Source organism: Enorma phocaeensis (assembly GCF_016901575.1).
GTDB classification, from domain to species: domain Bacteria; phylum Actinomycetota; class Coriobacteriia; order Coriobacteriales; family Coriobacteriaceae; genus Limicola; species Limicola phocaeensis_A.
Genome location: NZ_JACJKQ010000001.1, coordinates 1 through 115343, shown reverse-complemented (window position 1 = coordinate 115343; position 115343 = coordinate 1). Strand labels below are relative to the sequence as shown.

Genomic DNA, 115343 nt, shown 5'->3' with positions numbered 1-115343 from the left:
GCATCCTCACCACCGACGACGAAGGCAAGATCACCAAGTTCACCGAGAAGCCCGAGAAGCCTGATTCGAACCTCGCTTCCATGGGCATCTACATCTTCACCGCCGACTTCCTCATCAATGCCCTCGAGGAGGACGCGCTCGACCAGCGCTCCAGCCATGACTTCGGCGGCGACATCATCCCCAAGGCTTTGGCTGACGGCAAGCGCCTGTTCGTCCACAAATTCGAGGGCTTCTGGAAGGACGTAGGCACCATCGCCAGCTACCACGAGACCAGCATGGATCTCCTGGGACCGAATCCCTACTTCGACCTGTATGACTACAAGACGCCCATCATGAGCAACGACACCACCCGTCCGCCTCACTATATCGGCCCGGACGGCAAGGTCGATGACTGCCTGGTCTCCAACGGCTGCGAGATCCTGGGCACCGCCCGCCACTCCGTCATCTCCACCGACTGCGTGATCGGCGAGCGCGCCATCGTCGAGGACTCCGTCCTGCTGCCTGGTGCCGTCATCAAGGCCGGCGCTCACATCTGCCGCGCCATCATCGGTGAGAACGCCGTCGTCGAGGAGGGCGTGAAGCTCGGCTCGGTCGACACCACGAAGGACACCGCCGTCGTTGGAAACGACGTCGTCATCGGGAAGGGGGAATGAACCGATGATCAACCGCAAGGCCATCGGCTATATCACCGCTAACTACACCAGCAGGGAGCACAGCGTCCTGCTCGACAGCCGTCCGCTCGCGTCCATCCCGTTCATGGGCCGCTACCGTCTCATCGACTTCCCGCTGTCCAACCTCGCCAACGCCGGCGTGAAGACCGTGGGCCTCGTGATGCCGGGCAACTATCGCTCCATCGTCGACCACGTCGGCCATGGCAAGGACTGGGGCCTCGACCGCAAGAAGGGCGGCCTGTTCCCGCTTCCCGGCAACCCCTACGGCGCCACCAAGCAGGGCATGCGCTTCCTGCTCCGTGACATCATCTCCAACAAGACGCTCTTCCAGCGCTCCGACAAGCCCTATGTCGTGCTGATGGGTTCGAACATCATCTTCAACATGGACCTCAACGCCGTGATCGAAGCCCATGAGGCCAGCGGCGTCGGCATCACGATGGTCTACGTGCGCGCCGAACGTCATCAGGACGACGCCATGTCGCTCGAGATCGGCGAGGCGGGCCGCGTGAAGGGCTTCCGCCAGGGCTGCAGCTACGGCGACAACAAGTTCCTCGATTGCGTCGTCATCAACCGTCCGCTGCTGCTCCAGATCATCGACCAGTATGCCAGCGCCGACTACCTCGACCTCTTTGAGGCCATCGCGCCCGACTTCGAGCGCATCGACGTGTGCAGCTACGAGTTCAAGGGCCTGGCCATGGGCTTCTTCAACGAGGACACCTACTTCCGTCGCAGCATGGAGCTGCTCGACCCGACGACCTCGAACAAGCTGTTCATGAAGGAGCGCCCGATTCTCACCAAGGCCCATGACGCGCCGCCGGCGAAGTACTTCTCCGGTTCCGTCGCGTGCAACTCCCGCATCTCCGCAGGCTGCGAGATCAAGGGTACCGTGCGCAACTCCATCCTCGCGCGCGGCGTGACGGTCGAGGCCGGCGCCAACGTGGTGAACAGCATCATCATGCAGTCCTGCACCATCAAGAGCGGTGCTCACGTCGAGAACGCGATCCTCGACAAGGACAACGTGGTGGCTGCCAACACCGAGCTGAGCGGCACTCCCGACGACATCCTGGTTGTGGGCAAGGCTGCCCTGAAGTAGGTTTCTAACTGGCACCTCGACTGGGTTTGACCCACCCAAGATGTTCGATAGGGACTATCATAAGAATCGCCGCCTGGCACGCGCTGGGCGGCGATTCTAACATCGGATTGTATATGGAGGCCTCAATGGCTAAAAAGATGCAAGTGGTATTCGCCTCCGCCGAGGCGGCGCCCTTTGTAAAGACCGGTGGCCTGGGAGACGTCGCGGGATCGCTCCCCAAGGCGCTCAAAAAGGCCGGCGCCGACGTTATCGTCATGGTGCCGAAATACTCCACGATTCCCGACTACTACACCCAGCAGATGCAGCATGTTGGCGAGTTCTACGTCAGCCTGGGCTGGCGCAACGAGTACTGCGGGCTCGAGCGCCTCGACCTCGACGGCATCACCTATCTCTTCCTCGACAACGAGCACTATTTCGCCCGGAGCTATCCCTATGGCTTTTTCGATGACGGCGAGCGCTTCGCGTTCTTCTCCAAGGCGGTCACCGAGAGCCTCCAGCACCTCCCCGATGGCTTCCAGTGCGACATCCTGCACTGCAACGACTGGCACACCGCGCTGTCGCCGGTGTTCCTGCGCGAGTTCTATCAGGGCCTGCCCCTCTATGAGCGCGTGAAGACCGTCTTCTCGATTCACAACATCGCGTTCCAGGGCCAGTTCTCCGACACCATCCTGAACGACGTGCTGGGCCTGGCGCACATCCCCAACGCCGCCCGCCAGCTGCGCTGCGACTCGAGCTCGATCAACTATATGCTCGGAGCCCTGAACTACACCGATGCCATCACCACCGTCTCCCCCACCTATGCGGGCGAGATCCAGACGCCCGAATACGGAGAGCACCTCGACGGCGTGCTGCGACGCCGCAACAACATCCTCTCGGGCATCCTGAACGGCATCGACACCGTCGAGTGGGACCCCTCGACCGACTATCAGCTCACCGAGAACTACTCCGTTGACAACATGGAGGGCAAGGCGGCCTGCAAGGCGGCCCTTCAGCAGGAGCTCGGCCTCGAGGTTCGCTCCGACCGCCCGCTCATGGTCATGGTAACGCGCCTCACCCGTCAGAAGGGCATGGACCTCGTGACCTATGCCCTCGACAGGATTCTCTCCGGCGGCGTGCAGGTGGCCATTCTGGGCACTGGCGACTACGAGGACTCCATGAACTACTTCGCCAACAAGTACCCTGGCTCCATGGCGGTGCGCCTCACCTTCGACTCCGCGCTGTCCCGCCGCATGTACTCCGGCGCCGACATGTTCCTCATGCCGTCCCTCTTCGAGCCCTGCGGCCTGTCTCAGATCATCGCCATGCGCTACGGCACCCTGCCCATCGTCCGCGAGACCGGCGGCCTCAAGGACACCGTCATCCCCTACAACCAGTTCACCGGCGAGGGCACGGGCTTCTCGTTCGCCCACTTCAACGGTGACGAGATGGGCGACGCCGTCTTCCGTGCGGCGCGTCTGTTCTGGGACGACCGCGACTCTTGGAACGAGCTCGTCAAGCACGCCATGACCCAGGACTTCACCTGGAAGCGCTCGGCCGATGCCTACATCGACCTGTATCGCAGCCTTCATCCTGATGTAGAGGTGATGCCCGAGCCGGAGCCTGAACCGACCCCGGCTCCGGTAAGCGAGCCCGCCCCGGAGCCGGAACCTGAGGTTGCTCCCGAGCCCGAACCCGAGGCCGCTCCTGAACCCGAGGCTGCCCCCGTCGAGCCCGTTGTCGAAAAGCCCGCTGAAGAGGAGCCTGCAACCGCTGCGGTCCCTGAACCGGTTGAAGAGGAGAGCGTTGCCGAGTCCTCTGAGCCCAAGGCGGAGCCTGTCGCTGAGGAAGCTCCGGCCAAGGAGGTAAAGGCCGAGGAGGAGAAGCCCGCTGCCAAGCCGGCTGCAAAGAAGACGACCAAGGCGGCAACCAAGGCGACGACCGCAAAGACCGCCGCGACCAAGGCCGCTACCAAGAGCACGGCAACAAAGACTGCCACCAAGAGCACGGCCGCCAAGACGACCAAGTCTGCCGCGACCAAGACAGCGACGGCGAAGACCGCTGCCACCAAGACGACCGCGAAGAAGACCGCGGCTGCCAAGACGACCGCCACCAAGGCCGCATCGGCAAAGGCGGCTGCCGAGAAGCCCGTCGAGGAGACTGAGGCGCCTAAGGCTTCAACGGCCAAGACGACCAAGGCCGCTGCTACCAAGGCCACCGCTACCAAGGCCACCGCTACCAAGGCTGCCGCCACGAAGGCGGCCGCCGCTAAGACAGCTCCGGTCAAGAGTGAGACCGAGCCTGCCAAGCCCGCAGCCGAGGCGCCCGTCGAGGAGGCCAAGGAGACCAAGCCGGCGGCCAAGGCCAGCACGGCAAAGACCACAACCAAGGCGACGAAGGTCTCTGCTGCCCGCAAGACCACGACCCGCCGTCGTTCTTCCTAGCGCATACGTCGCTCCTTCTCTGATAGCTCGAAGGCATCGAGAAGAACAGACGGGGCATCGTGCATCATCGCACGATGCCCCGTCACCCATTTCCAAGCAAGATACATGGATTCACGCCATAACCTGTCTGCATGCGGCGCGCACCTGCCAAAACACCTGGTCAAATACCAAAATGCGACCAGCCGATCAACAAACCCACGTTGTAAAAGAGCATCACATGGGTATATTTTCAAGTCTTTGCTAGCAGGCAGACTACAGTTTCCATATACTAGAGAAGTTTTGCTTCGCGCGACGTAGATGCCACGTGCGCCGCGCCAGTAGTAGAGGGAACTATCCTATGAGATTGATTCACAACAGTCGGCTGCCAGAATATCGCTCTCCCTTTGGAGCTGCAAAGGTCGGCACCGACGTCACGCTGAACGTCCGAGTCGAGGCTGCTCCCGACGAGGGCGAGATCAGCCTCTTTCTTCGCACCTGGGTTGACGGAGAAGGCGAGCGCCGCCACCGCATGCAGCGAATCGGCCCCGAAACGTTCTCGATCGTCGTGCCGTGCCGCCATGCCGCCATCGTCTGGTACAGCTTCATCGCGCGCTGCGAGAAGGACGGCGAAGAGCGCGAGCTTCGCTGCGGCGCACCACAAGGCCGCACCGGCGGCGAGGGCGTGACCTACGACTACGAGAACGTCCCCTCCTTCCAGCTCACCGTCTACGAGCCGCGCACCGTCCGCCCCAGCTGGTATGAAAACGGCATGGTCTATCAAATCTTCCCGGACCGCTACCGCCGCGACCCCAACTGGCGCGAGCGATGCGAGAAGGTGGCCGCAGAGCCTCACAACGGCTACCGGCGCCACGTTGTTGAAGACTGGAACGAGCCTCCCGTCTATCAACGTAATCCGAACAACTCCATTACCACATGGGACTTCTACGGAGGCTCGCTCAAAGGCATCGCCTCGGATCTTGATCGACTGGAAGAGCTCGGCATCACCGTCATCTATTTGAACCCCATCTTCGAGGCAGCGAGCAACCATCGCTATGACACCGCCGACTACATGAAGATCGATCCGATGCTCGGCACCGAAGAGGACTTCCGAGAGCTGTGCGCAAAGGCCAAGGAGCACGGCATCTCGATCATCTTGGACGGCGTCTTCAACCACACCGGCGATGACTCCATCTACTTCAACCGCTTTGAAAACTACCCCGGCAAAGGCGCCTGGGCAGGTGAGGACTCCCCATGGCGAGATGCCTACTGCTTCAATGAGGACGGCACCTATAGTTGCTGGTGGGGCATCGGCAACATGCCCGACCTCAACGGCGACTCCCCTATCGTTCGCGAGCTCCTGCTGGGCGAAGATGGCGTCATTCGCCATTGGACGCGCGCAGGCGCGGCTGGCTGGCGCCTCGACGTTGCCGACGAGCTCACGGAATCGCTCATCCGCGATATCAAGACCACGCTTCTCGAGGAGCGCCCCGACGGCCTTCTTTTGGGTGAGGTCTGGGAGGACGCCTCCAACAAAGAGAGCTATGGCCACCTCCGTCACTATCTGCTGGGAGAAGAGCTCGACTCGGCCATGAACTATCCGTTCCGCGACATGGTGATCGGCTTCCTCATGGGTCACATGTCGGCCGAGGACGCGGCGGAAGTCATCGAGTCGCTCCACGAGAACTATCCGCCCGAGGCGCTCGCATGCTGCTTGAACCTTCTCGGCAGCCACGACCGGCCGCGCATCGCCTCCGTCTTGGGTGGCGGCCCCGATGAGAGCCAGCTTCCCGAGGAGGAGCGCGGCCGCTGGCGCCTCTCACCCGAGGCCATGGGCCTTGCCAAGGCACGATTCTGGCTCGCCACCCTCATGCAGATGACGTTCCCGGGCGTTCCCTCGATCTACTATGGCGATGAGTATTGCCTCGAGGGCCTCTCCGATCCCGGTAACCGTCGCACCCTGCCACTCGAGGAAGACATCAAAGACCGCGACATGCTCACCATCGTGAAAAACGCCTCGGCCGTACGTCGCGCGCTCCCCTTCATGGTGGATGGCGACATCTCGGCAAAGGCGCTCGATGATGACGTGCTGAGCTACACGCGAACAGCCGCCGACGGCACCAGCGCCACGGTTATCATCAACCGCAGCAGGGACACCTCCCATACCGTGCGCATCGCGGCACGCGGCGAGGCGGCGACCGACATTGTGTCCGGAGCCGAGCTCCCCATTGCAGAGGACGACACCGTAGGCGTCACGCTGTGGCCCTTCGGATCTGCGGTCGTCCTCTTCCATGACGAGCAACGCCTCCAGAAGCCGCTCGAGCGCGGCGCGGGCGTGGTGTGCCACATCACCTCGCTTCCCTCCGACAAGGGCCGCACAGGCACCCTGGGCGTCCCCGCCCGTCGCTTCATCGATCATTTGGCAGCGATGGGGATGCGTTACTGGCAGGTCCTGCCGGTAAACCCCACCGACCTCTTCAACTCTCCCTATGCGGGCCCCTCTGCATTCGCGGGCAACATCGACCTGCTCCCCGAAAGCGAGAAGGAGCTTCGCGCCGAATTCCGCGCCTGGAAGGCCAAGGGCGGCGAGAAGTCTGACGCCGCCTATCGCGCATTCGTCGAGAAGGAGTCGTTCTGGCTCAAGCCCTACTGCGCCTTCATGTCGGTCAAGGCGGCTCGCAAGGGCGAGGCGCGCCACGAGTGGCCATCCGCCCTCTCACGCTACGACGAGCGCATTCTCATGAGCCCCAAGTATCGTCCCGAGGCCGAGGCGCAGGCATATTTCCAGTATCGCTTCGATGTCGAATGGCGCCGCATGGTGGCCCATGCCCATCGTCGCGGCATCCAGATCATCGGCGACATTCCCATGTATGTCTCTGATGACTCCGCCGACGTCTGGACCAACCCTGAGATGTTCTGCCTCGACGAGGACGGCCGCCCCTCCGGCATCGCCGGCGCTCCGCCCGATGGATTCGCGCCCGACGGCCAGATCTGGGGCAACCCCACCTTCCGCTGGGACGTCATGCGCGAGGACGGCTACCGTTGGTGGCTTGCCCGCCTGGGCCGCGCCTGCGACCTGTATGACCGCGTGCGTCTCGACCATTTCCTGGGCTTCCACAACTACTTCTGCATCCCCGCAGGCGCTCCGGGCTCTGAAGGCCGCTGGCTTCCCGGACCGGGCAAGGAGCTCTTCGACCGCGCTTACGAAAAGCTCGGACAGCTCCCCTTTATCGCGGAAGACCTTGGCGTGCTCACTCCTGGCGTTCGGTCGCTTGTCGCCACATGTGGATTCCCCGGCATGGACGTTCTGGAATTCTCTGACTACAACGTGCTGGACGGCCTGCACCCGCATCCGGGCAAGATCTTCTATACCTCCACGCATGACACGTCGACGCTCGTGGGCTTCTGCGCACGTTCGTTCACCGACAATGCCGAGTATGCTCGCAGCCTTGGCCAGAAGCTCCTGCGAAACGCCATGGCGAGCGATGCCGAGCTGGTCATGGTCCCGCTTCAGGACATCTTGGGGCTAGACGATACGGCTCGCATGAACGTGCCGGGCGTAGCCGACGGCAACTGGTCTTGGCAGGCGGACGAGGACGATGTCTCTTCTGCCATCGAAGACATGCGCGTGCTGCTTGAAGATACGGGACGCGTCGCAAAGTAGCGGCTCTGCCCCATGCGCGAGAACGGAAGCGAAAAGCTCGCATGACGGACTCGCAGCACCGAATTGGGGTAGAGTACCTTTGTTTGAAGCGAGGAAAGGAACAACCGACCATGGCACGATATGATTATCGATGCACCGCGTGCAACACGGTGTTTGAAGTCGAGCACGGCATGACCGAGCACCCCGAGATCAGCTGCCCAAAATGTGGCCAGCCCGCCACGAAGGTCTTTAGCGCAAGCGGCATCAAATTCGAAGGCAGCGGCTTCTACAACACCGACCAGCGTGGAGGAGGTTCGAGCACTGCTGCCACCTCTGGCACGAGCGACAGCTCAAGCAGCCCGTCCGAATCCCACAGCTGCGATAACTGCCCGCATAAGGCAAACTAAGCCGAAAGTTCAATCAACAAGATGAAGGCGTCCGCGTTGCATCGCAACCGCGGGCGCCTTTGTCTTGTAGAGAACGATCAAGAAACAACGATCTATCGCCTCGATGCACGAAGCATCGAATGCAGCACATCGCGCCAATCATGCCCAGCGCTACGCGATGCGGATGAAACGGGCACAGAAGTGGCCGTCGAAGGCATCATGGGCCGGATAGGTCGTAAAGCAACCCGTTTCGGTCTCATGATCGCGCACATACGCGCTCGCCTGCTCAAAATCAGACAGCGTATACGCATACGATTCACTGACCGGAGCAAGCTGGAAGCCACGAGCTTGCGGCATCTCGAGAAACCGCTCGACAACGCGATCGTTCTCGGCTTCGAGAGTCGAGCACGTCGCGTAGATAAGCTCGCCAGAAGGCGCGACGCGCGATGACGCCTCGGCGAGAAGCTCGAGCTGCAATTTGGGCAACGAGCTGACCACGTCATCGAGCTGCAGGCGCCAGGGAATCTCAGGATGGCGACGCATCGTGCCCGTCCCCGAACAGGGAGCATCGAGAAACACCGTATCGAACAGAAGCCGCTCCCCCGCCCCGCTATCGAGCTGTGAAAGCACCCCGTCCAAGTCCCTGCAGTCACCCGCTGCAAACGAGATGCCCCGGTCAAGCCCTGCCCCAATGAGCCGGCTTCTGTTGAGGTCGCACTTATGGGCAGACAGGTCGCACGCCACATGCTGCGCGGCAAGACCCATACGGCTGCGTCCACATCCCATGACAAAGGTCTTGGTGCCGCGTCCCGCACCGATCTCAAGCGTGGAACCGGGACGGATGGCAGCCGTGGCGATGATCTGGGCATTCAGGTCGGAAGAGGCGGCATCATCCCGCCTCAGGGCTCCCGAGCCAACCAAGCCGGCGCGGTCTAAAACCCTAAACGCGCCGACCAGGGGCGTATCGTAAAGCTCGACTCCCCCAATCGAGGATATGCGCGGATTGAGTTGGATTGCGAGGGGCGCCGGCTCAAGCTGGGCATCGAGGGCAGCCTGCGCGTGGGCGTCGCCCATCGAGGCGAGCATCTCGCGTGCCAGCCATGCAGGCACGCCGGCACGGCGCGCCATCGAGACGACGGCACGCTCATCTGAGACGATGTCGGAGGCGGCAAGAAACGCCTCGCGCCCCTCGGCCACGCGACGCAGAACGGCGTTTGCAAAGCCGACGGCGCTCTTCGCACGGCTGCGCACGAGCTCTGCGCCCTGGCTCACCGCGACGCGCGGCTCGGACCCAAGATAGATGATCTCGAAGGCTGCGATGCGCAGCGCCATGCGAATCGATCGCTGCACCTTGCCAGGCTTGGCGACATAGGCGTCGAGCGCCTCGTCAAGACAGCCCTTTGTGGCGCTCACGCCAAGCGCGAGCCGAAGCGCGAACGCGGCATCGCGCTGGTCGAGAGAGCGCGCGCAGGACAGCTCGTCCATGAGGTCGCGGACAAAGGCCCCGGACCGATCCGCTTCGAGCAGGGCGGCAAGGGCGGCGGAACGCGCCGGCGAGAGCTTGCTCACGAGAGCCTCTCCCAACGGCCCCCTGCCTCACGTTGGCCCACGGCCCAGGCGGCGGCGCCCATCTCCCGCTTGCCATCAGGCTTCATCGAGAGAATCTCGATGACCCCGTCGGCGCATCCGACATAGACGCGCTTGCCCTCGATCCGCAGCTCGCCTGCCACAAGCGAGACGTCGCCAAGGGCGGCCCTCATGATGCGCACCGGCTTGCCGGCGATGACGCAGCGCGCCGGCGCGGCATCCGATGAGGCGAGAACGCGGCGCACGTTCTCGATCGCCGAGAGGCCGGGCTCGAGGCGGAGCTCGGCCTTTTCAATCTTTGCTGCGTGGGTCACGAGCGATTCATCCTGCTCGGTCCACACGACCGTCCCGTCGGCAAGCGTTGGAAGCACCTGGCACAAGAGGTCTCCGCCGAGCTCGGCAAGCTCAGCGGTGAGCTCGTCCGCCGTCTTGCCGGCGACGCTGCATGACGCCTGGGCGCAGAAGGCGCCCGTATCCACCCCATGTCCGATCCTCATGATGGATACGCCGGTGCGCTCATCGCCGGCAAGAATGCAGCGCTGGATGGGGGCCGCCCCGCGCCAACGCGGCAACAGCGACGCATGCACGTTCACGCATCCCAAAGGCGCCATGGTGAGCACCTCGTCTGGCAGGATGCAGCCATAGGCGGCGACGCAGAAGACATCGGCCCGGGCCGCAGCGAGGGCATCGAGGACCTCGGGGGTCATGCGCTTGGCTTCGACCACGGGGATGCCGAGCTCCTGCGCGGCAACCTTAACCGGTGACGGCTCGAGGCGCTTGCCGCGAGCACGCACGGCATCGGGTCGGGTGAGCACCAGCACCACCTCGTGCTCGCAAGCGAGATGTTGAAGCGAAGGCACCGAAAACGCCGGCGTTCCCATGAATACGACACGCATGCGCAACCCCTTTCTGACGAGTGCGAACAGATAGAAGAAAGGCTACTCGGTATCGCCCGGCTTCGCGCCGCGGGCAAGGGCGTCTTGATACTCGCGCATGGCATGGACGCGCTGCTTGGGGTCCAGACGCTCAAACATGGTGATGCCATGCAGGTGGTCGATCTCGTGCTGCAGGCACACGCACATGAGGTCACCCGAGGCCTCGTAGCGCATCAGGTTCGCATCGAGGTCGTACGCCTCCACCACAACGTGATCCGGACGGCTGATCTCGCAGTTGATGCCCGGAATGGATAGGCAGCCCTCGCTAGACGGACGCTTGGTTTCAGACTGCTCGACAATGACCGGGTTGATGAGCACGTAGGGGTCATAGTCCTCACGCGAAGAGTAGTCGACGTCGACGATCACCAGCTGGATGAGCTCGCCCACCTGCGGCGCGGCAAGGCCGCAGCCGCTATTCTCAAACATCTGATCCTTCATGCGCTCGACGAGCTCTTCGATCTTCGGGGTGATCTCCTTGATGGGCTCGCACTCCTGTCGCAGCCTGGGATCGGGCGACAAAACGATGCCGTTCATCTCCATGTGATGGTTCCTTCCGTGAATACAGGTACAGCCGTGCTCTATCTTACCCGCACCACGGGAAATCTTCACGGAAGAGCACATAACGGCCCAAGCTCACCGAGCGAGCACAACGCCGGACGGCGCAGCAGAGAAGCGCGGCATGGCACGAAGGGGCCTACATGAGGTCGTAGGCGTCCACGTCCACGCTCACGGAGACGTCGCGGCGTGCGCCGACCTCGGACAACGCGCGGGAAAGCACCCGTGAGATGTCATAGCCCACAGGGCATTTGACCATGACATGGAAGCGGAAGCGGTCCTTTGCGCGCTCGATCACGCAGGTCGTGGGCCCGAGGACCTGAGGCCGCTCGGTAGAATCGGCTGCAAGAGCTGCCGAGAGACCCGAGGCGCCAGCAGGCGCGACGCGATGCTCCTGAGACGCGATGGCGCGGATTTTTTCTGCCAGCGCCTCGACATAGCGCTCCGTCACGTTTCGATCCTTGCCCCGGCACACGACGTTCACCAGGCGGACGTAGGGCGGATAGCCAAGCTCGGCGCGCTGCACAAGGTCAGCCGGCACAAACAGGGAGCGGTCGTGTGCCGCCACGGCCCTGATGACGGGATCGTCGGGCAAGTAGGTCTGGATAACCACCTCGCCCGCCCGCTCTCCGCGTCCCGCACGACCTGAAACCTGCTCAAGCAAGGCAAAGGCCCGCTCGGAAGCTCGAAAATCGGGCATCTTCAAGGCGTAGTCCGCCATGACCACGCCGACAAGCGTGACCTCTGGAAAGTCGAGGCCCTTTGCAATCATCTGTGTGCCGAGAAGCACCGCGCACTCCGCCGCATCGAACTCTTCGAGCAGCCTTTGATGAGACCCCTTCGCCTTGGTAGAGTCGGCGTCCATGCGAATCACCGCGACATCCGGCGGCAGCAACGAGCGCAGGGCGTCTTCGATTTGCTGGGTGCCCATACCCATCTTGGCAAGGTAGCGGCTTCCACAGCGCGGGCAGGCCGAGCCGGGCGCGGGATAGGGCCTTACCGGATGGACCGCGCCGCAGGTGTGGCACTCGAGCGTATGCGTGCGCTCGTGATAGGTGAGCGCCGTGGAACAATGGTCGCAGGTGGGCACGCAGCCACATTCGCGACACATGAGGAAGGGGGCGAACCCTCGGCGGTTGTGCAGAAGGACCGCCTTTTCGCGGCGCTCCACCACGCGCATGAGGCCGTCAAGGAGAGGTTTCGAAAACATGGAGCGGCTTCCACGGGCGAACTCGCGACGAAGGTCGGCGATGACGATACGAGGGAGCGTCGCCCCCGCGGGACGCTCGGGCATCTCCACGCGCGTCCACGAGACGCCGCCAAAAGACCCCGCCGCACAGCGCGCAAGCGACTCAAAGCTGGGGGTCGCCGAACCCAAGACCAGCGGGCACCCGTACAGGGACGCCATGTAGGCGGCTAGCTCACGCGCATGGTAGCGAGGGCTCTGGCCCTGCTTGTAGGTATGCTCATGCTCCTCGTCGATAACGATGAGGCCGAGGTCGCGGAAGGGGCAGAACAGTGCCGACCGTGCGCCGACCACCACGCGGGCGACGCCTGCGTGCACCATATCCCATTGATCGAGGCGCTCGCCCGCAGAGAGCCGCGAATGGAAGATGGCGACCGCATCGCCGAAGCGCGAACGAAAACGACCCACCGTCTGGGCGGTAAGCGAGATCTCGGGCACGAGGACGCAGGCCGACTTGCCTTCGGCAAGCACGCGTTCGATGGCGGCTAGATAGACCTCGGTTTTACCCGAACCGGTCACGCCGTCGACCACCACCACGTCCCCTCGCCCCAAACCGCGGGCATGCTCGATGGCGGACAACGCCCGTCGCTGCCCGGCCGTCAGCTGCGCGGGGGCGGCCCCGCTCGCCGAAGAGAGCGTCGTGGACGCATCGCAGCCGCGCCAGGCGCGTCGCTCCTCCACCGTCACCACGCCGCGCCGCTCAAGCGCCTTGACCGTAGCGGACATGCCGCCATACAAGGCGTTGAGCTCGCTTGTGGTCACCGGCCCGCACGCTAGCGCCTCGACCAGCTGCCGCTGGCGGACGGCGCGCTCAGGCGGAACGAACGCGCGGCCCTCCTCGGTAAGGGCGACCACCCGCTGGTGCACCTCCTGGACCGAGGCACGCTCGACTTCGTAGGTGCCATCCTCGAGCCGACGGACCCTGGGCGTATGGCCGGGGGGCAAAAAGAGGCGGAGGCACTCTGAGAGCGGCGCCACATAGGTTTGCGAAAGCCATCGAGCGATCGCAACCGATTGTTCGGAAAAGGCGGGCTCTGCCAGCACGGCGCGCACCGGTTTGATGCTGGAAGGGTCAAGCGACTCCGCCCCGGCAAGGCCATCGGGGGTTCCGGCGCAGGCAATCACGTAGCCCGCCGCCATGCGTCGGGCAAACGACACGAGCACCGTCGCCCCCACCTTCACCCCGTCGACAAGGTCTTGGGAAACCGCATAGGTGAAGGGTTCCGAAAGGGCTCTCGCCGGAATGTCGACGACGACGGAGACGTAGCATGCAGCCGAAGCGGCCTGCGCCGTAGGAGCAGGCCTATCGCTCGAACGCCTGGTGGCGCCCTCGGCGCCAGCACCGAAGAGCGTAAGCTGGTCGGGTATCGTCATCGCCAATTCGCCAAGTCCTCATCACGCGGGGCGCTACAGGCCGCACGCGGCGCGAAGCTCGTCCACGCGGTCGAGGCGCTCCCAGGTAAAGTCTGCGTCCTCCCGCCCAAAATGACCATAGGCAGCCGTCTTCTGATAGATGGGGCGGCGCAGGTCGAGGTCGCGAATGATGGCGCCAGGACGCAGGTCGAACACCTCGCGCACGGCGCGCTCGATCTCAGAGACCGCGACTCGCTCGGTTCCAAAGGTGTCGACCATGATGGACAGCGGGTGGGCGACGCCGATGGCATAGGCCAGCTGGACCTCGCAGCGGCGCGCAAGGCCTGCTGCCACCACGTTCTTGGCGACCCAGCGGGCGGCGTAGGCCGCAGAGCGGTCGACCTTGGTGCAGTCCTTGCCCGAGAAGGCGCCGCCGCCGTGACGGCCCATGCCGCCGTAGGTATCGACGATGATCTTGCGGCCCGTGAGACCGGTATCCCCCATGGGGCCGCCCACCACGAAGCGCCCGGTGGGGTTCACGTAGACCTTCGCGTCCTTCCAGGGGATGTCCACGCTATCGAGCACCGGCGCGACGACGTGCTCGAGCATGTCGCGCTTGATGATGCCCATGTCCTCGATCTCGGCCGCGTGCTGGGTGGAGATGACGATGGCCTCCACGCTCGCCGGGCGGTTGCTCTCATAGCGCACGGTGACCTGGGTCTTTCCGTCTGGACGAAGATACGGGACGGTTCCGTCGTGGCGCACCTCGGCGAGGCGCTCGGCAAGGCGGCTCGCCAGGTAGTGCGGCATGGGCATGAGCACGTCGGTCTCGTCGGTTGCATAGCCAAACATCATGCCCTGGTCGCCTGCGCCGATGAGGTCCAAGGGGTCGGTGCTGGCACCCGCCTGGACGTCGAAGCTCTCGTCGACGCCCTGAGCGATATCCGGGCTCTGGCCGTGAATCATGTTGATGACGCCGCAGGTAGTACCGTCGAATCCGTACTTCGCACGATCGTAGCCGATGCGGCAGATCACGTCGCGGGCGATCTCTTGTATGTCCACGTATGCCTGGGTGCGAATCTCGCCGGAGATGACCACCATGCCGGTGGTGAGCATGGTCTCGCATGCGCAGCGCACGTTCTCAAGCTTTGCCGGAACTCCATCGGCATCGACATAGCCCATCTCCTCGAGACGGGCCTCTTTGGTCAAGATGGCGTCGAGGACGGCGTCGGAAATCTGGTCGGCGATTTTATCGGGGTGCCCCTCGGTCACCGATTCAGACGTGAAGAGGAAGGTTCCGGACCCTCCCGCGGTGCTGTCGGGGACGGTGGAACGAACGCGGTCTGTCATAGTAAACCCTCCATAGATAAGACGCCCGGCGGCCGTTACCATTCCGCCGGGCTTGTGTGCCTGCACATTGTACCCCGCGCCTTCAAGCGTTGCGCGTCGAGGGAAACTCTTCTAAAGACGCACAACCAGGCGCGGGGCTCACCGCGCCGCAAAGACGCGCTCCGGCCTGACCTGCCGTCGCGCCAGGGCCGCCACGCACGAGATAGCGACCGCGACGATGCACCAGACGACGAGGGCGAGGACCGCTGCCGCCACGCCGCGCGACGAACCCGCCATGAGGCTTCGTATCGCCTGCGTCACAAGGGGTACCGGAAGCACCGAGCCCAGCACCTGCAGCGGGGCGCACGCGAAGAAAGAGGGCAGAAGCGCGCCCGCGCAAACCGCCTGCACGCCAAGCGCAACAAGTGACACGCCGACGTGAAGACGCCCGCACGCCGCTCGAAGCGCCTGGGAAACGAGTGCCCCAGAGACGCCGGTCAATGCCAAGAGCCCGGCAAGCTGCCACGCGCCTTCTGGCCCGACGCCCAGAAGAAGCAGCGCCGCGGCGCCAAGCAACCCCTGGACAGCGCCCAACAGCGCATAGGCCACCGAGCAAGAGAGCACCGAGGTGATGCCCGAGGCCGCCGCGACGGCTCGCATGTCGAACGCCGGAAGCGAAAGCGCAAGCAGCACGCCTCCGAGCCAAAGCGCCGCAACGATCGCCAGCGGAGCTGCCGCCTGGATGCCATCGACCGACGTCGAGGCACCGTTTGAGATGGAGACGGAGCGGGCGACGACCTCGGAAGTCGTCGCAGGGTCGCCCGAGATGCTCGACAGCGAATCGCCGGCCGTCTCAACCGCATCAACAACCTGGCCCGATGCCTCTTTGAGTTGGTCAACGCCGTCGCCCAGCTGTCCGGCAGCAGATGCCATGGCATCGAGGCCGCCCGCGAGGCCAGAGGTACCCTGAGCCACCCCGCGCAGCGCGGAGGCGAGCGTCGCGTTGCCGGTGGCAAGCTGGCCGGTCGCCCCGGCAAAGCCGGACAACGCGTCACCGAGGGCCCGCGTGCCCGTAGCCACGCCCGAGAGGCCTGCGCCGATGCCGCCGGAGGACGAAAGCTGGGTCCCCAGCGCGCCGACACCCTGTCCCAGGGTGTCAAGCGTACCGATCGCGCCGGGAACCTGATTGCCGCCGGGCACCTCGACGCCGTCGAGCACCACGTTGGCGCTCAGGACGCCGCGCGCCACGCCAGACGCATCGCCGGCAAGGCCGGAGACCGTCTCAGTCGCCCCCTCGAGGGCGTCAGCGGCAGGGCCCGCCGCCTCATCGAGCGCCTGCGCGGCCCCGTCGATCGACGCCGACGCATCGGACGCACCGGAAAGGCCGTCGACAGCCGAAGCGCTCGTCTGGGCAAGGTCCGCCGAAGCGGATGCGATGTCGGAAAGGTCTGCCAGAAGCGCCTCGCGCTCTTCTGAAAGAGCGGCACGCTCGGCGTCGATCGCTTCCAGGGATGCCGAGCGCTCCTCCGCGGACAGGGTGGCATCGAGCGCGAGGTCGCGCACCCGAGCATCGAGCTCGGCCTCCCGCACATCAAGCGACTGAAGTCGCTGGACCACGCCGGGCGCCAGCTCGTCGTCAGAATCCATCCTCGAGCTCAGGGCCGCAGCGCCGTCCCGCACGGCGACGACGGAGTCAAAGGCTGAGGAAATGCCCTCAGAAGCGTCGCGGACAGCAGCTTGAGCATCCTCGAGCGCAGACGTCGCGCCCACCAAAGCATCGCTGAGCGTTGTCGCCTGTTGCGACAACGCCGGACCGGCAGCCGCCAGACGAACAGCAGAGCCCAGGACATCATCAAGCGTGGTCGACACGCCTTGGAGCGCGTCGGCAACCTGCTGGATGCCAGAACCCATTTGCGTCGTCGTCTGAGACAGGGCGTCGAGCGCCGCCGCGGTCGCCTCAGCCCCCTGGGCGAGCGGCTCGGCCATCTGCTCGCCGACGGCAGACATGCCCTCGCCGAGCGCCGCGGCGCCCGTTCCGGCGGCGTCGACCCCTTGCGCGATCTGCTCCAGGCCCGAATCCAGCTGTCCAGACACATCGGCGATCTGCCCCATGCCTTCCGCCAAGGCGTCCGCGCCCTGTGAAAGCGCGTCATAGCCCGCATCGAGCATCACCGATCCGTCGGCGGTCAAGGTAAGGCGACTCGCCTGGCCGCGCACATCGTTGAGAACGCCGAGCAGGTAGTTCTCGCCGACATCGGCTCGCACCCGTGCCTGGACCTGACGGAGCGCCGCCGAGCCTGCACTTGTCGCAAGGACGTTCTCGCTGCCGCTCGAGACCATCTCGATCGTCGCCTGCTCGGGGCTCGACGTCTCAAGGCTCGCGACGCACTCGGAATAGTCCTCAGGTATGCGCAAAACAAGCGCATAGCTTCCGCTTTCAAGACCGGCGTCGGCGGTCTCCTCGTCGACCACGCTCCACGCCAGCGTCGGGCTGTCCAGCAGGTCGTCCACCAGATCGTCGCCAGCGGAGAGCTCACGCCCGTCTGACGTGGTTACGCCCCGGTCCTCGTTCACCACCGCCACGGGAATCAGCTCCGACCGCGAGAACACCTGGCCAAGAGCCATCGTGGCGAGCAGGCCCGCAGCAACAGGTATAGCCAGGGCGCACGCCAGCGCCACGACGCGCCCTTGGCGCAGACGACAGACAAGCTCGTCGAACCACCTCATCGGGCATCACCGCCCTCCATGTCAGGCCGCCGTTCGCCTGAAGCGGCCTTCAAGGCGTCAAGCGCTTCCGCCGCCTCGCTATCGAGCGCGACCGCACGTACGTCGAGGGCAAGCACCGGTTCGTGCGTCGCCACGATGACGCAGGTGCCATGACGCAGGGCGAACTCGCGCACGGTGCCGATCGCTGAACGCGCCTCGTCAGCCGACGCGCCTCCCACAAAGGGATCATCCAGGTCGCAGACGGCGACTTGGACGCCGCCGGCGCAGGCAAGCGCCAGCGTGAGGCGAAGGCGGGCGGCAGGCTCCAGCTGATATAGACGCTGGTCGACATGGGTGGCGAGCCCAAGCTCCGCCAGAAGGTCCAGCACGGCGTCTTCGTCGGCGGCACCGCCGCGGAGCCCCGCCTCGCGTCGTACCGCCTCCTCGACCGTTTGCCGCTCGTCGACATCGAGCAGCCCGGTGACGACGCCGAAGCCGACCGTGCCGCGCTGAAGCCGTTCAGAAGTGCGAAGGCGGAAGCGCCGGTTCGAGACCGGAGCGGCAAGCTCTACTCCCGCCACCGCCAATGATCCCGCCGTCGGTCGCACCAGGCCCGCCACGGCGAGCAGAAGGTCACGTCCCGATGCCTGTCCGCGAGACACCGCGGCAAGCACCTCTCCCCTGAATGCCGAGAGCGACGCGAATTCGAACGATCGGTACCCCTGCGGCGCGTAGCTCGCGTCCCGAGCGACGACGACGGCGTCGCCCCGGGCATCGGCATCTGCTGCGGCGCGACTTGGAGCGGATGCCGACGCGGCGGGCTCGCCGGCGGATAACATCAAGTCTGGAAGCACAGGTCCTCCCTCTATTCCGGCACCCTCTGCCGGAGGCGAATGCATGTGTTGTATTTTCCCATTCATACCCGCAAAAGCACCGCGCAAGCCCGCCCGGTTTGCAGGTTGCCATATAATGCAGCAGTCCAATTCGATTACCCATGTCCAAGGAGCATCCATGAGCTCAAACGTCCGCGTCCGCTTTGCCCCCTCGCCCACCGGCAAGCTGCATATCGGCGGCGCCCGTACAGCCATCTATAACTGGGCGTTTGCCCGTGCCAACGGCGGCACGTTCATCCTGCGCATCGACGACACCGACCCCACCCGGTCCACCGCTGAGAACACGCAGGTCATCCTGCGCGCCATGCGCTGGCTGGGCCTTGACTGGGACGAGGGCCCCGAGGTCGGCGGCGACTTTGGCCCCTATGCCCAGACCGAGCGCGCCGACCTGTACCGCGAGGCCGCCGAGCGCCTGCTTGAGGAGGGCAAGGCGTATCCCTGCTTCTGCACGCCCGAGCAGCTCGAGGCCGACCGCGAGGCAGCGCGCGAGCGCAAGGACCCCTTCCAGGGCTACCAGCGCCGCTGCCGCAACATTCCCGCCGACGAGGCCCGCGCCCGCATGGAGGCCGGAGAGCCCTATACCCTGCGCATCAAGGTCCCCGAAGACCGCGGCGACGTCGTCATCGAGGACGCCGTCCATGGACGCGTGGTCTTCGATGCCAAGGAGCTCGACGATTTCGTGATCTTCCGCTCCGACGGAACCCCGACCTACAACTTCGCCACCGTGGTGGACGACGCCGCCATGGGCATCACGCACGTCATCCGCGGCGACGACCACCTGTCCAACACTCCGCGCCAGGTCATGGTCTACGAAGCGCTCGGCGCCCCGGTTCCCGTCTTCGCGCACATCTCTATGATCTTGGGCGCTGACGGCAAGAAGCTCTCCAAGCGGCATGGCGCGACCTCGGTCGAGGAATACCGCGATGCCGGCTATCTGTCCGACGCCTTCGTGAACTATCTGGCGCTTCTGGGCTGGTCGCTCGACGGCGAGACCACGGTCATTCCTCGCGACGTGCTTGCATCGCAGTTCTCGCTCGACCGCATCTCCAAGAATCCGGCGACGTTCGACCCCAAGAAGCTCGACTGGATGAATGCCGAGTACATCAATCGCATGGACGATGCCACGTTCGTGGACCACATCGCATTGCCCCAGCTCGCTGCCGCAGGCATCCCCGTGGCACGCGCCGACCACGATGACGCCTGGTGGTCCACCTTCGCCTCCATCGTTCGCCCCCGCACCAAGATGCCGTCTGACGCCGCGAGCGTCGCGGCACCCGTGTTCGCGACCGCAGAGACACTTGCCTACGATGAGAAGTCGGTGTCAAAGGGACTCGCCAAGGAAGGCATGGGCGCCGTGCTCGATGCGGCCCGCGAGGCGCTCACGGCGCTGCCCGAAGACGGATGGACCGCTGATGCGATTGACGCCGCGCTGGAGCCCCTGCCGGAAGCGCTCGATATGAAGAAGCGCCTCGTGTTCCAAGCGGTGCGCGTCGCAGAGTGCGGCAACATGGTGAGCCCGCCGCTCGGCGAGACCATGCAGCTCGTCGGTCGCGAGGATTGCCTTGCACGCATTGACCGCGCGCGCGAAATGGCGCTCTAGGCCTCTCGTCGCCTACAACGCAAGTCTCTTCTCGGGGCGGGCAGGGGACGATCCCTGCCCGCCCCGCTGTTGCGTCACCTTTTCATCGGCTTCTTTCAGCAATTAATGATATTCGTCCTCGGAATACCAACGACGCCCTGAGGCGGGCGTCGAGCACCAGGGCCCGCCGCCGACGCACGACATCTCTTCGCAGGCGTCACCGATCCAACCTTCCACCGCGTCGTCGAGCGCTGCGGCATCATCCATGCTGTATGCGACGCCGTCCAAAAGAACATACCACCTGTCTGCATGGCAAACTTCTATGATGGCGCAGCCTTCGGCATCCAGAAGCGTCAGAGAAGTCTCATGGCAACCAACCACGTCCCGCATGGACTCGACATACGCGCCATAGCCGCCCCAATAGGTAAACGTAGCGTTTTCGAACAGCTCGCGAGCCTGCTTCACCACAGAAGAGTCGCTCGAGCACACCGACTGGAGACGCGGCGACGGAAACCGCTCGATTCTCACCGCATGAGCGTCTAACAGGCCGCCCCCGTCACCTCGCATCGAATCGGAAGGGCAACTTTCAGAGACCGCACTCGAAGCATCGATGCGTCTGCCCCATAACCAAGGCAGTCCAAGCGAACGATAGAGCGCCGGAACCGCAATGAAAAGGGCTGCCGCGATGAAACAACCCGCCGCGATGCACCATGCAAGCCGCCTGCGAGCGGACCCGCTGATCCTTCCCCGAGTGCCCATGCGCCGCCTCCCGACACGTGCCGATACGCTAGAGTATGGCATAGCCGGCAGCGACGCCAGGCGATGCAGGTCGAGAACTCCTGAAAGGTCCTTCCATGGCAACCATGTCTGCGTTTGAAATCCTTGGCCCCGTCATGGTGGGCCCGTCGAGCTCGCACACGGCGGGCGCCCTGCGCTGCGCGCGCGTGGCAGCCTCACTCATGGAGGGCGAGATCGAGCACGTCTCGTTCACGCTGCACAACAGCTTTGCCCATACCTACCACGGACACGGCACCGACCGTGCCCTCGTTGCAGGCGTCTTGGGCATGGACACCGACGACGAGCGCATCCGCGACGCCTTCCAGGTGGCACGCGACGCGGGACTTGACTATGCCTTTGAGCTTGCCGAAGACGACCCACGCGTCCACCCCAACACCGTCGACATCTTCATGCGCGACAATCGCGGAGACACCTGCACCGTCCGCGGGGAAAGCCTCGGCGGAGGACGCGTGCGCGTCAGCCGCATCAACGGCGTCGACGTCGATATCTCAGGCGAGTACGACACGCTCTTTGTCGCGCATCGCGACACGCCTGGCGTGCTCGCAAGCCTCACCCTCCTGCTCTCGCAACACGACATCAACATCGCCTTTATGCGCACATACCGCACCGAGCGCGGCGGAGACGCCTACACCGTATTCGAACTCGACGAGCTGCCGCCCTCCTGCGTTCTCGACGAGCTGCGCCACAATGCCAACATCGTCACCGCGACCTATGTCCAGGTACCCGGAGCCCAGCCCTCTTCCGCCTCCGCGCCAGACGAGCTGTTTGAGACCGCTTCCGAGCTCCTGTCGCTCTGTGGACGGCACGGCTTGAACATCGGCGCCCTCATGGCGGTACGCGAGGCGGCCCTTACCAGCGAAGACGAGGTGGTGCGCGCCATGACGCGCGTGCTTCAGGTCATGCGCGATGAGACCGAAGCCCCCATCAGCGAGCCTCGCCGCTCACTCGGCGGGCTTATCGGCGGAGAGGCTCGCGGCGTCGCCGAGCACCGGGATTCTTTCGGCAGCTCGCTCATGGGGACCGTGCAGACCGAGGCGGTCGCCCGCGCCATGGCCGTACTCGAGCGCTCCGCATCCATGGGAGTGATCGTCGCGGCCCCCACAGCCGGCTCGTCCGGCGTCGTCCCAGGATGCGTTCTCGCCTGCGCGCGTCATCTAGGCCTTGATGACGCGCAGACCATGGACGCGCTCTTCTGCGCGGCGGCGGTGGGCATGCTGCTCTCGACAAACGCCTGCGTCGCGGGTGCCGAAGGCGGATGCCAGGCAGAGGTGGGCAGCGCCGCGGCGATGGCCGCCGCCGCCCTCGTCCAGATGCTTGGCGGGTCGCCCGCCTGCGCCCTCGATGCCGCATCGATCGCCCTGGGCAACCTCCTGGGACTCGTTTGCGACCCTGTGGGCGGCCTGGTAGAGGTTCCCTGCCAGAACCGCAACGCCATCGGTGTCGCGTGCGCGTTTTCATCGGCCCAGCTTGCCCTTTCGGGCGTGAAGAGCCTTGTGCCATTTGATGAGATGGCCCAGGTCATGCTCGATGTGGGCCATGCCATGCCGTCCGCGCTTCGAGAGACCGCAAGGGGCGGGATCGCCGTCGCCCCCTCGGCCTGCTCGGCTTGCGGAGGCTGCAACAAGTAGCCATCCCGATGCGTCGTCGCAGGCGATGCGCCGCAGCCCGCTCCGCCGCTCCCTTCTTGTAAGCCGTCGAACCCCTGCCGCCTTCGAGGTGCGTCCGACGGCTTACCGTCCTGTGAAGAGACTGTCGCAAAGTTGTAGCAAACGCCCTACGTCATGGCCGCAGTTCGCGCAAGCGTCCGCTCGGACAGCTATAATCGCATAACCGAGCAACACCCTGTTCTAAGGACTCGACCTGACTATGAGCAGCAACCATACCAGCAGCCAAGGCGGCGTGACGCCCCCTCGCCCGGCGTATGCCTCAGGAAGGCACGCCGCGCCGTCGCATATGGCGCCCGCGCGCAAGGCCCCTGCCGCCGATAACGCCTCCGCATCGTCGCCTTCGCCTAAAAAGCCTGCGCGAACGGGCCGTCGCGTGGCAATCGCCCTGGGCGTCGCCGCCGGCATCGTGGTCGCAGCGTATGCGGCAGGCGTCGCCGCGTTCTCCATGCTGTACTATCCCGGCACCACCATCGCTGGAGTCGATGTTTCATTGAAGACCTCGCAAGACGCGGCGGACAGCCTCTCGCGCGAGACCTCCGGCTATCGGCTCACGGTGCAGGGCGATGGGTTCAGCTGGGAGTACGCCCCCACCGCCGATACGCCCGTCTATGACGCGCAGGCGGTATCCGATCGGGTGCTCTCCCAAAACGATCCCCTCCTGTGGCCCGTCCGCCTTGCCGAATCATTGGGCGGCAACTCGAGCGAAACGGCGCCCACCGGCTCCACCGAGGACCTCTCGTCAGAGGTCGACCGCAGCCTTTTCTCGTCAGACTTCGACGAGCAGGGCTTCCTTGACGCCATCGGAGGCGCCATCGACGCGTTCAACGAAGGGCGCAGCGGAGTCTTCGATGCCGCAGGCGCCTATGACGCCGAGACGGCATCGTTCAGCGCCGACCGTGCACGCGAAAACGAGAAGCTCAACCGAGACAACGTCTCCAAGCTCGCACTGCTTGCGCTCTCGCGCCTAGACGGAGAGGTCTCGCTTGAGGAGATCGGCAACGACGCCTACGAGCCGCTTGAAGGCGGCTACACCGATGACCAGCTCCAGGCAGCCTGCGATGCCGCCAACGAGCTTCTCGGCGTACATGTGACCTTCAAATTGGGAGACTCCGACGCCGGCACCATCGATGGCTCAACCGTTGCCCAGTGGATCGTCTTTGACGAAAACCTGACCCCCACCCTTGACCAGGCCGCCCTCACCAACTGGGCACAAGGACTGGCCCAGAGCTTCAACACGGTCGGGACCGAACGCACCTACACCCGCCCGGACGGCAAGCAGGTCACCATCGGTGGAGGCACCTTCGGCTGGCAGGTCGACACCGATGCGGTGGTTCAGGCGGTCCAAGACGCCGTCGCCAACCGCCAGACCGGAGAGATAGCGGTGCCGACGTCTTCGCAAGGCGACAAGTTTACGGGGGCGGGGCAGCCCGACTGGGGCGCCTTCGTAGACGTCGACATCACCGAGCAGTACGCCCGCTACTACGATGCCTCCGGAAACCTGGTCTGGGAGACCGGTGTCGTTACCGGCAAGCCCGACGGGGACAACGACACTCCTACCGGCGTCTACAAGGTCAACAACAAGGCCCGCAACATCACGCTTATTAGCCAGAACAAGGACCCCGAGACCGGAGAGCCGGAATACGAGAGCCCCGTCGATTACTGGATCGCCTTCAAGGGCAGCTCGTGGGGCTTCCACGATGCGAGCTGGCAGCCCACATGGGTCTACAGCGACCCCTCCGCCTATCGCAGCCGCGGCAGCCACGGGTGCATCAACACCCCCTATGACAAGGTGGCCCAGCTCTACGATCTGCTCCAGGTCGGGACCTGCGTCATCGTGCACTACTAGCGACGGACTCAGAAGGCCGGCGGGCGCCGCAGGAAAGCCAGCCCTTTCACGTGGCGGCTCGCACCAAACCCGCAAAAGCCCGATGTGTGAGACAATCCGAGGCGGGAGGCTGCAGCCGAGCAGCCTCCCGCCCGTCATTAAGGAGGCGCCGTGGCCACGCGGATACTACTGGTAGAGGACGACCCCGCCATCGTAGAGGCGCTCAGCGAGCTGCTCGCCGGCGAGGGATACGCCGTAGACCACGCGGCGACACAAGAGCGCGCCATCGAGCTCTCCTTAGGGAAGGGCGCCGCCCTGCCCGGCCATGCCGCGAGCACGGAGGCACCGTACCAGCTTGTACTTCTTGACGTCACGCTCGCCCAGGGCAACGGCTTTGCCGTATGCGCCGCCATCAAGCAGGCAACGCCCCAAGTCCCCGTCATTTTCCTTACCGCGTCGGACGACGAGTTCAATACCGTGACAGGCATACAAATGGGCGCGGACGACTACGTAGCCAAACCATTCCGTCCGCGCGAGCTGCTCGCACGCATCGCCGCCGCCATCCGCCGCTCGCAGCCGCAGCGACACATCATCTCCTTCGGACCGCTGCGCATCGACACCGATCGCGCCCGGGTTGAGCGCTCTGGTCAAGAACTTGCTCTCTCGGCCCTTGAGTATCGGCTGCTTTTGTTGTTTGCGACCAACCCGGGCAAGCTCGTCACGCGCGATCGCATCCGCGACGCACTTTGGGACGATGCCGGCACCTATATCGAAGAGAACACGCTGTCTGTATATATCAAGCGCCTGCGCGACAAGATTGAAGACGACCCGGCCCATCCCTCCCTCATCGCGACGGTGCGCGGCATGGGCTATCAGGCGCGAGGCTAGCCATGGGACGCAACCGCGGCTTTGACCGCGCCATAGGCGTATGGGTGCTCGCCACACTTGCCCTGCTCGCTACCGCCAGCCTCTTGGGCGACGCCGACGCACTGCCCTGGATAGCAGCGGCCTCGCTTGCTGCAGGCATCCCCTTCATCATCCATACCAGGAGACGCTACCGGCTCATCGCCCAGCTCTCGAACCGCGTCGACGCCGTGCTGCATGGCGAGCGAGCCATAGACCTCGAACACATGGACGAAGGCGAGCTCGCGGTGCTTACCAGCGAGCTTGACAAGATGGTCACCCGTCTAAACATTACCGCCGACGAGCTCGAACGCGAACGCCAAACCCTCGCAGACGCGCTTGCAGACATCTCGCATCAGCTGAAAACCCCGTTGACGTCGCTATCCATCTCCACCGAGCTGGTACGCAGGAGCCTGTCTGAAGAGGGCGGGCACGCCGCCCTCGTAGAGCGCCTGCGAAACATCGAGCGCCTGCAGCAGCGGGTAGAGCGGCTCGTCTCGACCCTCCTCAAGCTTGCGCGCATCGACGCGGGCGTGGTTCGGCTCACGGCCACGCCCGTAAACGTACGCCGCCTGGTCGACGACGCCTTTGAACCCCTTGCGATCGGCTTCGATATCGCCGACGTCGCCTTCGAGACCGCCATCGACGAGGACGCCTCGTTTACCGGCGATGCCGGCTGGACCGCCGAGGCGCTCTCGAACATCCTCAAGAACTGCATGGAGCACACGCCGGCAGGAGGAAGGGTCGCGCTCCGTGCCTATGAAGACACCATCGCGTGCCGCATCGTCGTGGAAGACACCGGAGGCGGCATCGCGCCCCAAGACCTTCCCCATGTTTTCGAGAGGTTTTATCGAGGGTCCTCGCACTCCCCGCAGGACGAGGTCAACCCAGCGGGCGTGGGCATCGGGCTTTCCCTTGCCCGCAGCCTCATCACGGCGCAAGGGGGGACGCTTACCGCCGAGAACATCTGCGACGACGCCGGCCGCACCACGGGCGCGCGTTTCGCCATCACGTTTTTCAAAACCAACGTCTAGCGTCGGCTATTTGCCTACAGGCTGCCCTCAAATCCGGCGGCACCATGCTCCACCAGTATGCCGACCATGGACACCATCTCTTCGATCGGCATCGACCGGTCGGAAAGCAGCCATGACCGATATGCCGCGATAAGCCCTCCCAGCACATATGAGGTGCAGCACTCCACATATGCATCCGGCACGTCTCTGGCAAGCAGCCGGCGTTCGATGATGCCGCGCGCGAACGGCTCGCGCATATGCTCGAGCAGCTTGTCGGTAGGCACGCTCTCAAAGTAGCGGCGGCTCACCGCGATGTCCCGGCAGACGACCTCGTTTACGCGGGAAAAGAACATGCTGAATCGCTCGTCATCGCCCCCATCGGCCGCAGACCGAGCCTCCTCGACCGCATCGAGCACATAGCCCACCGCCTCGGCGGCTATGGCGTCGATAAGGCCATCGATCGAGCCGTAATGCTGATAGAAGGTCTTTCGGTCCACGTCCGCCTCTCGAGCGATGGCGCTCACCGTAATCTCTTCGAGCGGACGCTCGAGCAGCAGCCGTTCGAACGCCTGGACAATGGCCCTTTTGCTCCGAACGACCCGGCGATCCTGCCGCTCACATATCTCATCCCTGTACATACGCCCCTCCTGCCTGCCGCAAGGACTCCATTCTACTCACATCGCACCCATGTGTGGGTTACCCCGCATACACCCATCATTCGTTGAATAGTCATATATCGAATTCTACATGTGTTGATTAATCATCTTATGGGTACTATCTCGGGATATGACAGCAACCACATCGGCAAGCGACGCCTTCAGAAGCTCCGGAGGCGTCCGCCGCCAAAGGTCCGGTTGCACGAAGAAGGGAGACAGGCAAAGATGGCCATCACGCAGGCTGCCGAGCGCGCCGCGCTCAATAAACTCATCGACTATCTCGATGAAAAACCCGAGGAACGCATTCCCCAGGTCATGGACCTCATCGATAAGATCGTGCCCGCCTCGGTCTTTCCCGAGCAGCGCTCCGCCTTCCGAGACGCCATCGATAGGCGCAGCAACTGGTACGAACTCATCATGAAGGTCTTCGACCTGAACCCCCAGATGCGCTCACGCCTCCTCAAGACCCTTATCGTGGACGCTAACCTGCTCGCATGGCCCCAGCAGCAAAAGGCTCGCGAGCGCGAGCAATGCAATATACCCTGGGCAATCCTGCTCGACCCCACCAGCGCCTGCAACCTGCGCTGCACCGGCTGCTGGGCAGCCGAGTACGGGCATGCGCTGAATCTCAGCTATGAGGACATCTGCTCGATTATCGAGCAGGGACGCAAGCTCGGCTGCCATATCTACATCTACACCGGCGGCGAGCCTCTGGTGCGAAAGGCGGACCTCATACATATCTGCGAAAACTATCCCGACTGCGCCTTCCTCTGCTTCACCAACGCGACCCTCATCGACGATGCCTTTTGCCAAGACATGGTGCGCGTCGCGAACTTCGTTCCCGCGATCTCTGCCGAGGGGACCGAGGCGACCACAGACGCCCGACGCGGCAAGGGGACCTATGCCAAGATCATGCACGCCATGGAGCTGCTGCGCGCCTACAAGCTCCCCTTCGGCATCTCGGCATGCTGGACCAAAGCCAATGCAGACGCCATCGCCAGCGAAGCGTATTTCGATTGGATGATCGACCAGGGCGCACTGTTCTGCTGGTTCTTCCACTACATGCCGGTGGGCAAGGGCTCCCCCGCCTCGCTCATGCCAACGGTCGAGCAGCGCGAGCACATGTACCGCTTCGTACGTGAGATGCGCTCGAAAAAGCCGCTCTTTACCATGGACTTTCAAAATGACGGCGAGTTTGTGGGTGGGTGCATCGCCGGAGGCAGGAGGTACCTGCACATCAACGCCGCAGGAGACGTCGAGCCCTGCGTGTTCATCCACTACTCAAACGTGAACATCCATGACGTAAGCCTGCTCGAAGCGCTGAAAAGCCCGCTCTTCACGGCGTACTATGAAGGCCAGCCGTTCAACGAGAACCACCTTCAGCCATGCCCCATGCTTGAGAACCCCGAGATCTTAGGCAACTTGGTCCGCAAGACCGGGGCCCACGGCACCGACCTCGTGGAGCCCGAGAGCCCCGAGGAGCTTCGCGCCAAGACCGAGGGGCGAGCCGCCGAATGGAGGCCTGTAGCCGAGCGTCTCTGGCAGGACGAGTCGGACGAGTTGTATCGGAAGCGCCATGACCCCTATCAGGGAATGGATTCAGTCGAGATCGAGAAGTTCGAACGTCTGGGACGTGACGTGGCGGCAGAAAAGGAGGCGACCTTCACGAGGCGTCATCAGGTAAGCAAGTAACGCGCAAGATCCTGGCGGCGCCTGACGTGGAGCTTGGACATCGCCGAGGAGACGAAGGTCTTTACCGTGTTGGGAGACACTCCCAAATGGTCGGCAATCTGGGCGTTCGTCCACCCCCGCGCCGCCAGCATCGAGGCGGCGAACTCGGTCGTGGTGAGGTTGTCCGCCACGTCGTCGCCGGTGGCCGGGTTGTGAACGCGCCTCCAACCGGCCGAGAACCGGTAGGTGATGTCGATGATGCGGCGGAAGTCGTCGGGCCATGCGGGCTTGATCGCGGCCTCGAGCATGCCGCCGAGGAGCCCGTGGTGCTCGCCCAGCGGCTCGATGAGCCCGTCGGGGCGGGCGAGCTCCCACGCCGCCAGCAGGTGGGCGCGCGCCTCGTCCGCGCGGCGCCGCGCCATGAGGTCCATGACGGCGACGAGGTGCAGGTAGATGGCGGGGATGGGATAGGTCTTGTCCATACCCAGCAAAGCCGTCTCGGCGATTCCCAGGCTAAGCGAATGCTCGCCCGCAAGATACATGGCATGTGCTTGGACATAGAATGCAAAGGCACGAAGGCCCGCCGGGAGAAGCGGAATGACCTTACCGGCATCTTGCGCAAGCCTCGGGGCGGGCAGATGCAGCAAGACGCTCGCCGTCTGGGCTATGAAGCCCTCTGCCGCCCGCAACCGAGGCTCGCCCTCAGAAGCGCGCAACACGGCGCCACGAGCACCCTCGAGGGCATCGATGGCACGGTCGATGCGCCCCAAAGGCAGGTTCGCATACGCGCAGATAAGGCATGCCGAAAGCCTCGAACCCAGGCTTCCGCTTTCAAGATATGGCTCGGCAAGCTCGACTGCTCGAGCGGCGTCCCCCGTGAAGTAGGCATGCTCGGCACAGGCTATATCGCGGCGCGGGCCCGCCTCGAACGACTGCGCCGTCTCGAGGGCGAAGCCGGGCTCAAATGCGGTGTTCATGAGCGGCATGAGATTCGTCATCGTCGATGCCCCGCGCAGCGAGACCTCGCGTTGCAGACGCCCGCGATCATCGTCTGCGTCTCTGCGGCGCATATCAGACGGCTTACGAGCGTTCTCGGGTATATGCCAGGTTCCAGAGACCTTTTCTGCCCCCTCGATGCGTCCCTGCGAGCAGTATCCCTGCACGACGCGTTCGGTGACGCCCCACAGCCGCGCAGCCTCTCCTACCGAGACGTACTCCATGCGCCACCTCGCATTTCGACCTCAATAGTTCAGACGGCAATCCCCTGCCCAGCATGCTGGCACCGCTGACGCACGCGATGCCGTGGCACATGACCCGGGCACAAGCCCCCGTTCCCCGACACATGCGACAGCGCCGCCCTGAAGCGACGCCGCCCATCAGCATGGTAACATTCTTCGCCTAACCGAAAACTACGATGACACCTCAGGCGAGCACTCGATTCCGTAGCGCGCAAGAAGATCGACTCGATTGTTCAAGAGATATTCACGCATAAATGGAATCGAGAAGCGAACATAGCCCCTGGCGGTCGGCTCGATCCCCCGGCTGACATCCTCGTCGACGATTAGGTCAGAACCGTCGTCGCGCACCTGTGCAGCGCGCCACACATGGTATCCAACCAGCTGAATGAGATAGGCATAACCAGCTCTCTTACGGAACTGTCACGCATGGGTCACGCACCAGCAAGGGTCCTCATCCAGTATGGTAGGTGGCATACCCCACAACGAGAGGACCTTTCATGAACATCCTTTCCGTAGAGCACCTCACCCGCGTCTATGGCTCAGGCGAGACCGCCGTGCGCGCCCTCGACGACGTCTCCTTCACCGTCGAGGCGGGCGAGTTCATCGCTATCATCGGCAGCTCTGGCTCGGGTAAGTCCACGCTCCTGCACCTCATGGGCGGGGTCGACAGGCCGACATCGGGCACCGTCAAGCTGCAGGGTCAGGACATCTTCGAGAGGACCGACGAGCAGCTGGCGGTGTTTCGCCGCCGCGAGGTCGGGCTCGTCTATCAGTTCTACAACCTCATCCCGGTGCTCGATGTAGTGGAAAACATGACGCTGCCCGTGCAGATGGACGGTCGCGAGGTCAACCAGAAGCGACTCGCCATGCTCCTGGGAGCGCTCGGACTAGTTGGGCGCGAGCACTATCTGCCCAACCAGCTCTCTGGAGGCCAGCAGCAGCGCGTCGCCATCGGACGTGCGCTCATGAACGCGCCCGCCGTGGTGCTTGCCGACGAGCCCACCGGCAACCTGGACTCCAAAAACTCAGCCGAGATCATGCAGCTCCTGCGCGACTCGAACCGCCAGCTCAAGCAAACCCTCATCGTCATCACCCACGATGAGGACATCGCCCTCATGGCAGATCGCGTGATCGCCATCGAGGACGGCAGGCTCGTCCGCGACGAGCGGCGCCGCTGACGCCGGCGCGCCCATGCCGCGGCCCGCGAACGGCCGAGGCGGCATGGGCAGAAACGGCACTGTCCCCAAGTGGATGAAACGAACCCGTCCCCAAATGGCTACCCCACCAGAAAGGCTCGGCCATGAACATCTTTTCTCGCTTCGCGCTGCGCTCGCTCGCGCGAAACCGCACCAGAACCGTCGTCTCGATCTTTGGCATCGCACTCTCCTGCGCGCTCATCTGCGCCGTGCTCACGAGCGTGGTGAGCATGAACACCATGCTCTTTGAGCGCACCGCGGCCGACGAGGGCACCTGGCAGATGGAAGCCGCCGGCCTGACGCAGGACGGCTGGAACAAGATCGCCTCCGACGAGCGCGTCGAGAACCACACCGAGGTCGTTGAGCTCGGCGCCGTGGAGATGGGCGAGGACAACGCGGCCGACTACGGCAGCTGGCTCTTTATCAAGACCATGCCCCAAAACCCCGCGGGGACGAAGCTCATCACGACGCCCGAGATCACCTCGGGCCGCGCACCCGATGCCCCGGGCGAGATCCTGCTCCCCCACTACCTGGAAGGCGTCGAGCTTGCTCCCTGCGGCCTTTCCAGCACGGGCACGCTTGAGCTCGGCAGCGCCGTCTCGTTCCAGCTGGGCGAGCGCACCCTGCAGTTTCTGGGTGAGGCCGGGTCCGGCTACGGCGTCGACAACGCCGGCCCCATCGTCGGCACCTCGGTTGCGGGCACATATTTCAACGCGGACGACGTCATCGAGGGCTACGAACCCAACTTGGGCACCATCGACGGCACCGTCGTGGGCTTCTACCGTGCCTACGGGTTCTCGAGCACCCGCGCCTTCTCCGGCAACGGCGCCTACGTCTATCCCGAGCAGGACGCCGTCGAGCAGGCGCTCGCCGACGGCTCCGAGGCGACCTGCGTCTTCTCACTCGTCACCATGAAGAACCCCCAGGACGCGACAGCCTTCGCCACCGAACTCGCCGAGGCGAACGACGCCACCGAGGGAACCGTGACGCACAATTCGCTGCTGCGCTGGCAGGGCGTGACCGGCGACGCCGACATCTGGAACACCCTCTACATGATTGCCGCCGTCCTCGCCGTGGTCATCGTGGTCGCCGGCGTGTCGCTCGTCTACAACTCCTTCGCCATCTCGGTCGCCGAGCGCACCCGCATGTTCGGTCTGCTCTCCTCCCTTGGCGCGAGCAAGCGGCAGCTGCGCCGCTCTGTGCTCACCGAGGCGCTCCTTTTGGCCGTGGTGGGCATCCCCGTAGGGCTGGCGCTGGGACTTCTGGGTTGCATGATCGTCTTCCACTTCACGGGTGCGGGCCTGGCGAGCATGTTCGACGTGGACACCTACGGCCTCACGGTACGCGTGGTGGTGAGCCCGACGGCACTCGCCCTCTCGGCCGCGCTCGCCCTCGTGACCGTGCTCGTGAGCGCCTGGGTGCCCGCCATCCGCGCGAGCCGCGTCTCTGCCGTGGACGCCATTCGCCAGACGAAGGACGTCCGCCTCACCCGGCATACCCGTCGCCAGCTCGCCCGCGCAAACCGCCGCAGCAAACATGCCGGCGGATCCGTCGATACCCGCTTCCGCGGCATTGCCGCGCGGCTCTTCGGCATTCCCGGCTTCATCGCCCACCGCAACCTCTCCCGCGCCACCTCCAAGGGACGGGTGACCGTGGCCGCGCTGGCCGTCTCGGTGGCCCTGCTCATCGTGGCGGGCATCATCGGCAACACGCTCGGCTACGCAAGCGGCACCGCGCTCAACACCATGGACGAGGTCGACCTGGCCGTGATGGTGGACGCCACGAGCGCCGAGGCCAGCGACGGCACCCTGGTGCGCGAGGACGGCGTCGTGGACGCGGCGGCCTTCCAGACCGCGCTGGCCGCGCTCTACGAAGACGCGCGGGATATCGAGGGGGCCACACCGCTCGGGTACCACACGAGCTACATCGCCGACGTCATCGTGCCCGCCTCTCTGGTCTCCAACACCTCGAGCCAGTTCTTTGGCACCATGCTCGCCGACGGCAGCTGGTCGGGACCTGCCTACGTCGACTTCGTGGACGATGCCACCTGGCGGTCCTACATCGAGGAGCTGGGGCTCTCGGTACAGGAGTTCTGCGACCCTGCGGCCCCGCGCGCCGTCGCACTCAACCAATACGACTACAGCGACGGCAACACCTATGGCTCCTACAATCCACTCAAGGGCACCGGCGACATCCAGACGTTCTCGTATGTGAGGGTCGAGGGCATGTATGGCGGCGGCATCGTCTCGGATGAGGCGGGCGAGCCCCGCGTGTGGTACAACGCGCCCGACGGCTCCGAGGAGTTTGTGCCCCTCTCCGAAGGCATCACCGACATCGACGCCATCACGGTGGGGGCACTTGCCGAGCACGGCCCCACGGGTGTCACCACTCACACGAACACCTTGACCCTCATGCTGCCCGCCTCCGCCATCGGGCTTGCCCACAACATGGGCATCGGAACGGCGGGGATCTCGTTTGGCACGAGCGGTTCGGGCGAGGTGGCCGCGAAGGCGCAAGAGGCGTTCAGCCAGATCGCCGAGGCACATCCCGAGCTCGATTGCGCCTACAACAACGCCGCCCAAGCGAAGGCGCAGACCCGCATGATGTCCGACACCATCCAGACCTTCATCTACTGCTTCACCGCCATCACGGGCCTCATCGCGGTCGCAAACGTGTTCAACACGCTCACCAACTCGCTCATCCTACGCCGTCGCGAGTTCGCGGTGCTCAAATCCATCGGCATGGGCGACCGGGCGTTTCGCCGCATGATCGCCTACGAGTGTGCGAGCTACGCCCTGCGCGGCTTCGCGATCGGCTTTGTGCTCTCGTGCGTGGTTGCCGTCCTCATGGGCAACGCCATGCAGCAGTCGTTTAGCACCTTCACGACCTCCCTGCCATGGCCGCAGGTGGGCATCTCCGCCGGCGTGGTGCTCGCGGTCATCCTAGTGAGCGTCGCCTACGCGCTTCATCGCTGCCGCGTCGCAAGCGTGGTCGAGGCATTGCGCGAAGACGCCATCTAGGGGCGGGCGACGTCCCGTTCGCTATGGTTCATCGCGGACAGGAGGCGCGACCTGCCCCCTGTCCGCCGCAGCACAGGCAACCGAGACCTTTCGCAGATTTTAAGATGGTTCTAAGTTGACCGAATCGCCTCCGCAGCGGATGCTGAGGTCGCCTTGAACCGCGACATCGATGGGAGCGACCCATGACCTTCGGACATAAGGACGATCCACGCGAGCACGACTCGGCACACGCATCCCACCTTGCGGGCAGCGACACGAGCCAGGCGCACGCCCCGGCGACAGGGGCTCGCGCCTCAGCGGACGCACCCGACGGCACGGGGGATGCGCCTGGTGCGCCATCCGGTGCCGAAGAGCAGAAGACGACGCGCCTGCCGGTGATCAGCGGCATCATGCAGAAGCGCTCGAACGCCCCCGACTTTCCAGACCCCTCGACCCTGGATGCAGCCGATGCGGAGGCATATGCGCAGCTGAAGGCCCGCCGCGCCGAACGGCGCCGCAAGAAGCTTATTCGGCGCGGCATCGCCCTCGGAGTGACGGCTGCCATCGTCGCCGCCGTCGCAATCGGCGTCTCGGTGCTCACCCGCGAGCCCGAGCAGGTCGTGGAGCCCATCACCGACATGGCGATGAGCGGGTCGTTCATCGATGCCGTAGATTCCCGCGGGACCTTGGAGCCGCTGTCCTCAACCGTGATCACCCCCGGCGTCGACGGCACCATCTCCGAGGTTCGCGTCGCGGCAGGACAACAGGTACACGCCGGAGACGTCCTCATGGTAATCGACAACCCCGACCTCGACCTCGCCGTCAACGATGCCAAGCGAACCCTCGATGCCGCGAAGGCCGACCTCGCCGCCGCCAAGCGCGACCTCGCAAACTCGAATGCGCCCCAAGCGCCAGCAGAGGGAGTAGACGCGCTGCCTGCGGGAGACCCACAGGCAGCAAAGGACGCCGTCGCATCGGCAGAGCGAGCCCTCGAAGGGGCCCAGGCGTCGTATGACCAGGCAGTTGCCAAAGCTGCGGAGCGCACCGTCACGTCGCCTGCCGACGGCAGCATCGTTTCCATGAACGCCCAGGTGGGGGCAAGCCCCCAGGACATGTCGCAGAGCGGCGGCTCAGGCCCGCTCATGCAGATCGCCGACCTCTCCCAGATGAAAGTCACCATTCAGGTAAGCGAAGAGGACATCGCACGCATCGCAACCGGCCAGCCCGCCACGGTCAACTTCCCCGCCTTCGAGGGCCTCACGCTCGAAGGGACCGTTCAAAACATAGCCTCCATCGCATCGGGCGCCGGCTCATCCGACATGATGTACATGGGCGACGGCAGCTCCGTCACCTTCGCAGTGGACATCCTCATCCCCTCGCCCGACCCACGTCTCAAGCCTGGCATGACGGCTGAGGTCAACATCGTCACCACCCAGCTTGACAACGTGGTGATGGTGTCCCCTATGTCGCTGCTCACCGATGACGGCATGTCCTACTACGTCATGGTGGAGACCGACCCCGAGACGCACGAGGCCGAGCGCCGCGACGTCGAGGTGGTTGCACAAAACGCCAGCTTCGCCGTCGTGGGCCGCGTCGAGGGGTCGGAACCCGCCTCCGCCCCCGACGGCAGCGAGATTCCGCTCTCCCCCCTTGCCGACGGCGACATCCTCGTCATCTCCTCAGGCGGCATGGACATGGGCGACGGGACGGCGACGCTATGAGGCCCGTTATCGACATGAGGGGCATCCACCGCATCTTTGAATCCGAGGCGGGCTTTTCCCACGTGCTGCACGACATCACGTTTTCGGTAGGCGCCGGCGAGTTCGTAGCGATTACGGGGCCATCCGGCTCGGGCAAGTCTACGCTCATGAACATCCTTGGATGCCTGGACACACCCACCTCGGGCACCTACCGGCTCTCGGGGCTCAACGTCGCCGACCTCACCGACAGCGAGCTGGCCGAGGTGCGCGCGACCCACATAGGCTTCGTCTTCCAGAGCTTCAACCTCATGCCCCGCATGACGGTGCTTGAAAACGTCATGCTTCCGCTCGCGTACACCGGCACCCCTAGGTCCAGCCGCGAACGGCGCGCCGTGGGGGCCCTTCAGGCGGCAGGGCTCGCCATCGAGCATTACGACCATCGCGCCGGCGTGCTTTCGGGCGGGCAGATGCAGCGGGTCGCCATCGCACGGGCGCTCGTAAACGACCCCGACATCATTCTTGCCGACGAGCCGACGGGCAACCTCGATACCCACACCGGCGCGCTCGTGCTCAGCACGTTCCATCGCCTGAAGGAGGCGGGCAAGACCATCGTTCTCATCACCCACGACACGAACGTGGCGGCAGCGGCAGACCGGACCGTTCGCATCGTCGACGGGCGCATCGCGCGCCCTGATGGCGACGCCTCGGCAGGGCTCCGCCTCGACCCCGCACGCGTACCCGAGATTTCCCGATCCCCCATCCTGGGAGGTGCCCGATGAGCGCCGCCGACCTGATCCGCGAGGCGATACGCGGACTTGAATCGAACCGTGGACGAAGCCTGCTCACGATCCTGGGAATCGTGATCGGCATCGCCGCCGTCATCGCCATGACCTCGCTCATCGGAGGCGTGCGCAACATGCTCGTCGAAGGCCTCGGGCTCAATGCCGCGCGAGCCGTGTACATCTCCCCCTCCTACCAGATGACTACCGACAACCTCGAAGACCTGAGACGCCTCATGCCGGAGTACGAATCCATCGTCGCCTCGGCGTTCGGCTTCACGCAGACCACGGCCAACGGCGAGACGATCGACGTCGGGATCACCGGTGCCGACGCCGAGTACCTCTCGCTTACCGGACAGGTCCGGCTTGCCGAGGGCAGGCTCTTCAACACCCAGGAGGAGGCGTCGAGCGACCGCGTGGCCATCATCGACCGAGCCGGTGCCCAGGCGCTGTTTGGCGATGCCAACGTCTCGGTGGTGGGAAAGACCGTTCGCCTCGGCACGCATGACTACCGCATCGTCGGCATGGACGAATCCATGCCCATGAGTGGAGGAAGCGGCAACACCTACATAACCGTCTATGTGCCCCTCAACACCTGTCTCGACGACTTCAGCGGCGGCTACGAATACCTCTCGCAGATCATCGGCTTCGCGCGCGAGGGTTCCGATATCGACGCCCTCATGGAGACGACCAAGACGCAGGTCGGCAAGGTGATGGACATACCTGACGACCAGATCGAGGACAACGTGTACGTGTATTCGATGAAGTCGCAGATCGACTCGATGAACGGCTTCATGAACTCCTTCTCGCTCATCATGGGCGCCGTGGCGGGCATTTCCCTGCTGGTGGGAGGCATCGGCATCATGAACATGATGCTCACCAACGTCACCGAGCGCATTCGAGAGATCGGCGTGCGCAGGGCGCTCGGCGCCACCCGCCGCGACATCACGCTTCAATTTCTCATGGAATCGGCCGCCCTGTGCATCGTAGGCGGCGTTATAGGGACGGTGCTGGGATATGCGGCGTCCTGGGGCCTGTCGATCGCGGCTTCCGCCCTCGGTATCGCCGGAACCCTCACGGGCACCGAAGGAGGAATCACTCCCGCCGTATCCATCGAGGCGATCGCGATAGCCGCAGGCCTCTCGGTACTCATCGGCGTGGTCTTTGGGTTCTACCCTGCACGGCGCGCCGCCCGCATGGACCCCGTTGAGTGCCTGAGATATCAGTAGCTCGGGAGAGGCATCGCGGTGGAAGTCGCCCCCAACGTGATCATCGTGCCGGGCGAAGGCCTGGTACGCGCCATATCTGCCGTCACGGGAAAACCTTTCGGCTCCTGCAAAGTCGCCTTCGATGTGACGCTCGTCGCCATGGCGTGCTGTCTCTCGTTTGCGTTCTTCGGTCGGCTTAACGGACTTGGGCGTGCTATGCCAGGTGCCGGCCGAAAAACGCGCTCACACGCTCCCAATACCCCGAAGGGTCGGTCGCCGAAGAGGCGCCATGCCCTGCGCCCTCGACTGACAGCCGATCTTTTTCGGAGCTAGCGCATGCGGAGAACACCTGGTCAAGCATGGCGTATGGAACAAAGGTGTCGGCGGTTCCGTGAATAAAGAGCATGGGGACGCTCGCCTTTCGAAGCCTCTGCACCGAGGAGGCCTCCTTGAAGCTGTAGCCCGCCCGCCGACGGCACACCGCGCTCGCCGTCGAGAGGAAGGGGACGGCCGGCAGATGAAGCTGCTGCGAGATCTGCACGACAAACTCATCCCAGACGCTTGTATAGCCGCAATCCTCGACGATGCAGCGCACGTTCTCCGGCAGATCGAGCCCTGACGCCATCATCACCTCTGCCCCGCCCATCGACACGCCAAACAACGCGATCCTCGCATCCGGGTCGCAGGTGACAATAAGCCTCGTCCAATCGAGCAGGTCCCAAGAGTCGAGCCAGCCCATGCCGACGTAGCGGTCGGCGTTGCGCTCATGGCCGCGGGCGGCGGGCATGAGAACGTTTATCCCCGCACGGTGTGCAAGATAGGCCTCGACGCAGAGGTCGGACGGCTTGCCTGTATAGCCATGGCAGAAGACGGCGTACCGCCGTCCGCGACCAAAATCACTCCACAGGGCATGGCGATCGGGCGAGGGCCACACGGGATCCGCCGGCAGCAGCCATCCAAAAAGAACGCCCCCGTCGCGCGCGGGGAGCTCAACGCTCAGCTTCGACTGTTCAAACCATCGCCTTGCCTCGTCGCGAAAAGGGTCTCCGCCAGACGCAAATGAGTCGATGCCCCCCGCCGCCCCCGCACCGAGGCGCGACATGATCGAATGAGGCGACGAGGGGTTGAGGGCAAAATCGAAAAGCGCCTCGCCGGAAAGCACGCGGACGCCGGTGCCTAGATGCGACAGAACGTTTGCAAAGGCGGCTCCGACGCCGCGAACGTCGGGGTCGCCCTGCCGACCTTGTTCCTCTCCCATCAGCCCTCCTTATCCGTTGGTCCAATCTGAGTAACTATACCCGCGTGCCGACCTCATAGCCGCCATATAAACAAACATGAAAAAATGGACAACGGCGGGTTTGTAGCCATTTGCCGCAGTCGAAGCGCTAGGCTTTTGCGCTATGGGGACTCACGGGAAGACATCGAGCGTAGCTGCGGCCGTACAGACCGCACGGGGGCGCGTCGCCGACGCGCTGCCGGCCATTCTCGTCTACATCGTCCTCTTTCTTGGGATCACGGCGCTCTTTGGCAGCTCCTACACCATGGTCGTATCGGGAGCGGTCTGCATCTTCTTAGGACGCAAGAGGCGCCGCAACACGCCGGCCACAAGCCTCATCATAGGTCTTGTGATGCTGGCGCTTTCGGTGCTCGCATGGCTGGCATCGCTCAACCTGGCCCTGTGCATCATGCTCAACCTCTTGGTTCCCTTTGTGCTCGTGTTGGCACAGAGCAACCAGTTCGTACCCAAGGGGTACTTCGGCTACGCCATGATCTTCGTGTTCTTGGAGCTCAAGCCCCTCACCTTAGATGAGTTTCTCATACAGACCGCCTCGGTCGTGTTCGCCGCGATCGTGCTGGGCGTGGCGCTCGTCGCCTATAGCGCCCTGCAGCGGAGGCGCGAGCGCGACGAGGACGTATTCACGCGCAGCCTCTCCACCCTGGCGGACCTTCTCGACCGCATGGCTGCCGGAGAGCGCGGGCAGGAGCTGCGCGACGCGTTCCTCTCCCTTGAGAGGACCTTCGACAACCTGAGCATCACCAACCACCACTTTCTGCGAACATGGGACCGCCGCGAGTTCATCTTCCAGATGTATGCGGAGCTGTTCCAGCGCGCAGTCTATCTACTCGCAGACGACGAATGGCAAGATGATCTGGCGCGGCGCGTCGATCCTGACATATTGCACGAGCTCGCCCTTCTGGTGCGGCAGGCAAACGCCGCGAAGACACCCGAAGAGCTGCGCTCCATCGCCCGCATGGCGCAGATGGCGCTCGGGGTGGTCGATGTTCCCGAAAGCCGCGTGCGCGTCTTCTTCCACAGCTTCCTCCATGCGCTGGCGCTCATCCTGCAAATCCAAGCCGAGCCGCCGCGAAAGCCGACGTCGCGACGCATTCCTTGGAACGAGGTGGTCGACGATGCCTTCCGGCGCATGAATCGTGACGAATTCGAGTTTCGCTTCGCCTGCCGGCTTTCGCTTGTCACCACCCTCACCTGCTCCATCAGCATGGTGTGGGGCTACGAGCACGTCTATTGGCTGCCGCTAAACGCCATCCTGCTCCTCATGCCCAGCTATGAGGAGAGTGCCCACCGCATGAGGACCCGTCCGGTGGGCACCGTCATCGGTGGCGCGCTCGCAACCTTCGTGTCGCATTATCTGCCCGGCACGGCAAGCGTGTTTGCGGTGTCGCTCACCCTGATCTCGATCCTGTATTGCTGCACGCCCGGCAGCTGGGTGCAGGCCATGCTTGCCACCATGTTTGCGCTGCTCATGACTTCACTCACCATGAACGCGACCACCGCCGCGTGGCTTCGCATCCTGTTTGTCGGCCTTGCCGTAGGCATCGTCCTGGTGATAAACCGCTTCGTGGTGCCCTCGCCGCGCGAGCGGATCTTCGAAGGAAACCTTCGCGAGCTCACCCAGCTCATCCGCGAGTACTGGGCGACCGTCGGGCGCGGGGCGCGGGGCGCCACGAGCCTGCGGGCAGCAGGAGAGCAGCTCGCACGCTTCCATCTCATGTATGCCTCGGCATCCAAATACGTTCGCGAGATGGAAGATGGGCACGAACGTCAGCAGCTGCGAGCCGGACTCTCGACGCTCTGGCACATGTTCTCGGAAGTCGAGCAGGTCGAGCACCTTGTGCTGGCAGAAGACCTGAGCCAGGCCGACCTTGACGCCCTCGTTCGCGTCGCGACGATCCTCGAGACGCGCCCGCACCCCACCAGTTCACACGAGCTCCTCTGCGAGCTGGCGCACAGCATGGAGTCAGAAAGCCTCAGCTTCGCCCTACTCCACTACCTCGACCACGCAAGCATGTATGAACAGCAGGTCATCGGCTACGCGGAGGCATAGCCCTCGTCATGCGTCGTCGGACTTCCTTGACGAGTCCGTCCGTCGTGGCACGGCATGCGGCAGCACCATGATGCCATCGGCCGTCTGACGGACCCTCGTGCCGCGCCTGCGCCGAGCAGATGACGACGCCTTATCAAATGTATCCGATGGGGCGTCCAAAGCCCTTTGCATAGGAGCCTGATCGCTCTTGGAGCTCCTGAATCTACGTGTGATGCGATCCCAGCGCGCATGGATGCTCGCGTTTCGGGCGCTCTTTAACCCCAGCAGCGGGGCTGCCAGGATGGTGGGCGCGATGAAGGTGATGAGACGCCACAGCAGATAGCCTGCCGTTGCAGCAGACCCATAGAAATGGCCCAAGAACAGCGCAAAGCCGCCTTCGGCGCCGCCCGTGCCACCCGGAAGCGGCACCGCAGAGGACAGCAGCTGCACAAAGGCCGAGGCCGCCATGACCGAAAAGAAGTCAACGTCATGGTGCCCGAAGGCAAGCATGAGGAAATAGGGAACGAGATAGAAGAATCCGAGCTGCATCATGGTGATGACCACCGTGAGCGCCATGGACGAGAGGTGTCCGGCGGAGAGCTTGAACTTTTCCGAGAAGGAATACACCTCTCCGTCGACGAACTCGCGCCAATGCTCGACCTTGTCGGTCGCCACCCCGACACGCGCCAGCAGCGAGATGAGCCAATGGGCAACCCGGATGACCATGCGCGGCATCAACGCGATCGCAAAGATGGCAAGCAGGATGAGGACGTGGCCGCCGAAGCTGAATACGCTGATGAGCGTGATGTCGCCGTACTGCTCGGTAAAGAACGGCATGCGGGCGATGAGAAGGATGGCGCACCACACCACGAGGCCAAACTGATACACGATGAAGCGGGTAAACTGCGTCGCCCCCGCCTCGCCCACGTTCTGCCCCGCCTTGGTGAGGCGATAGATCTGGGCTGGAGTGGAACCCATCTGCATGGGCGTGAGATTGCCGAAAAAGATGCCGCTCGCCTCGACTGAGATGAGGTCGCGAATGCCTACGGGCGATTCGGGGTCAAGCCAGACGGCGATGGCATATGCCGCGATACCGAAGATGAGATAGAGGAGCATGCAAAAACATGCAACGACAAGCCAAGGCACCTGAACGCTCTGCATGGCGCGCCAAAACTCTGCCACCTGTCCAGAAACAACCAGGTACACCACAAACGCGAGCAGGGCGAACCCGATGAAAATCGCACCGCGGCGAGCGCTCTTGTGGTCGTCTCCCCCAGCCGGGGCGGCATCGACCGTAGCCTTCACGGCAGTATGTTTCGGGGAATCCGACATGGTTCTCCCATCATCTGCCGAGGAATAATCCTCGGCAATATCCAGCTCACCCTTTTGAACCATTGTAGGATATCGCCGCACGCCGCCTGCTCGGCATCCCGCATACCAAAGAACTCCAAACCGCTACGTATGCCCATCAGAACGACTTCTGGCAGATGCGGCGCATACATGTTGGGAATGATGGAAAGGCCGCCTTGCGTGAGCTCGCATACGAAAAGACCCCGGGATTGCCGGGGTCTCAAGATTCGATGGTAGCCCGTACCAGATTCGAACTGGTGATCTCCGCCTTGAGAGGGCGGCGTCCTAAACCGCTAGACGAACGGGCCAGTGGCTGGGATGGAGGGAGTCGAACCCCCATTGACGGAACCAGAATCCGCTGTCCTGCCATTAGACGACATCCCAGTGGAACAAAGCAGAGGTGCTTTGTGCAAGAAAGTATATTACGAGACGCAGGCCCGTGGCGCAAGACCTAATTTGAAAAAACTTTCGGCGCAGCGGAGACCCCCGCCACGACGTGGCGATAGGCAGCAATCGGACCTTCTCCACCGTTAAACCCGCCACCGGAAAACGGCGATATGCCGCGATTTGCCCGCAATGGGCGACACGGAGAAAAAAGCAGCGATGAGTCACCGAGAAGGAGAACAGACCAAATACAAAAAGACCCCGGTGGTACCGGGGTCTCAAGATTCGATGGTAGCCCGTACCAGATTCGAACTGGTGATCTCCGCCTTGAGAGGGCGGCGTCCTAAACCGCTAGACGAACGGGCCGTTGCTTGGAAGCTCGTGCCTCCTTGCAGGTATGCATATTACGGGAAAAATGCTCATCTGCGCAAGAGGCAATTTCAAGAAACTTGAAGTTGTGGCCATCTCGTGAAGGGGCAGCCATCCGCATGAAGGAACCCACAGGTCGAAGGTTGAGCCTAGGCGAGCATGGGAGCGAGCTCCTCCGCCGTGGTGTCTCGCGGCAAACGCTGCCAGCGCCACATCTTCGCAAGCATCTCAATGCCCTCTAAATCAAACGCCCGCGCCTCGGGGGTCGTGCGCACCACAGGGACAGCAACATCGTCAGTCGCACCTCCCGGCATGCCGGCACACGCCGTTCCGCACGCAATGTTCTCCCTCGCAATGGCCACAAGCACCCGCACCATCTCGCCCACAGGAACCCCGTAGACCGAAGCGTTCCAGCCCTGCTCCTCGAGATGCAGCCTCGCCATGACAGCATCGTTCTCATCGATCCCTGCAAAGCCTTCGGGCATCCAGGCGGACAGCCCGTCGGCAAGCTTGGCCTCCAAGCACTTGTCATAGAACAACGCGCCGGTAAAACTGGTGCAGGCGGCAGCAAGCCGCGGAGGGAGCGAGTCCATCTCGCGAAGCTCGACAAAGCCCTTCAGGCGCACGTTGGGAAAGACCATCGAAAGCAGATGCATGAGCTCCGAGCGGGTCAGCGGGCGCTCGGACATGATGTCTCGGGTATAGCTGTCGCCAGTAGAGGTGGTGACATGCTGCTCGTCGGTAAACAGGATGGGCTTCACCGACGAGACCCACAGGATATAGTCCTCGAAACTCAGCCCCTCGAGCGCACCGGGAACGATGCCGCAGCGGTCGACGTCGACGTGATGCCAGATGCGCGAACGCGCCATTCCAAGAGATGGCTTTCCGCGAAAGACGGGGGCGTTGTCGAACAGGAAGGCAAACACTGGACCCAAAAGGGTTGCCATGCGATAGATGCGGCTCGCGTCCCCCTCGTCCTCATAGTCAAGTGACACCTGGGTGGACGCGGTGCAGCGCATCATGTCGCGCGCATAGCGTCCCCGCCGCGACAGATACGCGTCCATGTCGTGATAACGGTCTTTAGGGATGAGCTCGAGTTCCAGAGGCGACGACACGAACGGGTCGTACCCAACGGCAACCAGCTCCGCCTCCAAGCCCATGTCCCACAGCGCCTCCTCGACCTCGCGGTCAAAGGAGCATACCGCCTCGTAGAGCGCCTTCACCGAGTGCGCAGGGCCCGCCGATATCTCCAACTGGGCCGCCGGCTCAAGAGAGATGTTGACGGATACCACCTCGTCGGTCGTCTCGACATCATAGGACAGGCCCAGAAGATGCCCCTCGATCATGACCCGGCTCTCCTCGCCGTGGTGATCGGCGAGACGCCGCAGCAGCTCGCCCACGCCATGCTCACCAGAAAACGGAATGGGAACGCCGTCGACACCTACCAGGATGCGCTCGAGCTCGAAGCCGATCTTCTTCCCCGAGGGACCCTTGTCGCCGCCCTCCAGGGTGGCGATGAGCGCGTCGAGGTTGTTGCGAAACGAACCGGTGAACGACGGGATATGCGTACAGGTCTGGGCTGCCATGGATGCTCCTTCAAGCTCGGTCTCGCCTGGTATGGTACCCACTTTAGCAAGGTGGATGCCCAGCGGCGCGCAAAGACGTCGCGCTTTCGGGCGATGCGTCGCCGCCCGGCAGCAAGCAGCCGCTCGAGTTCGGCATGCGCCCTACCTCGCAAGCGACACGCGACGCGTGGCGACGCGGTCCAAGAGCTCAGGCGAGTGAGACACCACGACGAGACCAAGCTGCTCTCGCTCGGCAACCTCGATCAGCTGGGTCCACACCCGCGCCTGCGTGATCGCGTCGAGCATTGCGGTCATTTCGTCACAGATGAGGTAGCGAGGCCTCGCGAGCAGCGCGCGCACGACGCAAAGGCGCATGAGCTCGCCGCCTGACAGCTCGTGCGGGAACCTCGACAGCCACTCCCCCGCAATGCCGAATCGCTCCATGAGGTCCGAGGGACGTGCGTCGTGCAGGCATTCGCCCCTCGGCAAACCCTCGGAAAGGGTCGCATCAAGCCTCAGGAGCGGGTCGCAGGCCTCCTCGGGATGCTGCCAGATCAATTGAACCCGACGCGCCCCCCGCCGCCTGCGCCCGCACGAGACAGGGGCGCCGTCGACCTCGACGGCGCCTGCCTGGGGACTGAGATACCCCGCGAGCAGTCGGCAGAGGGTGGTCTTGCCGGCGCCCGACGGCGCTTCAAGCGCCACCCGCTCTCCGGGCTCGACCGTAAGGTCGAACCCGTCTATCAACATGTGTTCGGGCTCGTAGGAAAACCTGACGCCTTGCGCCACAAGGCTCATCGCCCCATCCCCCCTTCTGCAGCATCAGCAAAGAAATCATGGCCGGGCAGCGCGTGCCAGAGCGCTCGGGTGTAGGGATGCGACAGCATCTCAGGTGAGGCGAACGCCGCAACAGGCACCTCTTCGACCACCGTCCCGTCACGAAAGACGGCGATGCGATCCGCCACCTCAAGGGCGAGCTCGATGTCATGCGTGATGAGCAGCACGCCTCCTCCGGCAGCGGCAAAGGCCTTGAGATCGCTCAGGGCGCGGACGGCCAGCTCGCGGTCGAGACCGGGCGTCGGCTCGTCCGCCACTATGAGACGAGGGGCGTCCATGAGCGCGCACATCAACAGGACGCGCCGGGCCATGCCGCCCGAAAGCTCGTGAGGATAGCGGTCTTGGACCTCTGGATCCAGGCGATACTGCGCAAATAGCTCGAGCATGCGCGCGCGGCGCTCCGCCCGCCGCCGTCTTCCCATCTTGCCCCCACCACAGGCGCCGACGATCTGCTCCCCCACCTTCATGAGCGGGTCCAGGTTCGTCACGCTCTGCGGGACGAGGGATATCCCATGCCCTCGAAGCGCGGCGAGACCTGCGGCGTCACGAGGCACGCCTTCAAACTCTATTGAGCCGGTAATGCGCGCGTTGGGCTCGTAGAGCGCCATGACGGCATCGGCGAGCAGCGTCTTTCCCGACCCGCTTGCTCCAACCACCGCCATGACTTCTCCAGCATGTACCGACAGCGAGAGGTCATGGATCTGCTCGCGCTCCACATGCTGCGCGGAGAAGAAGGGCTCAGAGGAGTCATACATGCGAAATGACACGGATAGATGCTCGATGCGCAGCAGATGATGCCCCCCAGGATGCCGGGAGGCGTCTGCGTGGGCATGACCGTGGGAAGGCGCCGGCGTCCCTTCCATGGCGCTACCATTCATGCCTGCACCTCCTCAGGAGTGACGAGACGACGCAAAGCCGCCCCCACGCGATCGAAGAGCAGGACGACGGCGAGCAAAGCGACTCCTGGAAATACCGCGAGCCACCATGCCCCCGAGGTGAGGTAGCTCATCGCCTCCGAAAGGATGACGCCGATCGCCGGCTGCTCGGGCGGGAGACCGAATCCCAGAAACGTGATGGATGCCTCATGAAGGATGGCGTGGGGGAAGAGCAGCACGAGCCCTATGAGGTACTGCGGCAGGACATGCGGAACCATATGGCGAAGCGCCAGCCTCGCCCCGCCCACGCCAAGCGCCCGGGAGCATGCGATGAAGGGCCGCTCCTTCAGCTGCAGCAGCTCGGCGCGCAACACGCGCGCGAGGCTGGGCCAGTGGGTGACGGCAATGCCAACCGACACGCCGAGCGCCCCTCGGCCCAAGGCATAGCTGATCAAGATGAGCAGAACCAGATGGGGAACCCCCATCACCACATCGATGCACCAGCCCACCGCGGCGTCAGCGAGACGTCCCCCCAACGCGGAGACCGCGGCAAGGGCGAGCGCGAGCACCGAGGACACCGCAGCAGCTCCAAGCCCCACCATGACCGATGTCGAGAGACCGGCAAGCGTGCGGGCAAGCATATCGCGCCCCATCCAATCGGTTCCAAAGGGATGGCTCCAGGAGGGGGCGAGGTTGCGCGCAGTGAAATCCGTCGCCACCGCAACGGGCTCGAGCACCCTGCCTGCGACGACCACAGACGCCAGCACTGCCATCACCGCAAGACAGGTCGCCGCAAGCGCGCGCCTCCCGCCAAAACGACCGATCAGAACCGGAACATGGAACGCCTGAGACGCCGGGCCGTCCATGCGAGACGCCGCGTTTCCCCTACTCGACATGGGCCGTCGCCTCCCGCATCCTCGGATCTATCACGCCGTAGAGAAGATTCGCGGCAAGGTTTCCCGCGAAGACGAGCGCCGCCGTCGCAAGCGCGATGCCGACGAGGAGCGGGGCGTCGCCGCCCAATCCGGCCGTCACCGCGGCCTGTCCGAGACCGGGGTAGGAAAAGACCTGCTCGACCAGGATGGATCCTCCCACCACCTCGCCAATCTGCCCGCATGCGAGCGTGAGCGCCGGGAGCACGAGGTTTCGAATTCCGTGGCGAGCCACAACGGTCCACATGTCCTCTCCGCGCGAGCGGGCGAAGCGCACATAGTCGCTTGCCAGGACGTCGATGGTCTTCTCGCGCGTGTGGAGCGCGATATTGGCAACACCGGTAAGGGAAAGGACGAGTGCCGGAAGCATCGCGTGATACAACCGGGTCGCAAGCGAGACCTCACCCGTCAGACCGATGGGCGCCGAAAACCCCAAAGGAAACCATCCCAGCCACACAGAGAAGACCATGAGCGCGAGCAGCGCCAGCCAAAAGGTGGGCGTGGCAGAGAGCAGATAGCAATAGGCCCTGATAGCGCGATCTGCAAGACTCCCCCGCCTGGCTCCAGCCAAAACGCCCAGCGCGCATCCAAGAACACCCGAGACGGCCCATGCAACCACAAGCAGGGCGGCAGAGCTCTGCAGGCGTTCGCCGACGACCTCGATCACCGGCGCGTTATAGCGCAGGCTATCGCCTAGGTCGCCCTGAAGGGCACTCCCAAGCCAGCCCAGGTAGCGCGTAACGACATCTTGGTCGGCGCCCCAATACTGCTGCAGAAGCTCGCGACGCTCTGCGCTCATGGTCGCATATGCCGCCTGTCCAACGTTTGCTTGCACCGGGTCGATGGGCGAGATGCCCACCAACGCGAAGGTGATGAAACTCACTGCGAGGAGAAGCAGCAAGAAGCGCGCCACGTAGCGCACGGCCCAAGGCAGCCGCGGCGCCTTGAGAGAGGCGGCGGAACCACGCTTGCGAATCACCTACGACCAGCTCCATCGATCGACGTTGTTGACGAGCGACCAGCCATGGCCATGCGGATGGGGCTTTTGCGCAGCGACGGAGAGACCGGCGCGCTTGAAATACAGGTGGTCGACATTGGCGATCCAGGCCCATGTCGCCGCGCCCTGAGGCGCGATGCCGTCTGCGCCGTCCCACTGCGCGAGCTTCCAGTCTCCGTAGGAGTCCGCAATCTCAGGGCGTGCCAGGGCGTCATCCAGATGCCCATCGACGACATCGCTTTCGTATCCAGCATAGTTGCCCCAACCCGTGGAGTAATTGAGCGCGTAGACCTCAATCGGAGAATTGGACCCCCAGCCCCACAGGACGGGCTGTGCGTATTGATGGGGATAGATCTCGTCCCAGCTGCCACCGCGCGGCTGGGCTTCGATGCCGATCTCGGCAAGCTGGTTGGCAAGCTCGTTTGCCATGGCCTGGCGCACAGAATCGTCAGATGAGTACCACACCTCGAAAGAGGCGCGAACGCCGTCCTTCTCACGGACGCCGTCCTCGCCTTCCGCCCATCCCGCCTCGTCGAGCAGCGCGCGGGCAGCATCGCGGTCGAGGTCCACGCGCATGTCATCACTCGACCACGGCATGCCATCGCTCACGCTGTAGGCGGGTTTTCCGTACCCAGACAGCACGCCTTCGATCACGGCGTCGCGGTCGACGGCATAGTTGATGGCACGTCGAACGGCGATATCGCAGGTGACGTCGTTGCCGACCTCATATACCAAGCCGTCTTCCGAAGCCCTCTCCCCTCCCGAGGGGTCACAGGGCAGAGAGATGCCGCGCGAGTCGACCGTGGCGTAGCTTACCAGCTCGTATCCATCAAAGGATTGCCCGGCATGGGTCGCATAGGTGAAGGCGATATCGACTTCGCCCGCCGCGACGGCAGCAAGCGCGGCGTCCTCTTCCATAAAGACCACTACCACCCGCTCCATGAGCGGGGCGTCGCCATAGTAGTCCGGGTTCGCCGCGAAGATCGCTTGCTGGCCGTGGTCCCACCGCTCCAAAAGATAGCGACCCGATCCGATAGGATGCTCGCCGTAGTCGTCTCCGTAGGCATGCTCCGGCACGATGCCCAACACCGCCAGCGTATAGAGCAGCGCGTTAAAGGGCTTGTTGAGATGCAGCTCGACCGTGGTGGCATCGATGGCAACCGCTTCGTCGACCATGGAAAGGTCCGCCTCCGATGCGGGGTTCTCGATGACGGCGTTCACGGTAAATGCTACATCATCGGCGTCCAGCGGCTCCCCGTCCGAGAACCTCGCGTCGTCACGAAGCTTGAACGTCCACGTAAGGCCGTCCTCGGTGCACGAATACTCAGTTGCAAGATCGCCCGCGAACTCAAGGTTCTCATCGGTCGTGATGAGCGTCGACTGGATGAGCGGCTCATGCACGTGTTCGCCGCAACCCCAGGCGACCAACGGATCGAAACCCGCAGCGGGCTCGCTGCCCGTATTCATGGCCACGATAACCTGCGAAGATCCGCCTGCGCTCGCAGACCCCTGATAGGCGTCCTCCTGTGCGGCGCAGCCCTGCAGCCCCGCCGCCAACACCGCTCCCAACGTGCCAAACCCCGCCGCGGCAAAGCTCCTGCGCGTGATGTCCACCCGCGTCGCCCCCCAGTGTTACGAATCGATAAAAAAGTGTTACGAACCGTAGAGAGGATACCACAAAGCAAAACAAGAGACGACGCGTCACGTAAGAGGGCTCAAGCGGAAACAATCAAATGGCACGGCAGATGTACGCAATGGGGCGCCTTCCGGCTGGAGATAGAAGGTCACCGCAGGCGAAGATAATCCAGAAGGGCCGCAGTCTCATTTGCAACCTTGCCGTCAATGACGGCATCGAGAGCCGAGCCGAGCCGCGCACCGATCTCAGGTCCAGGAGCGACGCCCGCGGCGATGAGGTCGCGACCGGTGAGGGCGAGCGTCTTCAAGCTATACGCCTCTCCCGCGCCCAGCAGCGCACGGACTTGCAGCCTCATACGCTCGATATCCTCGACATAGTCAAAACACGAAGGGGCCTTTCCCAAGGTGTCGGCACGCTTGATGTCAAAGAGCAGCTCGATCAGCCGGGCGGCGTCATCGGTCCCCGCGCTCAGAAGATTAACCATGCGCAGCAGGCTTGAACGCTCGGGACGCAGGGGGCGGTCGTGATAGCGGATGAGGAGGCAGACGTCGCGTATGAGCTCAGAGGGCAGCGCGAGACGATGCATGATCCTCTTCGCCATGGCAGCCCCAAGTTCGGGATGCCCATAGAAATGGCCATTGCCAGACTCGTCAAGCGTAAAGCACTCGGGTTTGCCGACGTCATGCAGCAACGCGGCCCACATGAGGGTGGACGAGGGCGCCGTGGCGGGAGTGCGGCCGTCCTCGAAACAGAGCGAAAGCTCGCCAGCCACGGTAAGCACTCGCGCGGTATGCTCGTAGACATCGTAGGCATGGTAGCGGCTATGCTGATCAAAACCGCGACAGACGGCGAGCTCGGGAACCGCTTCACACATGAGCTCGGGATATCGAAGAAGCGCATCTCCGCCGCGGCCCGTCGCAAGGATGCCGTCGAGCTCCACGCCCACGCGCTCGCGCGCGACCGCAGCCAGCAAGGGCGCGCACTCCGCAAGGGCGCGAGCCGTCTCGGGTTCGATGATATAGTCCAGACGACATGCAAAACGGACCGCCCTCAGCATGCGAAGGGCGTCTTCCTCAAATCTACGACGGGGGTCTCCCACGGCACGTATGATCCCGCGGGAAAGGTCGTCCGCTCCGCCATAGAGGTCGAGCAGCCCACGCACGGGATGCCACGCCATCGCATTCACGGTAAAGTCGCGTCGTGCGAGGTCGTCCTCGACCCTCTCGGCATACTCGACGCTTTCTGGATGGCGTCCGTCGCGATAAAACCCATCAAGGCGATATGTGGTGACCTCGATGCGCTCACCAAGCGCGACGGCGGTGATGCCTCCGAATTTGATGCCTGATTCAATCACGCGGATGCCAGCATCCTCAAGCGCACGCTTGCTCTGCTGCCATGACCCGGAGCAGCACAGGTCGACGTCGTGGCAGGGAGCGCCGCGCAGCGCGTCGCGCACCCAGCCGCCCACCAGCCAGGCCTCGAGACCGGCCGACTCGAGCGCCTCGAGCACGAGACATGCGCCCCTCGGGACCCGTGTGCCCCTCAGCGATGGAGCGCAAGCGAGCTCATCCGTTGCAGCCACCAGCGATCACCTCCCCTAAGTCCAATCAGTATAGCGAACTACAGCAAAAGGGCGCCCCACCGAAGCGGGACGCCCCAAGAAACGGCACTGTAGAGCCGAAAATGTCGGATTGCTACTCGCGCGGAAGCTTGCGCACGGCGATGCGCTTGCTGTACTCGTCGACGTGACCAAAGTCACCGAGGCCTGCGCTCTCGCAGACGTTCGCGCCGGTGGCGAGAGCGAGCTTGAGGGCTTCCTCGACGTTGTCGCGGTTGTGATACCACTTGAGCAGGAAGGCGGCAAGGGTGCAGTCGCCGGCGCACACGGAGCTCACGAGCTTGATGTTGAACTCGCGCTTGGCATACCAGATGTCCTCGCCGTTCGAGAAGTAGGCGCTGCCGCGGCTGCCCATGGTGAGCAGCACGTTCTGCACGCCGGCCTCGTGGGCCAGCTTGAGGGCGCGACGGGCGTCGTCGTCAGTGTCGATCTGGACACCAAAGATCTCGCGCATCTCGTGATGGTTCGGCTTGATAAGCAGGGGCTTCTTGGAGGCAAGGGTCTTCAGCTTGTCGCTGGAGAGGTCGAGCACCACGTCGGCGCCGCGCGCCTGAGCGTGCGACACGACCTGGTCGAGGAAATCCTTGGAGGCCTTCGGGGGCACGGAGCCGGAAACCACGAGGCAGTCGAGGTCACCGGTGTTGTCAAGGATCTTGTACAGCTCCTGCTCGTTTTGCGGGGTGATGGAAGGACCCGAGTTCAGAATTCCGTACTCGTTCTCGCCATCGTTAAAGTAGGAGTTGATGCGGGTGATGCCGTCAATCCATACCGGGCGGCAGAGGCAGCCCATATTCATGGTCTCGTCAACGACATACTTGCCGGTAAATCCCGCAAAGAAGCCAAGGGCAACCGAGTCGACGCCGAACTTCTTGAGCGCGAACGAGACGTCGAGACCCTTGCCGTTGGCCGTATACGCGGCCGAGACGGAGCGGATGTTCTCATTGGGAACAAGCGTCGGGCACTGAACCGTCATGTCAACAGCAGGGTTCGCCGTAAGCGTATAGAACATAGGCCCATCCTTTCTTAGGAGAACTGCGCGGCGCATATGCGCCCAACAGCATATAACCAGAACGATTATACACGTCCGGGACCACATGGCCCCGGACGCAGTTCGAGCTTTACAGTGAGTTGACCCAAGAAGCCTTAGCGTGCGGCTTCCTCAAGGGCGGCCTTGACCTCTTCGGCGGTCTTAAGCTGCATGACCTTCTCCTCAAGAACGTCGGCATCGGCCTTCGTCCACTGAGAGATAGCCTTGCGGGTCTTAAGGACGCTCGGCGCGGAGACGGAGAACTCCTCCATGCCCCACGAGAGCAGCAGCGGGGTAAGCAGCGGGTCTGCCGCGGCCTCGCCGCACATGCCAACCATGATGCCCTGCTTCACGCCGTTCACGATGATGTTCTTGATGGCGCGCAGGACCGCCGGGTAGTACCAGCTGTAAAGATAGGCGACCTTGTCGTTGCCGCGGTCGGACGCCATGGTATATCCCGTGAGGTCGTTGGTGCCGATGGAGAAGAAGGCGGCCTCCTCGGCGAGGATGTCGGCGATGTTTGCGGCAGCCGCCGTCTCCATCATGATGCCGACCTCGATATCCTCGTTGAACTTATAGCCCTCGGTGCGCAGCTCGTCCTTGCACTCCTCGACGAGGGCCTTGACCTGGCGCAGCTCCTCGACGCAGGTGACGAGCGGCACCATGATCTTGATGTCGCCGAATGCGCTCGCGCGCAGCAGGGCGCGCAGCTGCACCTTGTACTCATCAGGGTTATCCAGGCAGTAGCGGACGGCACGGTAGCCCATGAAGGGGTTCTCTTCCTTCTGGAGATTCATGTAAGGAATCTCCTTGTCGCCGCCCACATCGAGCGTACGGATGATGACCGGGGCGCCCTTCAGGGTGGTGGCAACGGAGCGGTAGGCATCGAACTGCTCTTCCTCGGACGGAAGTTCCTTGGCGTCCATGAACAGGAACTCGGAGCGGAACAGGCCGATGGCCTCGCAGTCATGGTCGACAGCGCCCTTGGCGTCCTCGGGGTTGCCGATATTGCAGGCAAGAACCTTCTTGTCGCCGTCGGCGGTGACGGTGGGCTTGCCACGGAAGGCATCGAGGGCACGCTTCTCGGCGGCAAAGGCCTCGGCGCGCTCCTTATAATCGGCAAGCGTCTCCTCGTCAGGCTCGCTCAGCACGTGGCCGTTGATGCCGTCGACGATCGCCGTCATGCCGTTGTGCAGGGCGCCGCAGGCGTTGGACACCGAAAGAACCGCAGGGATCTCGAGCGCGCGGGCAATGATGGCAGAGTGGGAGGTGCGGCCGCCGACCTCGGTCACGATGCCGGCGACGTTCTCCTTGTCGATGGTCGCCGTCATGGACGGGGTGAGGTCATGCACCACGATGATGCTGCCCGCGGGCAGCGCGGAGAGGTCGACGACCTCGCGGCCGAGGAGCTCGGCCAGAATGCCGGTGCGGATGTCGGCGATGTCGCTCGCGCGCAGACGGAACATCTCGTCGTCCATGGAAAGGAACATGTTCTCGAACATGGTGCTCGTCTCGACGAGCGCCTGCTCTGCGCACATGCCGCCGTCGATGGCGGAGTTGATGCCGTCCACCAGGCCGGGGTCCTGGGCAAGCATGATGTGGCCGCTCATGATCTCGGCCTCGTTCTCGCCCACGGTAACCTTCATGCGCTCCGCCTGGGCGTTGGTCTTCTCGCAGAAGACATCGAGCGCAGCCTGATAACGAGCCTTCTCGGCGTCGACGTCCTCGACGGCATGGGGATCAAAAGAAAGATCGGGCTCGACGGCGACGACAACGGTACCGATGCCGATGCCCTCGGATGCGTTAACTCCCTCGTACATGGATGCTCCTCTCAGAACAAATGCCTCCTTCAAGGAGGCTAGAAAGAAAAAGCGGGCGTCCACCACGTAGACGCCCGCGTTCGATCCACTGAACTCAGTTGGGTAAGTTCACGGTGAGACCCGCTAGGCGAGCTACTCGCCGAGGCCGCTCTTGATGAGCTCGATGGCAGCAGCAAGGGCATCGGTCTCGTCAGCGCCGTCGCAACGAACCTCAACCTCGGTGCCGCAGGGGATGCCGGCAGCCATGAGGGCCATGGGGCTCTTGCCGTTGACTTCCTTCTCGGGGGTGACGACGGTCACGTTGCAGGAATACTTGCCCATGGTAGAGGCGAACAGGCCCGCGGGACGCATGTGAAGACCCTGGGGATTGACAAGGGTGACCTTCTCAGAAACCATATGTGACTCCTTTTCGAACATGTCCCGGCGCCGTGCACCCAAGGACACGATAAACGACGTACTTAGTTTAGCGCATCATGCGCGGGATGGTATGCGAGATACTGGCCGCCGAAAGATTCTTTGTTGCATTTCGACCCGAGCGCCCGCGAACGGCGGAAATGCGCGGGCGAACGTCATGGGCGAGGGTTAGCGCAGGTGACGGTTGACCTCGGCGGCGATACACGCTACATCGTCGGAGCGGCGCAAACGCGTGCGGAAGCCCTCATCCATAAGGGCCTCGGCCATCTTGGCAAGCATGCGCAGATGCTCGGTATTTGCTTGGTCATCGGGTACCAGAAGAGCTATGACCACGCGGACGGGAACGCCGTCCATGGTCTCCCACGAACCGATATCCCGGCGGCTTTTTGCCACCAGCACCGCAACCCGGCTGATCGACGCAGACTTGGCGTGAGGGATGGCGAAGCTGTCCATCATGCCGGTGGTGCCTTCGGCCTCTCGCTCCAAAAATGCATCCATCAGCTCATCGGGATCGGAGGCGATGCCCAGATCGACCGCGTGCTTCGAAAGCGCGCGCAACGCGTCGTCGCGCGTAGCGAACGAGCATCCCAGCAGGACCTCCTCGGCCGAAACCGGGCCCTCGGGCGGCTCGGCCGCATCGACAGGCTCCATGGGCGATGCCTGGTCGTTCTCCGCCCTCTTGCAAAATGCCCGCGCGACCATATCCCGAATACGCATGCGCCCGTCCTTCGCTCCTCCACCGCCTTCAAGATGTTCCGCACGCCGAAGGGCCTGCGAGGCCCGGCCTTGGGAACACCCCTGTCCTGGACACCATCATACCAGCGTGCCCGCGCCTATCGACGCTGCGAACGCTCCGTCTCTCGATACACCGCAAGTTCCCATTGCTTCCGCTCGGTCTTTGCGACGTTGTCCAGGATCAGGCCCGTCGCAAACGAGAGCCCGCACAAAAAGACGAAGGCGACCGCCAGCACCGCCGTAGGAAGCCTGGGGACGAGTCCGGTGCGGAGAAACTCCGCGACCACAGGCAGGCCGAGGGCGAGACCCACCAGGCCAAGCAGCAGAGCGACCAGGCTGAAGAACTTGAGGGGGCGATAGTTCTTGAACAGCGACGCGATGGCGAGGATGACCTTTGCGCCGTCCGATACCGTCGAAAGCTTGGATTCTGAGCCCTCGGGGCGGTCCCGATACTCGATCGGCACATCCAAGATGCGCCAGCGGCGGTCGACCGCGTGAATGGAGAGCTCGGTCTCGATCTGAAAACCATCCGAAAGGACGGGGAACGTCTTCACAAAGGTGCGCGAAAAGGCGCGATACCCCGTCATGACGTCTTCGAACCCGTACCCATAGATGGCCTTGATCATAAAGCGCACGAGATCGTTGCCAAAGCCATGGAAGGCGCGCTTGTTCTCCTCGGCATAGCTGCCGTTGGAGAGCCGGTCGCCCACCGTCATATCCGCCTCTCCCTCAAGGATCGGCTGGCAGAGCCCTCGCGCCGCCTCGGCGGGATAGGTGTCGTCGCCATCGACCATAAGATAGCAGTCCGCTTCGACATCGCGGAACATCTGGCGGACCACATTGCCTTTGCCCTGGCGGGGCTCACGCCTAACGACTGCGCCATGGGCTCGCGCGATCTCGGCGGTATCATCGGTCGAGTTGTTGTCGTAGACATAGACCGTTGCCTCAGGCAGCTCGCGATGGAAATCATCGACCACCTTCGCGATGGTGACGGCCTCGTTGTAGCACGGGATGAGAACGGCGATGCTGCTGCCCATCGACGGACTCCAATCTATTTGACGACGCTATGAAAAAAGGCGCCCCACGTGATGGGACGCCCGAAGATTGCAGTGGTGCGCCATGGGGGATTCGAACCCTCGACCTTGAGATTAGAAGTCTCCTGCTCTATCCAGCTGAGCTAATGGCGCATCTATTCATACATGCGGGCGGGATGCAGGCAACGCGATGAGAATCCATGCTGCTCGCCCCTTCGCACCGCGGGGCGGATCGGGCACCGGGCGGTCCGCCAATTATCGCATCTTACGGCGAAGTGGCTTCCCGTCCAGCACCCGATATTACTCCATCAACCCCGACGCGTAAGGCTTAACGGAAGTTTTCGGAACATATCCGCAAGAGGATCTGTCCTTATGGCCGGCCCGATCGACGACACCGCGCCCTCGAAAGCTACAGGACGTTCGTGACGAGGTTCACAGACATGACAGCCATCTGGGCGCGGTTCGCGTTGTCCTGCGGCCGCACCTCTCGACCAGAAGGCGTCTCGACGCCCGAAAGCAGGCCGGCGTCGACCGCCCAGCCCATGGCGGCGCGCGCCCACGAGCTCACGTCATCGGCGCCATCGATGGCATCGAGGGCGCGGCAGTTGGACGAGACGTCGATTCGCTCGACCTTCTCGGCATAGTTGCACAGCATGACGGCAAGCTGCTCACGCGTCACCACGTCACCGGGCCCGAAGGTGTTCGTATCGCCGTAACCGGAGATCACGCCCGCAGAACGCGCCCAACGCACCGGGGTGTAGTAGAACTGGGAGCTATCCAGGTTGTCCGAAAAGTCCTCGGTGCCGGCAGGAGCAGAAGGCTCCCCTGCCAGACGCCACAAGATGGTAGCAACCTGGCCACGAGTCAGGGTGTCATAGGGTCCAAAGAGGCCGGTGTTGCTGTATCCGGTCATGATCCCGGAGTCCACCGCATAGTCGAACTCTCCCCCGACGACATACCAGTCAACGGGGCTCACGTCGGAGGGATAGTCGAGCGCGTCTCGATACAGCAGCTGAAGCAAGGATGCCATCTCGGAACGAGTGGCGGCTTGGGTGGGATAGAGATACCCGCCCGTCTGATCCAGCACGTCGTCATACACGCCATAGGTCATGCACCAGTTGACGGCATTCGTCGCAAAGCTCGAGATTGACGAGGCGTCGCGAAGACCCGACAGGCCCGAGGTGCCGTGAGCAGAGAGCGAGGGCCGCCGCGTCTGCCCGAAGCGCTGCGCGATGACGGCGAGCTGCTCGTGGGTCACCACGTCGTTCGGCCCGAAGCGCCCGTCGTCGTATCCGGTCATGAGCCCTTCGCCTGCCACCCACTCGACCGCCTGGGTGTAATACTGTCCCGACGACACGTCCTGGAAGGCGATGGAGTTTGCGACATCCGGCTCGCCACAGAGGCGCCACAGGATCACGGCGACCTGACCGCGGGTGAGGGAATCGTTTGGCCCAAACATATTGGTGCCGGTATAGACGCCCATGATGCCGTAGTCGGTCACAAAGCGATAGGCCCCGCTTGCCACGTACCACGCATCGGCGTACACATCGTTGGGACGGTCCGCCATCTCGAAGTTGATGTCGACGCGGCCCTCGATGCCGGGAACGCTGCCGTCGCTTGTCGCCTGCCAAAGACTGTACTTGCCGGTATAGGTGCACGAGGTGTTCCACTGAGCAACCCAACGATCCCAGTCGTCAAAGCACGAATCCGTCAGGCGGTTGTTGAACCACTGCAGGTTCGCATAGATGCCGACCTCGTAACCATTCGCCTCGATGATGTCGCAGAAGGTCTGCGCGATGGCGGCGAGCTCATCGTTCGAAAGGCCGTCCATGCAGGAGTCTTCAAGGTCATAATAGATGGGATAGTCGAGGTCGTAGCCCTCGACGAGGCGAAGCACGTGCTCGGCCTCGCTCACGGCGTCCTCAGTGTTTTCTGCATATGAATAGATGTAGACGCCGAACGGGATGCCCAGGCGCGTGCACTCGTTGACGTTATAGGTCCACATGCGGTCGTCTTGAGAGGTGTAGTTTCCGCCATAGCCGCAGCGGATGATGGCGAAATCGACGTCAGACGCCTTGACCTGGTTCCAGTCGATCTGATTTTGATGATGGGAGACGTCGATGCCCTTGCGCACGGCATTGGGAATGACCTCGCCCACGCTGTTGTAGAACGACCCATCGGGACCCTGCGACCAAGGATCGTTTCCAGATAAGGTGGCGATGCCGTTTGCGGTGGGATCGATGCCCTCGATAAGCTCACCGTTGTCGTAGCGCCAGCTGTTCTCCAGACGCTCCTCGCCGCCCTCCGCGGCATACGACGTCGCAGGCATCATTACAATGCCGCAGGTGAGCACCAGCATCACCGCGGCAACAAGACCCACGAGCGTCGCCCCTACTCGCTGCTTTGCCATAGTTGTTCTCCTTCACAATTGAGGGGTGACCTCATGATTGTACCGGCTGACGGCCGCGAGGTGATGGAGAGCGGAAGACGGTTGTGTGAGAAATCGAGAGATGTCTTACGAGCGAGGCGCCGAATGCGTGTGACATAGCTTGGGCAAAACCGGGTACAAAGCCGACCAGCACCCATCCCTCTTGTGTCCAAAACCATCGAAGGGCCGCATAAGCAAGGCTCCAAGATGTGGAGACCCGGATAAGACCCATACGCCGCCAAAAACCAGCACGTGACATTTGCTGGAAGGTCAACTGCTCGGCGCACTCTATATAATGGTGGCCTGTACCACACGCCAAGCGCAAGGAAACGACATGACCAACACGCAAAAGACCGAAGGCACAAACCCTCTCGTATCGGTAATCATGCCGGTGTACAACACCTCGCCATATCTACGCCAATGCATGGACAGCATCCTTGCCCAGACACTTGACGATTTTGAACTCATTTGCGTCGACGACGGCTCAACAGATGAATCGTTGTCGATTTTGAATGAATATCGCGAACGTGACCGCCGCGTCCAGGTTATCCAGCAGGAAAACAGCGGAGCCGGCGTTGCACGAAATAATGCGGTCAACTTCGCACGTGGGACATTCTTCTTCTTTATGGACTCTGACGACTACTGCAGGGAAGATTTCTTAGAGAAGACCGTGTCCTGCGCCCAGCAATATAACGCCGACGTGGTCATGACCGCGTTTCGCCTCTACAACCAGCGACTTGGCTGCGAGATTCCGGCAGACTGGTCGCTCAAGCGCTGGCTCTATCCCGACGGCGCGTTCAATTGGCGGGACAACCCCAACGATCTGTTCGTCACCTTCCACAACTACCCCTGGAACAAGCTCATACGCGCGAGCTTTATGCGAGAAAACAATATCCGGTTCCAGGAGATTTACCTCACCGAAGACCTCATGTTCTCAGCTCCTGCGCTGGTGCTCGCCAGTCGACTTGCATGCGTAGATGAGCCCTTGGTCGTTCATCGCGAAGCGGTAGAGAGCAGCATGTCGGGAAAGGCCCGCCACCCATTTGATTTCTTCACGGCGTTTATGACGTTCAAAGACTTTCTCAAGCAGCAGGGGGTCTTTGATGAGCTCTTTGTTGCCTATGCAAACTGGGCAGCAAATGCCTGCAGATACAACCTGCTTACCATCAAGGACCACGGAGCGTTTTCGGCCGTATACGAGCTACTCTCCTCGCACGGGCTTCACGATCTGGAAATAGACAACCTTCCCGAAGGCACTCTGACCAACGAAGAGGACATAAGGGTCATGCACAATCTCCTCAATTCGAGCGAGGCGTACGTCCTGTTTGCCGAATATGCACCTCTCCGCGATTATATCGACACGTGCAACGCTCAAAAGCTTATGGATTATCTGCATATCCAGCAGCTGCTGACCTATGTTGAAAAAGCCGAACGCCAAGAACACGAACTCGAAGCTTTGAAACAGCGGGTATCGACGCTTGAGCAAGAGAAGCAATCTATATACGAATCCACGTCATACCGTCTTGGAAATATGGTGGTGCGTCCGCTCCGCTCCATCAAGGACCATCTGTCCTCATAAATCGAGGAAACGGTGAAGGCCCCCTCTTGAACATGCGCCCTTGTTAGAATAGGTACGCATTATCGAAGCCGATTGCGTCGACAAATGAGAACTGAACGCCACCACGACGCCTGAGGAGTCTTATGTCTCTGAAAGATTCGCTGTATGACACCATCGACGGCAACAGGATGGGCCATGCCTTTCTAACCGCTCGTCGCGTGCTCAGGGAAGAAAAATCGTCTCGCGAGCCGCTTTCCACCGAGCACGAATTTATTGACCGCAGCTCCGGAAGCGAAAACCTCTGCATTATCCTCGCTGGATATAAAGAGGACCTGTGGGACGATGTGTTCGGACGAATTGCCGCTTACGCGCCCGCGGATCTAGACATCTGCATCATGACGAGCGGCCTTAAGAACCAAAAGCTTCAGAACCTCGCCGAGAAGTATGGTTGGTCGTATCTCTCGACCACCGTAAATCACCTTTCACTCATCCAGAACATAACCATTGAAGAGCATCCTCATGCAAAGTGGATCTATAAGCTTGACGAGGACATGTTCATCTCGAAAAACTTCTTCACGGCGCTCAAGGACACCTATCGTCTCGTCGTCGATGACAGCTTCTACCTTCCGGCGTTTGTTTCTCCCCTTATCAATGTGAGCTGCTACGGCCACCTGCGGCTGCTCGAGAAGTGCGGACTCATCGAAGACTTTCGCGCTACCGGGCTTACCGACATGAAAATCACCGACGGCTTGCACCACAACAAGGCCATTATCGAAGATGCCCGCGTGGCTCGCTACATGTGGGGAGATACCCAGCCCATGTTGCGCGACGTCGACGCGCTCACTGAACGCTTCTCGCAGGAGAAACTTTCGTTTACCGTTTGCCCAACCCGCTACAGCATCGGTGCCATCCTGTTCACCCGCGAGGCGTGGGAGGACTTTGGTCGTTTCCCGCTCACTTTTGTGGGCAGCGAGTATGGTCTTGGCGATGACGAGGAGCACATCTGCCATTACGCCTGTTTCACCGGTCGCGCCATGATCGTCAGCGAAAACAGCGTTGCCGGCCATCTTGGTTATGGCCCTCAAACTAAAGAGATGGTGAAGTATTATCTTGACCACAAGGATCGCTTTGCCCTCCATGCCGTCTCGTCGGATGCACGGTAGGTTGCTATGAGCAACGATCCCACCATCAAGATCCTCGTCTCCTGCCACAAAGATGTGATGCTCCCCGAATCGGAGGTCTATCTGCCCGTCCATGTGGGCGCCGCGCAGGCAAAGGAGCCACTCGCCGGCATGCAGCCAGACAACGAGGGCGACCACATCTCCGACCGAAACTTCACGTTTTGCGAGCTGAGCGGGCAATACTGGGGTTGGAAGAACCTCGATGCCGACTACGTGGGACAGTGCCACTATCGTCGCTTCTTCGCCTTTGACGGCCAGAGCCACCCGGCGAACGACCATCTGCAAATGGAATATCCACAGATGTCGCAGGAGGCGTTCTCGCTCTTCCACCTCGATGACACCGACGCCATCAAGCAAGCGGCGACGGCATGCGACATGATCGTCCCGCCGCTCTGGGATGTACGAAACGCCCCGACGCCGTGCGGGCCCCAGCAAACCGTCGCGTCGCACATGATCTCGTACGGGCTGCTGGCGCAAGAGGACGTGGACAAGCTTGTCGCAATCGTGGCGGAACGCCAGCCCGACTATCTCGATGATCTCAAGCGCTACCTTGATGGCTATCACTATCGCGGCTACAACTGCTTCATCATGAAGCGAGCGTTGTTTGATGTGCTCTGCGCCTTCGAGTTTGACGTTCTCCTTGCGTTCGACCAACAGAAGGACTACGCGGGACTCACGGCAACGCAGCGACGCATTTGCGGCTATCTGGGTGAAATCCTCTTCAGCGTGTTTGTCGCTCACCAGCAGCGCATCGGCTCCCCCGTTATTACTGAGCTCCCCATGGTGTTCTTTGAGACCACGAGCGCCGCGCTTCCCGCGCCAAGCGATGACGGCATCACGATCTACTGGCAATGGCATGATCAGGCCCCCGAAGCGCTGTCGGTCTGCCTCGATGCGCTGGCGCAGGCCGTGTCGCCGGGCGCTACCTACCGCGTACATGTCATCACGGACAACCGCTGCGCGTTCTCACGCGCACTCGCCGGCATGCGCGCCCTGCCGGGCAACGTGGCGATCGACCAGATTATCTGGCCGGCTCTGCAACGACCCGGCTCGTTGCCTCCGGTCGACGACCACACCATCGCGGAGCACATGCCCGAACTCTCGCCGTGGCTCTTCCCCCACGCGAATGCCAAGGCCATCTGGGTGTGTGACACCGTGCTGTTCAACGACGACCCCGCCCGTCTGCTCGCTGTGTCTCGCGGCGCTTACGCCGCCCTGCGCGCACTCAAACTGGAACGCGAGCTCAACAAGCCGCCGCGCCGCGCGCAACAGGAGAGTTATCTCGCCGCAGCGGAGGCACCAGTGTACTGCGATCCCGCGGTATGCGTTGTCGATGCGGCCACTGCTCGTGCGCAGCACACCGCACAAGGCGCCATCGCTGCGTGTCAGACGCATGCTCCCGCTGTCGACGGCCTTGACAAGGCTGTTCGCCAAAGCCTTTCGCTGGTCAAGCTGGCATGCGAGACGCTGCCGTTCGACCTCGCGTGCCCCTCGTTGCACGTGGTCGACACGGCAACCTGGTCCCCTTCGGAGTCGGTGGCGGCCTGGAAGGCGGCAAGCGACCCGTTGTGCGTCTCGTTCGAAGAGCCCGGTGTCCCTCATGCCGATGTCGAATACAGCCACAACTGGCTGTTCTGGCAGGCCGCCCGCGGCAGCAAGGTATATGAAACCATCCTGCGCGCCGGCGTCGCCCCCCAACCTCCGACTGCCGATCGAACCGATCTTGTCCATCGCCTCTTCCCCACGGGAACACTTCGATGGCGAATCGCAAAGAAGCTGAGCCGCCTTTTGGGACGCTGAGCGGCTCCTGCAGTAGGGCATTGTCACATCGCGCGGCTGCTCCGATCGACGGGGCGGCCGCGTCTACCTAGGCCCCTTGCACCTGCAGAACGCCGCACCATGAGTCTTGATATCATTTTGCTGCATCATTTGATCGGAAAGGTGACCTTCACATGACATGGCTTGAGCTTTGCGCTGCCGCCCTGTGCACAGCCTTGCTTCTGTTCCTACCGGGCGGCCTGCTTCTTTCCGGTCTTCGCGTACGCCCGCTCAATGCCGTGCTCTATGCACCCATGGTCTCCCTTTTTGCCTATTGTGTGCTGGCAATCATCTATGGAGCGGCAGGGGTGCCCGCGTCCTGCGCATCGCTCGTGGCGCCGTTCCTTGGTATCGCCGCGCTCTGCTTGCTCGCGTCGGCACTGCTCAAACGCCGACGCGACCATGCGACGCAATCTCGGCAGGGAAGCAATCGCGACAAGCAGCGGCGCGCCACGGACGCGCTCCATGTTGGTCTTTGGGCAACGTTCTGCGTTGTAAGCACCGTAGTTGCCGTACGGTTTTTCATCATCCCGCTCGACGGCCCCACCTCCTTTGTGCAGGACAGTGATAACACCTTCCACCTCTCCCTCATTCAGGCATTCGTGGAGTCGGGCAACTACTCATCGTTGCATGCCACGCTGTACCCCGATGCGCAAGCCATCACGCTTCCCCTGGTTGACACTGCCGCAAGCTTCTATCCGGCAGCATGGCACTGCCTCTGCGCGATGGTCGTCAGCGCGCTCAACGTCTCCATTCCCGTTGCGGTCAACGCCGTGAACTTCGTCTTGCTCGCCTTGGTCTTCCCCACATCGGCGTTTGCCTTGCTCACAACCGTGTTCCGCGGCGAGCGCACGCCGTTGGTGTGCGGAGCTTTGCTCTGCCTGGCCTTCACCGCCTTCCCCTGGGGGGCGCTGTATCCGGCAGCGGGACCGCTCTATGCGAATTTCATCGGCTTCTGCATGCTTCCCGCCCTCTGCGCCCTTTTCATCAAACTGGTCGACAACCACTACACGCCGCAGCAATATGCCGCGATGCTCCTCATGCTGCTCGCCGGCGCCATCGCGTGTACGCTTGCACATCCCAATGTGATCTTCTCTGCCGCCGTGTTGCTCTACCCCTTCTGCTTAAGCCGCCTCGGGCGGGCATGCGCGCAACGTTGGAATCGCTGGCATGCCCTGCTCGCAGGAGCTGTCTTCACGTTTGCGGTCGCCGCTCTGTGGTACGTCGCGTATCGTCTTCCCCCGCTCCAATCCATCGTCCAATTTGACTGGGATCCTTTCACGGACATTCCCGGGGCGCTGGTTGCCTGCCTCTCACTCTCGTTGCGCATAGAAGACTTTCCGCAGTGGGGGTTGGGCCTCTTGGTGATCGTGGGTGCATTCACGCAGCTTCGTCAGCCCGGCCGGCGTTGGCTTGTTGCCTCGTGGCTCCTGTCGTGCGCGCTCTTCGTAGTCTGCGGCGCGACGGACGGCGAACTTGAACATCTCCTCACAGGCTTCTGGTACACCGATCCCTACCGTATTGCCATTCTGGTCGCGCTCAGCGCCCTGCAACTTGCCGTAGCCGGTGCCACCGCCGTGGTGCGAGCGCTCATCCGTGGCATCGCGGCGCTTCGAAAGGGAGCCGGTATCGGCATGGTTGGCAGCGCCTGCGCCTGCTTGCTCGCGCTCGTCCCGACCGGCCTCATGCTCTACCGGTCCGTCAACGAGGCCTGGAACGATCAAACAACGACACCCTTTGGCAACATTGAGTTCTGCCTCATGGCCGGTAATGACGTCAAACGAAACAACACGCTCGATCCGGCCGAGCGCGCATTCCTGCACAAGGTTGCCGAGGTCGTCGACCCCTCCTACCAAATCTATAACTGCGCCGACGACGGCAGCCCCTTTGGCTACCCCCTTGAAGGGCTCAACCTGTGTTATCGGCGCTCGGCGGCCGAGACCCTAGAAACGGAGCCGTCATACGCCGGGCTGCTGCGGACGCACATCAACGAGCTGGCAAGCAACACACATGTGCAAGAGGTGCTCAAAGAGGCGAATATCAAGTATATACTCGTGCTTGACCTCGGTGGACAAAATACGCCCTATCGCTGCTACTACGGCTATTACTGGCGCCAAAAATGGCTTGGCATCAACAGCATCGACGGCACCACCCCTGGTCTGAAATGCCTGCTTTCAGAAGGCGACCGACGGCTGTATGAGATTGTCTAGCACGTCGACGCCATGCTGACGGCGCATGTGCCGGCATGATGAGCTATGCGACAACTCGATACAACCTCATGTCGCCGCTGCTCAGCACCACCTCAAACCCCGGCGTGGTGTCATTTATTCTCATGAGGCCGCCCCACCCGCCATCCACCGATGTCTGGTCGGTGCCGAACGGCTGGTATACGCTGTGGTCACCCGTAAGGCCCGGAGCATCAAGCTGAACAACATACGCCACCTGTTCCGTCTGCGCCGCATTTCGAACATCTTCCGCCGCTGACAGCTCGTCAAGACGATTGTTGATCAGGTCGTGTGCTTCGTCATCTTGGGCAAAGTAATGTCTGTTCAAGAGGTTGATGCCATGGGTCATATACGCGTACACGCTGCCGTCGTAGGGATTGTTGGCCACAACGGCATCCCCCACAACCTGCTTGCATTCTGCAAGAAACGCCTCCTCGTCGTCGGTGAGGGAATGAACGGTCGCCAGCTCGACAAAGCGCTCATATCGCCTCCCAAACGATGTGACCACATCTCCTTGACCAGCCAAAATGAAGTTCGGCAGATATACGGCAAACATCATTGCCCCCGCGCAACACACGTATGCCGGCACGGAGCACGCACGTCCACGATTGCCACTTAACGCCCCGGCAACAGCAGCCGCAAGGCCATCGAGACCACATGCAGCAAGGGGGATCATGACAAGGACCGCACCCGATGCAATGCGATCAATGTCGTTGTACCAAAATCCCGTGATCAACGTGCCAAAGGGTCCTCCCTCAAGCGCGCCGCTCAAAAGATATCCCAAGCAGAAGTATCCGTAGGCGCCAAGCAACCAACGGTGGGTGCGCATATTCAATACGCGAACGATACCGGCGAACACAATCAAGGCAAGCAACACCTGCGCAACGGTGTTGCGATAGCCAAGATCGAGATAGTCCATAATCGCTTGGAATGGCGTGGCATACGTCGACCAGGCATAATCAACCACATCCGTAAAGACCGGCAGATGCTGGCAAACCACCCAAATCAAAGCGACGAAAACAAAGAAGGCACCGGCGGCGCCCAACGCAAGTGACCGCTTCTCCTTGACCTCCAACACCACGCGATACATACGAAGCATGCACCACGGCGTGAGAATCACCGCTGCCGTGAAGATCGCATTGGGTTGTAAGCAAACGAGCGAACAGCAAGCAAAGACGAATACGACACCATAGGCCGCGCGCCCACCCTGCTGGGTGAAAAGAGAGATAAAGCAGGACATTGCCGCAGGCAACAAAACAAACGCGGCGAAATTGGGGTACTGCGGCCCATACGCAAGCGGCCCCCAAGGAAACGCCGTGAACGCCAGGGTACACAACGCAGCGCAAATATGAATGCGCGCCCTGTCACCAAACAACCTGTCCACAAAGGTATACATGCTGAGGGGGAAGACGCATGCGACCAGCACGACATTGATCGCATTCTCCGCCAAAGCCAGCGAGACATGAAGCACGTCGGCCACCGCAGCTGTCAGAATATGCCACGCCGCCGGATAAAACGCGAGATCGCCAAACGGCACGAGCGTGTCGGAGGGATACTGGGTTGCTTGAGCTACCGAAAAGCTACCGGTCTCGACAAAGGAGGACATCAGGTTGAGGTGAAAGGCGTTATCGAACATTTGCGCAAAAGAGTCTGCGCCATCGAGCGGCCGAATAAAGAGCAGCGTGGTCACCGCAACACCCATGACCACATATAGGCCTTGGTTGATCACATCCCATTTCGACCACGTGTGGCGGGAAGCAGTTCGCATCGCAGCAAACAAAACCAAGGCGATGCCTATTGAGAGCACCGCGAGGACAGCAAGCAAGACCAGCCCGGAAACGCGTATCCCCGCAAGGCCGCATACGGTTCCCACAGCGGCCAGCTCAAATACGGACAGAAGCGGAGCAAACGCCACCAGGTATTTGCGCGGCAAGGCGGTGCGCCAGAGCTGAATCAAACCAGGAAGATACAGTACACATGCGCCCAAGGCGGCAGCAATGGCAAATTGAACCCACATACGGCTTTCTCCCCTCTTCCCTGGGCATTCAGTCTACACCAGCGGGCAGGCACGTTACCAAGCGTACAACGAGTCGAAACAGCAATAACCCCTCGTTCCACCTAGAACCGTCTCACAAGAATGTGTACCATAGCGATGGACTAGGCTCACTCGACACTAAGGGCACCATATGGCTGAACACGGTATTACGTTAAACAGAATCCGTCCGGCGACCGTGGGAAAGGCGTTGCTGTTCCTTGCGCTTTCATGGCTGCTTGCCATCTTGGGCGTCATGGGAAGCGCACTCATGGCGAACGGATGGACGGATCTCACCACAGGCGACATGCTCGTGCGCTCGCTGGTGTTCACGCCTGTCGCCGCCGTCGCTCTCCTCGCGGGCGATCTGCTGCTGGGCATGGTGGCGCGCCGTGTCGCAGCAGCGGGATCCCATGCCGCAGACGTCTCCATGCTCGACCGGTTCATCCCCCGGCGCAGCACCAAAAGCGTCTTGCTGTTTGCGGGCATCCTCCTGCTCTTTTGGGCCTTCTGGATCATCGCGTTTTATCCCGGCTCCATGAACTATGACACGTACTACCAGATCACGCAGGTGTATCCGCATGGCGATCCGGTGAGCATCGGCGTGTGGTCTGTACCGAACGTGCCTGTGGAGGGCGCCCAGTTTTCCGATCACCATCCGCTGTTTGACACACTCATTTACGGCGCGTTCGGCTGGGTGAGCCACCAGCTGTTCGGGACATGGAACGTTGGCGTCTTTGCCGTCGCCGTCTTGCAGTCGATCGGTACGGCCATCGCGTTCTCCTATGCCTTCGCCTACCTTCGATCCATCGGTACGCCGCGTCCGCTCTGCATCGGTGCCTATGTATTCGTCTGCCTCATTCCCATTTTTGGAAACTACGCCTCAACGGTGCTCAAAGACATGCTGTTCTCGGGCATCTACATTGTCTGGTTTGTATTCATCATCGAGATAGTGAGAACACGCGGCAAGGTCCTTGGTAAACGGCGCTTCCTCATCATGAGCATCGTGCTGGGCTCCCTGCTCGCTCTCACCAAAAAGACGGGCGTCTACATCGTGGTGGGCAGCATGGTGCTCTTTGCGCTCATTTATCGCGGTTCGCGCCTCCGTTGCCTGCTGCAGGCCGCCATTCCCGGCGCACTCATTTGGGTGCTCCTGCCTGCCGTCGTATTCCCCCTCCTGAACGTTGTTCCCGGAGGAAAGCAAGAAATCATGGGGACGCCTTTCCAAATGACGGCGCGCTATGTCTCGCTTCACGAAAACGAGCTGAGCGATGAAGAGCGTCAGGCTATCGACGACGTGCTGGTCTACGACACGCTGGCGGATCGGTATTCCCCCAAATGGGCAGACCCCGTGAAATACGCCTACGTGCAAGATGCCTCTCGTGACGCGTGGGTGGCGTATGCAAAAACCTGGCTCGTCGAAGGTCTTCGCCACCCCACCACGTACCTGCAGGCCATGATCGCCATGACCACGGGCTTTGTCGCCCCTGGCGGGACGGTCTTTCTGGAGCAGATCACCTGGGATATGGAAAACGGCGGCAACCCCCTGCTCTACCAGCCCGATGCGCTCGCAGGTTGGCGCGATGCGGCAACGAACCTGTTCAACGCCATCGCCGCCACGCCCGTCCTCAACATCGTGCTGTGGGGCGTCACCTATTGTCTGTGGATCCCCGCGCTGGCGTTTTGGATCTGCGTGCGCCACGCGCCCCGCTGGCTTCCCGTGTTCATCCCGGTGCTGCTCTGCATTGCCAGCATCATGCTCTCGCCCATGTATGACTCGCGATATGCGACGCCGCTCATCTACACCGCCCCGTTGCTCATCTGCCTTGCCGGAAGCTGGTTGGCGCCTATGAAGTCGGCTTCGCACAAACGCCTGCCGAGGTAATCAGCGACGCGCGCAGTTTCTATTGGCCCCGTTTGGCATAGGTCGCTTCAGTCGCAACCTTCGCGAGACGCCACCACGCTTCGTGCTCGCGATACCATGCAATGGTTTGGGAGAGCCCTTCTGCGAAATCGGTGTGCTTTGGCTTCCACCCCAGCTCGCGCCGCAGCTTCCCGGCATCGAGCGCATAGCGGCGGTCGTGCCCCGGCCGGTCGCGCACCCAATCGAACGCATCCTCGTCACGCCCCATGAGACGCAGGATGGTATGCAACACCTCGATATTGCTTCGCTCCCCATCGGCTCCGACGAGATACGTCTCACCCAAACGGCCATGCGTCAGAATGACCCAGATGGCACGGCAATGGTCATCGACATGGATCCAGTCGCGCACATTGCGGCCATCTCCGTACAGCTTTGGCCGCACGCCGGCGAGCACACTCGTCACCGCGCGGGGAATGAACTTCTCAACGTGTTGATACGGCCCATAGTTATTGGAGCAATTGGAGATCGTCGCCCGAACCCCATACGTTCGAACCCATGCCCGCACCAACATGTCGGCAGACGCCTTGCTGCTGGCATAGGGGCTCAAGGGACAATAGGGAGACGCCTCGGTGAACCGGGCGGGATCGTCGAGCGCCAGATCGCCAAACACCTCATCGGTCGAGATATGGTGGAAGCGGACATCGTGGCGACGACATGCCTCAAGCAGGCAAAATGTTCCCTGCACGTTCGTCCTCATGCATGGTTGCGGGTCGGCGATCGCGTTGTCGTTGTGACTCTCGGCGGCAAAGTTCACCACCGCGTCGGATCGCTCGACAAGCCGATCGACCACCTGCTGATCACAGATGTCCCCCACCACCAGCTCGACGCGATCCGTCGGCAATCCTGCAAGATTGTACGGGTTGCCCGCATAGGTCAACTTGTCGAGCACCGTGACCCTCGTGTCGGGATGTTCGAGAACGACCAGCCGCACGAAGTTGGAACCGATAAAACCGCACCCGCCCGTGACCAACAAGTGACGAGGGGCGGCCGATGGCCGATCAGCAGTCGCCGTCGCGTTGTCTTGCATGCCGCCCACCTATCACCGGAATCGCGTCACCGATAGGTCACCACCTTGGTGCCCGTGGGCACATTGTCCCAAATCCACTTTGCCTGGTCGATGGGAAGGCGAATACATCCCTCGGATATATTCATGCCCATACGCCCGTCGAGCACATTGAACGTCCCTTGATAGTACTTCACAGAATGAATGAGGTAGTCACCGTAGAACTGCGTGTAGTAGTAGCAGGTGTAGCCATGGCCGAACGAATAGCCCTTCGCCTTGACGGTATACTCTCCCAGCACCGTCGGCGTCGCCGGGGCGCCCGTTGAGCAGATCCAGAACCGATCGAGGTTCCACGCCCCTCGACCACCTCGATAAATACCCAGGTAGTTATTGGTGGTGTCGATCATGATGAGCCACGAGGTGTTGCTCGCATAGCCCTGCGCCATGCTCGTCATGCGATCACGAACGGGAGAACCGACTACGACGCCACCCACACTGACGGTCTGCTGCTCCCCGTGCGCATCGACGACATCGACGGCGAACGAATAGGTGCCCGAAACCGCAATCGGCACCCACGACATCGTCGACGAGCTTGTATAGGAGCCTGCGCGAAGGTTTGAATTCCAATCGGCCCAACCGTCACGCTCCCACACGAAGTTGTATTTCAGCCCCGCGGTATCTCCCGAGACGACCGCCGTGCCATACACGCCCCCGCCGATGTAGAGCGGCGTCTCGTACGACAGATCCAAGCGCTCGAGATTCCATGTCTTGTTGACGCGGAAATCCTGCTCGTATGTCCACGTCTGCCCCGTCTCTTGATCGTGGCAGTCAACGTAGAGGGTGTAGTCGCCACTGTGGGTGAAGGTGTACGTGTGAGAACGCTCTGTCACATGCTCGCCGGTCTCTTTCACCGTAGACGACCAGTCAGCCCAATTGTCGCGCTGCCACACATAGTTGAACACGACGGCCTTTGAGCGCACGCCCGACACTTGAACAGAAAGCGTGAGGTCCGTGTCCACGTATTGCGGCGACGTCTTGTCGAGCGCCAGGCCATCGAAGCTCCACCCCTTATCGACTTCGATAGTGGCATCGAGCGTCTCTTTGCGACCGTCGGGGGCTATGGCGTCGGCAAACACATAGTAGCGCCCCACTTTGGTGGGCCTAAACGACCATGTGGCATCCGCTTGTTCTGCTCCGTGGAGCGCCAAGGAATCCCACTCGTCCCACGTGTCGCCGAAACGCCAGCCAAAGTTGTACCGCAAACCGGCATTGTCGCTTCCCGGCTCCAACACCAAACGCACGTCAATCTCCTGGCCCCAGGGCACCGAAGTCGTAAGCGCGTCCCCCTCCGAAGACAGCTGGAGTGCCGACACGCTCCAATCGCCAACAGTTTCAAGGCGGACTTGGTCTTCCGCATACGCAGGCGTTGTGGGCAGCGCCCCCATCCCCGCCAATGCGACCAACAAGCCGAGGCACCAACGCGTCAAACGCTTCCACCGCATGGGCATTCCCTCCCGTCAAACCGTCAAAACGGGTCGACCGACATGCTGTGGATCCATCATACTGCGCCGCCATGGCGCCGCCACCCGACCCCGTGAACGGCGCCGTCGCCGTGCCGGCCGGTCATCGTCGTTGTTGCGTAGTCGCGACCATGGGTGCGAACGCTATCAGTCGGTCGGCACGCCCTTGATCAGCATGATGCGTGACGGACCGGCGACATTCACGATGTCTGACAAGCGGTTGCCATAAGGATCGGAATGCCACATCAGGTTCTGATGGGGATTGTCGCCCCAGAAGAACCCAAGGTGACAGTCGGTCGTAGCTAGATTCAGCGGATAGAAGAACAGCAGGTTGCCCTTTTCCGCCTTGCCGTCGGCCAACAACGCGGCGACCGAGTCATACGTATAGGTTGTCGCGCCGGATGAGATGGCGTAGCCGTACCAGCGCCATGCGTTGACGTATTCGCCGTTGGTCCCCATTCCCGCGGGAATGAAGGGGGTTGCCGCCGTGATTGCCGCAAGGTTGGCGCCACAGCTTTGATACGCATGCGCAACAAACCCGGCGCAGTTCATGCCGGTAAAACCATCCCAACGGGGACTGCCAACCGGATAAGTGCAATCGCTGGGGCGCACGGTCCAACAGTAGGGTGTGCCCATATAGTAGCCGCCCTGGTGTCCCGCCAGCCACGACACCACGGCGCCGCGCGTGGCGCCGGCAATCATATAGTTGGTCGGATGTGCCGTGAATGCCCGCTCATACGTCGCCACCTCGCCGGATCGCGTGTCGTAGACATCGACATACAGCACATAATAGCCGCTTCGCGGCACAGCAAACACCTGGTCGACGTCGGCCGTATAGTCTCCGGTCTCAAGCAGTGTCGAAGACCACTCCGCCCAGTTGTCGCGTTGCCATACATAGTTGAACCGCACATACGAGGCCGCCTCGCCCACAGCGGGGCATGCATAGGTCACCGACGAGCCCGTCACGATGCGCTCAGGCGCCGCAAGGCGTATGCCCTCGCAGCTCCAGCCCGACGCAACGCGCACATCCGTCGTCAGCGTCTGCTTGACGCCGTCGAGGTGGTAGAAATCGAGCGCAAGATGATAGAGCCCGCTTTTCGACGGTGTGAACGTCCAAGAGGTAGACGCCGTGGTGTCACCGGTGTCCTTGACCGTCGACCCCCATTCATCCCATGTGTCGCCGCGCTGCCACACATAGTTGTATCGCACGCCGCCCGCATCGCCCACAACATCGGGCGTCACGGTCACCGATTCGCCGAGCGCAATCGAAGAGGCGCTCACCTGCATGCCGTTGACGTCATAGGGATATGAAACGCCCACATCCACAGACTTCGTCGTTTTGACGCCGTCGGGCGTGATCACATCGACATAGATGCGATACCAACCCGCCCGTGAGGGCGTAAAGACCCATGTCGCCTCGTTGGTCTCATCGCCCGTCTCCAGCACCGTTGAAGACCAGTCGGACCACGCGTCCTCGTAGTTCCATACGTAATTGAAGCGGCACCCCGCAGCGTCCCCCACAAGCTGCGGGATGATATCGACCGATGCCCCCAGCTGCACGCTGGACGGAGATGCCTCGAGCTGTGCGAAATCGGTCGCCGCCGCACGATCAAACGCCTCGGCGAGCGCGGCACGCGGACAGGCGACCACCAAGGCTGCCCATAGGAGACTCAGCAACGACACCGTAAGCACACGCAGCGTTTTCATAACTGCCACCTCCCACCCCTACGATAGCAAACACCGGCCGTCGCGCTCCCGATAAACGGTCGATCCCATGACGCCGCCGCCATGACCGCCAGAGGCCGTCGCCGGCTCGCTACAATACGGATAGCGAGGTGAAAGGCAGTCATGCATTACGTCATTTTTTCCGCACTGTATCGGCCAAGCATTGGCGGCGTCGAAAACTTCACGGAGCACATTGCGCGTGAATTGGCCGCAGCCGGGCATCGCGTGACCGTGGTGACCAGCAATGTCGCAGGCGTGGACGATGTCGAGCGCGACGGCGGCGTCACGGTGGTTCGCCTGCCCTGCCACGACCTGTTGGGCGGCAGGCTGCCGCTGCCCCGTCGCAATGCGCGGTTTCGCCAGCTCTGGCAACAGCTTGAACAGCTGCCCTGCGACGGCGTGCTGGTCAACACCCGGTTCTACCCGCACTCGGTGCAGGGGGCGCGCTATGCGCGCAGCAAAGGGTTGACGCCCGTGGTGCTCGATCACGGATCGGCGTATCTCACCTTGGGCAACCCGATGCTCGACACCGCCATTAAACTCTATGAGCATGCCATCACCGCCGTTATCAAGGCGACGCGCCCCGCATGCTACGGCGTGTCGCAAAAAAGTTGCGCATGGCTGCGCACCTTTGGCATTGAAGCCCGCGGCGTAATCCCTAACGCCATCGATGCCGACGCCTTTCGCGACACAACCTCGACGCGTGATTTCCGGCACGATTGCGCCGCACGGCCCGAACAGCTCCTGGTGGCCTTTGTGGGACGTCTGGTGCCTGAAAAAGGCGTGTCGCAGCTTGTTGAAGCCGCCCGGATGCTCCACGAGCAACAGGTTGATTGCATGATCGCGTTGGCGGGCGACGGACCCTTGCGCGGCGAGCTGGAACGCATCGCGCCGCCCAACGTAAGACTGCTGGGCCCGCTCGACAAGGCTGACGTCGCCGCCCTGCTCCTGCAAGCAGATCTGCTCTGCCTGCCATCGCGCTCGGAAGGATTTGGCGCCGTGCTGCTTGAGGCGGCGGCATGTGAAACGCCCGCCGCCGTGACGGCGGTGGGCGTGGCACCCGAGCTGATCACCGATGACACGCTGGGCATGCTGCTCCCCACAGATGACGCCGCGGCAATCGCAGAAGCCTTGAGTCATGCCGCACGCCATCGAGCTGCCACGCACGTGCAGGGCACCAAGGTATGCGACAAGGTGCGCACCGAATATTCCTGGCAGGCCGCCGCGCACAGCGCGGAGCAGGCGCTTAGGCGCGCCGTCGCCTCAGTGCCCCCGCGTTCGCAGCGATAACAAATCCCACAAGTAACGAAGCGGAACAGGTAGCCAAGAAGCGGATCATCTCGGTGGACGCCTGCCACCGCATGAGCAGCATGATCACGGCATAGTGGACCACATAGGCGATCATGCTGGTTTCCCCACAGCGCAAGGCGGCAAACCAGCCACGAGCGTCGGCTGCACATGGATGGCGCAACGCGGCGGCGAACACGCCAGTCACGACGATGACCGTTCCGACATACAACTCCTGCAAGCCAAACGTCGCCGCCTCCATGACGGCGCATACCGCCCCGGCAGTCACCATAAGCGCGTCAAATCCCGTGCTCCAAGATGCCAGCTTGTCCTGGTGCTGCCGCAGCAGCAACCCCAACGCAAACGAGGGGATGCCTGTCAACAGCCAGGAACGCATGGGATCGCTCAACGGGGCTATGAAACCGCCAATCTCCCCCACTGCCACGCGCGCCGCCAGCAGGCACGCGCCGCAGACGCAGAAGAGTCGCATCCCACCGGGGCGCTCGCACAGCAGCATCCAAACGAAGTAGACGTAGAGCAGCGCAAACAGGAACCAAAGTGGATAGGCGGGCGGATACGCGTTCCAAACAAAGAAGTTCCACAGCACAGAGCCCAGCATCGGGTAATCGGCGCCACCGCAGCACGCCTCGAAGCTGGGCGTAAGGCCCACCATCGTCGTCACCGCATACAGCGCGACAGCGGCCAGCGCGATGCGAGCCACATGCGCCAACCGCCTGCGCAGCTTCGCCCGGCCCGCGCGGAGCGAAAAAAACCCTGCCACCGCAAAGAAGAACGGCACGCCGAAGCGGGACGCGATGTTCAGACCCGCCGAAAGCGGCCCATCGGGGCTGACCGTATGAAGCGCCACGACGCCGCAAAACGCGACAATGCGAAGCAGGTCCAACGTGTTGTTTCGTTCAGCCGCCATGGTCAGCGCGCCCTCGCGCCGCTCATCACGTCACCCGCCCTTAGTAAGCCGGACGCGCATAGCCGCGGAAATGGGAATCCCACAGCAAGTAGGTGTGCCACACGCTGCTGTAGCCCATGTTGCCCTCAAGCACCGTCACGGTGGAGGCGGTGACGTTTGTCACATAGGAGGCATGGGTGATCCACTGTCCTGCTCGCCACGGTGCCCAATAGGAGAACAAGACGTCGCCACGCTGCACGCCCGACGTTCCATTGTGGAACCGGCCCAAAGCGCGAAACTCATTCGCCAGCCATTCGGGATCGGCCTGCATGCCGCTCGTGCCCCACAGATCGAGCGCGTTGTTCTGCTGGAAGCCCCACCACAGGTACGTGGCGCACCACCAGCCGCGGCGATTGTTGCACAAGGTGCCGCCCGCAGCCATGAGGGCGTTTTCGAACTTCGAGCCGTTATAGGGCGACTGCGACGCCAGGCTCCCCTCAATACGGTTGATGATATCGGCGGCATAGCGGGCGCGGATGTTCAGCACCTGTGCGGTCTGCTTCTCGCCGTACTGGTCGACCACGTCGACATAGAAGCTGTAGATGCCACCGTTGCCGATAGTCACCGTCTTTGAGGCGGCCGTGGTGTAGCCGCCGTTCTTGAGGTCGGAATCCCACACGTACCAGTTGTCGCCCTGCCACACATAGTTGAACGTCAAGCCGGAGGTGTCGCCCTCGAGAATCGGCCTCATGGTGACCTGGGCGTACGGGCGCATGGGGCTCGCATAGGACAGGTCGAGACCCTTGAGCGTCCAGCGCGCATTCACCTGAAGGGTGGCCTGCTTGGTGATCGTCTCGCCCGTCCGCGTGTCCACCACGTCGATATAGAACGTATACGCGCCGCTCTTCGTCGGTGTGAAGGTGAACGACGTCTCCGTGGTACGGGCGCCCGTCTCCTTCACCGTCGACGACCATTCCGCCCAGTTGTCACGCACCCAGACGTAGTTGAACTCAAGCACGTCGCAACGCTCGCCAGTGACATTCGGACGCACGGTAATGGGTGTGCGCACCGTTTGTGGCGACGGCTTGTCGAGCGAGACGCCCGAGAAATCCCAACCGTTGTTCACGTTGAGATTTGTGCTGAGCGTCTGACGCGTGCCATCGGATCCCACCACGTCGACGTACAGCACATACGTGCCGCGCTGCGACGGGGTGAACGTCCACGTGCTCTCGGAGGTCTCTTCGCCCTCCTCCTTCACCGTCGAGGACCACACGTCCCAGCCGCCGTTCAAGCACCACACGTAGTTGAATGTGAGCCCATCGAGCGAGGCGGGCAGCACGGGAGACACCACGACCGATGAGCCGAACTCGATGCTTTCCGCAGAGAGCTCCACGCCGGTCGCTGCGTAAGCGAGGCCGACCACCACGGTCTTCTCGACCGTCTCCTTCGATCCGTCCGGTCCCATGACGTCGGCAAACAGGTGATAGGTCCCCGCCTTGGCCGGCGTGAACGTCCATACGTTTGTTGATGAGGCGGCGCCGGACTTCATGATCGAGTCCCATTCGTTCCAACCGTCACCAAAACGCCAGCCAAAGTTATAGGTGAGGCCCTGCAGGACGCTGCCGTCCGCCATGGCACACGTCAGGTTCACCGACTCGCCAAGCGGAATTGCCGCCTCGTAGGCGTCATCGCCCACGGTCACCACAAGATCGTCGACCGCCCAGTTTTGCATTACGGTCAACGTCGTGGTCTTGGTGAGTGTCGTGCCGTCGGGCTGCACAACATCGATATAGATCTCGTAGCGGCCAACCCGCGAAGGTGTGAACTTCCAGGTGGCATCGGCCGTTTGCGAACCGGTCTCCTTGACGGTCGACGACCACTCCTTCCAAGCCCCTTCGTAGTTCCAAACATAGTTGAAGCGAAGGCCTGCTTCGTCCATCCCGCTCACCTGCGGGGTGACGACGACGGTCTGGCCCAGCACAATGCGCTCTTCAGACAGCTCGATGCCGGTGTAGTCCAGCACCTCGACCGTTTGCGCGGCCGCACCTGCGTCGGGCGCAGGGGTCGCGTCAGGCTGCTCGACAGGCGTCAGATGCTCACCGTCTGCCGCTGTGTCATCACTCGGCGCAGCAACGTCTGCGGTCGAGTCCTCCACTGCCAACGCATCGCCCGCAGCACCAAGCTGCGTCGAGGCCGACAAGGACTCCCCCGTTGCCGCCCCGTTGGCGTGTGCCATATCGTCCGCCCACAGCGACGCGGGCGACACGCCAAGCCCCAACGTGAGCACAAGCAGCAGCGCAGCAGAAAGCCGTCTCATACGATCCCCCTTGTCAGATGCCTGCCGCCATTATAGACATTCTGACGCCCTTCCCCAACACCGGAGCAGGCAGACAAGCCACAGGCGACATCGTGTCGCTGCGCCATGCGGCACGTCACGCACTCAGCGAGGGGACGCCTCTGAGACACGCCGCTGGGTTCGCAGCCGGCGCGCCACGACGACCAGCATGATGGCGATGCCCACGGCGTACGCAGCAGAGATAGCAATGCTCACGCCGTTCATCCCCCACCATGCCACGGCAACCATGGTAAACGGCACCGTCGCGGCGAGGGCGCACACGTTGCCCACCATGTTGCCCCGCATCTCGCGCATGACAATCATGAGGTCATTCAAAAATGAAATGAATGCCGTGAACGATGTGCACACGAGCGCGGCATAGAGCAGATAGGTGTACGGCACGATCTCGGGGCCAAACACCAGCGAGAGGAACGGTTCGCCCAAAAAGAAGAAGCCGACCGTGCCCACCACGCTGATGCCCACAATACCCAGGCAGACCCGGCCCAACAGCGAGGTGAATCGCGAGAAGTTGCCCTCGGTGAACGCGCGCGCAAAAGGCCCCAGCAGCGGAGCGTACATGTAGCTCGCGCCAGCCTGAATAATGAGCACCGGCGTGCACACCGACGCGTAGATGCCCAACATCTCGTTGCCCTGCACCATGCCAAGGTACTGACGCGCCAGCGTGGTGACGGCATAGCTGCACACCATGCCCACCACGGCAGGAAAACACTGTTTGGCGAGCGACGCCATATGCGCCACGTTCACCTGCGGCGTCAGCGATTCGAACTGCGCCGCCCAACGCCAGTCGAGCAGCACGACGGGATAGGTGCACAGCGCCATGGCGATCACGGCGACGAGCAAACTGTTCGTCGCCGCGAGCGCGACCGCAAACGCCACTAAGAACAGCACGCCCCTGAGCGCCATCGATTTGCCGCAGTAATCCATGCGCAGCGAACGCTGGTCGACACCGTGCAGCACATCGATGAACACCTCGCCCACGCGGAACAACAGATAGGCGATGACCACCGCGTAGTCGGCGGGAGCACAGGTGAGAAGCATATAGGGAATGGATATCACCAGGGCGGCCGCGATGCTCACCACGCGAAAGGCGATATATTCGCCGCTGGAAAACTCACCCTCGATATCCGAAACTTGAAAAGAACGCACTTTATACAGGGCGATGGGCGCAAAGATGTTCGAGACCGCCATGGCGACCGCCAGCGACCCCGCCGCGTCATACCCGCTGGAAAGCCGCACCACCAAGATGGTCGTAAGCCACTGACACCCCAGGAACACCAGCGATCCCACGGTATTCCACAACATGTTTTTCTGAATCGAAAGGGTGTCGTTCGACACAACAGCCTCCGTCCGCCATCTGTCTGCCGCGCGGCCAGACCACCTGCACCAGCCACGTAATGCTAGAGGTTCGCATCCCCCGGCGCGAGGGGCGGCTTCAATCCCCATGGAATCATTGGTTTTCCGCGCAGCCTAGACCACGGCGCACACGAGCGCGTATGATGGCATACGATGTGTCATATTCCGCGATGAGGAGACCGCAGTCGTGTCAACATTGGTCATTGTGCCCGCCTACAACGAAGAGGAGTCCATCGTCTCCACGATCGAAGAGCTTCGAGCACGGGCACCCGAATTTGACTATGTCATCGTGAATGACGGATCGCGCGATCGCACCGCCGCGCTTTGCCGCGAGCATGGATACGCCCTCATCGACCAGCCGGTGAACTTGGGCCTCACGGGAGGGTTTCAGACAGGGATGAAGTACGCCTGGCGCCATGGCTATGACAACGTCATCCAATTCGATGCGGACGGACAGCATCGCCCCGAACACCTCGCTGATCTTGTTGAGTTTCAACGGTCGACAGGTTCCGACATTGTCATTGGATCGAGATTCGTCACCAAATCCAAGCCTCATTCTTTGCGCATGGCCGGTTCGAACCTCATCTCATTTATCATCCGACTCACTTGTGGGGTAACCATCAAGGACCCCACCTCGGGCATGCGCCTGTACAATCGGCGCATGATAGAACAGTTCGCCACGAGAACAGACCTCGCGCCAGAACCCGATACGCTCGCGTTCCTCATCAAGAAGAAGAACGCCACAGTTGGAGAATGCCAGGTAGAGATGCGTGAGCGCATGGCAGGAGAAAGCTACCTCACCCTATCCAAATCGGTCTCCTACATGGCAAACGCCTGCGTATCCATTCTGTTTGCCATGTGGTTCAAAAACTAGGAGCATATCATGTCTGCCACACTTCGTATCTTCCTCATCATATGCGCCCTGGTGGTATTGGCGTTCGTCGTTCGCAAGATCAAGAAAGCTCAGATCACTGCGGGTGATTCGATCTTCTGGCTTTTCATGAGCCTCGGATTCGTGGTTCTTGCCGTCTTTCCCCAGATTGCCTTCTTCTTCGCAGACTTTCTTGGCGTGCAGTCGCCGTCGAACTTCGTCTTTCTCGTCATCATCGCGCTCCTGCTCATCCGCGAATTCGCCATCCAATCCGAGCTATCCACGCTGAGAACAAAGCTGATCGCTCTGGTCCAGGAGGTTGCTATTCAAAACGCCGAACATCGCAATACGAACGCATCTGACAGAGAGGACAGACTGGGGAATTGATCCTCCCACCAAAATCGCCCTCCATATCAACTATTCCCCACAAATTCAAAGAGAAATAACTATCTTTTCGCATCACAAAAGAATACTTTCGGCTCACGCTGGTCGAACGCACCCAGCAGCAGCCGCCGCATGCAAAAGAGCAACCTCCCCTTGAGGGGGTCATGATATACCATAGGGTGTGATGCCGACCGAGCTGGGGGGATGATCGTATGACGGTGCAAGGCAAGCAAGGCATGGGCCGAGGGACGTTTCTGCTTGCATCTATCGCCTGCCTCGTGCTGCTCCAGCTCTGCTTCGTCGCCAGCAATGTCGGTGCGAACATGCTCCCCAAGACTGCCCTTCAAGAGCGAGCGGAGACGTCTTGGGCTTCCCCGATGCTCACCAACATCTACCGCTATGACACATCCATCGCAACAATCCCGGTGTGCTACGACAACAACCGCTTCATCATCGAGGTGGCCCAGCAACGATCTTGGGACGATCCCCTCACGACCTCGGTACGCGCCTCGATTGCCGACCGCAGCCCCGAGGGCGTCGACGTCCCCTTCGATTATTTTCGGTACTGGCATGGATGGCAGATGCTATGCGACCTTGGACTTCTCGCCGGAGGCATAGGAGCGATCCAGGCGATTGTGCTGACGCTGCTTGCAGTCTCCATCATCTGGCTCACCGTCGCATTGAGCGCATCGGTGGGCCTGCCGGCGGCAATCACGTTCTCTGCCGCGGCCTTCATCCCCACCGGACTCGGCATCACGTTCATGACCGACCTCACCTTGGGCATATCGCTTTCTGCGGGCATCTTTACCAGCGCGCTGCTTGTTACAGTTGGACACCTCAAACGACAGGATGAGCCCTATTCAACCCGGCGACTTCTCAGCCTGATTGCTCTCGGCGGCGGTGCCGTCTATTGTTTCCTTGACTTCCTTACCATTCCGGCAGCCGTTCTCGCAATGGTGGTGTTCTGCGGAACCATCGCTTGCCGGAGACAGGACAGCACCATCCGATGGCACCTGTCTACCATTGCATGCATCACCATCGCGTTTGGCACAGGCTTTCTCGCAACGTGGATGTTCAAATGGGTGCTCGCCGCAATAGTCATTGGCCCTGAATATGTTGTCGGCAACGTCATTGGCGAAATGAATATTTGGACGAGCGAGCACGGGGAGCTCCCGCAACCGGACTGGGCCTCGTGGCTCAAAAGTCTCTATAGCCTCTCGCCCCAGCTCTTTGCCCTGCTGGCTCCGCTCGGATATATGACGCTCAGCTCTCCGCTGCTGGCGGCAGCGATCTTGGCAGCCATCGCGCTCTGCCTTTTGGTGTGGCGCCTCGCGCCGAGCAGCCGCGGGTGCGCGGCTGCGGTCAGCTCAATATGTCGCGATACAGTCGGGCAATCATAACGCCGGCCTGCGCCCGCGTCGCCGTGCCCGTGGGGTTGAGACGGGCGACTCCGTTCACGACGGAACCCGTAATGACGCCCTTATCAACAGCCCAGCCCATGGCCGCCTGGGCCCATGAGCCGACCTCGTTCCAGCCGCTCATCGACATAGCTGCCGACAGATCGGTCGAAGTGTCCACCCTGCCGATCTTCGACGCATAGTTCGCAAGCATGATGGCAAGCTCCTGGCGGGTAATGGTGAGCTCGGGACCAAAGATGTTCAGCGGCCCGTTGGCACTCGAGAACCCGCTGATCACGCCGGTGTATCGCGCCCACTCGATTGCATCGCCATAGAATTCGCCGTAGTCGACGTCGGCAAAGTCACGAGCGTTGGCCGAAGGCTCGCCTGCCATGCGCCAGAGGATGACGGCCACCTGCCCGCGGGTGATGGACCGCTCAAACCCGAATTCGCCTGAACCATCGGCGTAGCCGGACATGAACCCATGCGATACGGTGTAGACAAGGTCATCCGGATTGACCGCGTACCAGGCGGTCGCATCGTAATCAGCAAAAGCGCTCAGGGTCTCGATTCCCCCGGAGTTCCCCGGCGCCTCAGGCTCGGATGGGGTGTCGGGCTCGGAAGGAGGCGCAGGCGCCTCGGAGCCTCCCTGGCCCGCCTCGTCCTCAGCGATGTATGCAAGGCAGTCTTCCCGCTCGCGTTGATACCGCGAGATCCAGCCCTTGTGATATTGCGTCTGGTTGGGATAGCGCTCGGCGATGTTTTCCACCAAGGCGTCCACCAGCGCGTTGACCATCTGGCGATCCGTCATGCTGTTTGAAAGCTCGGCCAATCCCAAGAAATAGCGGACGCCGCCGGTTCCAAACAGGTTGGTCATGCTCCACACGAGGCCCTTGACGCAATCGGCTCGGCCCGTCATCACAATGCCCCCGCCAGACTCGCTTGCAAGCCACCGCTCGGTCACTGCATAGTAGTTGTTGTATGCCCAGGCATCCTGCAGGGCCGCAAACTCGCTCGAATCGGCGGCGTAGGCCGCATGCCAGGCATCTTCGGCAAGCTGGCCGACTTCGGTGAGCCTTCCCGTCTCGGAATCATAGAGCGAGACGGAGCCGTCTGAGAGCTCCGAGGCGCGTGCGATGACAGCCGCGAACATGCCATACTTCGTCGGGTTGTAATTGTAGACATCGGTTATGAAGCCGACGAGCGAATAGCGGCGGTCGAACTGATAGTAGCCGAGCGCGTTGTAGCCGTCACCGCGAGAAAATCCCTGGTCGTAGTTCTTGTTGCTCTCGTATTTGGTGAAGTACTTCATCTCGTCCGAAAGGTACACCGGCTGAAGCGATGAAGAAAGCAGGGAGATGCCGTCCTCCGATGCGCCCTCGTAGAAATCCGCCTTGTCGTAATCGGCCGGAGCGGGGAGCCTGTCTGCCTGTTCAACGATCGAGGCGGCGCCCGCCGCCTCTGCGGCAAAAACCGCTTGGGGAGCCGCCCCTAGCGAAAGCACCAGTGCGAAACCGGCAAGTACGGCGCGATGAGCATGACGCATGAAGTCCTCCTTGGCGTGCCGCCCGGCAAGCGGGAATAGTTCGATTAAGGCACGTTGTCGTGGCATTACCCGGTTAGAACAGAACCCAGTATGACTGAGTGCGCGACGTTGCGAAACCCCTGTCGGGCGCAGGTCGTCCACAAACCTGCGCCCGACATAAAAACAACGCCATTGCGAGCCGCGTCTGATGACCGCCCGCTACCACCCCAAGACGTCGCGATGAAGCCGTGCCGCCATGATGGCGACTTGGGCGCGGGTGGCGTTGCCTTGCGGCTGCAGCTCGGGACCGTGGCTGGTTGAAACGCCGCCGAGGATTCCCTCGTCCACCGCCCACGCCATGCCCTCTCGAGCCCACGACGACACCTGAGCCCATCCGCTGATGCCTGAGGCGGCCGCCTCGCTTCGACCGACGTCTTGCCCGGCGATCTTCTCGGCGAAATTGGCGAGCATGACCACGAGCTGTTCGCGCGTCACGGGATCGTTTGGGCCAAAGCGACGATATGCGCCGTCGGCATCCCGATAGCCGGTTATCACCCCTGTCGACCGCGCCCACTCGATGGCTCGCCCATAATACCAACCGTAGTCGACGTCTTCAAAGTCTGGGGCATCTGCCTGGGGTTCCCCCGCCATGCGATACAGAATCACCGCCACATCGGCGCGCGTGATGTTGTCATAAAAGCCAAACAGAGGGCGGTCTGCATAGCCCGACATGATGCCGTTGTTCAGCGTGTACACCAAATCACGGCGATTGTTCGAGTTGGTCATATACCAATCGCCGGCATTAAAGTCGCTAAACACGGCACCCAAATACTGGGGGAGCACGTCGAACACCGTCGTCGCTGGCCCGTCCAGGGCATCCCCCACAGAGGTTCCCCTGGTAGCTCCAAAGAATTCGACCCAGTACCAGCTCCCGCCACATTCAAACGCCGCGACGCCGACGCTCGAGAACGACGTGTTCACCATATTTGAATAGTGGCCCGGAGAGTTTGTCCACAGCTGATTGGCGAGCTCGGGCGTGGACGCGCCCATCAGGATGTTCTCACCCATGCTCCACCCCACAGAGACATCGTATTCATCGGCGATGCTGAAGCAGGTAAGCCCGTTTGGACGCGTGTGGCTAAAGCTCACCGAAATCTCCGCGGCGCGGACCATGGCAAGGTATTCGAGATTCTCATCCCAGACGAGAGGGGACGCACCGCGTGATGCCCGCGCGCTGTTGACCAAGCCGAGCATCTGTCGCGCCGAAGTCTGGTGGTAGACGCCGCCCACCCCAATGGCGACCGTGTCGTCTTCGATTCCAAGCGCCTGAACGCCCGAGGCGTTCGATCCCGCCTCGAACGCCGCCCCTTCGGGGACCGTCGGGGCGGCCATCCCAAAAGAGGGGTTCTCGGTGATCAGCTGAATAGGACCATCGGCCCTGCCGACGGTCGCCTCGTCAGCAAATGCCGCGACAGGAACGGACAGACAGCCCGCAAGCGCGCCCGCGACGATTGCGGCGCAGAGCTTCCGCACCGCCGACGCGCCCGTGCCCCCCGCATGGCGCCGACTCGCATTTCGTTTCATGATGACCCTCCCCCACATAAACCAACGCCTCATCCGAGCAGGTCGATGCCGTTATATCATCATTGCGGCACGGGCATTCGCATTATTCGGGAAGCGTGGCAAAAACGGGGGCAAGCAACGGAGAGACCCGGCATATCTAGACGCCTTCCATGTGAGACAGGTCGACGTCGAGGTCGATCTCGGGCACGCGTGCGAGTTCTGCGAGCGTGACCCCGTCGACATAGCTCTCGATCACGGACTCGAGGCCCGTCCAGAACTTCACCGTCGAACATAGGCCGGCGCGCGCGCAGGCGCCGTCGAGGCCCTCGCAGGCGACCGGCGCCGTCGTCCCCTCGGCCACCCTCAAGATGTCTCCAGCGCGAATCTCCTCAGCGGGACGTGCGAGGGCATAGCCTCCGCCCTTGCCACGCACGCTGCGCAGCAGCCCCGCCTGCATGAGCGGACGCACGAGCTGCTCAAGGTACTTCAGCGAGATGTCCTCGCCGTCGGCGACCTCGCGAAGGGAGACCCTGCCATGGGGTCCGCCGAAGGCGGCGATGTAAATCATCAGGCGCAATGCATAGCGCCCTTTTGAAGATATGAGCATACGAGCCCTCCGTCTCGCCGCTTCGCCGTGTCCCGCAAGAGCGGCCGAAAACAACGCGTATCAAGTAGCATTTCTCGTAGATTGAGCAGGTTAGCCCTTGACTGAAATCCACATCATCTTATCCTTAATCCGAGAGAAATCATAGGGTTTAAGAACCTCGTCACACGACAGCGAGCGCCGCCGCGCATGATGAGGACCCAACCGTTCAGGAAGGCACGACATGACCAGCACCTCTCCCCTTCTCTCCATTCGCGGCCTTTGCGCCTCGGTGGACGAGAAGTCCATCCTTCACGACATCGACCTCGACGTTGCCGCCGGCGAGACGCATGTGCTGATGGGCCCCAACGGCGCCGGCAAGTCGACGTTGGGCCACCTCATCATGGGCGACCCCGTCTACACCCAGACCGAAGGCACCATCACCTTTGACGGCGAGGACATCACCGACCTCTCCCCCGACAAGCGCTCCCGCGCCGGCCTCTTCCTCTCGTTCCAGGCTCCCGTCGAAATTCCGGGCGTGCCGCTCTCGAGCTTCCTGCGCGCCACCATCGCCGGGCGCCCCGGCCTCGAGATGCGCGGCAAGGAGTTTCGCCGCCGCATGAAAGAGCTTTGCGCCGCGCTCGACATGGACCCCGCCTACCTCAACCGCGAGCTGGGCGTCGGCTTCTCCGGCGGCGAGAAGAAAAAGGTCGAGATGCTCCAGCTGCTGCTCCTCAAGCCCAAGCTCGCCATTCTCGACGAGACCGACTCCGGTCTCGACGTCGACGCGCTCGGCGTCGTCTCGCGCGGCATCGACCTGTATCGCAAGAGCTGCGACGGGACCCTCATCATCATCACGCACAACACCCGCATCCTCGAGCATCTCGATGTGGACCGCGTGCACGTCATGGTCGGGGGGCACATGGTGCGCCACGACAACGCCGAGCTTATCCCTTGGATCGACGAGAACGGCTTCGAGAGCTTCGAGCAGGCGGCGGCCGGCGAGACCTCCGGCACCGTGTCCGAGTCCTGCTAAGGGGGCGACATGGCAAAGCAGCGCACCGAGGTCGCGGATATCGACCGCAGCCTCTATGACTTCAAAGATTCCGAAGAGGGCTTCGAGCGGCTCGACGCCGGCCTCACCCCCGAGATCGTCACCGAGATCTCCCGCCGCAAAGACGAGCCCCAATGGATGCTCGACTTCCGCCTGAAGTCTCTCGAGATCTATCACAGCATGAGCAATCCCACGTGGGGCCCCGGCATCGAGGGGCTCGACATGGACAACATCGTCACGTACGTGAAGCCCAACACCGACCAGCAGGCGACTTGGGACGAGGTGCCCGACGACATCAAGAACACCTTCGAGCGCCTGGGCATCCCCGAGGCGGAGCGCAGCTATCTCGCCGGCGTCGGCGCCCAGTACGACTCGGAACTCGTGTACCACAACATGCAGGACACGGCGGCCAAGATGGGCATCGTCTACTCCGGCATCGAGGAGGCGCTCCACGAGCCTCGCTGGGAGGCCCTCATCAAGAGCAAGTTCATGACCCTGATTCCGCCCACGGACCACAAGTTCGCCGCCCTGCACGGAGCCGTGTGGTCGGGCGGCTCGTTTGTGTACGTGCCGGCAGGGACCAAGCTTGAGTTCCCGCTCCAGAGCTACTTCCGCCTCAACGCAAAGGGTGCCGGCCAATTCGAGCACACCCTCATCATCGTGGAAGACGATGCAGACCTGCATTTCATCGAAGGCTGCTCGGCACCCAAATACAACGTGGCAAACCTTCATGCGGGAGCGGTCGAGCTCTTCGTGGGAAAGCGCGCGCACCTGCGCTATTCGACCATCGAGAACTGGTCGAAGAACATGTACAACCTCAACACCAAGCGTGCGCGCGTGGACGAGGAGGGCGAGATCGAGTGGGTCTCGGGCTCCTTCGGCAGCCACGTGGGCTACCTCTACCCCATGAGCGTGCTGTCAGGCAGGCGCGCAAAGAGCTCGTTTACCGGCATCACCTTCGCCGGCGCCGGGCAGAACCTCGACACCGGCACCAAGGTGGTGCTCGCGGCTCCCGAGACCTCGGCCACGGTCGAGACCAAGGGCATTTCTAAAGGCGGCGGCATCCAGACGTTCCGCAGCTCCATCGTCGCCACCCCCGATGCCGAGGGCTCGCAGGCGACCGTCTCGTGCCAGTCGCTCATGCTCGACGACCAGTCCCGCTCGGACACCATCCCCGCCATGGACATCCGAGCCAAAAACGTCGACATCGGCCATGAGGCGACCATCGGACGCATCGGCGACGACAAGGTGTTCTATCTCATGAGCCGCGGCATCTCCGAAGAGGAGGCGCGCACCATGATCGTGAACGGGTTCGCGAACCCCGTCTCCAAGGAGCTGCCGCTGGAGTATGCCGTTGAGATGAACAACCTTATCAAGCTTGAGATGGAAGGGGCGATCGGTTAGATGGACGCTCTCAAGATACGACATGCCAGCGCCATGCCCGCCCCCACCTGGAGCTGGCTCAGGATGAACGACACGACCATCTCCATTCCCGCGGGTCTCGTCCCGGGAGGCATGCTGGATATCGACGCCGGCGAAGAGCTCACCTCCACCTCCGCCAGCTTCGAGGACGCGGTCGTCGCGCTTCAGGAGCGCCTCGACGCCTCGCATGACGGCGCCCCGGATTCTCGCGCCTGCGTGGCAGGCGCTCGGAGCGGCGCTCAGGACGGCGGCGATGCGGGCCTTGGCGACCTCGACATTCCGGCTCTTTCGAGCTATCAGCGGAAGGCGACGATCGAAGAGGTGGCCGCAGACGTTGCCGCCGCCTTCGAGACCGGCGTCGGGACCGACACGCGCTCCTATCTCAACTTCCTCGCCGGCTCCACGGTGGTGCTTGCAGCCAAGCAGGGCGCCTCGGAGCGCGCGTCGATCCACCTGAAGGGCGTGTCGGGAGAGGCCGCCTCGGCGAGCGTCGACGCGATCGCTCAAGAGAACGCCACGCTTGACCTCGCCATCTCGCTCGATGGCGTCTCAGACGGCGAGGACGCGCGCGACGGGTCGTCGGGCCTCATCGGCTCGGAGCTTCGCGTGTTTGCCGGCCCCCGCTCACATGTGAACATCACCGTGTACGTCACGGCGGACGACGGCTTCACCGTCATCGACGACTCCGGCTTCGTCCTTGACGAGGGCGCGCGCGTGACCGTGCGCCACGTGGTTCTGGGCGGGGGGATGACCGCGACGGGCCTCGCCGCAGACCTGCGCGGAGACACCGCCCGCATCGACATCGACACCCGCTATCTCGCTGCAGGCGCAGACGTGCGCGACTTTAACTACGTGGTTCGCCATCGCGGCCGCAAGACCATCTCCGAGATCATGGCGAACGGCGTGCTCGCAGGCACCTCCAAGAAGGTGCTGCGCGGAACCATCGACCTCGTTCACGGATGCAAGGGCTCCGAGGGAACCGAGCGCGAAACCGTGCTCCTGGCGAGCCAGGGCGTGGACAACAAGACCGTCCCCACCATCCTGTGCGACGAAGACGACGTGGCGGGCAACCACGGGGCCACGATCGGGCACGTCCGCCCCGACCAGCTTTTCTACCTTGAGAGCCGCGGCGTCTCGCCCGAGGCTGCCGAGGGCCTCTTCATGCGCGCCAAGCTCGAAGACGCCTTCATCTCAGCACCCGACGACATCATCCGTGACAACGTTTGCCGCCTTGGCAGCAAGCTCTTCGCGGATTTTGAGGAGGACCTCGCATGATCGACACAGAACACGTCTCCTGCGACACCTGCACGGCGCCCGCCCCCGGCTTCTTCGACGCCTCCGACGCCGCGTCCCGTGCCTGGCCCCGCGTAGACATAGACGCCAACCCCTACAAGGCGAGCTTCCCGCTGTTCAGCGAGCATCCCGGCATCGCGTTTCTCGACAGCGCCGCCACCGCGCAGCGCCCGGCATGCGTGCTCGATGCGCAGAAGCGCTTCTACGAGACCATGAACGCAAATCCCCTGCGCGGCCTTTATTCGCTCTCCATCGAGGCGACCGAAGCGATCTCTTCGGTCCGCCGTCAGATCGCCGCCCTCATAGGCGCGGTCGACGAGAAGGGCGCCCCGCGCGCCGACGAGGTCGTCTTTACGCGCAACACGAGCGAATCGCTCAACCTGGTTGCGCGCTCCTTCGCGCCGACCGTCCTCGAGCCTGGTGACGAGGTCGCCATCACGATCATGGAGCACCACTCCAACCTCATTCCGTGGCAGCAGGCATGCCGTGCCGCCGGCGCCACGCTCGTCTACCTGCGTCCCACCAAGACCGGCGAGCTCACGGACGAGGAGATTGCCGCGAAGATCGGTCCGAAAACCAAGATCGTCGCGGCCACGCAGGTCTCCAATGTGCTAGGCGTCCGCGTTCCGGTCGAGAAGCTCGCCCGCGCCGTCCACGCCCAAGGGGGCTACATGGTCGTCGACGCGGCGCAGTCCGTGCCGCACATGCCAGTCGACGTGCGCGAGCTCGGCGCCGACTTCTTGGCGTTCTCCGCCCACAAGGCGCTGGGACCCATGGGCGTCGGCGTGCTCTGGGGCAAGCTCGAACTTCTTGAGGCGGCCGACCCGTTCCTCACGGGCGGCGAGATGATCGACTCTGTGACCGAGTCGGGCGCCGTATGGGCGCCGGTCCCCGAAAAGTTCGAAGCGGGCACCCAAGACGCCGCCGGCATCTACGCCACCGGCGTCGCCCTCGACTACCTCGCCAACCAGGTTGGCTACGAGGCGATCCGGTCCCGCGAGGCCGCCCTCGTGCATTACGCGATGTCGCGCCTTGTCGAGCTCCCCTGGATCGACATCCTCGGCTCCATCTATTGGGACCGCCACCACGGGGTGATCAGCTTCAACGTGCGCGGCATCCATCCGCACGACGTCGCGAGCATCCTCGATATGCACAACGTATGCATCCGCGCCGGGCACCATTGCGCGCAGCCCCTGCTCGCATGGCTCGAATGCGAAAACCTCGCATGCTGCCGCGCGAGCCTCGCCTTCTACAACGACCGCGCCGACGTCGACGCCTTTATCGATGGCCTGCAGTCCGTCTGGTCCACGTTCCACGCCTAACGTGGATCGTTGGGGACGGGTTCGTTTCATCCCATTTCTCAGATAGGAGCCATGCATGGGCAACATCTACACCTCGACCACGTTCATGGAGCACAACTCGCATCCCGACTACAAATACGAGATGGACTCCCCCACCCATACGCACGACGGCATCAACCCCAGCTGCGGCGATGAGCTCACCCTGCAGCTGCGCGTGGAGAACGGAGTGATCGAGGAAGCGAGCTTCACCGGCCACGGATGCGCCATCAGCCAGGCGTCCGCCGACATCATGGCCGACCTCATCACCGGTGAGACCGTCGAGGAGGCTCGACGCCTCTCAGGCCTCTTCCTGTCGATGATTCGCGGCGAGGAGCTCTCCGAGGAAGACTACGAGGACCTCGACGAGGCCGCGCAGCTCAAGGACATCTCCCACATGCCCGCGCGCGTGAAGTGCGCCGAGCTCGCCTGGCGCACGCTCGACGGAATGCTCGACGCCTAAGAGCGCGCACATTGACGCCCATGCAATCCATTCTTGACTACTTCGCGTCCGACGGAGCCGAATGGCTTCAGATGGTAGCCGAGCATCTCCAGGTAAGCGCGCTCGCCCTCGCGATCGCTGTGCTCGTGGCTGTTCCGGCAGGCATTCTCTGCTCCCGCAGCGCCCTTGCCGACCGGCTTGCCACCGGCATCGCAGGGGTGCTCCGCATCGTTCCCAGCCTTGCGGTGCTCATCATATGCGTGCCGTATCTCGGGGTGGGCACGCTCCCCGCAGTCGTGGCGCTCACCGTGCTTGCGATCCCGCCCATCCTCATCAACACCGCCGTTGCCTTCCGCAACGTTCCCTCGGAGATGATCGAGGCGGCGCGCGGCTTAGGGATGAGCCCCACTCAGATGTTCTGGCGCATTCAGGTGCCGCTCGCCTTTCCGGTCGCGTTCTCCGGCATACGGACCGCCTCCATCGAAGTCATCGCGTCGGCATCGCTTGCCGCCTACATCGGAGCCGGCGGGCTCGGCGTGCTCATCTACACCGGCATCGGCGCCATGCGCAACGACCTCCTCTGGATAGGAGGCCTGTCGGTCGCGGCGCTCTCGCTTCTCACCAGCCGCCTGCTCGCCGCCGCGGACAACCTTGTCAGGCGACGCCTTCACCTCGCCTAGCAGGCGCTCCGCCGAAAGACCAAACGCACTGTCCCCTCGTAGAGAATCGAGGCACACCATGAACCATCGACTCAAGACGCCGGCCATCTCTCGCAGGGCGGCCCTCGCCTCCGCCGGAGCCGCCCTCGGCATCGCCGGCGTGGCCGCCCTCACCGGCTGCAACGGAACCTCCGGCAGCTCGAAGGGGGCCGTCACCGTGGGGTCCAAGGCCTTCACCGAAGGCGTCATCCTCTCCGAGATCTATGCCCTCGCCCTTGAGGACGCCGGCTTCTCCGTAGACCGGTCGTTTGAGATTTCCGGATCGCTCATTCACACCGCGCTCGTCAACGGCGACATCGACCTGTATCCCGAGTACACCGGAACGGGCCTCATCAACATCTTGCAGATGGACCCCCTAACCGACCCTGACGAGGTGTATGAGACGGTCAAGAGCGAATACGCTGACCAATTCGACCTCGTCTGGCTCGAGAAGTCAGAGGCGGCAGACGGACAGAGCCTCGCCATCCGCACCGACGTCGCCGAGAAGCTCGGCATCAAGACCATCTCGGACCTGCAGGAGCACGCCAGCGAGCTCCGCTTCGCCAGCCAGGGCCAGTTCGACGAGCGCGAAGACAGCCTGCCGGCACTCGAGGCCGCCTACGGACCCTTCGATTGGGCAGAGCACGAAGTGTACGACGAGGGGCTGAAATACGAGGTCCTCCGCAACGACGAGGCGGACGTGACGCCCGCCTACACCACCGAGGCCCAGCTCTCCGACGACATGTTCACCCTCCTTGAGGACGACAAGCACGTCTGGCCTCCCTACAACGTCGCCCCTGTGGTGCGCGGCGAGGTGCTCCAGGAGCTTCCCGGCATCGAGGAGCCGCTCAATCGCGTGAGCGAGGCGCTCACCACCGAGATCCTGACCGGGCTCAACGCTCGCGTCGACATCGATAAAGAGGACTATGAGGACGTAGCTCGCGAGTTCTTCGAGAGCATCGCATAGCCAAGGAGCCAGCCATGCCAACTCAGACCGATGCCACGCCCGCCGTCGAGTTCCTCGATGTCAGCAAACGCTTTCCCGGCGCAGCCGAGGCGGCGATTTCCCATGTCTCGCTCTCGATAGCCGCAGGGGAGCTCGTGTGCGTGCTGGGCACCTCGGGCGGCGGAAAGACCACCCTCATCAAGCTCATCAACCGTCTCCACGACCCCGACGAGGGCGTCGTGCGCGTCGATGGGCGCGACATCTCGCAGGTCGACCCCGTCGAGCTCCGTCGCGGCATCGGCTACGTGATTCAGCAGACCGGCCTGTTCCCCCACATGACCGTCGCGCAGAACATCGCATGCGTGCCGAGCATCCTGGGCTGGGACCGCGCACGCATCGACGCGCGCGTCGACGAGTTGCTGAATCTGGTCCACCTTGAGCCCGGCGAATTCCGCGACCGCTACCCCAAACAGCTCTCCGGAGGCCAGCAGCAGCGTGTGGGCCTCGCACGAGGCCTTGCCGCCGAGCCCAAGCTCATGCTGCTCGACGAGCCCTTCGGCGCCCTGGACGCCATCACGCGCACCAATCTTCAAGACGAGCTTCTCGCCCTGCACCGCGACAGCGGCAAGACCTTTGTGTTTGTTACCCACGACATCTCCGAGGCGCTGCGCCTCGCTACAAAGATCCTCGTTCTCGACCGCGGCGTGGTGCAGCAATACGCCACCCCATCCGAGATGCTCAGGCATCCGGCGACCCCGTTCGTTCGCGAGCTGCTCAAGGCGGTAGAGGGAACCGTTCGCGCCGGGGAGGCCGCCGTCGATGGACGCGGCCGGGCCGTCGAGCGATCCGGGATGTGACGGCATGTCGGGCTTTATCGATTACGTCACGCGCCACGCCGACGACCTGTTGGAGGCAACGCTCGAGCATCTCTGGCTCACGGGCGCGACGCTCGTGCTGGCAATCGCGCTCGCCGCGATCGTCACCATGGTCTGCCTCCGCTCCCGTCGACTTGGCGACGCGGTGGTCGAGGTGCTGGGAGCGATCTACTCCATTCCGAGCCTCGCGCTGTTCGCCCTGCTCATACCGCTCACGGGCCTCGGTTTTACCTCGGCGGTCATCGTGATGGTCGTCTACTGCCAGTTCATGCTCGTCCGCAACGCGCTCGAGGGGATCCGCGGCGTCGACCCCGACATCCTGGAGGCGGCTGAAGGCCTGGGGATGAGTCCCCGTCAGGTCATGATACGCGTCAGGCTTCCGCTGGCGCTGCCCACAATCATCGCCGGCGTGCGCCTCGCTGCCATCTCGACCATCGGCATCGCGACCATCGCCGCCTCCATCAATGCGGGAGGGCTGGGACTCATCCTCTTCTCGGGCCTCCGTACGCTCGACGTCGACAAGATCTTGGCGGGAACGCTCTGCTGCATGGCCCTCGCCCTGGTCGTCGACGCGCTGCTCAAGCGACTCGAGGCGCTCACGTCTCGGGGAATCTCTCTACGCGAGCTTTCTTGAGATGGCTTCCACCGAAGCTGAGCCAATTCACTAAAGTGGTGCCCAGGCAACACCAAGAATGACCAGTGTCCCCCTCCAACCCGCAATCAATTTGCCCAGAGTACACCATGATTGACCATCTCCCGCCGCTTCTGCGACATCCTTACCCAGGGGTGGGTAAGATCGACCATCCGCCGCGTCCATGTGCCACCCAGCACGCGTCTCCATCCGTGGAGGACCGGAGTCTGCGCGGCGTGCTGAAGGGTTGAATATCACCTGCGGTCTATGGAACCCGCACGAGATTGGGGTACACTGCCCGAGGATACCCGATTTGAAAAGGAAGTAGCATGGCGCGAGAAAGCGAGCGTGACACCCGTACCTCAAGCGCAAAACCACGCAAGTCTGCTCCCCCGAAGCTTCACGTGGGCTCGGCAACCACCGTGCGAGACCGCAACGCCGACCGCTCCTCCATGAAGCAGGTCCGCACGACGATCTTCCTCCTCGGCTTCATCGCGATCGCCTATGTCGCCTATCTCTTCGTCAGCGGCCAGGTGGACGACTTCTTCCGCGCCCTCATGGGCGTCGATGTCGGCTGGATCGTGTCCGGCGTCTGCTGCTTTTTGTTCTACTACGTCTTTGGCGTGCTCGCCTATTCGGTCCTCGCCTCGACCGACCATGACTCGCCGGTGGGCTTCCGCGACCTCATGAGCGTCGAGGCGTCGGGCGTCTTCTTCATGCGCATGACGCCGGGAGGCGCAGGGGTCATCCCCTCCCAGATCTATCGTCTCACGCGAGCAGGCCTCTCCCTCACCGACGCATCGGCCCTGCAGTTCATCCGCTTCACGCTTTACGAGGCCGGCGAGGGCATCTTCGCCGCGCTCATGCTCCTGCTCTGCAGCGGCTACTTCCTTGAAACCTTCGCCGACGTCAGGATCTTGGGCCTCGACGTGATCTTTATCGGCATCTTCATGTTTGCCTACAAGTTCGTCCAGGTAGGCGGCGTGCTCCTGCTCTGCGCGCTGCCGCGGCCCATCCAGAAGGTCGGCGGCATCGTGCTGTGCATCGGCCATAAGCTCCATATCCTGAACGACAAGCGCTACGAGCGGTTCCAAGACGTCTTGGACACCCAGGTCACCACGTTCTCAAGCGCGTTCCGCTCGGCGGCAAAGCACCGGCGCGTCCTCATCGTCGTCGAGATCATCACCCTGATGCAGCTGGCATGCATGTATGCGCTGCCCTATTTCGTGCTGCGCGCGTTTGGCCTCGAGGCCGACCTTCTCATCTGCCTCGCATCCGGCTCGATGGTCGAGCTCCTGGTGAACGCGATACCCCTTCCGGGCGGCGCGGGCGGCGCGGAGGTGGGCTTCTCCTATCTGTTCGGCAACATGTTCGGCTGGCACCTTGCCGCAGGCCTGGTAATCTGGCGCAGCGTGGAGTATCTCCTGCCGGTCCTCATCGCGGCGCCGTGCATGGGCATGCGCTCCACCTCCACCGAAAGCATCTACCACCGGTGGACAAGGCGCTACCGCAACGTCTGGCGCATCGCGCGCGGCGGACAGGGCTCGCTCGAGCGGCCCGCCGGCATCAAGTACCGCCCGAAAGCCCCTTCGGACAAGAAACGCAGCAAGAAGCGCTAGCGCCTAAGCGACAACACCATAGGAAAAGATGCGTCGCGCCGCCACGGAGGCGCCCGTTGCCCGCTTTCCCTCCCCTTGGCGGCAAAGCAATTTTCCGTCGACGTAAAATTGGCCGCCAGTCACCGAATCGATGCGCGCTTTATCGCGCTAGAATAGAGGGGCATGTCAGGCTCGGGGGGCCATCTCGCCATGGCTCGCCGATATAAGTCGAAAGAGAGGAGAGGCATGCAGTACACAGCAGAAGTGGAGAACATGTGCCCCGTTGCCAAGGGCGCATACCACGGCCCCGCACCCATTCCCGAGGAGGGCAAGTGGGTCCAGGCCAAGGAGATTTCCGACATCTCCGGCCTCACGCACGGCGTGGGTTGGTGCGCTCCCCAGCAGGGCGCTTGCAAGCTCACCCTTAACGTCAAGGATGGCATCATCGAGGAGTGCCTCGTGGAGACCCTCGGCTGCTCGGGCATGACCCACTCCGCAGCCATGGCTTCCGAGATCCTTCCCGGCAAGACCATTCTCGAGGCTCTGAACACCGACCTCGTCTGCGACGCCATCAACGTGGCCATGCGTGAGATCTTCCTGCAGATCGTCTACGGCCGCAGCCAGACCGCGTTCTCCGAGGGCGGCCTGCCCGTCGGCGCCTCCCTCGACGACCTGGGCAAGGGCCTGCGCTCCCAGGTCGGCACCATGTTCGGCACCAAGGCCAAGGGCGCTCGTTACCTCGAGCTCGCCCAGGGCTACGTCACCCGCATGGCGCTCAACGACAAGAACGAGATCATCGCGTTCGAGTTCCTGAACCTCGGCAAGTTCACCGACGCCCTCAAGAAGGGCAAGTCGCCCGAGGAGGCCGTCGCCGGCGCCATGGGCCACTACGGCCAGTGGGAGGCCGCGGCGAAGTACATCGACCCGCGCACCGACGAAGAGACCCACACCGTCGAGAACGTGTTCCCGGTTCACGAGTAACAGAAAGGGAGGGAAAGAACAATGGCTGTAAGCTTCGAAGGTTACGAGCGCCGCGTTGAGAAGATCAACGCCTGCCTCGCTGAGAACGGCATCTCCTCCCTCGAGGAGGCCGAGCAGATCTGCCTGGACAAGGGCGTCAACCCCCGCGCCATCGTGGAGGACGTCCAGTCCATCGCGTTCGAGAACGCCAAGTGGGCCTACACCCTTGGCTGCGCCGTCGCCATCAAGAAGGGTGCCAAGACCGCCTCTGAGGCCGCGTCCCTGATCGGCGAGGGCATCCAGGCCTTCACCGTCCCCGGCTCCGTCGCCGAGGACCGCAAGGTGGGTCTTGGCCACGGCAACCTGGGCGCCATGCTGCTCGGCGATGACACCGAGTGCTTCGCGTTCCTGGCCGGCCACGAGTCCTTCGCCGCCGCTGAGGGCGCCATCGGCATCGCCATGAACGCCAACAAGGCCCGCAAGAAGCCGCTGCGCGTCATCCTGAACGGCCTTGGCAAGGACGCCGCCCAGATCATTGCCCGCATCAACGGCTTCACCTATGTGAAGACCCAGTTCGATTACTACACGGGCGAGCTCAAGGTCGTCGAGACCATCCCCTACTCCGATGGTCCTCGCGCCGAGGTCAACTGCTACGGCGCCGACGACGTCCGCGAGGGCGTTGCCATCATGTGGCACGAGAACGTCGACATCTCGATCACCGGCAACTCCACCAACCCCACGCGCTTCCAGCACCCCGTTGCGGGCACCTACAAGAAGGAGCGCATCGAGGCCGGCAAGAAGTACTTCTCCGTGGCCTCCGGTGGCGGCACCGGCCGTACCCTGCATCCGGACAACATGGCTGCCGGCCCCGCTTCCTACGGCATGACCGACACCATGGGCCGCATGCACTCCGACGCCCAGTTCGCCGGTTCCTCCTCCGTGCCTGCGCACGTCGACATGATGGGCCTCATCGGCATGGGCAACAACCCCATGGTCGGTGCGACCGTCGCTTGCGCCGTCGCCGTCAACGCCGCCCTCAACGGCTAAGATCCGACACGCGGAGGCCTGCACCCCGAACCGTTCGCGATGACGCGACGTCCGGGGCGTGCAGATTCGCCCCTAAGACCGCCGTCCAGTTTTGTCTGGGCGGCGGTCTTTTCATCTACCCGCCCTGTTCGCGGTATAGTTACGTTCGCAAACGCCGACCGCCCGAGAGGGCCGATGCGCGGGCATTGCCCCCCTGTATCGGAGAGGAGCCCATTGTGAAGTGCAGCCATCCGCCTCGCGTGCTTGTAATCGGAGCCGGCATCGCCGGCGCCTGCGCGGCCATCGAGGCGGCGCGCTCGGGCGCTTCGGTGACCCTGGTAAGCGCGGGCAAGCTCTTCTCGGGCTCTAGTTTCTACCCCGGGACCTGGGGGCTGGGCCTTATCGCACCCGTCGACGGATCAGACGAGGAGGACCTCGCCCGCACCATCTGCACGGTGGGCTGCGGCATGGCCAGCCCGTCGCTTGTCACGACCTTCGTCCATGACATTCCTCTTGGCATCACGTGGCTCGAAAGGCTCGGCGTCACGCTCAGACGTCCTGCTAGCGAAGCGAGCGCACACGAGGCCGCCTTCATCCCCTGCTTCGACCATAAAAACCGCGTCTGGCGCGGCTTGGTGCGTGAAAGCATGGAAGAGGCTTTTGGTTGCGAGATCGAGCGGCTCGACATTCGCGTTCTCGAGCATTGCGAGCTGATCGACCTCGTCGACACGCCGTCTGGCGCCATTGGCGGAGGCGTCGTCTATGACCGCGCCCACAACGGCCTCCATACGGTCTATGCCGAGGCAACGATCCTGGCAGCCGGCGGCACGAGCGGCCTGTTCTCTCGTCGCCTCACCTCAGGCGACGTGTTGGCATCGGCGCACGGGATCGCCCTCCTTCATGGCGCGCGGCTCATAAACATCGAGTTCATGCAGATGATGCCCGGCCTTCTATCTCCCAAGCGAGGCATCGTCTTTAACGAGAAGTCGTTCCGCTATGCCCGCACCACCCCACAGATTCCACGTGAGCTGCTTGAGGCGCGCTCTCCCTACGGACCCTTCACGTCGCGCCTGGCATCTCGCGCCGTCGACCTCGCCGTCGATGCGGCCGGGACGGAGGGATTGCCGCTCAGATACGAATTCCCCCGCGAAGACGTCCCGGAGTTTGTCCAGACCTTTACCAGCTGGCTTGAGGAGCAGCAAGGCATACATCCTACCGACGAGCTGCGCATCGGCATGTATGCACATGCCTCCAACGGCGGCATCGCCATCGACGAGGCGGGCTCGACAGGAATCCCCGGCCTGTTTGCATGCGGGGAGGTCACGGGCGGAATGCATGGCGCCGACCGAATCGGAGGCCTCTCGAGCGCCAACGGCCTCGTCTTTGGACGGCGCGCCGGGCACGCCGCCGCAGCGTATGGCGGCGACGCACCAAGGTGGCTGCCGGCCCACGTCTTAAGCGGCGTCGAGGCATTGGCAGCCTGGAAGGCAAGCCGGGCGGAACGCGGGGAGATGGCGGCGCTCGACCCATCAGAGGCATCGAGCACGCTCGCGAGGCTGCGGGAAGCCATGAGCGACGCGTGCATGGTCGTCCGCACCCACGAGGGGCTATCTAGGGCCGCTACAACCATCCAAGAGCTCCAGGAGCGCGTAGCGTCTCGCGCGGTACACGACGACGCGAACTCTCTGAATGATGCAGCCGACGCGTCGTGGCATGCCTCCTACGCCCGCATGAGGGCGCAGCTCCTCCTCGCACAAGCGATGGTGGCGTCGATGCTCGAGCGCACCGAGAGCCGTGGAGCGCACTACCGAGCCGACTTCCCCACCGAGGATCCCACGCAGGCGCGCCCCATCGTGCAGAGCCTTGAACGGCTAGAACACCGATAGAACGCCCTGGCGCCTCTCACCAACCTCTGCAGCGGGGGCACGGAGCACGGAGCAGACCGCGCGATTCACGCAAGGGTGCGAATGTCCGGCTACAGACAAGGCATCATGCAATCTCGCTGCAGACGACATCCACATCAGATGGGAGCGAGATCTTCCCTTGATACATAATACCTGTAATACAACGAAAGCCAGGCAATACCTGGCTTTTAGAAGCGATGGTGGACCGGCAGGGGTTCGAACCCTGGACCTTGGGATTAAGAGTCCCCTGCTCTACCAGCTGAGCTACCGGTCCGTCTATGTAAGAAACACACTGGGGTGGGTACAGGGACTCGAACCCTGGACCTACGGGACCACAACCCGTCGCTCTAGCCAACTGGGCTACACCCACCGTGTTCCTGCGCCTTCAGCGCTTGATTATTATTGCAGGAGCCCCATCCGGATGCAAGTACTTTTTTCAACTTTTTTGGCCGATTCGCCACATTCGTACTCTGGATATCATTTCTGCAGGTATTTGCGCCGATGACGTAAAGCGCGGCCTATGGATGCGCTCGAAAGGACGCCGAAGGCGGCGCCAGAGCAATCGAGCAGCACATCGGTCACCATGCCCGACCTGCCGGGCACGAACAGCTGGATGGTCTCGTCAATCGAAGGCACGAGCACAAGCGTGAGACAGAGCGCAAACAGCCGCGCGCGGTCAAAGGTTCGCATGGGATCGATCGCCTTCGCCATCACGGCGCCCAGCACGGCGTATTCGCTGAAGTGCGCCGCCTTGCGAACCACAAAGTTGGTGAGCCAGCCGCTTGCGATGCCGAGCGAATCCAGCAGCGAGCGCACATCGTCGAGGACATGCAAGCTAAACCCGTTGCTCGACGCGCCCGGCATGAGCGAGTTGCCCCAGATGACGCATATGATTGCGACGCCTGCGACCAGCCAGGGAATCGATACGCGCTTCATCAGCCCTCAGCCTGCTGCCTAGGAAAAGATGCCGTGCCGCCTTGAATGACGCGAAGGTACTCGCGGCTCGTTCGACGGACGCTCTGCGAGGAGGCGCGGTCGAGCTCCTGCTCGAGCAACTCGTTGACATGGCTGTGGATGCGCGTCTCACGATCGCCTTCCGCGATGGCGGCTGCCCTGGTTGACGTGGAGGCCGAGGCGGCGCGGAAATGCTTCGGCACATACGCAGGGGCCTCCTCTTGTACCGGCCCTTCGAGAATAGCAAGCGCCTGGGCCCACATGTCCTCATGGCCAGAGTAATCGACCATGGGAACCTCGATGTCGTCATCAGGCTCGTCGGCACGCATGCCGGCCCGAGTCGGAGCGACTCCCATGGAGCCCGTTGAGGACGGGCGCGGGGCAGCGACCCCGCGCGAGAGGGACGCCTGGACAGGAGCGACCGGCACGACGCCCGTCGTCGCCTTGGTCGTGATGCCGGCAGCAGAAACGCTCGGCGCACCGAGGGCGCCGGAATCTTCGAAGCGGTCGAGCGACGCGAGCGCCTGACGGGCGGCCTCGGTATCGTCCTCATCAAGCGAGACCGTCGTGGCACTCGTAGCATCATCTGAAGCGCTCAGGCTGGCAGTGGTCGCCGCACCCTCGTTGCGCAGCGCCATATAGGCGCCCGTGGTGTCGGCCAAGCTCTGCCGGAGCATCGACGCCGTCACGACGCCGGGCTCTCCGGCGGCTGGCTGCGCAGAGGAGGAAGCCTCGGCGGCATCGCCTGCAGGCGCCGCGGCGTGGGCGGACGAGCTTCGCTGAAGCTCCTCGAGCGCGATTTGATAGATGTCCTTGGAGCGCGTCGCGTCACAGCTGATCGGAGACCCGTCGGTGAAGGTGGCGTCGATCTCTGCCCACGCCTCCTCCTCGGAAAGCGCGTCGTGGGCGCGCGCGATGACGGGAACGTCCTTGGGCAGCGGCCTCATGCGCACAGCATCGGAATAACGACTGCCCGACGGCCGCGCCTCATCTTCTTCACGACGACGCTGCCGGCGGTCGGCAATGCCCGAGACCGCCGTCAGGATGCCAGCGCCGGCGACCGAGCCCACGGCGAACGGCACGACATTGGCCGCCACGACCTCGTGGACGCCCTCAAAAGGCATGGTGGCGACAAATGCCGCAGCAGGCACCGCAATGCCCGCAGCACAGGAAATGCCGACACGTGCCGCACGCGAACCTCTGCGAGAATCAGCCATCGCCGTCTCCTTCACCAGTTCCCGCCACCATAGACGGAACCACCCAAACCAACCAACGGCTCGCTCGAAACAAGATGACGATTGTGCGAAGGGATATGCCCCAGGCAACGGATGGTAGTGCGTTTCATCTCTGTTTTTCCGTCGCGATCGTTATGGCCATTATAGGCGAGCCACACAGCTTGCCAAGGGGAAACCGCAAAGAGGCCGAAAACGATGGGGAGCGAGCGCATCTGCAAAAACTCGATCATAGGTGCCGCCTCGGCATCAACCAAATGGGCCCCACCCGTCGCGTCGACCCACGGGCTCAATCGAATATGGTCGCGGCGGGCAAGCGGGCGTCTCGCGTTTGCGCGGGCGCATTTGGGGAACAACTATTACAATGCGCCTGCCCAGGGTCACCTACGTCCGCCTCGGCAGGCTTCGCGCACAACGTTTCGCTTGTTGAGGAATGGAGCACCCATGGCGAGCATCGCATTGGTCACCGGCGCGTCTTCGGGACTGGGCAGGGAGTTCGTCCGGCGCATCGACGCCGGCGACGCGGGCCATGTGGACGAGATCTGGGTCGTGGCGCGGCGCTCCGATCGCCTCGAGGCCCTCGTACGCACCTGCAAGACGCCGGTCCGCCCGTTCTGCCTCGATCTCACCGATCCCGTCTCCTTCGATATCATCGATGCCGCGCTTGCCGAAGAAGACGCCGACGTCGCCCTGCTGGTCAACAACGCCGGCTGCGGAACCTTTGGCCCGCTTGCCCTGCAGGAGGAGCGCGACGTCTCATGCATGCTGTCGCTTTTGGTCCGTGCTCCGGTCGAGATGATCTACCGCGCACTCCCCTACATGCATGCAGGATCCCGTATCCTCAACGTCGCGAGCGTCGCCGCCTTTATGCCGCAACCCGGCCTTGCCGTGTACGCGGCCGCAAAGCGCTTCGTGCTCGACCTCTCGCGCTCGCTTGACACCGAACTCGGCGAGGTGGGCATCCACTCCACCGCCGTCTGCCCGAAATTCATGCATACCGAGTTTCTCGACAGGCCCGGCGACGCAGAGACCATGGAGACCATGTCTGCGCTTATCGGCTTCGAGGGTCCCGACAGGGTGGCTGCGAAGGCGCTTGCTGCCGCCCGCGCGGGACGGCAGCTCTGCATACCCTCTGCAGACATGAAGGCCTTCTACATTGCAAGCAAGGTGCTCCCCTATCGCGTCGCCGCGCGGCTGGAGAGGGCCCTGTTTGACATCGTCGAGCCTAGTGCCACATGCCCAGACGCTTGAAGATGTAGGCGGCCACGATACAGCAGACCGCGGTGACCAGAACCGGGAAGACCCAGGTGCCCACAAACGGGACGCCCTCAAACGGCAAGGCCACATTCATGCCGTAGAAACCAAAGATGATGTTGGGGATCGCCATGACGATGGTGATGACCGAGAGCACCTTCATGACGATGTTCAGGTTGTTCGAGATGACGCTCGCAAACGCATCCATGGTGCCGGAGAGCGTGTTGGAGTAGATGTTGCACATCTCGATGGCCTGGTGAATCTCGACGAGCACGTCCTCGAGCAGATCCTGGTCCTCTTCGTAGAGCGGAATGAGCCTGCCGTGCATGATCTTGTTGAGAGTCACCTCATCGGCCTTGAGCGACGTCGAGAAGTAGACGAGCGACTTCTCGAGATTGAGCATCTGGATGAGCTCCTCGTTGCGCACCGACGCATGCAGGCGCGCCTCGGTATTGGAGGAGAGCCGGTCGATGCGGCGCAGGTAGATGAGGTACAGCTGGCTGATGCGCAGCAGCAGCTGCAGCAAGAACCTCGTGCGGTAGCGCGTGTCGACCCCGCGGATACGGCCCTTTGCCATGTCTTCGGTCACCAGATTCTCGTGCAGGCTCACGGTGACGAACTGGTTCTTGTCCGGCATGAACACCATAGACAGCGGCATGGTGTCATACTGCAGCGGCAGCGTGTCGCGCGTGCCCGGCGTGAACTTCGCCGTCGGGTAGTCCACGATCACGAAGATCTGGTTGACGTCGTCATCGTAGTCGATGCGCGAGGTCTCCTCCTCGTCCAATGCCGAGCGCAAGAACTCGGGCAGCACGCCCAACTCGTTTTCCAGCAGCGCCCGCTCCTCGGCGGTGGGATCGACCACGTTGATCCAGCATCCCGGTTCAGGCGCCTCCACCAGCGCAGTCTTGCCATCGGCCCCTGTCTTGTAATACTCGATCATCGTGCATCCCCGCCTTTCGTTGGAAACCCTGGTGTTTCGGGGCGGACCTGCCGTCCCCGCCGACGCCTCGCGTCAAGCCCATATACGATACCGCAAGAAAAAGCGCCCGCTGCGATGACGCGCGGGCGCTCGAAAAGACCTTACATCGAGCTTACCGACACCAGACGAGACGGGACGTCTTGCGGCGGCAGCTCAAGCGAGGCGCTGCCGCTACCGGAGCTCGCCGAGGTCGGCGGCGCGCTTTGCGGAGCGGATGAGGAACTCCTCGTTGGAGTTGGTGCTCTTGAGCCCCTTGATGAAGGAGGACGCGCAGCGCTCGGTGTTGTTCATGTTGGCAAGCACGCGGCGGATGCCCCACACGAACGGGCGCATCTGCTCGTCGATGAGCAGGTCCTCGTTGCGCGTGCCTGATGCCACCGGGTCGATCGCCGGGAAGATGCGGCGGTCGGCGAGGTCGCGGTCGAGCTTGAGCTCCATATTGCCGGTACCCTTGAACTCCTCGAAGATCACCTCGTCCATCTTGGACCCGGTATCGATGAGCGCGGATGCCAAGATGGTGAGCGAGCCGCCGTTTTCAATGTTGCGCGCGGCGCCCAGGAAGCGCTTCGGAGGATAGAGGGCCGCCGAGTCGACGCCGCCCGAGAGGATGCGGCCGGACGCCGGCGCAGCCAGGTTGTAGGCGCGTGCGAGACGGGTGATGGAGTCGAGCACCACCACGACGTCGCCGCCGAGCTCCACCAAGCGCTTGGCGCGCTCGATGACGAGCTCGGACACCCGGGTGTGGTTATCGGCCGGCATGTCGAACGTGGAAGCGACGACCTCGCCCTTGATGGAGCGCTGCATGTCGGTGACCTCTTCGGGGCGCTCGTCGACGAGCAGGCAGATGAGGTGCACCTCGGGGTTGTTCGTGGCAATGGATTGGCAGATCTTCTTCAAGATGGTGGTCTTGCCCGCCTTGGGCGGCGATACGATCAGGCCGCGCTGGCCCTTGCCGACGGGCGCGACGATGTCGATGGCGCGACCGGTGATGGAGTCCTTGCCGTGCTCCATCTTGAGGCGCTCGTTGGGATAGATCGGCGTGAGGTCGCTGAACTTGGGACGGGTGCGAATCTGCTCGGGATCGAGGCCGTTCACGCTCGTGATCTTCGCCAGGCCGGGATACTTGTCCCCCTGGCGCGAGGGGCGAAGGGTGCCCACGATGAAGTCGCCGGGACGCAGGCGTGCCGCGCGGATGAGATTGGCGGGAACGAAGGCGTCGTCGCGGCTCTGCATGTACCCGTGAGCACGGATATGGCCGAAGCCTTCGTTTGAGATCTCGAGGATGCCCTCGATGTCGCGGAAGCCCTCGGCGCGTGCTGCGGCCTGATAGACCTCCTCGACGAGCTGGGCCTTTTTCTTGCCCGTGACGTCGATATCGAGCTCGCGGGCCTTCTCGCGCAGCTCGGCGACCTTCATGGCTGAGAGGTCGTCGCGGGAGAGCGACGGCTCCGTAGGAACGTTGAAGCGGTTGTTGCGCTGCTTGCGGTCCTTCTGGCGGCCACGGCGGTCGTTGCGGTCGCCCTGGTTGCGGTCGTTGCGGTCAAAACGACCCTCGCGGCCCTCGCGCTCCCCGCGGTCGCCTCCGCGCTCGCCGCGGTCGCGGCGCTGCGCATGGGAGCGGCGCGCATGCTCCTGGGACGCCGCCTCCCCCGCCTGGTCGGCAGGCGCCTCTTCAGCCGTCGCGGCTGCAGGTGCCTCTTCGGCAGCCGCCTCGTCGGCGGCCTTCTTGCGCTTGCGGCCGGCAGCCTTCTTGCCCTCCGCCGCCGCAGCGCGACGACCGCGTCCGGGATGCACGTCGGCAGCGTCCTCGGGCGCCGGAGCAGCCTGGGAGGATGCGTCCTCCGGGGACTGCGAGGCGTCGCGGGCCTCCGCGCCATCGAGCGCATGAGCATCGCGCGGGGCGACGTCCTCGGAAGCGGCGGCGCCGGCGGCAGGCGTATCGGCATGCTCGGGCGCCTGAGCCGCCTCGGCGGCAGCCTGGGCGGCGGCGAGCGCCTCGGCGGCACGACGCTCCGCCTCGACGTAGGCCTTGGGCTTGCGGCCACGGCGATGCGGGCGCAGGGCAGGATCAACGAGGGGAATCTCTACCTGCAGAGGCTCAGAGCCTGAAGGAGCATCTCCGACACCGGCGATGGCCTCTGCGGCGCGCTCGGCGGCACGACGCTGCCTGCGCACCACCGACGCCTGGGAAACCTGGGCCAACGCGCGCGCCTGGGCGACCTCGTCGGAGATGGGTGCCGACGGCGCCTTCTCTGCACCGGCGTCCGCCGTCTTGGCGCGACGCGTCCGGCGCTTTGCAGCGGGAGCCGCATCGGCGCCCTCAGAAGCGGCGGAAGCCGCCTTGGGCTTGCGCCCGCGACGGCGAGGACGCTCCTCCGCAGGTGCATCCGCAGCGTTTTTCTGGGCGGATGCTGGCTCGACCGCCGTTGGAGCGCCGCCATCGCCTGCAGGCGTCCCAGAGGAGCGCTTCTCCTCACGAGCGGCTGGGGCTTGTTTTGGAGCCTCCGCCTCGGGTGCCGGCGCGACGTTCGCGCGTTCCTGCTGGGGCGCAGGTGACTCTACGGCACCATTCATGTCTTCTGTCACGTATCTGCCAACTTTCTTCCGATGGACGCTCTCGCCTGCGATGCGTCCACTCGACGCCCTTCGCGACATGCCGCGCTCAGGACCTGGTCCTGCATGCAAATATCGCCCGTCGCCGAGACAAATAGGTAAGAATGCAAGCGCCTTGGCATCTCGGATGCACCGCCAAGAAGTAATTACTCGCGCCAAACGTCACATATGCTGCTGCGGTGCCGAAATATGTTCTTAAGGGGAGATGCGCCTTTGCGCACCTGTAGTGTAACACAACCCACCAAACGCGCCGACAAAACGAACGCCCGCCCGGCGAACGGCCGGACGGGCGTCATAAACGCGTCATATACGCACGGCTACCGGGGCAAACCGGCGCCGGAGAGCCTACATCTGCGTAGGCGCGGACACGCCGATGAGCGACAGGACGAGCGCGAGCACCGAGCGGACGGCGTCGCAGGCGGCGAGACGGGCGCGGGTGAGCTCCGGATCGACCGGACGGCCCTCGCTCGGCAGCACCTGGCACGCGGCGTAGAAGCTGTGGAAGTCGGCGGCCAGCTCCTCCAGATAATGGGTGAGGCGGAACGGCGCGCGGTCACGGGCGCAGCCAGCGATGAGGTCCTGCAGCTCGGAGAGCTTGCGGGAGAGCGCGAGCTCGGTGGGGTCGGTGAGCAGCGAGTAGTTGACGTCGCTGCCGACGGCCTTCACCGCGACGGCCTCCATGCCCATGAGGTCGGCCTGCTCCTTGGTAACGCCTGCAGCCTTGCGCAGGATGGAGCAGATGCGGGCGTGGGCATACTGCACGTAATACACGGGGTTCGACTGGCTCTTCTCCTTCACGGCATCGATGTCGAAGTCGATGGTCTGGTTGGAGGAGCGGGAGACGAGCGTGTAGCGGGTGGCGTCGGCACCCACCTCGTCGATGAGTTCGCGGAAGGTGATCATCGTGCCCTTGCGCTTGGACATGCGCACGGGCTTGCCGGAGCGAAGCAGGTTCACGAACTGGCCCAGCGGCACCTCGAACTGCCCGGGGTAGCCGAGGGCGTCGCAGACGGCGCGCACGCGGGCGATATAGCCATGGTGGTCGGCGCCCCAGATGTCGATGACATGGTCCACGCGCTGGAACTTGTTCCAGTGGTAGGCGATATCGGAGGAGAAGTAGGTGTAGTCGCCGTTGGACTTCTGAATCACGCGGTCCTTGTCGTCACCGAAGGCGGTGGACTTGAACCACAGCGCGCCGTCGTCGGTGCGATAGAGGTAGCCCATCTCATCGAGCTTGGCGTAGGCGCGCTCGACCGGAGAGGTGCCCGTCCAGTCCTTCTGGTACATGGTGCGCTCGCTCATCCACACGTCGAAGTCGCAGCGCACGTCGTGGCAGGTCTCGCGCATGTCCTTGAGCATCTTCTGATAGCCGCGCTCGCGGAAGGAGAGCATGCGCTCCTGCGGGTCGGCGTCGACCCACTTGTCGCCATCGCTCTTCCAGAAGGCAGCCGCCTCGTCGATGATGTAGGTGCCGCCGTAGGAGTCCTTGCCGAGGTCGGCCGTGAAGTCATCCATGTAGGGATGGCTGTCGGGATGCTCGTCGGCCTCGTCCTGCACGAAGTTGTCGCGGTCCTTTGCCAGGAAGTCGCGGGCGGCGTCGATGTCGCAGCCCTGCTTCTCCATGATGTCGGCGAGCTGCATATAGCGCTTCGAGATGGAGTTGCCGAAGGTGTTCATCTGGTTGCCGTAGTCGTTGATCCAGAACTCGCGCTGAATGTCGTAGCCGGCGTGCGACATGACGCGGCACATGGAGTCGCCAAGCGCGGCCCAGCGACCATGGCCCACGTGCATGGGGCCGACGGGGTTTGCGGAAACGAACTCGACCTGGGTCTTGAGGCCGCCGCCCACGTTGGAGCGGGCGAAGTCCATGCCCTGCTCGCGCGCCTCGGCAAACACGGCGTTCTTGGCAGCGGCAGACAGGTAGAAGTTGATGAAGCCGGGGCCAGCGACCTCGACCTTCTCGACAACCGGGTCTGCGGGCATGTGCGCGCACACGGCGTCGGCGATCTTCTTCGGGGCGCAGTGCGCGAACTTGGCGGACTTCAGCGCCATGGTGGAGGTCCACTCACCATGAGAAGTGTCCGCCGGTCGCTCGACACCGCAATCTTCCAGGTCGAACGCGGGCAGGTCGCCTGCGTCCTGGGCCGCGGCGAGTGCGGCGCGAACCAGCTCTTCAATCTTCTCGGGCATGAAAATCCTCCTCCACATTGGTTGCTCGCGCGCTGGGATTGGCAGCGTCGATGTAAACGCGCATACTTTAGCACACTTCAGTGCGCAAGGGTGCTCTACCTGCATAGAACTGCCGGTTCTTTCAGGCATTTTGCATTTCTTTATGCGTAGACCGCCCCGCACCCCCGCCCCGGAGGGCCACTGGACCTCAATTTGCGATACCACTGTCGCGCAACAGGGATTCTCCCGCCTATTCCTCGGTGTCCTCAGCCGCCTTCTCATCCACCACGGTGTAATAGGTGTCGAGCACGGTCTCGTATACGCTCGTCATGTCGGGATAGAACTCGACGTATTGCGTGCCCTTCACCGCCTCGCCCTGAAGCGTCGTCACGTCGAGCTGGCTCATGCCGTTTTGGATGAGCTGCGCGGCCAAGAAGCTGAACTCGCTCAGCCCCAGGTTGGTGGTGGAGTATTCGAGCGCGGTGTTATACAGGTCGATCAACACGCCGGGATTGCCCTGCGCGCTGGCGATTGCCTGCGGGAAGAACGCCTGAAGGTACTGCACCTGGCGAGCCTGCCGATCGAGCGACGAGGTGAGCTGCGAGGTGTCGCGATACTGCAGGTAGTTCAGCGCAAGCCTGCCGCGAAGCGTGATCTGCTGGCCCTCGACGATCGAGGTGTTTGGGATGGAGGCAATCGGGGTGAGCGTCACGCCGCCCACGGCATCGTTCAGAGGACCGACGCCGTTCATGTCCATGGCGAAGTAGTACTCCATGGGCACGTTGTAGAGCACGCGCGACACGGCGCGGACCACGTTGCGGCTGCTCTCGTCATACCCGTCGCCATAGCTGAAGGCAAGCGCGATCTGCATCTGGTCCTGGCCGATGAACGCGTCGCCCAGATGCTCGTCCACGTCGACCATGGTGTCGCGCGGAATGCCGATGACGCGCATCGCGCCCGTCTCGGTATCCATGGCGACGACCATGATCGCGTCGCCCTGCCCCGCCTTGCCCGTGGTCTCCACGCTGTCACGCCTGTCGTAGCCGATGACCACGATCGACACCATGTTCTCGTTGTATCGATAGGTCTTGCCCTGGTATTCGACCGTCAGGCCCTCGTCTTTGGTCTCGGCGTCTTCCGCCGCCTGCAGGTCCTCGGGCGTCGAGGCGCTGCGGAGCGCCTCGCCGCCCTGCGCCACGAGGCGGTTGAGCGCAAAGACGGCCGTCCCGGCGAGCACGGCCACCACGAGCACCGCCGCGGCGGCGATTTTAAGGCGGCGCTTTGCCTTGTTATGGGTCTTTTTGCGTACGCGACGAAGCCCCTCGTGAGGGTCGGTCGGCAGCTCGGGCAGCGGCGGCAGGTCGCCGTCTTGCACCTCTTCCCGCTCAGGGTCGACAGGCTCTCCGGCATCTTCTGGATGCGCGGCATCCAGAGACTTCCCGTCATCCACCGCGCTAGAAGCTCCAAAAGAAGGTTTTGCATCAGCTTCTCGCACATCGGCGGCGTCTTCGCCGGCCTCGTCATGTTGGGCGGGGTCCGGCTTCGACGGCTTGAAATGGTTGCCACGGGGGCGCGCAGGCAAATCGTCCTCCTCCGCCTCGGCGCCGTCCGCATCGGGAGACGCGGAGAGCTTGGCGCCCGAAGGCTGGAGGCCCGCCTCCCTCCTCTCGCGCGCAGCCCCGCCCATTACGGTGTCTTCCATGCCGGCGGCATCCTCACTTGGTCTCTTGGTCATCGACCAACACTCCTGTCACCAGATAGCGGGTATTGTCGCTCGTGCTCACGCCGTTGCAGGTGCTCAGCTGCACGATCTTGTCATCAGTGGTGAGCGTGACGCCGTCGCGGACGTTCACCACCATCGAGGTGGGGTTCAACACCGAATCAAAGTACCGCTGGCGCACAGCAAGATCCGAGAAGTCGAAGCTGTTCATGATGTGGCGGTCGTCGTACACATATGCCGCCACGATCCGGTAGGTAAGGATGTGGCCGGGCGTGTAGATATACATGTCTTCGTGCTCGTCGAAGAACGTCTTGTCCTCAAATTTGTGGAGGTCGCCGAACATGGTCCCGTTGTCGGTGTCGTGCCCGTATACGAGGGTCACCGGGTCGGAGAAGTCGCGCGCATTCATGCTCTGGGTGAAGATGGAGCCAAAGACGTCGTCGGCACCCGTAACGTCGCGCCTCAGATAGAAGTTGTCGTCGACCGAGCTCTGCACGATGGGGAGGTTGACGCCGGTGTCGGGAATATAGATCCACGCATAGATGTCGGCGCTCTTTTCCTGTTCCGCCGCGAAGTCGATGGGGTTGTCGGGCAGCTCCTCCTCGGTGGGAGTCTCGGGAACCGGCGTCTGCTCCTGTCGCTCGCGCGCACGCTCGCCAGCGGAGAGCACGCCCGAAAGCGTAACGAAACCGCCCACGGCGACCGCCAGGCACACGACGAGCACGGCAACCAGCACGGGCCTGCGCAGCGCCGACGTCGAGCCAGGAGCCTGATGGGGCCGGGAGCCCTGCTTGGGGCCATGAGCCATCCCGGAGTCGGGCGCTGACTCGGCGTCCTTCGCCGAGGCGGACCCAGGCGACTCCTGAGAATCGGTCGCCACCTCAGGTGAGACGCTCGATTCCATCTTGGACGAAGCGTCGCTTGGGCGCTCCTCCCCCGCTGGGACCAGATCCGATGCCGGGGACACGCGAGCATGCTTGCCAAGCCTGTTGCCGTCTGTCATCTCTCATCCATTCCTACTGCCACCAACGTCTGGCCTCGAGAGTCGTGAAACGTGTGGCAGATATACAAAATGGGAACCCGCGCAAAGCAGGTTCCCATCACATGCCTATAACGTAGCGGCGCCTCGGCGTACGAACGCAAGCGACGCCTGCAACATGCAAGCCTACTTGGAGCCCTTCTTACGCAGAGCGACGGCGGAGGCAGCGGCGCCCATGGTGGCGACTGCGGTCACTGCGGCGATCGGGGCAACGAAGACGCCGGTCTGGGGCGAAGTCGCAGAGGTGTCGGGGTTGGCGGTCGAGCCGGTGCCCGTGGTGGTTCCGGCGCCGTCAGCGGGGACGGAGTCCTTGTCGACGACGACGGAGAAGACCGAGAGGCGGTCGACGGTGATCTCGATGGTGCCGTTGGCGGCAACGGTCACCTCGCGAACCTCGCTCGAGCCGTCACCGTGGGTGATGTAGACGGTCGCGTTGGCACCCGCGTACTCGGAGCCGACGCTGAAGGTGAGCGTGAGCTCAGTGAAGGTGGCGTCGCCCACGGCCTCGACGGTGAAGGTGGCATCGGGGGCCACGCCGGCGGGCACGTTATCTGCCTGGACGCCGGTGTCGGCAGGCAGGACCTCGATGTAGCCGGAGCCGGAGGCGCTCGTGACGTCGCCGGAGACGGTCATCGACACGTCGATGCCGTTCGGGGCGGACGGGGAGGTGACGGTGGTGCCGCTCGGGCTGTTGAACTGAGCAGCAAGCGCAACGCAGGGGACAGAAAACGCCAGCGTCGCAGCAGCAAGCATGGTGACAAACTTCTTCATACAGGTGGCTCCTTCTCATGTTGCCAAAGCCGGGAAGAAATAGTGTCCTACCCCTCCCATGTTTGTTACATAGTAGGAGGGGTGACATTATTCGTCAATGAGGAAGCCTCCGTCTTTGCATAAACGTTACGCCGACGGCGGCAGGCCTACCGCCCACCTGCCCAAACTCGTCCCACCTGCCCGCGGCCACGCACCGCGCACCAACCAGTTCTCCATAGCTGTCAATATATAAGTAAGGACCGTATGAACGCCCCTGCCCATGCGGCCCTTACGACAGCTTCTTATTTGCCGACACTTCCCTACTCGGCGCGGTGCGGCTCCAGCGCCTTCAGCACGATCCCGTTTGCCTGACGGCACAGCTCGTCGGTCGGCGCCTCCGCGAGCGTGCGCACCAGAGGCTCGGTACCGCTTGCACGCACGAGCACGCGGCCGCGGTCACCCAGAAACTCGTCCGCCTGCTTCGCCGCATCGGCAACCGCAGGATCGCCCATGGCGGCGTCCTTGTCCTTCACGCGCACGTTCACGAGCTCCTGCGGATACAGCTTGACGGGCGCGCACAGCTGAGAGAGGGTCTCGCGCTCGGCACGGATGACCTCCATGACGCGCAGGCTCGTCATGATGCCGTCGCCGGTGCACTCGATGTCGCCAAAGATGATGTGGCCAGACTGCTCGCCACCCAGGCTGTAGCCGTTCTTGCGCATGCAGGCATAGACGTTCTTGTCGCCCACCGCGGTGGTCTCGTAGGAGAGGCGCGCCTGGTCGAACGCCTTGAAGAGGCCGTAGTTGCTCATGACCGTGGGCACGACGGTGCCGGCGGTGAGGCGGCCGTGCTTGTTCAGGTAGACGCCGCAGACATACATGATGAGGTCGCCGTCGACCACGTTGCCGCGCTCGTCGACCGCGATGCAGCGGTCGGCGTCGCCGTCATAGGCGAAGCCCACGTCAAGACCCTGCTCGACCACATGGCGGCGCAGCCGGTCGATATGGGTGGAGCCGCAGTCGACGTTGATGTTGAGGCCGTTCGGCGCGTTGTTGATCACGCGGACGTCGGCGCCGAGGGCGTCGAACACGGGCTTGGCCACCGAAGACGCCGAGCCGTTGGCGCAGTCGAGGCCGACCTTCACGCCCTGCAGCGAGAAGTTGGCGCTGGCAATGAGGTGCGCGATGTAGCGGTTGCGGCCCTGCATGTAGTCGATGGTCGAGCCGATATGGTCGCCGGTGGCAAGCGGCACCTCGCTCTTGCCGTCGATGTAGTCCTCGATGAGCTCAAGGACGTCCTCGTCCATCTTGTAGCCCTCGCTGTTGACAAGTTTGATGCCGTTGTCGGTATAGGGATTGTGCGAGGCGGAGATCATGATGCCGCAGTCGAAGCGGCCGTCGACCGTCTCGTAGGCAACGCCCGGCGTAGGGATGACGTGCAGCATGTACACGTCTGCCCCCGAGGCGACGAGGCCCGCGGTGAGCGCCGACTCGAACATATAGCTCGAGCGGCGCGTGTCCTTGCCCAGCACGACACGGGCCTTGCGGCCCTGGCGCTCGCCGTAGTACCAGCCAACATAGCGGCCGATCTTGAAGGCATGCTCGACGGTGAGCCCCACGTTGGCCTCTCCGCGGAAGCCGTCGGTGCCGAAGTATTTCATCGCTGGATCCTTTCGAATAGGCGTCCGATTGCAGACGGGCAAAACGCCGCGCCCCTATGCCGCCGCAACCCGAGGAGCCACGGCAGGGTACCGTCAAGATTCTTGCGCACTTTCCGACAGCCCCATAGGCCCGCCCTCCGGTGCGGCTACCCCTCCAGCAGCGTCACGTCCAGATAGCGGCGGGACCCCCATTCGCTCT

The 115343-nt window shown here is 62.9% G+C and carries 85 protein-coding genes and 6 tRNA genes (1 of these 91 running past the window's edge); 40 read left to right on the top strand and 51 right to left on the bottom strand.

Annotation, left to right across the window (positions count from 1 at the left end; all coding sequences use genetic code 11):
- From H6A15_RS00455 to H6A15_RS00435, 5 genes are all read left to right on the top strand, one after another.
- Window positions 1–653 carry the 3' portion of a glucose-1-phosphate adenylyltransferase gene (locus H6A15_RS00455; protein WP_204671204.1) on the top strand. Its footprint begins 493 nt before the window's first position, so 653 of the gene's 1146 nt are visible here — the last part of the coding sequence; its start codon lies off the left edge, out of view; its stop codon occupies window positions 651–653.
- A gap of 4 nt (window positions 654–657) precedes the next feature.
- On the top strand, window positions 658–1764 hold the full coding sequence (gene glgD, locus H6A15_RS00450) for a glucose-1-phosphate adenylyltransferase subunit GlgD (protein ID WP_204671202.1): 1107 nt from the start codon (window positions 658–660) through the stop codon (window positions 1762–1764).
- A 125-nt stretch (window positions 1765–1889) separates the two neighbouring features.
- Window positions 1890–4184, top strand: coding sequence for a glycogen synthase GlgA (glgA, locus tag H6A15_RS00445; protein WP_239462225.1), 2295 nt, complete (start codon window positions 1890–1892; stop codon window positions 4182–4184).
- Between the two features lie 337 nt (window positions 4185–4521).
- Window positions 4522–7824, top strand: coding sequence for a 4-alpha-glucanotransferase (locus tag H6A15_RS00440; protein WP_204671194.1), 3303 nt, complete (start codon window positions 4522–4524; stop codon window positions 7822–7824).
- A gap of 110 nt (window positions 7825–7934) precedes the next feature.
- A complete protein-coding gene (locus H6A15_RS00435) occupies window positions 7935–8210 on the top strand; it encodes an FmdB family zinc ribbon protein (RefSeq protein WP_204671186.1) in 276 nt (91 codons plus the stop codon).
- Window positions 8211–8360: 150 nt separating this feature from the next.
- On the opposite strand, the gene H6A15_RS00430 is transcribed toward H6A15_RS00435, so the two are convergent.
- The 7 genes from H6A15_RS00430 to H6A15_RS00400 all read right to left on the bottom strand — a co-directional run bounded on the left by H6A15_RS00430 (window position 8361) and on the right by H6A15_RS00400 (window position 18742).
- Window positions 8361–9758: an RsmB/NOP family class I SAM-dependent RNA methyltransferase gene (locus tag H6A15_RS00430; RefSeq protein WP_342635772.1), complete on the bottom strand. Its 1398-nt coding sequence runs from the start codon at window positions 9756–9758 to the stop codon at window positions 8361–8363.
- Window positions 9755–10672: a methionyl-tRNA formyltransferase gene (gene fmt, locus H6A15_RS00425; RefSeq protein WP_204671184.1), complete on the bottom strand. Its 918-nt coding sequence runs from the start codon at window positions 10670–10672 to the stop codon at window positions 9755–9757. Before fmt ends, H6A15_RS00430 begins: the two co-directional genes overlap by 4 nt.
- 42 nt (window positions 10673–10714) lie before the next feature.
- Window positions 10715–11251 carry a peptide deformylase gene (gene def, locus H6A15_RS00420; protein WP_204671182.1) on the bottom strand — a complete coding sequence of 179 codons (537 nt, stop codon included), beginning with the start codon at window positions 11249–11251 and terminating at the stop codon, window positions 10715–10717.
- A gap of 154 nt (window positions 11252–11405) precedes the next feature.
- Window positions 11406–13886, bottom strand: coding sequence for a replication restart helicase PriA (gene priA / locus H6A15_RS00415; RefSeq protein WP_204671180.1), 2481 nt, complete (start codon window positions 13884–13886; stop codon window positions 11406–11408).
- Between the two features lie 33 nt (window positions 13887–13919).
- Window positions 13920–15215 (bottom strand): methionine adenosyltransferase, encoded by a 1296-nt coding sequence (gene metK, locus H6A15_RS00410; protein WP_204671178.1) that lies wholly within the window; start codon window positions 15213–15215, stop codon window positions 13920–13922.
- 138 nt (window positions 15216–15353) lie between these two features.
- On the bottom strand, window positions 15354–17921 hold the full coding sequence (locus H6A15_RS00405; RefSeq protein ID WP_204671176.1) for a YhgE/Pip family protein: 2568 nt from the start codon (window positions 17919–17921) through the stop codon (window positions 15354–15356).
- Complete coding sequence (locus tag H6A15_RS00400; RefSeq protein WP_204671174.1) at window positions 17918–18742, bottom strand: hypothetical protein; 825 nt, start codon at window positions 18740–18742, stop codon at window positions 17918–17920. Before H6A15_RS00400 ends, H6A15_RS00405 begins: the two co-directional genes overlap by 4 nt.
- A 169-nt stretch (window positions 18743–18911) precedes the next feature.
- Between H6A15_RS00400 and gltX the strand changes: the two genes are divergently transcribed.
- Window positions 18912–20393 carry a glutamate--tRNA ligase gene (gltX, locus tag H6A15_RS00395; RefSeq protein WP_204671172.1) on the top strand — a complete coding sequence of 494 codons (1482 nt, stop codon included), beginning with the start codon at window positions 18912–18914 and terminating at the stop codon, window positions 20391–20393.
- 102 nt (window positions 20394–20495) lie between these two features.
- Here gltX and H6A15_RS00390 read toward each other — a convergent pair whose 3' ends face one another.
- Window positions 20496–20900, bottom strand: coding sequence for a hypothetical protein (locus H6A15_RS00390; protein ID WP_204671170.1), 405 nt, complete (start codon window positions 20898–20900; stop codon window positions 20496–20498).
- Between the two features lie 326 nt (window positions 20901–21226).
- Between H6A15_RS00390 and sdaAA the strand changes: the two genes are divergently transcribed.
- From sdaAA to H6A15_RS00370, 4 genes are all read left to right on the top strand, one after another.
- Complete coding sequence (gene sdaAA, locus H6A15_RS00385) at window positions 21227–22798, top strand: L-serine ammonia-lyase, iron-sulfur-dependent, subunit alpha (RefSeq protein ID WP_204671168.1); 1572 nt, start codon at window positions 21227–21229, stop codon at window positions 22796–22798.
- 412 nt (window positions 22799–23210) lie between these two features.
- Window positions 23211–24683, top strand: coding sequence for a L,D-transpeptidase family protein (locus H6A15_RS00380; RefSeq protein ID WP_204671166.1), 1473 nt, complete (start codon window positions 23211–23213; stop codon window positions 24681–24683).
- Window positions 24684–24833: 150 nt separating this feature from the next.
- A complete protein-coding gene (locus H6A15_RS00375) occupies window positions 24834–25550 on the top strand; it encodes a response regulator (protein WP_204671164.1) in 717 nt (238 codons plus the stop codon).
- A 2-nt stretch (window positions 25551–25552) separates the two neighbouring features.
- Entirely contained in the window at window positions 25553–26599 is a 1047-nt protein-coding gene (locus tag H6A15_RS00370) for a sensor histidine kinase (protein WP_204671162.1), read from the top strand.
- Between the two features lie 14 nt (window positions 26600–26613).
- Here H6A15_RS00370 and H6A15_RS00365 read toward each other — a convergent pair whose 3' ends face one another.
- Window positions 26614–27216, bottom strand: a complete 603-nt coding sequence (locus tag H6A15_RS00365; RefSeq protein WP_204671160.1) for a TetR/AcrR family transcriptional regulator — start codon at window positions 27214–27216, stop codon at window positions 26614–26616.
- A 243-nt stretch (window positions 27217–27459) separates the two neighbouring features.
- Between H6A15_RS00365 and H6A15_RS00360 the strand changes: the two genes are divergently transcribed.
- On the top strand, window positions 27460–28926 hold the full coding sequence (locus H6A15_RS00360) for a radical SAM protein (RefSeq protein ID WP_204671158.1): 1467 nt from the start codon (window positions 27460–27462) through the stop codon (window positions 28924–28926).
- Here H6A15_RS00360 and H6A15_RS00355 read toward each other — a convergent pair.
- Window positions 28911–30125: a LuxR C-terminal-related transcriptional regulator gene (locus tag H6A15_RS00355; protein ID WP_204671156.1), complete on the bottom strand. Its 1215-nt coding sequence runs from the start codon at window positions 30123–30125 to the stop codon at window positions 28911–28913. The genes H6A15_RS00360 and H6A15_RS00355 overlap by 16 nt on opposite strands.
- A gap of 515 nt (window positions 30126–30640) precedes the next feature.
- On the opposite strand from H6A15_RS00355, the gene H6A15_RS00350 reads away from it, so the two are divergent.
- The 5 genes from H6A15_RS00350 to H6A15_RS00330 all read left to right on the top strand — a co-directional run bounded on the left by H6A15_RS00350 (window position 30641) and on the right by H6A15_RS00330 (window position 38046).
- Window positions 30641–31321, top strand: a complete 681-nt coding sequence (locus tag H6A15_RS00350) for an ABC transporter ATP-binding protein (RefSeq protein WP_204671153.1) — start codon at window positions 30641–30643, stop codon at window positions 31319–31321.
- Between the two features lie 122 nt (window positions 31322–31443).
- Window positions 31444–34359, top strand: coding sequence for an ABC transporter permease (locus H6A15_RS00345; RefSeq protein WP_204671151.1), 2916 nt, complete (start codon window positions 31444–31446; stop codon window positions 34357–34359).
- 182 nt (window positions 34360–34541) lie between these two features.
- Window positions 34542–36059 carry an efflux RND transporter periplasmic adaptor subunit gene (locus H6A15_RS00340; RefSeq protein ID WP_204671149.1) on the top strand — a complete coding sequence of 506 codons (1518 nt, stop codon included), beginning with the start codon at window positions 34542–34544 and terminating at the stop codon, window positions 36057–36059.
- A complete protein-coding gene (locus H6A15_RS00335; RefSeq protein ID WP_204671147.1) occupies window positions 36056–36817 on the top strand; it encodes an ABC transporter ATP-binding protein in 762 nt (253 codons plus the stop codon). The genes H6A15_RS00340 and H6A15_RS00335 overlap by 4 nt, the downstream gene beginning before the upstream one ends.
- Window positions 36814–38046 (top strand): ABC transporter permease, encoded by a 1233-nt coding sequence (locus H6A15_RS00330; protein ID WP_204671145.1) that lies wholly within the window; start codon window positions 36814–36816, stop codon window positions 38044–38046. The genes H6A15_RS00335 and H6A15_RS00330 overlap by 4 nt, the downstream gene beginning before the upstream one ends.
- Window positions 38047–38239: 193 nt before the next feature.
- Here the strand turns inward: H6A15_RS00330 and H6A15_RS00325 are convergent, their stop codons facing one another.
- Complete coding sequence (locus H6A15_RS00325; protein ID WP_204671143.1) at window positions 38240–39283, bottom strand: alpha/beta hydrolase; 1044 nt, start codon at window positions 39281–39283, stop codon at window positions 38240–38242.
- A gap of 142 nt (window positions 39284–39425) precedes the next feature.
- Between H6A15_RS00325 and H6A15_RS00320 the strand changes: the two genes are divergently transcribed.
- Window positions 39426–41372 carry an FUSC family protein gene (locus H6A15_RS00320; RefSeq protein WP_204671141.1) on the top strand — a complete coding sequence of 649 codons (1947 nt, stop codon included), beginning with the start codon at window positions 39426–39428 and terminating at the stop codon, window positions 41370–41372.
- 6 nt (window positions 41373–41378) lie between these two features.
- On the opposite strand, the gene H6A15_RS00315 is transcribed toward H6A15_RS00320, so the two are convergent.
- The 18 genes from H6A15_RS00315 to H6A15_RS00230 all read right to left on the bottom strand — a co-directional run bounded on the left by H6A15_RS00315 (window position 41379) and on the right by H6A15_RS00230 (window position 59354).
- Complete coding sequence (locus H6A15_RS00315; RefSeq protein WP_204671139.1) at window positions 41379–42683, bottom strand: lysylphosphatidylglycerol synthase transmembrane domain-containing protein; 1305 nt, start codon at window positions 42681–42683, stop codon at window positions 41379–41381.
- 249 nt (window positions 42684–42932) lie between these two features.
- Window positions 42933–43009 (bottom strand) — tRNA-Glu (locus tag H6A15_RS00310).
- A 2-nt stretch (window positions 43010–43011) separates the two neighbouring features.
- Window positions 43012–43085 (bottom strand) — tRNA-Gln (locus H6A15_RS00305).
- Window positions 43086–43374: 289 nt separating this feature from the next.
- Window positions 43375–43451, bottom strand: a tRNA-Glu gene (locus H6A15_RS00300).
- A 152-nt stretch (window positions 43452–43603) separates the two neighbouring features.
- Window positions 43604–45040, bottom strand: a complete 1437-nt coding sequence (locus H6A15_RS00295) for a glutamate-cysteine ligase family protein (protein ID WP_204671137.1) — start codon at window positions 45038–45040, stop codon at window positions 43604–43606.
- A gap of 141 nt (window positions 45041–45181) precedes the next feature.
- A complete protein-coding gene (locus tag H6A15_RS00290; RefSeq protein ID WP_239462223.1) occupies window positions 45182–45769 on the bottom strand; it encodes an ABC transporter ATP-binding protein in 588 nt (195 codons plus the stop codon).
- Between the two features lie 44 nt (window positions 45770–45813).
- Window positions 45814–46611, bottom strand: coding sequence for an ATP-binding cassette domain-containing protein (locus H6A15_RS00285; protein ID WP_239462222.1), 798 nt, complete (start codon window positions 46609–46611; stop codon window positions 45814–45816).
- Window positions 46612–46730: 119 nt separating this feature from the next.
- Window positions 46731–47627, bottom strand: a complete 897-nt coding sequence (locus tag H6A15_RS00280; RefSeq protein WP_239462221.1) for an ABC transporter permease — start codon at window positions 47625–47627, stop codon at window positions 46731–46733.
- Window positions 47617–48642, bottom strand: coding sequence for an ABC transporter permease (locus H6A15_RS00275; RefSeq protein ID WP_342635771.1), 1026 nt, complete (start codon window positions 48640–48642; stop codon window positions 47617–47619). The genes H6A15_RS00280 and H6A15_RS00275 overlap by 11 nt, the downstream gene beginning before the upstream one ends.
- Complete coding sequence (locus tag H6A15_RS00270; protein WP_342635770.1) at window positions 48643–50274, bottom strand: ABC transporter substrate-binding protein; 1632 nt, start codon at window positions 50272–50274, stop codon at window positions 48643–48645.
- Between the two features lie 170 nt (window positions 50275–50444).
- On the bottom strand, window positions 50445–51806 hold the full coding sequence (locus H6A15_RS00265) for an HD domain-containing protein (protein ID WP_204671127.1): 1362 nt from the start codon (window positions 51804–51806) through the stop codon (window positions 50445–50447).
- A gap of 184 nt (window positions 51807–51990) precedes the next feature.
- Window positions 51991–52923, bottom strand: coding sequence for a 1-phosphofructokinase family hexose kinase (locus H6A15_RS00260; RefSeq protein WP_204671125.1), 933 nt, complete (start codon window positions 52921–52923; stop codon window positions 51991–51993).
- Window positions 52924–53057: 134 nt separating this feature from the next.
- Window positions 53058–54761: a phosphoenolpyruvate--protein phosphotransferase gene (ptsP, locus tag H6A15_RS00255; protein WP_204671122.1), complete on the bottom strand. Its 1704-nt coding sequence runs from the start codon at window positions 54759–54761 to the stop codon at window positions 53058–53060.
- Window positions 54762–54893: 132 nt separating this feature from the next.
- Window positions 54894–55157: an HPr family phosphocarrier protein gene (locus tag H6A15_RS00250; protein WP_087410351.1), complete on the bottom strand. Its 264-nt coding sequence runs from the start codon at window positions 55155–55157 to the stop codon at window positions 54894–54896.
- Window positions 55158–55343: 186 nt separating this feature from the next.
- Window positions 55344–55892: a PTS sugar transporter subunit IIA gene (locus tag H6A15_RS00245; RefSeq protein WP_204671120.1), complete on the bottom strand. Its 549-nt coding sequence runs from the start codon at window positions 55890–55892 to the stop codon at window positions 55344–55346.
- Window positions 55893–56008: 116 nt separating this feature from the next.
- Window positions 56009–56947: a glycosyltransferase family 2 protein gene (locus H6A15_RS00240; RefSeq protein WP_204671118.1), complete on the bottom strand. Its 939-nt coding sequence runs from the start codon at window positions 56945–56947 to the stop codon at window positions 56009–56011.
- Between the two features lie 73 nt (window positions 56948–57020).
- Window positions 57021–57097, bottom strand: a tRNA-Arg gene (locus H6A15_RS00235).
- A gap of 256 nt (window positions 57098–57353) precedes the next feature.
- Window positions 57354–59354 (bottom strand): S-layer homology domain-containing protein, encoded by a 2001-nt coding sequence (locus H6A15_RS00230; protein ID WP_204671116.1) that lies wholly within the window; start codon window positions 59352–59354, stop codon window positions 57354–57356.
- A gap of 352 nt (window positions 59355–59706) precedes the next feature.
- Between H6A15_RS00230 and H6A15_RS00225 the strand changes: the two genes are divergently transcribed.
- The 4 genes from H6A15_RS00225 to H6A15_RS00210 all read left to right on the top strand — a co-directional run bounded on the left by H6A15_RS00225 (window position 59707) and on the right by H6A15_RS00210 (window position 66139).
- Entirely contained in the window at window positions 59707–60951 is a 1245-nt protein-coding gene (locus H6A15_RS00225) for a glycosyltransferase family 2 protein (protein ID WP_204671114.1), read from the top strand.
- Window positions 60952–61073: 122 nt separating this feature from the next.
- Window positions 61074–62093 (top strand): hypothetical protein, encoded by a 1020-nt coding sequence (locus tag H6A15_RS00220; protein WP_204671104.1) that lies wholly within the window; start codon window positions 61074–61076, stop codon window positions 62091–62093.
- Between the two features lie 6 nt (window positions 62094–62099).
- Window positions 62100–63911: a DUF4422 domain-containing protein gene (locus H6A15_RS00215; protein ID WP_204671102.1), complete on the top strand. Its 1812-nt coding sequence runs from the start codon at window positions 62100–62102 to the stop codon at window positions 63909–63911.
- Between the two features lie 152 nt (window positions 63912–64063).
- Window positions 64064–66139 (top strand): DUF6541 family protein, encoded by a 2076-nt coding sequence (locus H6A15_RS00210; protein WP_204671100.1) that lies wholly within the window; start codon window positions 64064–64066, stop codon window positions 66137–66139.
- Between the two features lie 43 nt (window positions 66140–66182).
- Here the strand turns inward: H6A15_RS00210 and H6A15_RS00205 are convergent, their stop codons facing one another.
- A complete protein-coding gene (locus H6A15_RS00205) occupies window positions 66183–68171 on the bottom strand; it encodes a DUF6541 family protein (RefSeq protein WP_204671099.1) in 1989 nt (662 codons plus the stop codon).
- Between the two features lie 169 nt (window positions 68172–68340).
- Between H6A15_RS00205 and H6A15_RS00200 the strand changes: the two genes are divergently transcribed.
- Window positions 68341–70071, top strand: coding sequence for a DUF6020 family protein (locus H6A15_RS00200; protein WP_204671097.1), 1731 nt, complete (start codon window positions 68341–68343; stop codon window positions 70069–70071).
- 19 nt (window positions 70072–70090) lie between these two features.
- Here the strand turns inward: H6A15_RS00200 and rfbB are convergent, their stop codons facing one another.
- From rfbB to H6A15_RS00185, 3 genes are all read right to left on the bottom strand, one after another.
- Window positions 70091–71137 (bottom strand): dTDP-glucose 4,6-dehydratase, encoded by a 1047-nt coding sequence (gene rfbB / locus H6A15_RS00195; protein WP_204671095.1) that lies wholly within the window; start codon window positions 71135–71137, stop codon window positions 70091–70093.
- 26 nt (window positions 71138–71163) lie between these two features.
- Window positions 71164–72486 (bottom strand): L,D-transpeptidase family protein, encoded by a 1323-nt coding sequence (locus H6A15_RS10625; protein WP_204671093.1) that lies wholly within the window; start codon window positions 72484–72486, stop codon window positions 71164–71166.
- A gap of 294 nt (window positions 72487–72780) precedes the next feature.
- A complete protein-coding gene (locus tag H6A15_RS00185) occupies window positions 72781–74340 on the bottom strand; it encodes a hypothetical protein (protein ID WP_204671091.1) in 1560 nt (519 codons plus the stop codon).
- Window positions 74341–74481: 141 nt separating this feature from the next.
- Here H6A15_RS00185 and H6A15_RS00180 point away from each other — a divergent pair, with 141 nt between their 5' ends.
- Window positions 74482–75648 (top strand): glycosyltransferase family 4 protein, encoded by a 1167-nt coding sequence (locus H6A15_RS00180; protein ID WP_204671088.1) that lies wholly within the window; start codon window positions 74482–74484, stop codon window positions 75646–75648.
- Here the strand turns inward: H6A15_RS00180 and H6A15_RS00175 are convergent.
- The 3 genes from H6A15_RS00175 to H6A15_RS10620 all read right to left on the bottom strand — a co-directional run bounded on the left by H6A15_RS00175 (window position 75605) and on the right by H6A15_RS10620 (window position 80243).
- Window positions 75605–76573: an acyltransferase family protein gene (locus H6A15_RS00175; RefSeq protein ID WP_204671086.1), complete on the bottom strand. Its 969-nt coding sequence runs from the start codon at window positions 76571–76573 to the stop codon at window positions 75605–75607. The two genes, H6A15_RS00180 and H6A15_RS00175, sit on opposite strands and share 44 nt — an antisense overlap.
- 40 nt (window positions 76574–76613) lie before the next feature.
- Window positions 76614–78869: a CHAP domain-containing protein gene (locus H6A15_RS00170; protein ID WP_204671084.1), complete on the bottom strand. Its 2256-nt coding sequence runs from the start codon at window positions 78867–78869 to the stop codon at window positions 76614–76616.
- Window positions 78870–78992: 123 nt separating this feature from the next.
- Window positions 78993–80243: a polysaccharide biosynthesis C-terminal domain-containing protein gene (locus H6A15_RS10620; RefSeq protein ID WP_204671082.1), complete on the bottom strand. Its 1251-nt coding sequence runs from the start codon at window positions 80241–80243 to the stop codon at window positions 78993–78995.
- A gap of 205 nt (window positions 80244–80448) precedes the next feature.
- Here H6A15_RS10620 and H6A15_RS00160 point away from each other — a divergent pair, with 205 nt between their 5' ends.
- From H6A15_RS00160 to H6A15_RS00150, 3 genes are all read left to right on the top strand, one after another.
- Window positions 80449–81135 carry a glycosyltransferase gene (locus H6A15_RS00160; RefSeq protein WP_204671080.1) on the top strand — a complete coding sequence of 229 codons (687 nt, stop codon included), beginning with the start codon at window positions 80449–80451 and terminating at the stop codon, window positions 81133–81135.
- Window positions 81136–81144: 9 nt separating this feature from the next.
- Window positions 81145–81519: a DUF2304 domain-containing protein gene (locus H6A15_RS00155; protein ID WP_204671078.1), complete on the top strand. Its 375-nt coding sequence runs from the start codon at window positions 81145–81147 to the stop codon at window positions 81517–81519.
- A 209-nt stretch (window positions 81520–81728) separates the two neighbouring features.
- The gene (locus H6A15_RS00150) at window positions 81729–82916 is read left to right on the top strand and encodes a hypothetical protein (RefSeq protein ID WP_204671076.1); all 1188 of its coding nucleotides are present in this window, start codon (window positions 81729–81731) and stop codon (window positions 82914–82916) included.
- On the opposite strand, the gene H6A15_RS00145 is transcribed toward H6A15_RS00150, so the two are convergent.
- The 3 genes from H6A15_RS00145 to H6A15_RS00135 form a co-directional block, all read right to left on the bottom strand.
- Window positions 82879–84459, bottom strand: a complete 1581-nt coding sequence (locus H6A15_RS00145; RefSeq protein ID WP_204671074.1) for an S-layer homology domain-containing protein — start codon at window positions 84457–84459, stop codon at window positions 82879–82881. The genes H6A15_RS00150 and H6A15_RS00145 overlap by 38 nt on opposite strands.
- A 198-nt stretch (window positions 84460–84657) precedes the next feature.
- Window positions 84658–86022, bottom strand: a complete 1365-nt coding sequence (locus H6A15_RS00140; protein WP_204671072.1) for a CAP domain-containing protein — start codon at window positions 86020–86022, stop codon at window positions 84658–84660.
- Window positions 86023–86158: 136 nt separating this feature from the next.
- Entirely contained in the window at window positions 86159–86608 is a 450-nt protein-coding gene (locus H6A15_RS00135; protein ID WP_204671070.1) for an RrF2 family transcriptional regulator, read from the bottom strand.
- 220 nt (window positions 86609–86828) lie between these two features.
- Between H6A15_RS00135 and sufC the strand changes: the two genes are divergently transcribed.
- From sufC to H6A15_RS00070, 13 genes are all read left to right on the top strand, one after another.
- Entirely contained in the window at window positions 86829–87620 is a 792-nt protein-coding gene (sufC, locus tag H6A15_RS00130; RefSeq protein ID WP_204671068.1) for a Fe-S cluster assembly ATPase SufC, read from the top strand.
- Window positions 87621–87629: 9 nt separating this feature from the next.
- Window positions 87630–89042, top strand: coding sequence for a Fe-S cluster assembly protein SufB (sufB, locus tag H6A15_RS00125; protein ID WP_204671066.1), 1413 nt, complete (start codon window positions 87630–87632; stop codon window positions 89040–89042).
- The gene (locus tag H6A15_RS00120; RefSeq protein ID WP_204671064.1) at window positions 89043–90335 is read left to right on the top strand and encodes a SufB/SufD family protein; all 1293 of its coding nucleotides are present in this window, start codon (window positions 89043–89045) and stop codon (window positions 90333–90335) included.
- Entirely contained in the window at window positions 90332–91675 is a 1344-nt protein-coding gene (locus H6A15_RS00115; RefSeq protein ID WP_204671062.1) for an aminotransferase class V-fold PLP-dependent enzyme, read from the top strand. The genes H6A15_RS00120 and H6A15_RS00115 overlap by 4 nt, the downstream gene beginning before the upstream one ends.
- Before the next feature lie 55 nt (window positions 91676–91730).
- Complete coding sequence (sufU, locus tag H6A15_RS00110; protein WP_204671060.1) at window positions 91731–92153, top strand: Fe-S cluster assembly sulfur transfer protein SufU; 423 nt, start codon at window positions 91731–91733, stop codon at window positions 92151–92153.
- Between the two features lie 20 nt (window positions 92154–92173).
- On the top strand, window positions 92174–92812 hold the full coding sequence (locus H6A15_RS00105; RefSeq protein ID WP_204671058.1) for an ABC transporter permease: 639 nt from the start codon (window positions 92174–92176) through the stop codon (window positions 92810–92812).
- Between the two features lie 58 nt (window positions 92813–92870).
- Window positions 92871–93797 carry a glycine betaine ABC transporter substrate-binding protein gene (locus H6A15_RS00100; RefSeq protein ID WP_204671056.1) on the top strand — a complete coding sequence of 309 codons (927 nt, stop codon included), beginning with the start codon at window positions 92871–92873 and terminating at the stop codon, window positions 93795–93797.
- Between the two features lie 14 nt (window positions 93798–93811).
- Entirely contained in the window at window positions 93812–94633 is an 822-nt protein-coding gene (locus tag H6A15_RS00095; protein WP_204671054.1) for an ABC transporter ATP-binding protein, read from the top strand.
- Window positions 94596–95285, top strand: coding sequence for an ABC transporter permease (locus tag H6A15_RS00090; RefSeq protein ID WP_239462220.1), 690 nt, complete (start codon window positions 94596–94598; stop codon window positions 95283–95285). Before H6A15_RS00095 ends, H6A15_RS00090 begins: the two co-directional genes overlap by 38 nt.
- 326 nt (window positions 95286–95611) lie before the next feature.
- Complete coding sequence (locus H6A15_RS00085; protein ID WP_204671045.1) at window positions 95612–96901, top strand: lysylphosphatidylglycerol synthase transmembrane domain-containing protein; 1290 nt, start codon at window positions 95612–95614, stop codon at window positions 96899–96901.
- Window positions 96902–97126: 225 nt separating this feature from the next.
- The gene (locus H6A15_RS00080) at window positions 97127–97861 is read left to right on the top strand and encodes an iron-sulfur cluster assembly scaffold protein (RefSeq protein ID WP_204671043.1); all 735 of its coding nucleotides are present in this window, start codon (window positions 97127–97129) and stop codon (window positions 97859–97861) included.
- 21 nt (window positions 97862–97882) lie between these two features.
- Window positions 97883–98887: a GGGtGRT protein gene (locus H6A15_RS00075; RefSeq protein ID WP_204671041.1), complete on the top strand. Its 1005-nt coding sequence runs from the start codon at window positions 97883–97885 to the stop codon at window positions 98885–98887.
- Window positions 98888–99126: 239 nt separating this feature from the next.
- The gene (locus H6A15_RS00070) at window positions 99127–100752 is read left to right on the top strand and encodes an FAD-dependent oxidoreductase (RefSeq protein ID WP_204671039.1); all 1626 of its coding nucleotides are present in this window, start codon (window positions 99127–99129) and stop codon (window positions 100750–100752) included.
- 216 nt (window positions 100753–100968) lie between these two features.
- Here H6A15_RS00070 and H6A15_RS00065 read toward each other — a convergent pair.
- From H6A15_RS00065 to H6A15_RS00045, 5 genes are all read right to left on the bottom strand, one after another.
- Window positions 100969–101044 (bottom strand) — tRNA-Lys (locus H6A15_RS00065).
- Between the two features lie 19 nt (window positions 101045–101063).
- Window positions 101064–101140 (bottom strand) — tRNA-His (locus tag H6A15_RS00060).
- 107 nt (window positions 101141–101247) lie between these two features.
- On the bottom strand, window positions 101248–101706 hold the full coding sequence (locus H6A15_RS00055; protein ID WP_204671037.1) for a VanZ family protein: 459 nt from the start codon (window positions 101704–101706) through the stop codon (window positions 101248–101250).
- The gene (locus H6A15_RS00050; protein ID WP_204671035.1) at window positions 101706–102941 is read right to left on the bottom strand and encodes a hypothetical protein; all 1236 of its coding nucleotides are present in this window, start codon (window positions 102939–102941) and stop codon (window positions 101706–101708) included. The genes H6A15_RS00055 and H6A15_RS00050 overlap by 1 nt, the downstream gene beginning before the upstream one ends.
- A gap of 11 nt (window positions 102942–102952) precedes the next feature.
- Window positions 102953–103189, bottom strand: a complete 237-nt coding sequence (locus tag H6A15_RS00045) for a hypothetical protein (protein WP_204671033.1) — start codon at window positions 103187–103189, stop codon at window positions 102953–102955.
- A 211-nt stretch (window positions 103190–103400) separates the two neighbouring features.
- Here H6A15_RS00045 and H6A15_RS00040 point away from each other — a divergent pair, with 211 nt between their 5' ends.
- Complete coding sequence (locus H6A15_RS00040) at window positions 103401–104207, top strand: SDR family NAD(P)-dependent oxidoreductase (RefSeq protein WP_204671031.1); 807 nt, start codon at window positions 103401–103403, stop codon at window positions 104205–104207.
- Here the strand turns inward: H6A15_RS00040 and H6A15_RS00035 are convergent.
- From H6A15_RS00035 to glmM, 7 genes are all read right to left on the bottom strand, one after another.
- Complete coding sequence (locus H6A15_RS00035) at window positions 104182–105153, bottom strand: magnesium transporter CorA family protein (protein WP_204671022.1); 972 nt, start codon at window positions 105151–105153, stop codon at window positions 104182–104184. The two genes, H6A15_RS00040 and H6A15_RS00035, sit on opposite strands and share 26 nt — an antisense overlap.
- A gap of 210 nt (window positions 105154–105363) precedes the next feature.
- The gene (rho, locus tag H6A15_RS00030) at window positions 105364–107766 is read right to left on the bottom strand and encodes a transcription termination factor Rho (protein ID WP_204671020.1); all 2403 of its coding nucleotides are present in this window, start codon (window positions 107764–107766) and stop codon (window positions 105364–105366) included.
- A gap of 384 nt (window positions 107767–108150) precedes the next feature.
- Complete coding sequence (gene argS, locus H6A15_RS00025; RefSeq protein WP_204671018.1) at window positions 108151–109995, bottom strand: arginine--tRNA ligase; 1845 nt, start codon at window positions 109993–109995, stop codon at window positions 108151–108153.
- Between the two features lie 229 nt (window positions 109996–110224).
- The gene (locus H6A15_RS00020) at window positions 110225–111676 is read right to left on the bottom strand and encodes an LCP family protein (protein ID WP_204671016.1); all 1452 of its coding nucleotides are present in this window, start codon (window positions 111674–111676) and stop codon (window positions 110225–110227) included.
- A gap of 13 nt (window positions 111677–111689) precedes the next feature.
- Entirely contained in the window at window positions 111690–112598 is a 909-nt protein-coding gene (locus H6A15_RS00015) for a class B sortase (protein ID WP_239462218.1), read from the bottom strand.
- 261 nt (window positions 112599–112859) lie between these two features.
- On the bottom strand, window positions 112860–113504 hold the full coding sequence (locus tag H6A15_RS00010; protein WP_204671014.1) for a hypothetical protein: 645 nt from the start codon (window positions 113502–113504) through the stop codon (window positions 112860–112862).
- Window positions 113505–113803: 299 nt separating this feature from the next.
- Window positions 113804–115144: a phosphoglucosamine mutase gene (gene glmM / locus H6A15_RS00005; RefSeq protein WP_204671012.1), complete on the bottom strand. Its 1341-nt coding sequence runs from the start codon at window positions 115142–115144 to the stop codon at window positions 113804–113806.
- Between the last annotated feature and the right edge of the window lie 199 nt (window positions 115145–115343).

Bases quoted from the DNA above. Each gene is read 5' to 3' on its own strand.
- glgD (WP_204671202.1), top strand. From the start codon at position 658: ATGATCAACCGCAAGGCCATCGGCTATATCACCGCTAACTACACCAGC.
- glgA (WP_239462225.1), top strand. From the start codon at position 1,890: ATGGCTAAAAAGATGCAAGTGGTATTCGCCTCCGCCGAGGCGGCGCCC.
- H6A15_RS00440 (WP_204671194.1), top strand. From the start codon at position 4,522: ATGAGATTGATTCACAACAGTCGGCTGCCAGAATATCGCTCTCCCTTT.
- H6A15_RS00435 (WP_204671186.1), top strand. From the start codon at position 7,935: ATGGCACGATATGATTATCGATGCACCGCGTGCAACACGGTGTTTGAA.
- fmt (WP_204671184.1), bottom strand. From the start codon at position 10,672: ATGCGTGTCGTATTCATGGGAACGCCGGCGTTTTCGGTGCCTTCGCTT.
- def (WP_204671182.1), bottom strand. From the start codon at position 11,251: ATGGAGATGAACGGCATCGTTTTGTCGCCCGATCCCAGGCTGCGACAG.
- priA (WP_204671180.1), bottom strand. From the start codon at position 13,886: ATGACGATACCCGACCAGCTTACGCTCTTCGGTGCTGGCGCCGAGGGC.
- metK (WP_204671178.1), bottom strand. From the start codon at position 15,215: ATGACAGACCGCGTTCGTTCCACCGTCCCCGACAGCACCGCGGGAGGG.
- H6A15_RS00405 (WP_204671176.1), bottom strand. From the start codon at position 17,921: ATGAGGTGGTTCGACGAGCTTGTCTGTCGTCTGCGCCAAGGGCGCGTC.
- gltX (WP_204671172.1), top strand. From the start codon at position 18,912: ATGAGCTCAAACGTCCGCGTCCGCTTTGCCCCCTCGCCCACCGGCAAG.
- sdaAA (WP_204671168.1), top strand. From the start codon at position 21,227: ATGGCAACCATGTCTGCGTTTGAAATCCTTGGCCCCGTCATGGTGGGC.
- H6A15_RS00370 (WP_204671162.1), top strand. From the start codon at position 25,553: ATGGGACGCAACCGCGGCTTTGACCGCGCCATAGGCGTATGGGTGCTC.
- H6A15_RS00365 (WP_204671160.1), bottom strand. From the start codon at position 27,216: ATGTACAGGGATGAGATATGTGAGCGGCAGGATCGCCGGGTCGTTCGG.
- H6A15_RS00360 (WP_204671158.1), top strand. From the start codon at position 27,460: ATGGCCATCACGCAGGCTGCCGAGCGCGCCGCGCTCAATAAACTCATC.
- H6A15_RS00355 (WP_204671156.1), bottom strand. From the start codon at position 30,125: ATGGAGTACGTCTCGGTAGGAGAGGCTGCGCGGCTGTGGGGCGTCACC.
- H6A15_RS00350 (WP_204671153.1), top strand. From the start codon at position 30,641: ATGAACATCCTTTCCGTAGAGCACCTCACCCGCGTCTATGGCTCAGGC.
- H6A15_RS00345 (WP_204671151.1), top strand. From the start codon at position 31,444: ATGAACATCTTTTCTCGCTTCGCGCTGCGCTCGCTCGCGCGAAACCGC.
- H6A15_RS00340 (WP_204671149.1), top strand. From the start codon at position 34,542: ATGACCTTCGGACATAAGGACGATCCACGCGAGCACGACTCGGCACAC.
- H6A15_RS00335 (WP_204671147.1), top strand. From the start codon at position 36,056: ATGAGGCCCGTTATCGACATGAGGGGCATCCACCGCATCTTTGAATCC.
- H6A15_RS00330 (WP_204671145.1), top strand. From the start codon at position 36,814: ATGAGCGCCGCCGACCTGATCCGCGAGGCGATACGCGGACTTGAATCG.
- H6A15_RS00325 (WP_204671143.1), bottom strand. From the start codon at position 39,283: ATGGGAGAGGAACAAGGTCGGCAGGGCGACCCCGACGTTCGCGGCGTC.
- H6A15_RS00320 (WP_204671141.1), top strand. From the start codon at position 39,426: ATGGGGACTCACGGGAAGACATCGAGCGTAGCTGCGGCCGTACAGACC.
- H6A15_RS00315 (WP_204671139.1), bottom strand. From the start codon at position 42,683: ATGTCGGATTCCCCGAAACATACTGCCGTGAAGGCTACGGTCGATGCC.
- H6A15_RS00295 (WP_204671137.1), bottom strand. From the start codon at position 45,040: ATGGCAGCCCAGACCTGTACGCATATCCCGTCGTTCACCGGTTCGTTT.
- H6A15_RS00290 (WP_239462223.1), bottom strand. From the start codon at position 45,769: ATGTTGATAGACGGGTTCGACCTTACGGTCGAGCCCGGAGAGCGGGTG.
- H6A15_RS00285 (WP_239462222.1), bottom strand. From the start codon at position 46,611: ATGTATGACTCCTCTGAGCCCTTCTTCTCCGCGCAGCATGTGGAGCGC.
- H6A15_RS00280 (WP_239462221.1), bottom strand. From the start codon at position 47,627: ATGTCGAGTAGGGGAAACGCGGCGTCTCGCATGGACGGCCCGGCGTCT.
- H6A15_RS00260 (WP_204671125.1), bottom strand. From the start codon at position 52,923: ATGTTCTATACGCTTACGGCGAACCCTGCTGTTGACATGACGGTTCAG.
- ptsP (WP_204671122.1), bottom strand. From the start codon at position 54,761: ATGTACGAGGGAGTTAACGCATCCGAGGGCATCGGCATCGGTACCGTT.
- H6A15_RS00250 (WP_087410351.1), bottom strand. From the start codon at position 55,157: ATGGTTTCTGAGAAGGTCACCCTTGTCAATCCCCAGGGTCTTCACATG.
- H6A15_RS00245 (WP_204671120.1), bottom strand. From the start codon at position 55,892: ATGCGTATTCGGGATATGGTCGCGCGGGCATTTTGCAAGAGGGCGGAG.
- H6A15_RS00240 (WP_204671118.1), bottom strand. From the start codon at position 56,947: ATGGGCAGCAGCATCGCCGTTCTCATCCCGTGCTACAACGAGGCCGTC.
- H6A15_RS00230 (WP_204671116.1), bottom strand. From the start codon at position 59,354: ATGGCAAAGCAGCGAGTAGGGGCGACGCTCGTGGGTCTTGTTGCCGCG.
- H6A15_RS00225 (WP_204671114.1), top strand. From the start codon at position 59,707: ATGACCAACACGCAAAAGACCGAAGGCACAAACCCTCTCGTATCGGTA.
- H6A15_RS00220 (WP_204671104.1), top strand. From the start codon at position 61,074: ATGTCTCTGAAAGATTCGCTGTATGACACCATCGACGGCAACAGGATG.
- H6A15_RS00215 (WP_204671102.1), top strand. From the start codon at position 62,100: ATGAGCAACGATCCCACCATCAAGATCCTCGTCTCCTGCCACAAAGAT.
- H6A15_RS00210 (WP_204671100.1), top strand. From the start codon at position 64,064: ATGACATGGCTTGAGCTTTGCGCTGCCGCCCTGTGCACAGCCTTGCTT.
- H6A15_RS00205 (WP_204671099.1), bottom strand. From the start codon at position 68,171: ATGTGGGTTCAATTTGCCATTGCTGCCGCCTTGGGCGCATGTGTACTG.
- H6A15_RS00200 (WP_204671097.1), top strand. From the start codon at position 68,341: ATGGCTGAACACGGTATTACGTTAAACAGAATCCGTCCGGCGACCGTG.
- rfbB (WP_204671095.1), bottom strand. From the start codon at position 71,137: ATGCAAGACAACGCGACGGCGACTGCTGATCGGCCATCGGCCGCCCCT.
- H6A15_RS00185 (WP_204671091.1), bottom strand. From the start codon at position 74,340: ATGAAAACGCTGCGTGTGCTTACGGTGTCGTTGCTGAGTCTCCTATGG.
- H6A15_RS00180 (WP_204671088.1), top strand. From the start codon at position 74,482: ATGCATTACGTCATTTTTTCCGCACTGTATCGGCCAAGCATTGGCGGC.
- H6A15_RS00175 (WP_204671086.1), bottom strand. From the start codon at position 76,573: ATGGCGGCTGAACGAAACAACACGTTGGACCTGCTTCGCATTGTCGCG.
- H6A15_RS00170 (WP_204671084.1), bottom strand. From the start codon at position 78,869: ATGAGACGGCTTTCTGCTGCGCTGCTGCTTGTGCTCACGTTGGGGCTT.
- H6A15_RS00155 (WP_204671078.1), top strand. From the start codon at position 81,145: ATGTCTGCCACACTTCGTATCTTCCTCATCATATGCGCCCTGGTGGTA.
- H6A15_RS00150 (WP_204671076.1), top strand. From the start codon at position 81,729: ATGACGGTGCAAGGCAAGCAAGGCATGGGCCGAGGGACGTTTCTGCTT.
- H6A15_RS00145 (WP_204671074.1), bottom strand. From the start codon at position 84,459: ATGCGTCATGCTCATCGCGCCGTACTTGCCGGTTTCGCACTGGTGCTT.
- H6A15_RS00140 (WP_204671072.1), bottom strand. From the start codon at position 86,022: ATGAAACGAAATGCGAGTCGGCGCCATGCGGGGGGCACGGGCGCGTCG.
- H6A15_RS00135 (WP_204671070.1), bottom strand. From the start codon at position 86,608: ATGCTCATATCTTCAAAAGGGCGCTATGCATTGCGCCTGATGATTTAC.
- sufC (WP_204671068.1), top strand. From the start codon at position 86,829: ATGACCAGCACCTCTCCCCTTCTCTCCATTCGCGGCCTTTGCGCCTCG.
- sufB (WP_204671066.1), top strand. From the start codon at position 87,630: ATGGCAAAGCAGCGCACCGAGGTCGCGGATATCGACCGCAGCCTCTAT.
- H6A15_RS00120 (WP_204671064.1), top strand. From the start codon at position 89,043: ATGGACGCTCTCAAGATACGACATGCCAGCGCCATGCCCGCCCCCACC.
- H6A15_RS00115 (WP_204671062.1), top strand. From the start codon at position 90,332: ATGATCGACACAGAACACGTCTCCTGCGACACCTGCACGGCGCCCGCC.
- sufU (WP_204671060.1), top strand. From the start codon at position 91,731: ATGGGCAACATCTACACCTCGACCACGTTCATGGAGCACAACTCGCAT.
- H6A15_RS00105 (WP_204671058.1), top strand. From the start codon at position 92,174: ATGCAATCCATTCTTGACTACTTCGCGTCCGACGGAGCCGAATGGCTT.
- H6A15_RS00100 (WP_204671056.1), top strand. From the start codon at position 92,871: ATGAACCATCGACTCAAGACGCCGGCCATCTCTCGCAGGGCGGCCCTC.
- H6A15_RS00095 (WP_204671054.1), top strand. From the start codon at position 93,812: ATGCCAACTCAGACCGATGCCACGCCCGCCGTCGAGTTCCTCGATGTC.
- H6A15_RS00090 (WP_239462220.1), top strand. From the start codon at position 94,596: ATGGACGCGGCCGGGCCGTCGAGCGATCCGGGATGTGACGGCATGTCG.
- H6A15_RS00085 (WP_204671045.1), top strand. From the start codon at position 95,612: ATGGCGCGAGAAAGCGAGCGTGACACCCGTACCTCAAGCGCAAAACCA.
- H6A15_RS00080 (WP_204671043.1), top strand. From the start codon at position 97,127: ATGCAGTACACAGCAGAAGTGGAGAACATGTGCCCCGTTGCCAAGGGC.
- H6A15_RS00075 (WP_204671041.1), top strand. From the start codon at position 97,883: ATGGCTGTAAGCTTCGAAGGTTACGAGCGCCGCGTTGAGAAGATCAAC.
- H6A15_RS00055 (WP_204671037.1), bottom strand. From the start codon at position 101,706: ATGAAGCGCGTATCGATTCCCTGGCTGGTCGCAGGCGTCGCAATCATA.
- H6A15_RS00050 (WP_204671035.1), bottom strand. From the start codon at position 102,941: ATGGCTGATTCTCGCAGAGGTTCGCGTGCGGCACGTGTCGGCATTTCC.
- H6A15_RS00045 (WP_204671033.1), bottom strand. From the start codon at position 103,189: ATGATCGAGTTTTTGCAGATGCGCTCGCTCCCCATCGTTTTCGGCCTC.
- H6A15_RS00040 (WP_204671031.1), top strand. From the start codon at position 103,401: ATGGCGAGCATCGCATTGGTCACCGGCGCGTCTTCGGGACTGGGCAGG.
- H6A15_RS00035 (WP_204671022.1), bottom strand. From the start codon at position 105,153: ATGATCGAGTATTACAAGACAGGGGCCGATGGCAAGACTGCGCTGGTG.
- rho (WP_204671020.1), bottom strand. From the start codon at position 107,766: ATGAATGGTGCCGTAGAGTCACCTGCGCCCCAGCAGGAACGCGCGAAC.
- argS (WP_204671018.1), bottom strand. From the start codon at position 109,995: ATGCCCGAGAAGATTGAAGAGCTGGTTCGCGCCGCACTCGCCGCGGCC.
- H6A15_RS00020 (WP_204671016.1), bottom strand. From the start codon at position 111,676: ATGGAAGACACCGTAATGGGCGGGGCTGCGCGCGAGAGGAGGGAGGCG.
- H6A15_RS00015 (WP_239462218.1), bottom strand. From the start codon at position 112,598: ATGGAATCGAGCGTCTCACCTGAGGTGGCGACCGATTCTCAGGAGTCG.
- H6A15_RS00010 (WP_204671014.1), bottom strand. From the start codon at position 113,504: ATGAAGAAGTTTGTCACCATGCTTGCTGCTGCGACGCTGGCGTTTTCT.
- glmM (WP_204671012.1), bottom strand. From the start codon at position 115,144: ATGAAATACTTCGGCACCGACGGCTTCCGCGGAGAGGCCAACGTGGGG.